This is a genomic window from Rubrilithobacter danxiaensis, assembly GCF_047272945.1.
Taxonomy (GTDB): domain Bacteria; phylum Bacteroidota; class Bacteroidia; order Sphingobacteriales; family Sphingobacteriaceae; genus Rubrolithibacter; species Rubrolithibacter danxiaensis.
Genome location: NZ_JBKOPS010000003.1, coordinates 288,357 through 403,699, shown reverse-complemented (window position 1 = coordinate 403,699; position 115,343 = coordinate 288,357). Strand labels below are relative to the sequence as shown.

The 115,343-nt window shown below is 38.8% G+C and carries 105 protein-coding genes and 3 tRNA genes (2 of these 108 cut by a window edge); 75 read left to right on the top strand and 33 right to left on the bottom strand.

The genetic code is table 11. The features are described 5' to 3' along the window. The 11 genes from ACLCDL_RS05810 to ACLCDL_RS05760 all read left to right on the top strand — a co-directional run. Nucleotides 1–397 carry the 3' portion of a hypothetical protein gene (locus tag ACLCDL_RS05810; protein ID WP_423147329.1) on the top strand. Its footprint begins 275 nt before the window's first position, so only the last 397 of its 672 coding nucleotides appear in the window; the start codon falls outside the window, past its left edge; its stop codon occupies nt 395–397. Nucleotides 398–409: 12 nt separating this feature from the next. Continuing rightward, nucleotides 410–982, top strand: coding sequence for a DUF4199 domain-containing protein (locus tag ACLCDL_RS05805; protein ID WP_423147328.1), 573 nt, complete (start codon nt 410–412; stop codon nt 980–982). 227 nt (nt 983–1,209) lie between these two features. Beyond that, the gene (locus tag ACLCDL_RS05800) at nt 1,210–2,160 is read left to right on the top strand and encodes a glycosyltransferase family 2 protein (protein WP_423147327.1); all 951 of its coding nucleotides are present in this window, start codon (nt 1,210–1,212) and stop codon (nt 2,158–2,160) included. Nucleotides 2,161–2,259: 99 nt separating this feature from the next. Beyond that, nucleotides 2,260–3,228 (top strand): glycosyltransferase family 2 protein, encoded by a 969-nt coding sequence (locus tag ACLCDL_RS05795; RefSeq protein WP_423147326.1) that lies wholly within the window; start codon nt 2,260–2,262, stop codon nt 3,226–3,228. Further along, nucleotides 3,225–4,013 carry a hypothetical protein gene (locus ACLCDL_RS05790; RefSeq protein ID WP_423147325.1) on the top strand — a complete coding sequence of 263 codons (789 nt, stop codon included), beginning with the start codon at nt 3,225–3,227 and terminating at the stop codon, nt 4,011–4,013. Before ACLCDL_RS05795 ends, ACLCDL_RS05790 begins: the two co-directional genes overlap by 4 nt. Before the next feature lie 4 nt (nt 4,014–4,017). Then, nucleotides 4,018–5,523 (top strand): GH3 auxin-responsive promoter family protein, encoded by a 1,506-nt coding sequence (locus ACLCDL_RS05785; protein WP_423147324.1) that lies wholly within the window; start codon nt 4,018–4,020, stop codon nt 5,521–5,523. A 65-nt stretch (nt 5,524–5,588) separates the two neighbouring features. Beyond that, a complete protein-coding gene (locus tag ACLCDL_RS05780) occupies nt 5,589–5,855 on the top strand; it encodes a four helix bundle protein (RefSeq protein WP_423147323.1) in 267 nt (88 codons plus the stop codon). Nucleotides 5,856–6,059: 204 nt separating this feature from the next. Then, nucleotides 6,060–7,229, top strand: a complete 1,170-nt coding sequence (locus ACLCDL_RS05775; RefSeq protein ID WP_423147346.1) for a 1-deoxy-D-xylulose-5-phosphate reductoisomerase — start codon at nt 6,060–6,062, stop codon at nt 7,227–7,229. 29 nt (nt 7,230–7,258) lie between these two features. Next, the gene (rseP, locus tag ACLCDL_RS05770) at nt 7,259–8,584 is read left to right on the top strand and encodes an RIP metalloprotease RseP (RefSeq protein WP_423147322.1); all 1,326 of its coding nucleotides are present in this window, start codon (nt 7,259–7,261) and stop codon (nt 8,582–8,584) included. After that, nucleotides 8,584–9,117: an iron-sulfur cluster co-chaperone HscB C-terminal domain-containing protein gene (locus tag ACLCDL_RS05765; protein ID WP_423147321.1), complete on the top strand. Its 534-nt coding sequence runs from the start codon at nt 8,584–8,586 to the stop codon at nt 9,115–9,117. Before rseP ends, ACLCDL_RS05765 begins: the two co-directional genes overlap by 1 nt. Then, nucleotides 9,118–9,201: transfer RNA gene (locus ACLCDL_RS05760), tRNA-Leu, on the top strand. 198 nt (nt 9,202–9,399) lie between these two features. On the opposite strand, the gene ACLCDL_RS05755 is transcribed toward ACLCDL_RS05760, so the two are convergent. Beyond that, nucleotides 9,400–10,395: a GlxA family transcriptional regulator gene (locus ACLCDL_RS05755; protein WP_423147320.1), complete on the bottom strand. Its 996-nt coding sequence runs from the start codon at nt 10,393–10,395 to the stop codon at nt 9,400–9,402. A 175-nt stretch (nt 10,396–10,570) separates the two neighbouring features. Between ACLCDL_RS05755 and ACLCDL_RS05750 the strand changes: the two genes are divergently transcribed. After that, the gene (locus ACLCDL_RS05750) at nt 10,571–11,497 is read left to right on the top strand and encodes an SRPBCC family protein (RefSeq protein WP_423147319.1); all 927 of its coding nucleotides are present in this window, start codon (nt 10,571–10,573) and stop codon (nt 11,495–11,497) included. 144 nt (nt 11,498–11,641) lie between these two features. On the opposite strand, the gene ACLCDL_RS05745 is transcribed toward ACLCDL_RS05750, so the two are convergent. Continuing rightward, on the bottom strand, nt 11,642–12,097 hold the full coding sequence (locus tag ACLCDL_RS05745) for a ferritin-like domain-containing protein (RefSeq protein ID WP_423147318.1): 456 nt from the start codon (nt 12,095–12,097) through the stop codon (nt 11,642–11,644). Between the two features lie 18 nt (nt 12,098–12,115). Then, nucleotides 12,116–12,658: a YciE/YciF ferroxidase family protein gene (locus tag ACLCDL_RS05740; protein ID WP_423147317.1), complete on the bottom strand. Its 543-nt coding sequence runs from the start codon at nt 12,656–12,658 to the stop codon at nt 12,116–12,118. Between the two features lie 273 nt (nt 12,659–12,931). Here ACLCDL_RS05740 and ACLCDL_RS05735 point away from each other — a divergent pair, with 273 nt between their 5' ends. The 12 genes from ACLCDL_RS05735 (at nt 12,932) to ACLCDL_RS05680 (ending at nt 26,617) form a co-directional block, all read left to right on the top strand. After that, entirely contained in the window at nt 12,932–16,438 is a 3,507-nt protein-coding gene (locus tag ACLCDL_RS05735; RefSeq protein ID WP_423147316.1) for a response regulator, read from the top strand. A gap of 21 nt (nt 16,439–16,459) precedes the next feature. Beyond that, nucleotides 16,460–17,290: a CheR family methyltransferase gene (locus tag ACLCDL_RS05730; RefSeq protein ID WP_423147315.1), complete on the top strand. Its 831-nt coding sequence runs from the start codon at nt 16,460–16,462 to the stop codon at nt 17,288–17,290. Next, on the top strand, nt 17,283–17,900 hold the full coding sequence (locus ACLCDL_RS05725) for a chemotaxis protein CheB (protein WP_423147314.1): 618 nt from the start codon (nt 17,283–17,285) through the stop codon (nt 17,898–17,900). Before ACLCDL_RS05730 ends, ACLCDL_RS05725 begins: the two co-directional genes overlap by 8 nt. A gap of 3 nt (nt 17,901–17,903) precedes the next feature. Further along, nucleotides 17,904–19,493, top strand: coding sequence for a response regulator (locus ACLCDL_RS05720; RefSeq protein ID WP_423147313.1), 1,590 nt, complete (start codon nt 17,904–17,906; stop codon nt 19,491–19,493). A gap of 12 nt (nt 19,494–19,505) precedes the next feature. Then, on the top strand, nt 19,506–20,309 hold the full coding sequence (locus ACLCDL_RS05715; RefSeq protein WP_423147312.1) for a helical backbone metal receptor: 804 nt from the start codon (nt 19,506–19,508) through the stop codon (nt 20,307–20,309). A gap of 91 nt (nt 20,310–20,400) precedes the next feature. Further along, nucleotides 20,401–20,482, top strand: a tRNA-Leu gene (locus tag ACLCDL_RS05710). Nucleotides 20,483–20,546: 64 nt separating this feature from the next. Then, complete coding sequence (gene tig / locus ACLCDL_RS05705) at nt 20,547–21,893, top strand: trigger factor (RefSeq protein ID WP_423147311.1); 1,347 nt, start codon at nt 20,547–20,549, stop codon at nt 21,891–21,893. Nucleotides 21,894–21,933: 40 nt separating this feature from the next. Further along, nucleotides 21,934–22,290, top strand: coding sequence for a four helix bundle protein (locus ACLCDL_RS05700; RefSeq protein WP_423147310.1), 357 nt, complete (start codon nt 21,934–21,936; stop codon nt 22,288–22,290). 47 nt (nt 22,291–22,337) lie between these two features. Continuing rightward, complete coding sequence (gene clpP, locus ACLCDL_RS05695) at nt 22,338–23,045, top strand: ATP-dependent Clp endopeptidase proteolytic subunit ClpP (protein WP_423147309.1); 708 nt, start codon at nt 22,338–22,340, stop codon at nt 23,043–23,045. Next, a complete protein-coding gene (gene clpX / locus ACLCDL_RS05690) occupies nt 23,038–24,279 on the top strand; it encodes an ATP-dependent Clp protease ATP-binding subunit ClpX (protein WP_423147308.1) in 1,242 nt (413 codons plus the stop codon). Before clpP ends, clpX begins: the two co-directional genes overlap by 8 nt. Nucleotides 24,280–24,327: 48 nt before the next feature. Then, nucleotides 24,328–25,191 carry an AMP nucleosidase gene (locus ACLCDL_RS05685; protein ID WP_423147307.1) on the top strand — a complete coding sequence of 288 codons (864 nt, stop codon included), beginning with the start codon at nt 24,328–24,330 and terminating at the stop codon, nt 25,189–25,191. A 64-nt stretch (nt 25,192–25,255) separates the two neighbouring features. Further along, a complete protein-coding gene (locus tag ACLCDL_RS05680) occupies nt 25,256–26,617 on the top strand; it encodes a pyridoxal-phosphate dependent enzyme (protein ID WP_423147306.1) in 1,362 nt (453 codons plus the stop codon). Nucleotides 26,618–26,659: 42 nt separating this feature from the next. Here the strand turns inward: ACLCDL_RS05680 and murA are convergent, their stop codons facing one another. The 8 genes from murA to ACLCDL_RS05640 form a co-directional block, all read right to left on the bottom strand. Continuing rightward, nucleotides 26,660–27,985 carry a UDP-N-acetylglucosamine 1-carboxyvinyltransferase gene (gene murA / locus ACLCDL_RS05675; RefSeq protein ID WP_423147305.1) on the bottom strand — a complete coding sequence of 442 codons (1,326 nt, stop codon included), beginning with the start codon at nt 27,983–27,985 and terminating at the stop codon, nt 26,660–26,662. Nucleotides 27,986–28,013: 28 nt separating this feature from the next. Next, complete coding sequence (locus tag ACLCDL_RS05670) at nt 28,014–28,700, bottom strand: DUF4290 domain-containing protein (protein ID WP_423147304.1); 687 nt, start codon at nt 28,698–28,700, stop codon at nt 28,014–28,016. A gap of 203 nt (nt 28,701–28,903) precedes the next feature. Then, complete coding sequence (locus tag ACLCDL_RS05665) at nt 28,904–30,097, bottom strand: aspartate aminotransferase family protein (protein ID WP_423147303.1); 1,194 nt, start codon at nt 30,095–30,097, stop codon at nt 28,904–28,906. Nucleotides 30,098–30,148: 51 nt separating this feature from the next. Further along, nucleotides 30,149–30,565, bottom strand: a complete 417-nt coding sequence (locus ACLCDL_RS05660) for a hypothetical protein (RefSeq protein ID WP_423147302.1) — start codon at nt 30,563–30,565, stop codon at nt 30,149–30,151. Nucleotides 30,566–30,576: 11 nt separating this feature from the next. Beyond that, nucleotides 30,577–31,116: a hypothetical protein gene (locus tag ACLCDL_RS05655; protein WP_423147301.1), complete on the bottom strand. Its 540-nt coding sequence runs from the start codon at nt 31,114–31,116 to the stop codon at nt 30,577–30,579. Nucleotides 31,117–31,147: 31 nt separating this feature from the next. After that, a complete protein-coding gene (locus tag ACLCDL_RS05650; RefSeq protein ID WP_423147300.1) occupies nt 31,148–31,699 on the bottom strand; it encodes an RNA polymerase sigma factor in 552 nt (183 codons plus the stop codon). Nucleotides 31,700–31,739: 40 nt separating this feature from the next. Beyond that, nucleotides 31,740–32,699, bottom strand: a complete 960-nt coding sequence (locus ACLCDL_RS05645) for a transketolase family protein (protein ID WP_423147299.1) — start codon at nt 32,697–32,699, stop codon at nt 31,740–31,742. A 38-nt stretch (nt 32,700–32,737) separates the two neighbouring features. Further along, nucleotides 32,738–33,583 (bottom strand): transketolase, encoded by an 846-nt coding sequence (locus ACLCDL_RS05640; protein WP_423147298.1) that lies wholly within the window; start codon nt 33,581–33,583, stop codon nt 32,738–32,740. 194 nt (nt 33,584–33,777) lie between these two features. Between ACLCDL_RS05640 and ACLCDL_RS05635 the strand changes: the two genes are divergently transcribed. From ACLCDL_RS05635 to ACLCDL_RS05620, 4 genes are read left to right on the top strand one after another with little or no spacing between them, the layout of a single operon-like run. After that, nucleotides 33,778–35,601, top strand: coding sequence for a collagen-like domain-containing protein (locus ACLCDL_RS05635; protein ID WP_423147297.1), 1,824 nt, complete (start codon nt 33,778–33,780; stop codon nt 35,599–35,601). Between the two features lie 2 nt (nt 35,602–35,603). After that, the gene (locus tag ACLCDL_RS05630) at nt 35,604–36,818 is read left to right on the top strand and encodes a T9SS type B sorting domain-containing protein (RefSeq protein WP_423147296.1); all 1,215 of its coding nucleotides are present in this window, start codon (nt 35,604–35,606) and stop codon (nt 36,816–36,818) included. A gap of 1 nt (nt 36,819) precedes the next feature. Next, on the top strand, nt 36,820–37,803 hold the full coding sequence (locus tag ACLCDL_RS05625; protein ID WP_423147295.1) for a PorP/SprF family type IX secretion system membrane protein: 984 nt from the start codon (nt 36,820–36,822) through the stop codon (nt 37,801–37,803). A gap of 10 nt (nt 37,804–37,813) precedes the next feature. Further along, nucleotides 37,814–39,781, top strand: coding sequence for an OmpA family protein (locus tag ACLCDL_RS05620; protein ID WP_423147294.1), 1,968 nt, complete (start codon nt 37,814–37,816; stop codon nt 39,779–39,781). A 33-nt stretch (nt 39,782–39,814) separates the two neighbouring features. Here ACLCDL_RS05620 and bcp read toward each other — a convergent pair whose 3' ends face one another. Genes bcp through ACLCDL_RS05600 form a run of 4 tightly spaced genes read right to left on the bottom strand, consistent with a single transcriptional unit; the run spans nt 39,815 to nt 43,189 of the window. Continuing rightward, nucleotides 39,815–40,276 carry a thioredoxin-dependent thiol peroxidase gene (gene bcp, locus ACLCDL_RS05615; RefSeq protein ID WP_423147293.1) on the bottom strand — a complete coding sequence of 154 codons (462 nt, stop codon included), beginning with the start codon at nt 40,274–40,276 and terminating at the stop codon, nt 39,815–39,817. A 3-nt stretch (nt 40,277–40,279) separates the two neighbouring features. Next, the gene (locus ACLCDL_RS05610; RefSeq protein WP_423147292.1) at nt 40,280–41,998 is read right to left on the bottom strand and encodes a M23 family metallopeptidase; all 1,719 of its coding nucleotides are present in this window, start codon (nt 41,996–41,998) and stop codon (nt 40,280–40,282) included. An 8-nt stretch (nt 41,999–42,006) separates the two neighbouring features. After that, entirely contained in the window at nt 42,007–42,618 is a 612-nt protein-coding gene (locus ACLCDL_RS05605; RefSeq protein WP_423147291.1) for a fumarylacetoacetate hydrolase family protein, read from the bottom strand. A gap of 49 nt (nt 42,619–42,667) precedes the next feature. Further along, nucleotides 42,668–43,189 (bottom strand): T9SS type A sorting domain-containing protein, encoded by a 522-nt coding sequence (locus ACLCDL_RS05600; RefSeq protein ID WP_423147290.1) that lies wholly within the window; start codon nt 43,187–43,189, stop codon nt 42,668–42,670. Nucleotides 43,190–43,380: 191 nt separating this feature from the next. Here ACLCDL_RS05600 and ACLCDL_RS05595 point away from each other — a divergent pair, with 191 nt between their 5' ends. Then, on the top strand, nt 43,381–45,327 hold the full coding sequence (locus ACLCDL_RS05595) for a KUP/HAK/KT family potassium transporter (protein WP_423147289.1): 1,947 nt from the start codon (nt 43,381–43,383) through the stop codon (nt 45,325–45,327). 161 nt (nt 45,328–45,488) lie between these two features. Here ACLCDL_RS05595 and ACLCDL_RS05590 read toward each other — a convergent pair whose 3' ends face one another. The 7 genes from ACLCDL_RS05590 to yihA form a co-directional block, all read right to left on the bottom strand. Continuing rightward, a complete protein-coding gene (locus ACLCDL_RS05590) occupies nt 45,489–47,210 on the bottom strand; it encodes an APC family permease (RefSeq protein WP_423147288.1) in 1,722 nt (573 codons plus the stop codon). 86 nt (nt 47,211–47,296) lie between these two features. Continuing rightward, nucleotides 47,297–47,968, bottom strand: a complete 672-nt coding sequence (locus ACLCDL_RS05585) for an LPXTG cell wall anchor domain-containing protein (protein WP_423147287.1) — start codon at nt 47,966–47,968, stop codon at nt 47,297–47,299. 111 nt (nt 47,969–48,079) lie between these two features. Then, nucleotides 48,080–49,786: a M3 family oligoendopeptidase gene (locus ACLCDL_RS05580; protein ID WP_423147286.1), complete on the bottom strand. Its 1,707-nt coding sequence runs from the start codon at nt 49,784–49,786 to the stop codon at nt 48,080–48,082. A 52-nt stretch (nt 49,787–49,838) separates the two neighbouring features. Then, the gene (locus ACLCDL_RS05575; protein ID WP_423147285.1) at nt 49,839–50,777 is read right to left on the bottom strand and encodes an NAD-dependent epimerase/dehydratase family protein; all 939 of its coding nucleotides are present in this window, start codon (nt 50,775–50,777) and stop codon (nt 49,839–49,841) included. A 106-nt stretch (nt 50,778–50,883) separates the two neighbouring features. Then, nucleotides 50,884–51,522, bottom strand: coding sequence for a Crp/Fnr family transcriptional regulator (locus ACLCDL_RS05570; protein ID WP_423147284.1), 639 nt, complete (start codon nt 51,520–51,522; stop codon nt 50,884–50,886). An 11-nt stretch (nt 51,523–51,533) separates the two neighbouring features. Continuing rightward, on the bottom strand, nt 51,534–52,394 hold the full coding sequence (locus tag ACLCDL_RS05565; RefSeq protein ID WP_423147283.1) for a 4-hydroxybenzoate octaprenyltransferase: 861 nt from the start codon (nt 52,392–52,394) through the stop codon (nt 51,534–51,536). 49 nt (nt 52,395–52,443) lie between these two features. Then, on the bottom strand, nt 52,444–53,058 hold the full coding sequence (yihA, locus tag ACLCDL_RS05560; protein ID WP_423147282.1) for a ribosome biogenesis GTP-binding protein YihA/YsxC: 615 nt from the start codon (nt 53,056–53,058) through the stop codon (nt 52,444–52,446). A 129-nt stretch (nt 53,059–53,187) separates the two neighbouring features. Between yihA and ubiE the strand changes: the two genes are divergently transcribed. The 21 genes from ubiE to ACLCDL_RS05455 all read left to right on the top strand — a co-directional run bounded on the left by ubiE (nt 53,188) and on the right by ACLCDL_RS05455 (nt 75,256). Further along, nucleotides 53,188–53,919 (top strand): bifunctional demethylmenaquinone methyltransferase/2-methoxy-6-polyprenyl-1,4-benzoquinol methylase UbiE, encoded by a 732-nt coding sequence (ubiE, locus tag ACLCDL_RS05555; RefSeq protein WP_423147281.1) that lies wholly within the window; start codon nt 53,188–53,190, stop codon nt 53,917–53,919. Beyond that, entirely contained in the window at nt 53,916–54,644 is a 729-nt protein-coding gene (gene porT / locus ACLCDL_RS05550) for a type IX secretion/gliding motility protein PorT/SprT (RefSeq protein WP_423147280.1), read from the top strand. The genes ubiE and porT overlap by 4 nt, the downstream gene beginning before the upstream one ends. Nucleotides 54,645–54,712: 68 nt before the next feature. Beyond that, nucleotides 54,713–55,471, top strand: a complete 759-nt coding sequence (locus ACLCDL_RS05545; protein ID WP_423147279.1) for an SDR family NAD(P)-dependent oxidoreductase — start codon at nt 54,713–54,715, stop codon at nt 55,469–55,471. A gap of 53 nt (nt 55,472–55,524) precedes the next feature. Next, a complete protein-coding gene (locus tag ACLCDL_RS05540; RefSeq protein ID WP_423147278.1) occupies nt 55,525–55,974 on the top strand; it encodes a GatB/YqeY domain-containing protein in 450 nt (149 codons plus the stop codon). A 109-nt stretch (nt 55,975–56,083) separates the two neighbouring features. After that, nucleotides 56,084–56,848: an alpha/beta fold hydrolase gene (locus tag ACLCDL_RS05535; protein ID WP_423147277.1), complete on the top strand. Its 765-nt coding sequence runs from the start codon at nt 56,084–56,086 to the stop codon at nt 56,846–56,848. Continuing rightward, complete coding sequence (locus ACLCDL_RS05530; protein WP_423147276.1) at nt 56,849–57,511, top strand: CBS domain-containing protein; 663 nt, start codon at nt 56,849–56,851, stop codon at nt 57,509–57,511. A 37-nt stretch (nt 57,512–57,548) separates the two neighbouring features. Next, nucleotides 57,549–58,430 (top strand): NAD kinase, encoded by an 882-nt coding sequence (locus tag ACLCDL_RS05525; RefSeq protein ID WP_423147275.1) that lies wholly within the window; start codon nt 57,549–57,551, stop codon nt 58,428–58,430. Between the two features lie 3 nt (nt 58,431–58,433). Beyond that, nucleotides 58,434–59,219, top strand: a complete 786-nt coding sequence (gene porG / locus ACLCDL_RS05520; protein WP_423147274.1) for a type IX secretion system protein PorG — start codon at nt 58,434–58,436, stop codon at nt 59,217–59,219. Nucleotides 59,220–59,415: 196 nt separating this feature from the next. Beyond that, nucleotides 59,416–60,156, top strand: coding sequence for an isoprenyl transferase (locus tag ACLCDL_RS05515; RefSeq protein ID WP_423147273.1), 741 nt, complete (start codon nt 59,416–59,418; stop codon nt 60,154–60,156). A gap of 60 nt (nt 60,157–60,216) precedes the next feature. Further along, on the top strand, nt 60,217–62,766 hold the full coding sequence (gene bamA / locus ACLCDL_RS05510; RefSeq protein ID WP_423147272.1) for an outer membrane protein assembly factor BamA: 2,550 nt from the start codon (nt 60,217–60,219) through the stop codon (nt 62,764–62,766). A gap of 7 nt (nt 62,767–62,773) precedes the next feature. Continuing rightward, a complete protein-coding gene (locus ACLCDL_RS05505) occupies nt 62,774–63,307 on the top strand; it encodes an OmpH/Skp family outer membrane protein (RefSeq protein ID WP_423147271.1) in 534 nt (177 codons plus the stop codon). Between the two features lie 145 nt (nt 63,308–63,452). Further along, entirely contained in the window at nt 63,453–64,028 is a 576-nt protein-coding gene (locus ACLCDL_RS05500; RefSeq protein WP_423147270.1) for an OmpH/Skp family outer membrane protein, read from the top strand. Nucleotides 64,029–64,185: 157 nt separating this feature from the next. Then, nucleotides 64,186–65,256, top strand: a complete 1,071-nt coding sequence (locus ACLCDL_RS05495; protein WP_423147269.1) for a complex I subunit 1/NuoH family protein — start codon at nt 64,186–64,188, stop codon at nt 65,254–65,256. A gap of 6 nt (nt 65,257–65,262) precedes the next feature. Then, nucleotides 65,263–65,865, top strand: coding sequence for a NuoI/complex I 23 kDa subunit family protein (locus ACLCDL_RS05490; RefSeq protein WP_423147268.1), 603 nt, complete (start codon nt 65,263–65,265; stop codon nt 65,863–65,865). Further along, entirely contained in the window at nt 65,862–66,413 is a 552-nt protein-coding gene (locus ACLCDL_RS05485) for an NADH-quinone oxidoreductase subunit J family protein (protein WP_423147267.1), read from the top strand. Before ACLCDL_RS05490 ends, ACLCDL_RS05485 begins: the two co-directional genes overlap by 4 nt. Further along, entirely contained in the window at nt 66,410–66,715 is a 306-nt protein-coding gene (gene nuoK / locus ACLCDL_RS05480; protein WP_423147266.1) for an NADH-quinone oxidoreductase subunit NuoK, read from the top strand. Before ACLCDL_RS05485 ends, nuoK begins: the two co-directional genes overlap by 4 nt. 2 nt (nt 66,716–66,717) lie before the next feature. Then, entirely contained in the window at nt 66,718–68,775 is a 2,058-nt protein-coding gene (gene nuoL / locus ACLCDL_RS05475; protein ID WP_423147265.1) for an NADH-quinone oxidoreductase subunit L, read from the top strand. After that, nucleotides 68,772–70,370, top strand: coding sequence for a complex I subunit 4 family protein (locus ACLCDL_RS05470; protein ID WP_423147264.1), 1,599 nt, complete (start codon nt 68,772–68,774; stop codon nt 70,368–70,370). The genes nuoL and ACLCDL_RS05470 overlap by 4 nt, the downstream gene beginning before the upstream one ends. Nucleotides 70,371–70,373: 3 nt before the next feature. Next, nucleotides 70,374–71,876 carry an NADH-quinone oxidoreductase subunit N gene (locus ACLCDL_RS05465; protein WP_423147263.1) on the top strand — a complete coding sequence of 501 codons (1,503 nt, stop codon included), beginning with the start codon at nt 70,374–70,376 and terminating at the stop codon, nt 71,874–71,876. Nucleotides 71,877–71,983: 107 nt separating this feature from the next. Then, entirely contained in the window at nt 71,984–73,297 is a 1,314-nt protein-coding gene (locus tag ACLCDL_RS05460) for an ammonium transporter (RefSeq protein ID WP_423147262.1), read from the top strand. A gap of 54 nt (nt 73,298–73,351) precedes the next feature. Beyond that, nucleotides 73,352–75,256 carry an amidophosphoribosyltransferase gene (locus ACLCDL_RS05455; protein ID WP_423147261.1) on the top strand — a complete coding sequence of 635 codons (1,905 nt, stop codon included), beginning with the start codon at nt 73,352–73,354 and terminating at the stop codon, nt 75,254–75,256. 13 nt (nt 75,257–75,269) lie between these two features. On the opposite strand, the gene ACLCDL_RS05450 is transcribed toward ACLCDL_RS05455, so the two are convergent. Next, entirely contained in the window at nt 75,270–75,899 is a 630-nt protein-coding gene (locus tag ACLCDL_RS05450; RefSeq protein WP_423147260.1) for a LysE family translocator, read from the bottom strand. Nucleotides 75,900–76,042: 143 nt separating this feature from the next. On the opposite strand from ACLCDL_RS05450, the gene ACLCDL_RS05445 reads away from it, so the two are divergent. Together ACLCDL_RS05445 and ACLCDL_RS05440 are read left to right on the top strand one after the other, a co-directional pair. Continuing rightward, complete coding sequence (locus ACLCDL_RS05445; RefSeq protein WP_423147259.1) at nt 76,043–77,530, top strand: MFS transporter; 1,488 nt, start codon at nt 76,043–76,045, stop codon at nt 77,528–77,530. Between the two features lie 5 nt (nt 77,531–77,535). Further along, nucleotides 77,536–78,000 carry a deoxycytidylate deaminase gene (locus tag ACLCDL_RS05440; RefSeq protein ID WP_423147258.1) on the top strand — a complete coding sequence of 155 codons (465 nt, stop codon included), beginning with the start codon at nt 77,536–77,538 and terminating at the stop codon, nt 77,998–78,000. Here ACLCDL_RS05440 and ACLCDL_RS05435 read toward each other — a convergent pair. Together ACLCDL_RS05435 and ACLCDL_RS05430 are read right to left on the bottom strand one after the other, a co-directional pair. Then, on the bottom strand, nt 77,997–78,473 hold the full coding sequence (locus tag ACLCDL_RS05435) for a CinA family protein (RefSeq protein ID WP_423147257.1): 477 nt from the start codon (nt 78,471–78,473) through the stop codon (nt 77,997–77,999). The genes ACLCDL_RS05440 and ACLCDL_RS05435 overlap by 4 nt on opposite strands. A gap of 58 nt (nt 78,474–78,531) precedes the next feature. Further along, a complete protein-coding gene (locus ACLCDL_RS05430) occupies nt 78,532–78,783 on the bottom strand; it encodes a hypothetical protein (protein ID WP_423147256.1) in 252 nt (83 codons plus the stop codon). A gap of 82 nt (nt 78,784–78,865) precedes the next feature. Here ACLCDL_RS05430 and ACLCDL_RS05425 point away from each other — a divergent pair, with 82 nt between their 5' ends. From ACLCDL_RS05425 to ACLCDL_RS05415, 3 genes are all read left to right on the top strand, one after another. Then, nucleotides 78,866–80,245: a M16 family metallopeptidase gene (locus ACLCDL_RS05425; protein ID WP_423147255.1), complete on the top strand. Its 1,380-nt coding sequence runs from the start codon at nt 78,866–78,868 to the stop codon at nt 80,243–80,245. Between the two features lie 21 nt (nt 80,246–80,266). Further along, nucleotides 80,267–81,565 carry a M16 family metallopeptidase gene (locus ACLCDL_RS05420; RefSeq protein WP_423147254.1) on the top strand — a complete coding sequence of 433 codons (1,299 nt, stop codon included), beginning with the start codon at nt 80,267–80,269 and terminating at the stop codon, nt 81,563–81,565. Between the two features lie 72 nt (nt 81,566–81,637). Next, nucleotides 81,638–82,573, top strand: coding sequence for a 1-phosphofructokinase family hexose kinase (locus ACLCDL_RS05415; protein ID WP_423147253.1), 936 nt, complete (start codon nt 81,638–81,640; stop codon nt 82,571–82,573). On the opposite strand, the gene ACLCDL_RS05410 is transcribed toward ACLCDL_RS05415, so the two are convergent. Beyond that, nucleotides 82,570–83,547, bottom strand: a complete 978-nt coding sequence (locus ACLCDL_RS05410) for a Gfo/Idh/MocA family protein (RefSeq protein WP_423147252.1) — start codon at nt 83,545–83,547, stop codon at nt 82,570–82,572. The genes ACLCDL_RS05415 and ACLCDL_RS05410 overlap by 4 nt on opposite strands. A gap of 64 nt (nt 83,548–83,611) precedes the next feature. Continuing rightward, entirely contained in the window at nt 83,612–84,823 is a 1,212-nt protein-coding gene (locus ACLCDL_RS05405; RefSeq protein ID WP_423147251.1) for a family 1 glycosylhydrolase, read from the bottom strand. A 422-nt stretch (nt 84,824–85,245) separates the two neighbouring features. Between ACLCDL_RS05405 and ACLCDL_RS05400 the strand changes: the two genes are divergently transcribed. The 6 genes from ACLCDL_RS05400 (at nt 85,246) to ACLCDL_RS05375 (ending at nt 91,392) form a co-directional block, all read left to right on the top strand. Continuing rightward, the gene (locus ACLCDL_RS05400) at nt 85,246–85,530 is read left to right on the top strand and encodes a hypothetical protein (protein ID WP_423147250.1); all 285 of its coding nucleotides are present in this window, start codon (nt 85,246–85,248) and stop codon (nt 85,528–85,530) included. Nucleotides 85,531–85,687: 157 nt separating this feature from the next. After that, nucleotides 85,688–85,867, top strand: coding sequence for a histone H1 (locus ACLCDL_RS05395; protein WP_423147249.1), 180 nt, complete (start codon nt 85,688–85,690; stop codon nt 85,865–85,867). A 179-nt stretch (nt 85,868–86,046) separates the two neighbouring features. Then, nucleotides 86,047–87,825, top strand: coding sequence for a histidine kinase N-terminal 7TM domain-containing protein (locus ACLCDL_RS05390; protein ID WP_423147248.1), 1,779 nt, complete (start codon nt 86,047–86,049; stop codon nt 87,823–87,825). A gap of 297 nt (nt 87,826–88,122) precedes the next feature. After that, nucleotides 88,123–88,566: a lipocalin family protein gene (locus ACLCDL_RS05385; RefSeq protein WP_423147247.1), complete on the top strand. Its 444-nt coding sequence runs from the start codon at nt 88,123–88,125 to the stop codon at nt 88,564–88,566. A 53-nt stretch (nt 88,567–88,619) separates the two neighbouring features. Next, nucleotides 88,620–90,149: a glutamine-hydrolyzing GMP synthase gene (guaA, locus tag ACLCDL_RS05380; protein ID WP_423147246.1), complete on the top strand. Its 1,530-nt coding sequence runs from the start codon at nt 88,620–88,622 to the stop codon at nt 90,147–90,149. 82 nt (nt 90,150–90,231) lie between these two features. Beyond that, entirely contained in the window at nt 90,232–91,392 is a 1,161-nt protein-coding gene (locus ACLCDL_RS05375; protein WP_423147245.1) for an RsmB/NOP family class I SAM-dependent RNA methyltransferase, read from the top strand. 46 nt (nt 91,393–91,438) lie between these two features. Here ACLCDL_RS05375 and ACLCDL_RS05370 read toward each other — a convergent pair whose 3' ends face one another. From ACLCDL_RS05370 to ACLCDL_RS05360, 3 genes are all read right to left on the bottom strand, one after another. After that, the gene (locus tag ACLCDL_RS05370) at nt 91,439–92,014 is read right to left on the bottom strand and encodes a MarC family protein (RefSeq protein ID WP_423147244.1); all 576 of its coding nucleotides are present in this window, start codon (nt 92,012–92,014) and stop codon (nt 91,439–91,441) included. Between the two features lie 69 nt (nt 92,015–92,083). Next, a complete protein-coding gene (locus tag ACLCDL_RS05365) occupies nt 92,084–93,562 on the bottom strand; it encodes an amino acid permease (RefSeq protein WP_423147243.1) in 1,479 nt (492 codons plus the stop codon). Between the two features lie 215 nt (nt 93,563–93,777). Further along, on the bottom strand, nt 93,778–95,985 hold the full coding sequence (locus tag ACLCDL_RS05360) for a sodium-translocating pyrophosphatase (RefSeq protein ID WP_423147242.1): 2,208 nt from the start codon (nt 95,983–95,985) through the stop codon (nt 93,778–93,780). 197 nt (nt 95,986–96,182) lie between these two features. Between ACLCDL_RS05360 and ACLCDL_RS05355 the strand changes: the two genes are divergently transcribed. From ACLCDL_RS05355 to ACLCDL_RS05335, 5 genes are all read left to right on the top strand, one after another. Continuing rightward, entirely contained in the window at nt 96,183–97,616 is a 1,434-nt protein-coding gene (locus ACLCDL_RS05355) for an APC family permease (RefSeq protein WP_423147241.1), read from the top strand. A 204-nt stretch (nt 97,617–97,820) separates the two neighbouring features. Then, nucleotides 97,821–100,043, top strand: a complete 2,223-nt coding sequence (gene purL, locus ACLCDL_RS05350; RefSeq protein ID WP_423147240.1) for a phosphoribosylformylglycinamidine synthase subunit PurL — start codon at nt 97,821–97,823, stop codon at nt 100,041–100,043. Between the two features lie 2 nt (nt 100,044–100,045). Continuing rightward, entirely contained in the window at nt 100,046–100,435 is a 390-nt protein-coding gene (gloA2, locus tag ACLCDL_RS05345) for an SMU1112c/YaeR family gloxylase I-like metalloprotein (RefSeq protein WP_423147239.1), read from the top strand. A gap of 53 nt (nt 100,436–100,488) precedes the next feature. After that, nucleotides 100,489–101,193 (top strand): tRNA1(Val) (adenine(37)-N6)-methyltransferase, encoded by a 705-nt coding sequence (locus ACLCDL_RS05340; RefSeq protein WP_423147238.1) that lies wholly within the window; start codon nt 100,489–100,491, stop codon nt 101,191–101,193. Between the two features lie 3 nt (nt 101,194–101,196). After that, nucleotides 101,197–101,691 (top strand): metallophosphoesterase family protein, encoded by a 495-nt coding sequence (locus ACLCDL_RS05335; RefSeq protein WP_423147237.1) that lies wholly within the window; start codon nt 101,197–101,199, stop codon nt 101,689–101,691. 118 nt (nt 101,692–101,809) lie between these two features. Here the strand turns inward: ACLCDL_RS05335 and rnhA are convergent, their stop codons facing one another. Further along, complete coding sequence (gene rnhA, locus ACLCDL_RS05330; protein ID WP_423147236.1) at nt 101,810–102,280, bottom strand: ribonuclease HI; 471 nt, start codon at nt 102,278–102,280, stop codon at nt 101,810–101,812. Nucleotides 102,281–102,488: 208 nt separating this feature from the next. Between rnhA and ACLCDL_RS05325 the strand changes: the two genes are divergently transcribed. The 5 genes from ACLCDL_RS05325 to ACLCDL_RS05305 all read left to right on the top strand — a co-directional run bounded on the left by ACLCDL_RS05325 (nt 102,489) and on the right by ACLCDL_RS05305 (nt 106,892). Next, nucleotides 102,489–102,564: transfer RNA gene (locus ACLCDL_RS05325), tRNA-His, on the top strand. Between the two features lie 296 nt (nt 102,565–102,860). Continuing rightward, entirely contained in the window at nt 102,861–103,424 is a 564-nt protein-coding gene (locus ACLCDL_RS05320; RefSeq protein ID WP_423147235.1) for a UbiX family flavin prenyltransferase, read from the top strand. Nucleotides 103,425–103,569: 145 nt separating this feature from the next. Beyond that, nucleotides 103,570–104,889, top strand: a complete 1,320-nt coding sequence (gene mtaB / locus ACLCDL_RS05315) for a tRNA (N(6)-L-threonylcarbamoyladenosine(37)-C(2))-methylthiotransferase MtaB (RefSeq protein WP_423147234.1) — start codon at nt 103,570–103,572, stop codon at nt 104,887–104,889. Nucleotides 104,890–104,923: 34 nt separating this feature from the next. After that, nucleotides 104,924–106,087 carry a prolipoprotein diacylglyceryl transferase gene (locus ACLCDL_RS05310; protein WP_423147233.1) on the top strand — a complete coding sequence of 388 codons (1,164 nt, stop codon included), beginning with the start codon at nt 104,924–104,926 and terminating at the stop codon, nt 106,085–106,087. Nucleotide 106,088: 1 nt separating this feature from the next. Continuing rightward, complete coding sequence (locus ACLCDL_RS05305; protein WP_423147232.1) at nt 106,089–106,892, top strand: inositol monophosphatase family protein; 804 nt, start codon at nt 106,089–106,091, stop codon at nt 106,890–106,892. 17 nt (nt 106,893–106,909) lie between these two features. Here ACLCDL_RS05305 and ACLCDL_RS05300 read toward each other — a convergent pair whose 3' ends face one another. Beyond that, complete coding sequence (locus ACLCDL_RS05300) at nt 106,910–107,467, bottom strand: NifU family protein (RefSeq protein WP_423147231.1); 558 nt, start codon at nt 107,465–107,467, stop codon at nt 106,910–106,912. A gap of 78 nt (nt 107,468–107,545) precedes the next feature. Continuing rightward, the gene (gene purB / locus ACLCDL_RS05295) at nt 107,546–108,889 is read right to left on the bottom strand and encodes an adenylosuccinate lyase (RefSeq protein ID WP_423147230.1); all 1,344 of its coding nucleotides are present in this window, start codon (nt 108,887–108,889) and stop codon (nt 107,546–107,548) included. A gap of 145 nt (nt 108,890–109,034) precedes the next feature. Between purB and ACLCDL_RS05290 the strand changes: the two genes are divergently transcribed. The 4 genes in view from ACLCDL_RS05290 to ACLCDL_RS05275 are tightly spaced (at most 37 nt apart) and all read left to right on the top strand, a layout consistent with a single transcriptional unit that may run on beyond the window. Continuing rightward, the gene (locus ACLCDL_RS05290; protein ID WP_423147229.1) at nt 109,035–109,649 is read left to right on the top strand and encodes a TetR/AcrR family transcriptional regulator; all 615 of its coding nucleotides are present in this window, start codon (nt 109,035–109,037) and stop codon (nt 109,647–109,649) included. Between the two features lie 13 nt (nt 109,650–109,662). After that, nucleotides 109,663–111,003, top strand: coding sequence for a TolC family protein (locus tag ACLCDL_RS05285; protein WP_423147228.1), 1,341 nt, complete (start codon nt 109,663–109,665; stop codon nt 111,001–111,003). A gap of 20 nt (nt 111,004–111,023) precedes the next feature. Then, nucleotides 111,024–112,112: an efflux RND transporter periplasmic adaptor subunit gene (locus tag ACLCDL_RS05280; protein ID WP_423147227.1), complete on the top strand. Its 1,089-nt coding sequence runs from the start codon at nt 111,024–111,026 to the stop codon at nt 112,110–112,112. 37 nt (nt 112,113–112,149) lie between these two features. Further along, nucleotides 112,150–115,343: the 5' portion of an efflux RND transporter permease subunit gene (locus ACLCDL_RS05275; RefSeq protein WP_423147226.1), read on the top strand. Its footprint extends 196 nt past the window's final position; only the first 3,194 of its 3,390 coding nucleotides appear in the window; its start codon is at nt 112,150–112,152; the stop codon falls past the right edge of the window.

Sequence of the window (115,343 nt, the reverse complement as noted above, 5' to 3'; positions counted from 1 at the left end):
AGCAATTGAAGAAGAAACGATTGACCGCGGAACCGAACTTCTGAATGTACTGCTTTATCTACGTGAATGTGCAGATGAAGGGCTTGAACCTGATCTGGAAGATTATCTGAAAGAGTTTTTGCTGGTGGATGAAGATGAATTTCAGGACGAACACCGTATTTATGAAGATGTGATAGCTAACCAGATCCTGGTAGAAAGTTCGTTTGAGGAAATAGGCAGGATAGCCGGTCAGCTGGATGAAAGTTCAGAAATAAAAGATCTATTTTATCCGCTGATGAGCTTTTTCCACGAGCAGAATCCTGGTCAGTTGATGGAAAAATACATCAGCTACAGCACAGAGCCTGAATTTGAAGTACCTGTTTATGCTTTATTAGTTGCTTATAACCAATCACAATAAAAACCTGTAATTATGGAAACAGTTTTACAACTTAAGCCAAATCTTAAAGCAGAAGCGGCAAAAAATGGTGCTATCTGGGCGGTAATTAATATCATTATTTTTCTCCTGGTCTACTATGTGAAAGCCGACCTGATGGGTTCTTTCGTATGGGGAATTATTCAAATTCTGTTGGGAATAGCGCTGGCTGTATATTTTTGTATGGATCTGAGGAAAAAAGCCGGTGGTTTCTGGTCGTTTAAAGAGGCGCTGACGCATATCTTCATCATGTTTCTCGTTCAGGCACTTATTGTTTTTTTCTTTACTATCTTATTCGGTAAGATCGAGCCTACTTATGTAGAGAAAATGAAGGCTATCACAACAAACACCACGCAGCAAATGATGGAAAAAATGGGGATGGATCAGGATAAAATAGATGAAGTGCTTGCTCAAAATGAGACTGCAATGGAAAAACAGTTTAATCCCGGACCTCTGCAGATTTTAACCAGTGTAGGAATGATCATTCTCGGCTATTTTGTGGGCGCACTTATTTTTGCCGCTATCTTTAAAAAAGAACGCCCGTTTTTTGTGCAGGAAACAGAAGAATAAGCTTTCCTTGTTATTCACTCCCCAAGTCGGGTGAGTTTAGCCAGAAGAGTTACCTTATGTCTAAAAAATAAAGTGCAGGTTTTGTCAATTAATTTGATGAAATTTGCACGTTTTTTTGTTGGGAGACTTAGCCGAAACAATTAAAGTTAGTATAGTGAATATAATTTAAGTTGTTGCCGGTTCGAAATCAATATTCTCCAAACAAAGTGATAAATCATAATTTTTTAATGGATATATCTGTAGTAGTACCACTCTATAACGAAGCTGAATCCTTACCCGAACTTACTTCCTGGATACGGCAGGTAATGCAGGCTCATAATTTTTCTTACGAAATAATATTAGTGGATGATGGCAGCGACGATGGTTCGTGGGAAATTATTGAGGAGCTGAAAAAATCAGATGCTTCCATAAAAGGAATAAAATTCAGACGTAATTATGGGAAATCTGCCGCTCTCAATGTTGGCTTTGATGCTGTGCAGGGAGATGTGGTTATTACAATGGACGCGGATTTACAGGATAGCCCGGACGAGATTCCCGAATTATACCGTAAAATCACGAAGGATAAGTACGATCTTGTTTCAGGTTGGAAGAAGAAGCGACACGATCCTTTAAGTAAAACGATTCCTACAAAACTATTTAATTCAGTAACCCGCAGCATGTCGGGAATAAACAACCTGCATGATTTTAATTGTGGTTTAAAAGCCTATCGCAAAGATGTGGTTAAAAGCATTGAAGTGTACGGAGAGATGCATCGTTACATTCCCGTTATTGCAAAATGGGCCGGATTTAAGAAGATTGGGGAACAGGTTGTAGAGCACCGGCCTCGAAAATACGGTAAAACAAAATTTGGTTTCAGCAGGTTCGTAAACGGCTTTCTTGATCTTCTTTCCATCTTTTTTGTCGGGAAGTTTGGCAAGCGACCGATGCATTTTTTTGGTGCAATGGGAGTTTTAAGTTTTATGGCAGGCTTTATTATTACAATCTGGCTTATCGCCGATAAGTTAATTCACATCGCGAAAAATCTTAAATACCGGAACGTAACAGACCAGCCCTTGTTTTATATAGCACTGGTAGCTATTATTGTGGGTTTTCAGTTGTTTCTTACCGGTTTCGTTGCGGAACTTGTTTCCAGAAACGCCCCCGAAAGGAACGATTATCAGGTGGATAAGGTGATATAATGCAGATAATAGATGAGCGTATCAGCAAATAGGAAAAGGCCACTTTTTATTTACTCATCTGCACATGAACTCATTCACAAATAGATAATTGTAATAGAAATGTTCTTTTCCATAATCATCCCCTTATACAATCGCCCCCAGGAAATTGACGAGCTGTTGAATACACTTACTCAGCAGACCTATACGCAGTTTGAAGTTTTGGTTATTGAAGACGGTTCTAAACTGCATGCCCGTGATGTTGTAGACCGGTATAAAAACAAGCTGGATATTCACTATTATTTCAAGGAAAACGAAGGGCAGGGTTTTACACGCAATTTTGGTTTTGCACGGGCCAGAGGAGATTATTTCGTGGTTTTCGATTCGGATTGCCTTATTCCATCCCATTACCTGGAAATAGTTAAAAATTATATTTTTGAGCACCGACTTGATGCTTATGGTGGCCCCGATGCTGCTCATAAATCTTTTACACCGGTTCAAAAAGCTATCAGCTACTCCATGACATCTCCCTTTACCACCGGCGGCATTCGTGGAAATAAAAAACATATAGGCCCGTTTCATCCCCGTAGTTTCAATATGGGTTTATCACGCGAGGTATGGGAAAAAACAGGCGGCTTTATTTTAACCCGTTTGGGCGAAGATATTGAATACAGTATCCGTATTCATTCTATGGGCTTTAAAACCGGCTTGATTCCCGGAGCTGTTGTTTACCATAAACGCCGGACTAATTTCAAACAATTTTATAAGCAGCTCCATTTTTTTGGTCGGGCACGTATAAATATTTACAAACATTTTCCCAAACAGCTAAAACTGGTGCATTTTTTTCCTGCCTTATTTACCTTGTTCCTTGTTTTTACACTGCTCGTCAATGTAATAGGTATTCCGCTTGCCTTGTTATGCAATACCTTGCTGTTAATTTATATATTGTTGATATTTTTTCACTCCCTGATTGTTAACAAATCAGCAAAAGTTGCATTTTTGAGCATAATTGCTTCCCTGGTACAATTAACAGCTTATGGACTAGGGTTTATGCAGGATTTTTGGAAAAGAATTATTCTTAAAAATAAATGATCGAATTTTTAAAAGAAAGCACCTTTGCCGTTAACGATGTTTTAAGAACTGCATGGCAGATATTAAAAAAACAGTATTTGCCCATTTCCGGCTTGTGCTTTTTAATGTTTGTTACATCAATAGTTTCGGCCTTTCTTGCCTCTTTATTCGCAGGAGTAAATCCGGTTCTGAGCCTTATAATGGCCCTGTTATTCATTGTTCTTTACTTTGGTTTATATCTAACCATGTTTAAATATATTCTTACCGCGGTAGATTTTTCTGATGAGAATATTGATATTCAGCGGGTATTGCCAACCCTTAAGCAACTCGGTAATTTTTTTATTGCTACTTTTTATTTTCTGCTGAGTTTTGCCTTTATCTTTCTGATAATACTCGCCTTGGTGTACATTGTTGATGTTGTAGGTGTTAAAAGCGATCTGGTAGTAACGGTAGCACTTTCGCTAACGCTGATTATAAGTTTCATTATCGGGTTGCGCATTTCGTTTTTCCCGTTTTTTATCATTGATAAAGATTCATGGCCATTTCAGGCAATAAAGTTTAGCCTGGCAATTACCCGGGGAAATTTTACCCGTCTTATAATCCTTTTAGGCTTTCTGGCTTTGTTCCAGGTGCTATCGCTGTATTTTATTAAAATAGATTACCTCATTTTAGGTATTATTACTGTCATCGTTAACTATTTTCTTATAGTTCCTCTTTCTGGTGTAGCATTGGCAGTTGCGTACCGCAACATGATGAACGAATACCAGGGAGACCAGGATCCGGACATATTGCATAATATAATTTAATACGATGGGAATAAAAGCAGCATTAAGCAAACCTTTTGCATCTTTTGTATGCTGGCAAATGGAGCGCTGGAAGAAAACAGCGGCTTTAAGTCAGCAGAAATGGATGGAGAAATTGCTTACAGCAGCAAAGGATACTGCGTTTGGCAAAGATCATCAATTCGGTTCGATTAAAACATACGAGGAATTTAAGAAGAACGTTCCAATAAGAGATTATGAAGAGCTGAAGCCTTACATTGAGCGGGTAGTAAAAGGAGAAGAAAATGTGTTGTGGCCCGGAAAACCTGCGTACCTGGCAAAAACTTCAGGCACAACTTCCGGGGTAAAGTATATTCCCATTTCAAAAGAATCAATGCCCGAGCATATAAAAGCGGCTCGTAATGCATTGCTTTCGTATATCCATGAAACAGGAAAAGCTGATTTTGTGGATGGAAAAATGATATTTTTACAGGGTAGCCCTGTATTGGATAAAAAAAACGGGATAGCTACAGGACGCTTATCCGGGATTGTAGCCCATCATGTTCCGGAGTATCTGCAAAACAATCGACTGCCATCCTACGCTACGAATTGTATAGAAGATTGGGAAGAAAAGGTGGATAAAATTGTAGATGAAACTGTTAACGAGGACATGCGTCTCATTTCAGGAATTCCTCCATGGGTTCAAATGTATTTTGACCGTTTATCCCAAAAAGAAAATGGAAGGAAAATAAAAGACGTCTTCCCGAATTTCAGCCTTTTTGTTTATGGAGGAGTAAATTTTGAACCGTACAGGGCACGGCTGGAAGAAAGTATCGGTAGGAAAGTGGATGCTATTGAAACCTATCCTGCTTCAGAAGGCTTTATTGCTTTTCAGGATTCTCAAAAAGAAAAAGGCTTATTACTGCTTGCCGATGCTGGAATATTTTACGAGTTTATTCCTGCTGATGACTATTTTAATGAAAACCCCGCCCGTGTTTCTCTGGCGGAAGTGGAGTTGGATAAAAACTACGCCCTTATATTGAATACATCCGCTGGTTTGTGGGGCTATAGTATTGGCGATACTATAAAATTTGTTTCAAAAGACCCTTACAGAATTATTGTTACCGGCAGAATTAAACATTTTATTTCTGCTTTCGGCGAACACGTAATTGGCGAAGAAGTGGAGCAGGCACTGCTTTCTGTAGCTAAAGAAGAGGCAGTAGAAATAACAGAATTTACAGTTGCTCCGCAAGTGAACCCTCCCTCCGGCCAGCTTCCGTTTCATGAATGGTTTATAGAATTTGAAAAGGAGCCTGCTGATATCGACAATTTTCGGCTTAAGGTCGACAAAGCATTGCAGAAAAAGAATGTTTACTATTTTGATCTGATAGAGGGAAGCATTTTGCAGCCTCTCATTATCCGTAAACTAAAAAAAGATTCCTTTATCAATTTCATGAAAGAAAAAGGGAAATTAGGTGGACAGAATAAGGTGCCCAGGCTTTCAAATGATCGTACAATAGCAGACGCGTTGGAGAAGTTTTTAGTTGAACACTAATTGTTAATTGTTAGAGTGTTAAAAGGTTCAATTGCTCGATGGTCATTGTCAAATATAAATTGTAAATGGAGAAAAAGTATTTGCAGCTCGTTGATATCTCTGCTTATGGAAAATCTTATGATTTAAGTAATCTTGTATGGAGTATTGTTTATAACTGGGAATACTTTTCAAGAGATACACTTGGAAAGCAATTTGTAAATGCGGTAGATTCTATATCTGCTAACATAGCAGAAGGATTTGGGAGATATCATAAGAAAGATAAAATAAAGTTTTATTATTATAGTTTTGGCTCTGTAAAGGAATGTACAGATTGGATAATAAAGCTTTCGTAAGAGGGTTAATAGCAGAAAAAGATTATCTCCAGATAGGAAGAATTTTAAGTGATCTTCCAAAAGAAATTCATCAGTTAATAAAATTTACTAACGAGCGGTTGAAAGTTTAAGGGCAAAATAATGGGTAGTTTACTTTCAGGAAAGCGGGATTTTACGAAGCAATCAATTTCAAATTTGTATGATCAGCAATTAAACAATAAAACAATTAAGTCATTAGAAGTTAAAAGAATCGCAATTCTTGGCTCTACAGGCAGTATAGGAACGCAGGCTTTAGATGTAATTCGTGCTAATCCCGACAGGTTTGAGGTAAGCGTTCTTACAGCTCAATGCAATTCTGAATTGCTGATAGCACAAGCGTTAGAATTTAACCCAAAGCAAGTTGTAATTGTTGATGAAAGCCGGTCGAAGGTAGTAAAAGCTGCACTGGCAATCAAAAATATTCAGGTTTTATCCGGTGCTGAAGCGTTATCTGAGGTAGTTCAGCAGGCTGATATTGATATTGTTTTAACAGCTTTGGTGGGATTCTGCGGATTGAAACCAACCATAGCTGCGATAAAAGCAGGGAAAAATATAGCGATTGCAAATAAGGAAACATTGGTGGTTGCTGGTGAACTTGTTACCCAACTTGCCCGCGAATATCAGGTCAAAATCCTTCCGGTAGATTCTGAACATTCGGCAATATTCCAATGTTTGGCGGGAGAAGATCCGGCATCCGTGGACAGAATTTATCTTACTGCTTCCGGCGGTCCTTTTCGGGGGAAGAAAACAGATTTCCTATCTACCGTAACAAAAGTAGAGGCGCTGAAGCATCCAAACTGGGTAATGGGAGCAAAAGTCACTATTGATTCTGCTTCCCTGATGAACAAAGGGCTGGAAGTGATCGAGGCAAAGTGGCTCTTTGATCTCGATGTTTCCAGGATTGATGTCATTGTTCATCCTCAGTCTGTAATTCATTCAATGGTTGAATTTTCCGACGGTTCTATCAAAGCTCAGATGGGACTGCCCGATATGAAACTTCCTATCCAGTATGCATTTACATACCCCGATCGAATAAAAAGTAATTTTCCACGTTTTAACTTTATCAATTACCCTGAACTTACTTTCGAAAAACCTGACACCGAAACATTTCGGAACCTTGCCCTGGCCTTTATGGCATTGCAATCTGGCGGAAATATGCCATGTGTAATCAATGCGGCTAACGAAATTGCGGTGGCAGAGTTTTTGAATAACCGGCTGGGGTTCTTGCAAATGAGCGATGTTATTGAACATTGCATGCGTAACATTTCTTTTATTGATAAGCCTTCTTTAGAAGATTACTTGCAAACCGATAAAGAAACCCGCATTTTGGCGCAGGAATTAGTAACAAAAATTTAATTTAAGAATCTAATAGAAAAAAAATACGCATGGATGGATTGATTATGGCAGGTCAGCTGCTGTTAGGCTTATCAATATTAATTATTTTACATGAGTTGGGCCACTTTTTAGCTGCCCGTGCTTTTGGAATCAGGGTAGAGAAGTTCTACCTGTTCTTTGATGCCTGGGGTTTTAAGCTTATTCATTTTAATTATAAAGGCTGCGAATATGGTATAGGCTGGCTTCCTCTAGGAGGGTATGTTAAAATATCAGGAATGATTGATGAGTCGATGGATACTGAACAACTGGCGGGCCCTCCGCAGCCGTGGGAGTTTCGTTCTAAGCCAGCCTGGCAACGTTTAATAGTAATGTTGGGTGGTGTAACAGTGAACATCATCCTTGGTATCTTCATCTTCTGGATGCTTACATTTAAAAATGGAGAAACTTTCATTCCGAACAACAAGTTGGCATATGGAATAGAACCTGGCATTGTTGGTAAAGAAATCGGGCTTCAGGCGGGTGATAAGCTGATTGCGGTTAACGGCAAAAAGGTTGAACGTTTTGATGAAATTGCAAGCTCAAAGGTTTTGTTAGGGGGGAGTGTACTTACAATAGAACGTAAAGGAGAGATAAGAGATATCGCTGTACCGGGAGATATTATCGAACGGATTTCAGATTTAGGGATTGGAGAATTTGTTGTTCCAAGAACCCCTATGTCAGATATTGATAGTGTGGTAGCAGGAGGGAATGCTGCTAAGGCCGGTATTAAAAAAGGAGATAGCATTCTGGCAGTAAATAATGTGCCTGTTACTTTTATTGATCAGTTTCAGGCCCAAGTAAAGAAGAATAAGGGAAAATCTGTTCAGATTTCACTTCTTCGCAACGGGCAGACTCTTGAGCTTAATTCTGCCGTTGATCCGGCTGGCGCAGTAGGAATACTTACCCTTCCGGTTCCGCCTCCTACAGAAACAATTCATTACGATTTTCTTTCATCACTTCCTGTTGGAGCGTCAAAAGCCTGGGGCTCTTTTACCGATAATGCCAAGGGAATCGGAAAAGTGGTAACCGGTAAAGTGAAAGCAAATAAAGCATTTACGGGTCCTATCGGAATTGCAAAAATGTTTGGCTCAACGGTGGATTGGGGATGGTTCTGGAGACTCGTTGGATTGCTTTCTATGGCGCTTGCTCTGATGAATCTGTTACCGATACCTGCACTCGACGGTGGTCATGCATTGTTTTTGATTATTGAAATGATCAAAGGAAAGCCGCTCAGTGATAAGTTTATGGAAAAAGCACAGATGGTTGGTTTCTTTATTTTGGTAGCTTTAATGGTGTTTATTTTAGGAAATGATATTTTAAAGGTAGTAGCTAAATAATGAACTATTTTGAGCTGTACGAATTACCCGTTGCCTTTAACATTAATGAGCAGCAGGTGAAACGTAAGTTTTATGAGCTGAGCAAGAAATTCCATCCTGACTATTTTATCAACGAGAGCGAAGAAAAACAGCAGGAAATTCTTGATCTATCCACGTTAAATAACAAAGCGTACCAGGTTTTGTCCAGTTTCCGAAAGCGCATCGAGTATGTGCTGGAGTTAAATAATTTAGTAGCAGAGGGAGAGAAATATCAGCTGCCCCAGGATTTTTTAATGGAAATGATGGAGGTGAATGAAGCGTTGATGGAACTGGAATTGGATGCCGGAGAGACAGAATTGAAAAAAGTTTCAGCACAGGTCAACACCATTGAAAAAGAGTTGCAGGGTGAGTTTGAAGCACTTGCAGCGAAATTCGATGCTGAGCCCGAAACACAACGTCCAGCTACTTTAGAAAAGATTAAAGATATTTGGTACAGGCAGAAATATTTGTTGCGAATACGCAATAGTTTAAATAGATTTGCATCCCCTCAGTAAGCCCAGCTGGCGGAATTGGTAGACGCGTTGGTCTCAAACACCAATGAGGTAACACTCGTGCCGGTTCGACTCCGGCGCTGGGTACGATAACCGGAGTGATTCGAATCACTCCGGTTTTTTTATTTCTAAATTTCTGAATAAGCTCCATCTCTTCGGCTTCCCCCAATAACTAATATCAGGAAGCGCTGGAGCAAATGGGAAATAAATAAGCTTGGGAACTTAAAGGTACTGGCTTTAATACTACAATTTTCTTTCGTAAATTCTAAGGGTCGTTGTAGTAAATCAATATCCTCTTACCGTTTCTTTATTATACTTGCTTTTATATTCCAATGGAGACATGCCTGTTATCTTTCTGAAAACTTCCCGGAATGCTTTCACATCTGAATAACCAACTTCATACATAACCTCGTTAATGGTTTTGCGGGTGGTTTCAAATGCTTTTTTTGCTGATTCAATTTTTACCCTTTGCAAATATTCAACAGGCGTATTGCCGGTGGCTTTTATAAATCGCCGGTCAAAGTTCCTTCTGCCAACAGCAAACCGTTGTGAAATATCTTCAACAGATATTTTTCCCTGGAAGTTATCCTCAATGTATGCCTGTGCTTTTTTTACAACTTCATCGGTATGAGACTTCTGGCCGGTGAATATGGTAAATACAGACTGCCTTTGTCTGTCTATCTCTATCTGGTAAATTTTCGCACAATAGATGGCCGTTTCGCGGTCGTAATATTTTTCAATAAGATAAAGCACAAGATTTAAAAAGGAATATCCTCCGCCATTGGTATAAATACCATGTTCATCAGTGATTAACAGATCCGTCTTTACATTCACTTTTGGAAATAAGGCTTTCAGCTTGTTTGCTGTGTTCCAATGTATGGAACAGCTTTTTCCGTCAAGCAGGCCGGTTGAAGCCAGTATTAAAGCGCCAGAACACATGCTGGCAACTTCTGCGCCATTTTTATATTGCTGTTCAATCCATTCTGTTAATAATATATTTCCTTTTTCAGGCTTTTCAAAATCATGACTTATAGCGGGTATAATGATGAGGTTAGTTTCCCTGATTGCTGAAATATTAATTTCCGGCTTAATACTTAGTAAGCCATTATTAACTTCTGTCTTTTCTGAAACTCCGGCCAGTTCTACTTTAAACAATTGCCTGTTGCCATTCTCTGTCCAGAATTGATTAGCTCGTTTAAATATATCGTAGGCTCCAACAATGCATGCAAATGTATTGAACGAGGTTTGAACATCGGGCACTAAGATGGTAAGATGCTTCATCGATTAAGTGTTTAACAGTTCATCAAAGCTAAAAATTTTTATTGTCCAAATCAACCCGTTACAATGTCTGGTTTACACCCCTTTTACATGTATATCTGTAAGTAATTTTGAACTGAAGCTTTTGATAGAGTATTCAACCGTAAGAAAAAACATTTACATTAAAAAAGACAAAATCATGGAGAATCAGGATTTTACAACAACAATTACCGTGAACGCAGCACCCGCCGAAGTTTTTAAAGCAGTGAATAACGTACGGGGATGGTGGTCTGAAAATATTGATGGAGATACAGACAAAATCAACGCCGAATTTTTATATCATTATCAGGATGTTCATCGCGCTAAAATGAAGGTTACAGAACTTGTTCCTGACAAGAAAGTCGTTTGGCATGTGATTGACAATCACTTCAAATTCACCGAAGACGAAACTGAATGGAAAGACACGTATATCATTTTTGACATTGCTGAAAAAGGGGATAAAACCGAATTACAGTTTACACATCAGGGCTTAGTACCCGAATATGAATGTTTCCAGATTTGTCACGATGCATGGACCCATTATATACAAGGCAGTTTAAAAGATCTTATCATGACAGGCAAAGGCAATGCTACTCCAAAGGATACAGAGGGAGCATCGGTACAGGAGAATACTAAACCAACAGGGAAAACAGATTTGAAAAGTATTTGTCACAGGCTGCTTATTGAAACGCCGGTAGAAACCGTTTATGGAGCCTTAAGTACCCGGGAAGGACTGGCAGGCTGGTGGACACCGGAAACAACAGCAAAATCTGAAGTGGGCAGTGTTTCAAGGTTTGCTTTCGGCCCTGACTATTTTAAAGAAATGAAGGTGGAGGAACTGAAGGCGTATAGCCGGGTGAAATGGCTTTGCCTGAAAGCCCAGGAAGAATGGATTGGCACTACCATCACTTTTGAACTGGAGCCGCACAAAAAAGGATGCATAATGTTGTTTCATCATGATGGATGGAAGGAATATACACCTGAGTTTTCGGGATGCAGCTATGCCTGGGCGCTTTTCCTGAGAAGTTTGAAGTTGCTGTGTGAAACAGGTAAAGGGCGGCCTTATCCCGAATTTGATAACCATTAGAGCAAGACTTTGGTGCTGCAAACTTTTAACTTATTAATTTTTCATAACTAGTTAAACGAGGTGTACAGTTTTGCTAATTGATTGTACTGTAAAAAAATAAGCCCGACATTTGCCGGGCTTATTTTACTGTTAGTTGAAAGAATTTTAAGAATGCTGATGTTCCAGTCGTTGAATATGCTCCATAGCTTCACGTATCTCATCACGCTGAGTAGATAAGATCTGCATAAGTTCCGGCTGGATGTTTACATCCTGTAAAACTTTATCATAAGCTTCAACAGCTGCTTTTTCTCCGGTAATTACCGCGTCTAAAACAGCTTTATTATCGTTTCCCGTCAGGGCTGTTTTTATATCTATCCAGGTACGGTGAAGAACTCCTAAGGGTCCACCCCCAGTATTGTCAGGATCCCCTCCGTTTTGCTGAATACAGGTTTTTAAAACGTCGGCAAACTCCGACCGCTGAATGGAATAGGTAGTAAATAAGGCTTTTAATTCTCCCGCATCGGCATTTTCTGCAGCATTTTTATAACCTTCTTTGCCATCGTTGGCAATAGAAAGTAAATGCTTTAATCCTTCAACTAAATTTTCATTTTGATTTGACATATTTACCTCCGTTTAGGGTTATGCTTTCTCGGTCTTCGCCGATTCATTCACGAAGCTTTCTGCAATTTCAGTTAATTTAACATCAGTGCTTTTTTCTTCGTTGAGTGTTTCTTCCAGAAGCTTGGCAGCATCGCTCATTCCCAATGTGTTTGCAAGGGTTCTCAAAGTTCCGTAAGAAGCAATTTCATAATGCTCAATTTTTTGTGCTGAAGAAATAATGGCAGCATCACGGGTTAAGCTTCCATCTTCTGTTTCTTCCATCATTTGCTTTCCTTCTTCAACCAGGCCTTCCATTGCTTCGCATTTTTTACCGGCTGCTTTACGGCCAACTGAAGCAAAAACCTGGTTTAAGCGCTCAATCTGGTTTTCTGTTTCTGTTAAATGCTGTTCTATTGCCGAACGCAATTCATCAGAAGTCGCTCCTTTCGCCATTTTCGGAAGAGCTTTTGCCAGATGTTTCTCTGCCCAATAAATATCCTTTAATTCATCTATAAATAAATCCTTTAATCCGGATTCGTCGAAACCAGCCTGTTCCTGGGTTTTTTCTTGTTGCTTTTTCATAAGTATGTTTTCTTTTTGATTACCAATTACAAATTTTAACATCAGGAAGAAAGAAGAGTTTTCAGAAAGTGTTATTTATGATGGCACTTGCGCAGATCGTATTGGCCTTGTAAGTTTTATCCTGCTTTTAAGGTCACTTTATTTTGTCTTTATATTTTATTGTTTTTTGAAATTTTTTTTGCGGTGCGGGAAATTTTTGTAATATTTAAGGTTTAATAGTGTAACATCTTTGATGTGTGCACGTATGACGCTAATCCATTATCAATTACTTCTATGCAATTATCAACTTTTCAGCAACAGGTCCGGCTTGGATTTGTAATTACACTTTTCTTTGTTTTCATCGGAGGGATAATATCATATAACAGCATTAAGGGTTTATATGCTGATAGTAAATGGGTAGAACATACCGAACAGGTGCTGAAGCAAAATGATAAGGTGTTATTGACAGTTATAAATGCCGAAAGTGCCGAAAGAGGATATATTGCAACCGGTGCGAAGGTTCATCTGGACAGGTACAGAACTACTGTTAAAAATTTTAACGCCGAGCTGAAGGAGTTAAAAAAACTGGTAGGAGACAATCCTGCCCAGGTAAAAAGAGTAAATGAGCTTGCAAAATTGGTAGCCTTAAAAGACGAAGAGATGTCAAAAAACATTTCTCTGTTTCAAAAAGGCGGATATACTGCCGCACGTCAGGCACTTGTTGCACAGCAGGGAAAAACATTTATGGATCGTATCAATGATCAATGGAGCAGCATTAAGAAAGTAGAATCGGATCAGCTGGCAGAGCAGAGAAAAGAAGGTGAAAAAAGTGTAGAAGAGGCTTTCTTTTTGTTTGTAACCGGAGCCGGAATTATTCTGTTCCTGTTTCTGTTGATGTTCTCTTTTATTAAAAAATCGTTCGATCATCAAAAAGTTACCGAAGCCGGCGTCAGGGAAACAAACTCATTGCTGCAATCCGTTTCTGACGAAAATAAAAAACGCAACTGGATGCTTACCGGTTCTGCTAATTTAAACCAGACCGTACGCACTGAACACGATGCAGCAATAGTTACTGTTGATAAAATTTCTATCAGCATGCTAACAGAAATTGCCCGTTATTTAAATGCAAAAGTAGGCGCTATATACATCGCAGACGAAGCGGGTGAAAAACTGAGATTTACTGGCGGATATGCGTATCAGTTACCAAAAGGTACTTTAAAAATATTCAATGTTGGCGAAGGGCTTATCGGGCAGGCTGCTGCAAACCGCAAGGCAATAGTGTGCGAGAATATTCCTGAAGGACATATCAAAATTAATTCAGGACTGGGTGTTTCGGTTCCTAAAAATTTATTGATTCAGCCATTGTATGCACAGGGTAAGCTGAAGGGTGTAATTGAATTAGGGTTTACTGAAGATGTTTCTGCTGATGTTCTGGAATTTATGCAATGGATTATGGAAAGCGTTGGTGTTGAAATAATAACAGCCCAGGCCAGAGTACATACTCAGGAGCTTTTCGAAAAAACTCAACAGCAGGCCGAAGAGCTGGAAAGTCAGCATGAAGAGCTCAGAACCACCAATGAGGAGCTGATGCGTAAAACAAAGCTTCTTCAGGCATCAGAGGAAGAACTCCGGGTGCAGCAGGAAGAGTTGCGCCAAATTAATTCAGAACTCGAAGAAAAAGCGGAATTGCTGGCAGAAAGAAACAAAGCCGTTGACCAGGCTCACGAGGCAATAAGTCTGAAAGCTAAAGAACTGGAACAAACCAGTAAGTATAAATCTGAATTCCTGGCAAATATGAGCCACGAGCTAAGAACACCACTCAACAGTATTCTGATTCTTGCCCGTATTTTAAGTGAAAACAAACAGGCTAACCTGAACGAAGAGCAAATAAAATATGCAAGCGTTATTCACAATGCCGGAAGCGACCTGCTTACCTTGATAAATGATATACTTGATTTGTCGAAGATTGAATCAGGAAAGATTGACCTTACCATTGAGGATATCCGTATGCAGGATATTCAGGCCGATATTGAGCTGCTTTTTAAAGAAGTGGCAAATAACAAGAAGATTAACTTTAACTACAATATAGGTGAAAATGTGCCGGCTGTTTTAGTTTCAGACAGGGTACGTGTAGAACAAATATTGAAGAACCTGTTATCCAATGCCTTTAAGTTCACGCCTGAAGCGGGAACTGTAGGCGTAGATTTATTTATAGCCCCAGATACAGTAGAATTCAGCAGTGGAAATCTTAAAGACCGAAGGCTAAATAACGGAGCCGTTCTTGCCTTTGCTGTAAACGATACAGGAATTGGAATTCCGGAAGACAAACAGGCTGCCATTTTTGAAGCATTTAAACAGGCGGACGGGTCGACAAGCAGAAAATACGGGGGAACAGGCTTAGGTTTATCAATAAGCAGGGAGCTGGCAAATATCCTGGGAGGAGAGATCAAGGTAGAAAGCACACCCGGAAAAGGAAGTACATTTACACTGTATCTTCCATCCGAGCATATTACCGTATCTGCAGGAGAGGCTGAACCAGAAAGAACCATTATTCCTAAAATTAATATACCCGCACCTGTTGTCGTTCCAATGATTGCTGAGAAAAAAGATCAGACGCTATTGATTATTGAGGACGATCCGGTTTTTTCAGAAATATTGGGTAAGCACGCTGTTGAACGCGGATTTAAAGCATTACTTGCAAATCAGGGGGATATAGGCCTCGAGATGGCCTTTGAGCACCTGCCCGATGCTATTGTACTGGATATCATGCTGCCTGTTATGGATGGATGGAGTGTTTTGAAACAACTGAAAGAAAATCCGGCAACACAGCATATACCTGTCCATATGATGTCTGCTGGCGAAGAGAAGCCTGTAAAAGCATTGGAAGAAGGAGCAATCGGTTTTATGAAAAAACCGGTTCAGAAAGAAAAATTAAATGAAGCTTTTGATTTGTTGAGAGGAATTGCTCCTACAAATCTTAACAAAGTGCTGATCATAGAAGATCACGAGATCCAAAGCGATGACTTAAGGAGCCAGCTGGTAGCAAGGCAGGTTGAAGTAAAACAAGCATTTAACGGAGAAGATGCGCTGTCAATCTTAAAAGAAGTAAAAGATTTTGATTGCATCATTCTTGACCTTCACCTTCCGGATATTTCGGGCCTAGACCTGCTTGATAAGATAAAGGCAGAAGATGGCCTCGATACCATTCCGGTTGTAATTAATACGGCCATGGAATTGGATCAGGACAGGATGGCCCGGGTGATGAAGCATACGCATGCAATGGTGCTGAAGAACAACAAGTCTAACGACAGGTTGCTCGACGAGGTAAACTTGTTTATGAATAAAGTTAAGTCCGATAATAAGAAGAGTGATTTTATTCCCCGATCATTGCCCGGAGGTGCTAAAAATACAGCCACACTCGAAAGTGTTCTTAAAAATAAGTCGGTACTGGTTGTCGACGATGACATGCGTAATATATTTGCTTTAACGAGTGCACTTCAGGCCTACGACCTTCAGATAGAAATTGCCAATAACGGGAAAGAGGCATTGCAAAAGCTGGATGAAAAACCCGAAACGGATATTGTTCTGATGGATATAATGATGCCGGAAATGGATGGATACGAAGCGATGGGTGAGATCAGAAAACAAAGCCGTTTTCAGAAAACACCGATAATTGCTTTAACGGCCAAGGCAATGAAAAACGACCGTGATAAATGTATTGAAGCTGGCGCCAATGATTATATATCAAAACCGGTAGATATAGATAAATTATTGTCATTGATGCGGGTTTGGTTAAGTTAAGAGTATAGAAAGAGAGTTGGGATGAATAATATGGTTGCGGTTAATATTTCTTTTGAGCAGTTAGAAGATATTATTGAGTTAATTAACAATGTTTACGGCTTTAGTTTTAAAGGTTATTCAAGAGCTTCTTTAAAAAGACGTGTTACCCGGATTATGTCTATTTATAATCTGGAATTGTATGATCTGAAGTCGTTGCTGGTAAATAACAAAGACTTTTTTGAAGAGTTTTTAATTGAAGTTACAGTAAATGTAACCGAGATGTTCAGAGATCCGGGTTTTTTTAAATCACTTAGGGAACAGGTTCTGCCTTATCTTTCATCTTATCAGCGTATTAAAATATGGAATGCAGGCTGTTCAACAGGCGAAGAAGTTTATTCTTTTGCAATCATGCTGGAGGAGGAGAATCTGTATAAGCGCTCTTTTTTATACGGAACAGATATAAATACCAACGTATTAAATACGGCTAAAAAAGGAATTTACGATTTAAAAAAAATTAAGCATTATTCAGAAAATTATCAGGCAACGGGTGCGCAGCATTCTCTATCTGATTACTATGTGGCAAAGTACGATGCTGCTTCTATTCAGGGCCGCTTAAAGAAGAATACACTTTTTTCTGTACATAATCTGGTATCCGATGGGGTGTTTAATGAATTTCAATTAATAAGCTGCCGCAATGTTCTTATTTATTTTAATATAGAGCTACAGGAAAAAGTGCTGCAGTTGTTTTATGATAGTTTATGTCCTTTAGGTTTTCTTTGCCTGGGTTCCAGAGAAATATTAAGAGGCGACCAGCTTGTAGAGCGGTTTAAGATAGTGGATAAGTCGGAAAATATATATCAGAAAATTGCTTAGCTTAAAGGAAGAGCTGATCCGCAGGATTGGCAGGGCAGAAGTTTTGCTTGTAGGTTGCTCGGCAGGAGGTTTTAATCTTGTTTTTGACATGGTACTTCAGTTGCCTGCAGATTTCCCGATTCCGGTGGTTTTAGTAATACACCGTAGCCGTAAGTTTAAGTCTTCTCTTGAAGAGCTTTTGCACCGGCGGGCAAAACTATCAGTGAAACTGGCAGACGATAAAGAGGCGATGGAAAAAGGATGCGTGTACTTCGCACCCTCAGATTATCACCTGTTATTAGAACCTGAAGGTGTTTTTTCTTTAGATTCTTCGGAGCCGGTTTTATTTTGCCGGCCTTCGATTGATATCACGTTTAAAAGCGTGGCAGATGTATATGAGGATAAAGTGATGGCAATATTACTTTCCGGTGCCAATGAAGACGGGGCTGAAGGAATTTGTCATGTATATGAAAAAGGAGGGGTTACAGTGGTGCAGGATCCGGAGCATGCAGAAGTAAAAACAATGCCCGAGGCGGCAATAAAGTTATGCAGGCCGGATTTGATATTAACTAATACGGAACTATTTGAATTGGTTTCGGGGATACCATCAATAAAAAATAAATCCCGATAAGGTATGGAAAGAATAAATATTCTTATTGTTGATGACAGGTTTGAAAATATCGTTGCTTTGCAGGCACTGCTTGAAAGTAAAGATGTAAATCTAATCACAACGACATCTCCTAATGAGGCGCTGCGAATTTGCTGGGAAAAAGATATTGCCATAGCTCTGGTAGATGTTCAGATGCCTGAAATGGATGGCTTTGAGCTGGTAGATATTTTAAAAAGCAATCCTCGTACCCGCGATATGCTGGTAATTTTTGTTACCGCTATCTCAAAAGAAACCAAATATGCTGTTAAAGGATTATCTGCAGGAGCAGTAGATTATCTGTACAAACCGCTTGATCCATACCTTACATCGGCAAAGGTCGATTCATTTATTCAGTTAGTTACTGTACAAAGAGAAGTAAAGCAAAAAAATATTGAACTTGAGAATTACCAGGAAGAATTAATCAAAGCCCGTGACCAGGCTGAACAAGCTAAAAAAGTTAAAGAAAATTTTCTTGCCAATATGAGTCATGAAATACGGACTCCGATTAACGGAATACTTGGCCTGGTACACCTGCTTAAAAATACTACCCTTGATAATGAGCAGGAAAGCCTGATTAACTTACTGGAAGTTTCTTCGCAATCTTTGCTAGGCGTGATTAACGATATTCTGGATATTTCTAAAATTGATGCAGGGAAATTCAAAATAGTAAGAAACGAAACACAGATAAGGAAAGTAGCGGTTTCGATAATAGACTTGCTTAAATTTAAGGCGAACGAGAAAAAGATTAAGCTGGAAGCTGTCTTAGATCCGCGTTTGCCTACCACTGTTATGGCCGATTCGCTTCGTTTAAATCAGATTTTGATGAACTTGCTGAGCAACGCCATTAAATTTACTGAAGAAGGAGAAGTGATTTTAAGCGTAGACGTACTGGCAGATGAAGGTGAAAAAATAAAAGTGAAGTTTTCTGTAAAAGATACGGGAATAGGAATAGCGGAAAATCGCATTGATAAAATATTTGAATCATTTGAGCAAGCTGAAGACGAAACAGCGCAGAAGTTTGGCGGAACAGGTTTAGGACTTTCCATAGTTAAAAAATTGGCAACTCTTAAAGGTGGAACCCTCGAAGTGGAAAGTGTTGAGGGCAGGGGTAGTACGTTTTCATTTATAAATACCTATCAGGTAGTTTCACGCCAGGAAGTTGAGAAGAAAAAGGGGACAGATAACGATTTCGAGAAGTTTGATAGCATTACTGTACTTCTGGCAGAAGATAACATGATCAATCAGTTTATGATCAAAAAAATTCTGAGCAATTGGAATATTGCAGTTGATGCAGTTGATGATGGAGAAAAGGCGCTTCAGAAACTCGGTATTAACGATTATGATCTTGTTTTAATGGATACACACATGCCGGTAATGGATGGACATGAAGCTATGAGGCGCATTCGTTCAGGTATTGTTAACGGTAAAGAAGAAATTCCGATAATCTCACTTTCTGCCAATGTGATGGAAGAAGAAGCCCGTGCGGCAACAGCTGCCGGAGCTACTGCAATCATAAGTAAGCCTATCGACCTGGCTGCTTTACATTCAAAAATTGGAGAATTAACAAAAAAATAGCTTGCTTTACAGGTGAATTCTTTTAACCTGGTAACTGATCAGATGTGCAGGCAAGTTGATGTGCCTGCAATACCTTCCAGAATTATTTCCCTTGTTCCTTCGCAAACTGAATTGCTTTTTGATCTTGGAGCATGGGATTCTGTTGTAGGGATAACCCGTTTTTGTACACATCCAAAAGAAGAATGCAAGCAGAAAGTTAGGGTTGGTGGAACAAAGCAACTTAATCTGGAAGTAATAGAACAGCTTCAGCCGGACCTGATTATCGGTAATAAAGAGGAAAATGAAAAAGAGCAGCTGGAACTTTTGATGGAGCGTTTCCCTGTTTGGATGAGTGATATTCTTTCTATAGACGATGCAGTAGAAATGATTGTCAAAATTGGAGGACTTGTAAATAAAACAGAATCCGCAACTTCAATTGCTGAAAATATCCAACAATCTTTTAGTGCCTTACGGGATTATACCAGGAATCTTTACCCATCTTTAAAAGTAGCCTATTTTATCTGGAAAGACCCTTATATGGTTGCAGCCAGAAATACTTTTATTAATTCTGTTCTTGAGTTAAGTAATCTTGAAAATTGCTTCAAATCCTTGCGTTATCCTGTTATTACTGCAAGCGAACTGCGGGAAGCCGATCCTGATCTTATTCTTTTGTCATCCGAGCCGTATCCGTTTAAAGAAAAACACCTTCAGGAATTTAAATCCATTTGTCCACGTGCTAAAGTTTTGTTAGCAGATGGTGAAATGTTCTCATGGTATGGAAGTCGTTTACAGTATTCTGTCAAATATATCTGCTCTTTATTAAAAGAAATATTCTGATAAACAGTAAGATATCAATTTGTTTTAAAACAGTTTTGCAGATAATAGAAAAAAAAGTATTTTTGCCGACCAAAATATATGTATCCTAACTGCGGAAGTGGCGTAATTGGTAGCCGCACCAGACTTAGGATCTGGCGCCGAGAGGCGTGGGGGTTCGAGTCCCTTCTTCCGCACATCATTCCCTCCGACTAATCCGGGGGGAATTTTTGTATAGACGCAAACGTAAAACATATCAAAATGAATATTACACAGGAGAAAATCGATAGTCTTAATTCAGTAGTTACTGTAACTATTAAACCCGAGGACTATAGTGAACGAGTTGAAAAAGCAATAAAAGACCAGGCTAAAAAAGTTAAGCTTCCAGGGTTTCGCCCGGGCATGGTTCCTCCTTCTCATATAAAAAGAATGTACGGCAAAAGCATTTTGGTTGACCAGATCAATAACATGCTTAGCGAAAGCCTTAATAATTATCTTACCGAAAATAACATTGAAGTTTTAGGTCAGCCACTACCCAAAGTTGACGACGAAAAAGAATTTAACTGGGATTATACAGACGAGTTTGAATTTAACTATGAACTAGGTTTAGCTCCTCAGTTTGATCTTGATTTCTCATCTGCTGACAAACTGACTACGTACCAGATTAAAGTAGATGATGAAACATTAGCTTCGCGGATAACAAATCTTCGCAAGAGTTATGGCAAAATGACAAACCCCGACGTATCGGCAGAAAATGATGTTCTTTATGCAGAATTGAAGCAGCTTTCTGCAGATGGTTCTGTTTTTGAAGGAGGCATTACAAATACAGCTTCTATCCGCTTAGACCTGGTGAAAGATGAAGAAATTAAAAAGTCGTTAATTGGTTTAAAAAAGGATGATGTAGTTGAATTTGATATTCAGAAAGCCTTTGAGAACGATACAACGCAGGTTGCCCGTTTGTTAAACATCAGCGAAGAAGATGCGGCAGATCTGAAGTCAAAATTTCAGCTTACTGTTAAAAATGTAAATCGCCTGGAGGAATCAGATTTAAACCAGGAGTTCTTTGATAAATTATTTGGCGAAGGTGAGGTAACAACCGAAGATGAGTTCAGAGAAAGAATTATAAAAGAACTGGAAGCTATGATGGAGCAAAATGCAGAACAGAAGCTTCAGAACGATATGTACAAATTCGCTGTTGAAAAAACCAGCTTTTCTTTGCCTGATGAATTTTTAAAACGCTGGTTAAAGGCTACCAACGAAAATTTGTCAGAAGAAGAATTAGAAAAAGGATATGCTGATTTTGCTCAAAACCTTAAATGGACGCTTATTGAAAATAAGATAATTAAGGATAATAACATTGAAATAAAATACGAAGAAATTTTCAAGACAGCCAAAGAGCGCCTGGATGCACAGTTCAGAATGTATAGCCCTCAACCGGTTCCTGAAGAACAATTAGGCCAGTACACTGTTCAGTTCTTGCAGAATAAAGAAAATGCAAATAAAATTTTTGAAGAAGTAAAAGCATTAAAAGTATTTGATTACCTCAAAACTGTTGTTACTTTAGATAAAAAGGAAATTGAATACAACAAATTCTTAGAGTTGAATTAGCGTTAGAGCATAGAGCAATAGAGTTTTAAGCATAGTGTAAATGACTAAATTTCGATTTGAGGACTTACACATCTGGCAGAAGGCAATAGAGACAACCGATGAATTGTATAATATTGCAGATCATCTTGAAGATATTAAACAATATCGCTTTGCTGAGCAATTTAGATCTGCAGCTCTTAGTATCTCAAATAACATTGCCGAAGGTTCAGGGTCTAATTCAAATCCAGACTTTTGTAAATTTTTAAATTATTCTCATCGTTCTATCTTTGAAATTGTTAATATGCTGATCGTTTTTAATCAAAGAAAATACATTGAAAATGATTTACTTTATAAAAAAAAGCAAGAGTTAGATCATCTTGCAAGAATGATTGTTAATTTTTCGAAGTCATTAAAATAATAATTTAAAACCGCTTTGCGCTTTGCGCCTTGCACTATGCTAAAACAATGAACATAGACAAAAACGAATTTCGTAAATACGCAGTTAAGCATCACAGAATAGGTAGCCAGCATGTTGATGGGTTCATTTCCCGTGTAGAAAAAAGTGCTATACCAATGGGGATGACTCCTTATATTATTGAGGAACGTCAGCTAAACGTTGCCCAAATGGATGTTTTTTCGCGTTTAATGATGGATCGTATCATTTTTTTAGGTGATGCGATTTATGATAATAATGCGAACATCATTCAGGCACAATTGTTATTCCTTCAGTCAACTGATGCAAAACGTGATATTCAGATATATATTAATTCACCGGGGGGATCGGTTTACGCCGGTTTAGGTATTTATGATACCATGCAGTATATTGCTCCTGATGTAGCTACTATTTGTACCGGGATGGCTGCTTCAATGGCTGCAGTGTTATTGTGTGCCGGAGCTGCCGGTAAAAGGGCCGCTTTATCGCATTCACGTGTAATGATACACCAACCGCTTGGAGGAGTACAAGGCCAGGCATCTGATATTGAGATTACTGCACGTGAAATATTAAAGTTGAAAAAGGAATTATACGATATTATTTCATCACATAGCGGTCAGGATTATCAAAAAGTTCACGATGCTTCAGACCGGGATTACTGGATGATAGCACAGGAAGCCAAAGATTTCGGAATGATAGACGAAGTACTTGGTGGAAAAGAGGGAAAAAATAATGAGTAAAAATTCAAAAGATATTAAGTGTTCTTTCTGCGGCTCCGGCAAGCAGGATACATTAATGCTGATAGCAGGCCTTGATGCGCATATTTGTGATAAGTGTGTGGCTCAGGCTAATCAGATATTATCTGAAGAACTGGCAACCCGAAAAAATAAAGGCTCTCAAACCGCTTTGACTTTATTGAAGCCAACCGAGATCAAAACGCATCTGGATCAGTATGTTATCGGGCAGGATGAAGCGAAAAAAGTGCTTTCTGTAGCAGTTTACAACCACTACAAACGTCTTAATCAAAAGATCGAAAAAGATGAAGTTGAGATTGAAAAATCAAACATCATCATGGTGGGCGAGACAGGAACAGGAAAAACGCTTTTGGCAAAAACTATTGCTAAAATTCTGCATGTACCTTTTTGTATTTGCGATGCTACTGTTTTAACGGAGGCCGGATATGTCGGAGAGGACGTGGAAAGTATTCTTACCCGGCTTTTACAGGCTGCGGATTATGACGTAGCTTCTGCCGAAAGGGGTATTGTGTATATTGATGAGGTTGATAAAATTGCAAGAAAAAGCGATAACCCTTCCATTACCCGAGATGTATCAGGCGAAGGCGTTCAACAAGCATTACTTAAAATACTGGAAGGAACAATTGTAAATGTCCCTCCACAGGGCGGCCGGAAACATCCTGATCAGAAAATGATTGCTGTTAACACCAATAATATATTATTTATTTGTGGTGGTGCCTTTGATGGTATTGAGAAAAAGATTGCCAATCGTTTAAGAACGCAAACAGTTGGGTATAAAGTAAACAAGGAAGATGTAAACATCGACCTGAAGAACCTGTACAAATATATTACGCCTCAGGATCTTCGTTCTTTTGGCTTAATACCCGAACTGATCGGTCGTTTGCCTGTAATAACTCACTTAAATCCGCTGGATCGTTCGGCTTTACTTAATATTCTTACCGAACCTAAAAATTCGTTGGTTAAGCAGTATAAAAAACTGTTTGAGTATGAGAATATAAAACTTGAATTTGATAAAGAAGTGCTGGAGTTTATTGTAGATAAAGCGATGGAATTTAAACTGGGAGCACGGGGTTTACGTTCTATTTGCGAGGCTATTATGATAGACGCGATGTTTGAACTTCCAACAGATAAGCATCACGGCAAAGAGTTGTATATAACGCTCGATTATGCGATTGAAAAATTTGCAAAATCGGATCTCAAGAAATTGAAAGTAGCTTAATAAAAACCCCGAATCAAAATCGGGGTTTTTTATTTGTAATAGGTTTCTATGAATGAAGAAAAAGAAGTAAAACAGGATGCAGAAGTTGCCGGCCGGTCAAAAACTTTAAAAGAAGTTGAAACGCCTGTAAAAAAAGGATTAAAGACTAAAAAGGACATTGTTAACAATTGGCTGCCCCGCTATACAGGCCGGCCTTTAGATCAGTTTACTGATTTTATATTGCTTACCAATTTTTCAAAATACCTGCAGTTGTTTTCCGAATGGCACAACAATACACCTATAATGGGAATTGATAAGCCGATGCAAAGCGTTTCTGCGGCAGGAATAACTATTATTAATTTTGGCATGGGAAGCCCTCTGGCTGCAACAATGATGGATCTTTTAGGTGCTATCAATCCCAAGGCAGTTTTGTTTCTCGGTAAATGCGGAGGTTTAAAAAAGAAGAATAAGCTTGGAGATCTTATTTTACCGATTGCTGCCATTCGCGGCGAAGGGACTTCGAACGATTATTTTCCTCTGTTAGTACCAGCTCTTCCCGCTTTTGCTTTGCAAAAAGCCATTTCAACCACTATTCGCGATCATTCCCGGGATTATTGGACCGGGACGGTTTATACCACCAACCGGCGGGTGTGGGAGCATGATAAAAATTTTAAAAAATATCTGAAGTCTTTGCGAACTATGGCTATTGATATGGAAACAGCCACAATTTTTACTGCTGGTTTTGCAAATAAAATTCCTACAGGTGCATTGCTTCTGGTTTCCGATCAACCCATGATTCCCGAAGGGGTAAAAACAACAGAAAGTGATTCAGGCGTTACAGAGCAATATGTTGAAACGCATTTGAAAATTGGTATCGAATCGTTAAAGCAGTTGATAAACAATGGCTTGACAGTTAAGCATTTGAAATTTTAATATTAAGTTCTGCGAATTTCCTTCGCTGCTCTTTTAGCTAACTCAAATTATTACATTTGATATTATGTGGTACAATAATATTCTTGAAACTATCGGCAATACACCTTTGGTTAAATTAAACAGGTTAACTAAAGATGTTAAAGCTACCGTTTTAGCCAAGATTGAAACTACTAATCCAGGTAATTCAATAAAAGACAGGATGGCCCTGAAAATGATAGAGGATGCAGAGAGGGACGGTCGGTTAAAGCCTGGAGGGACTATTATTGAGGGAACTTCAGGAAATACCGGAATGGGACTGGCAATTGCAGCAGTCATAAAAGGGTACAAATGTATTTTTACCACTACGGATAAACAATCGAAAGAGAAAACAGATGCTTTACGGGCGTTCGGTGCGGAAGTCATTGTTTGTCCAACTAATGTAGATCCCGAAGATCCTCGATCTTACTACTCTGTTTCTTCACGGCTGGAGAGGGAAGTGCCTAATTCATGGAAACCAAATCAATACGATAATTTATCAAATACGCAGGCAAATTATGAGCAAACCGGCCCTGAAATCTGGGAGCAGACAGAAGGGAAGATTACTCATTTGGTAGTGGGAGTTGGAACAGGAGGTACCATTTCCGGTGCAGGTAAATATTTGAAAGAGAAAAATCCCGCAATTAAAGTTTGGGGAATTGATAGTTATGGTTCTGTTTTTAAAAAGTATAAGGAAACAGGGATCTTTGATAAAAATGAAATTTATCCGTATATAACAGAAGGAATCGGGGAAGACTTTCTTCCCCAAAACGTTAACTTCAATGTCATCGATCATTTCGAGAAAGTTACTGATAAGGATGCTGCTCTGATGACCCGTGAGATTGCACGGAAAGAAGGAATATTTGTTGGCAATTCTGCAGGAGCCGCGGTGGCAGGCTTGCTGCAGTTGAAAGACCGGTTAAAGAAAGATGATGTTGTTGTAGTTGTATTTCATGATCATGGCTCTCGCTACATGGGGAAAATGTTTAACGAAGACTGGCTGAGGGAAAGAGGCTTTTTGCAGGATGAAAAGTTAACTGCAAAATCAATTCTTGCTAAACGTGAACGACAGGAAATAATAACTATTGACTGTGAAAAGACAATACTGGAAGCTATTAATACAATTAAGACGCTGAATATTTCACAGCTTCCTGTTACTCAACACGGAAAAGTTATAGGAAAGATTACAGAAAGTGATATTCTGAATTCTTTACTTGAGAACCCATCCGCGAAATCAGCCAAGGTTGAAGAAATAATGACTCCGCCTTTTCCTTTTGTGGATCTTAATACGTCTATTGATAAGCTATCTTCTATGATTAATAAGGAAAATAGTGCTGTATTGCTGGAAGATGAGATGGGTAAACTGGAAATTATTACCCAATTTGATATTATCAATGCTATTTCGGTATAACTGCACTCGCTAAAATTTTTATTTCAACGAGTGCAGTCTTTCTTAGTGGGACTTTGGCAGTGCATCAATACGCGTAATATCTGCCCCTAGTGCTTTTAATCGAACATCAATGTCCTGGTAGCCCCGCTCAATCTGTTCAATATTGTGTATTACAGAAGTACCGCTTGCAGATAGTGCTGCAATTAACAGGGAAACACCTGCCCTTATATCAGGAGAGGTCATCTCTATACCACGCAGCTGTACTTGTTTATTAAGCCCGATAACAGTAGCACGGTGCGGATCACATAAAATGATCTGGGCGCCCATATCAATCAGTTTATCCACGAAGAACAAACGGCTTTCAAACATTTTCTGATGTATAAGTACGTTCCCTTTTGCCTGCGTTGCAATAACAAGGATTATACTTAAAAGATCAGGTGTAAAGCCGGGCCACGGGGCATCGGCAATGGTCATGATCGAACCGTCTATAAATGTTTCTATTTCGTAAGTGGATTGAGAAGGGATATAAATATCATCTCCTCTTAATTCAAATTGTATTCCCAGGCGTTTGAATACATCCGGAATGATTCCTAATTCTTTAAACTGTACATCTTTAATAGTAATCTCAGAACCGGTCATTGCTGCAAGGCCAATAAATGATCCGATCTCGATCATGTCAGGAAGTAAGCGGTGTTCTGTTCCTCCCAGAGAATCTACTCCTTCAATGTTTAACAGGTTAGATCCGATGCCTGAAATACGTGCGCCCATCCGGTTCAGCATTTTGCATAATTGCTGTAAGTAGGGTTCGCAGGCAGCATTGTAAATAGTAGTTGTTCCTTTTGCAAGTACTGCAGCCATTACAATATTTGCTGTACCGGTAACAGATGCCTCGTCGAGTAAGATATAGGTTCCGTTAAGATTTGTTGCATCAACGTTAAAGAAACCGGTTTCTGGATTATAATTAAATTGTGCACCTAATTTTTCAAAACCTAAAAAGTGGGTGTCGAGGCGTCGGCGGCCAATTTTGTCCCCGCCTGGTTTCGGTATCGAAGCTTTTCCGAAACGGGCCAAAAGTGGTCCCACAATCATAATTGAACCTCTCAATCCACCGCCTTTCGATTTGAACTCCTGCGATTGGAAATGTTCAAGGTTTATATTTTTTGCTTCAAATGTATAGGTGTCTTTGTTAAGTCGGTTTATTGTTACCCCAAGATCGCCTAAAAGTTCAATTAGCTTATTGACATCTTTAATATCGGGAATATTGCTGATTGTTACTTTTTCTTCTGTTAGCAGAACTGCAGAAATTACTTGAAGAGCTTCGTTTTTTGCACCTTGAGGAATAATTTCGCCGCGTAAAACTTTTCCTCCCTGAATTTTAAAAGCGTTCATGGTATTAGTATAAATATCAGAAAATTAATTAATACCGTTTGCCGGCGTTTCTTTGACGGTTATTTCCCTGGTTTCTGTTGTTGCTACTTCCTGTCCGGTTATTTCTGTTATTGTTATTATTGTTCTGATTGGTATTTTTCGAACGCGTTCCCGGGGCAGTAGTCCTGATTTCTACCTTATTTAAATTTAGGTTTTCCTGAATTTCAAGCTCTCCTTTTGAAAGTTCTCTGAGGTCGTTTAAGATAGTTTCGTCTGCAACCGTATCTTTATTCCAGGTAACATAAGCCATTTTCATGAAGTTAGCTATGGCTTGTATCATGTGTTGCCTTCTCTCAGGATCGGCAATTTTTTTTGCCTTCTCTATCATCAGCTCATTAGTTTTTCCATAATGCTTGTATTTTATACGCTGATTAGGATAACTTAAAGGCTCTGGTTTTAAATGTATAGCTTCCGGGCTCGGCTTCGGATAGGGTGAGTCTACATCAATCTTAAAATCCGAAATTATATGTAGATGGTCCCACAGTTTATGCTTGAAATCAGCCACATCCCGCAGGTGAGGATTTAAAAATCCCATCAGATCGATAACTACCTGGGCATGTTTGTTTCTTTCTTCTTTCGTTGGCAATGTGCAGATATAAGCTACCATATTTTGCACATTACGTCCATATTCAGCAAGGATCAGTTTTTTCCTTGTACTATTGTAGTCAAAATTCATTTTCGTTTTTTCTGTAATTTTAAACGGATTCTCGTCTGTTTATTAACGTGGTGACGAGAAATTCAGATTTGAAGAAACTGCCGTTCCAAAATCAATGCCTGATTTTGCTTTTACCATTAAAGGTACTATTTCTTATTTAATTTCTATGGGATTGTATGATAGGTAAGTGCTAAAATTCAATCCCCTGTAAAGGTAAAAATAAATTAAGTTTTCTCAGCTTTATTTAATGCATTTAGTATAATTGAACATGCTTTTTTAATTTCATCTTCTGTAATGGTTAGCGGGGGCGCAATGCGCAGAGCTGTATCACAGTGTAAGAACCAGTCAATAATCAGGCCATCTTCAGCACATTGCTTTGAAACTTCTTCTACCAGCTTAAATGTACTAAGCTGTACGGCAAGCATCAGGCCTTTTCCACGAAGTTCTTTTATTTCCGGATGAACTAATAAAGTTCTGAAAAGTTGTTCTTTTTGATTAACTGTATGTGTAAGATTTTCTTCTAAAATAACTGATAATGTTGCCAGTCCGGCAGCACAGCTGACCGGGTGCCCCCCGAAAGTGGTAATGTGCCCGAGAATAGGATTTTCTTTCAGTGCATCCATTATATTTTTATCCGCTATAAAAGCGCCGATGGGCATACCGCCGCCCATACCTTTGGCAAGAAGTAAAATATCAGGAACAATATCATACAATTCAAATCCGAATAATTTTCCGGTTCGTCCAAAACCAGTTTGGATTTCATCCAATATCAAAAGAGCGCCGGTTTCATCACATCTTTTTCGTAATGCTTTCATGTACCTGTAGTCAGGTACTCGTATTCCTGCTTCTCCCTGGATAGTTTCAATTATAACGCAGGATGTTTCGTTATCAATAAATTCCAGGTCCTGTAAATTATTGTGATGAATAAAATGGATATCAGGTAAAAGCGGGCGATATGCCTGTTTGTAGTACTCGTTTCCCATCACGCTTAAGGCGCCTTGTGTACTGCCGTGGTAAGAGTTATAAAAAGAAATAATACGAGATTTGCCTGTATATCTTTTTGCCAGTTTTAAAGCGCCTTCGGTTGCTTCGGCACCTGAATTAACAAAATAAACAGAGTTTAACTTTTCTGGTAGGATGGAAATCAGTTTTTCAGCGAAAAGTACCTGCGGAGCCTGTACGAATTCTCCATAAACTGTCAGGTGCAGGTATTTATCAACCTGGTCTTTTATTGCTTTAACCACCCGGGGATGACGATGGCCAATATTGCTAACGGCAAAGCCCGAAACCAGGTCTAAATAAGGTTTGTTTTCCGGTGAGTAAAGGTAGTTTCCTTCCGCACGTTCAATTTCTATTAAACGTGGCGACGAAGAAGTTTGGGCATTATTTAAAAGAAACAGCTGTTTATTGCTAAGCATGTGCAAAAGTACAAAAGCCTCCAGGTTTATCTGAAGGCTTTCGTGTTGAAATTATTCTTTTCGCCGGTCTCTTAACTCTTTTATAAGTTCTTCCCTGAATTCGCGTTCTGCATTGTACAGATCAAGCACTTTTTGAGCGGGTAAAATTCGGGAGAACTCTTTTTGGTACTTTTTCTTTACATCGAGAATCTTGTTGTCATAATCCATGTCGTTGCTTAAAGCTTCTTTTGGATTCTCTCTGTGGTTAAACTGATTTTGCCTTTTTTGCCGGTACAGGTTACTGATTTCATGCTGATAATTATTGTAAACAGGCCAAAACCCCTTTGCTTCATCAGGTGTAAGGTCTAACTTTTTAGTTATATAGGCAGCTTTAAGAGCTTCTATCCGTTTAATACGATCTTGTTTATCCTGGCTGTGTGCACTGCCAATAAAGATTACACTAAACAATATACAAAAAAACAATCTCATTATTTGCCGTTCTATAAGTTAGTAGTATTGATATATTCTTCCAGGTCTTCTTCAGAAATTTCTTTCCTAATATCTGTAAAAGTATTATCTAAATTAATGTTTTCTATTATAAACCTGGTATCTCCGGGATCACTGTTAACTTTCAAATAATTTACAATGTCTTGATCCTGTACCTGATTTAGCCCCGCTTCTATCGGATCTTTAGTGTGATTACTAAGATAAAATGTGATAGCTGCAACAAAAGTTACACATGCAGCCGCTGCATATTTTATCCAATTGGTTCTAAATAATTTAACTGTAATCGCCGGTTCTGCATTTACCTTAACTTTGTTAAGTATTTTTTCATTCAAAAGGTCAAAGTAATTCTCAGGAACAGTAAAGCCGTCATTCCCCGCAATTTCTTTTAGTCTTTCTGCTGCAAGCGATGCTTCAATACTTTCGGTTAATGTTTTAAAGTAATTTTCAGGAACAGTAAATGGATTTTCTTTTCCTACTCCCAGATGTTTTGGAATGTCTTTTTCCCAGTCCTCGTGTGTATTTTCCAAATCCATACTTATTCTGATTTATTTTTACTCTAAAGGTTTAATCAGTATTTAAAAAGTATTGTTCTATTTTTTTAACAGCAATATGGAAAGATGCTTTTAATGCGCCGACACTTGTTCCTACTATTTCCGAGATCTCTTCATATTTCAAATCGTCAAAATATTTCATATTAAAAACCAGCCGTTGCTTCTCAGGTAACGTTAAAAGTGCTTGTTGAAGCTTCAGTTGGGCTTTATCTCCATTAAAATAGCTTCCGCTGGATAAGGAATTGGATAGGGCAGGTGCTACTTCATCCAATGAAATATTGTTTTTTTGTTTCTTTTTATTCAGAAATGTAATGCATTCATTGGTAGCAATGCGATACAGCCAGGTATAAAGTTGAGAATCATTTCTAAAGTTTCCAAGGTTTTTCCAAACCTTTATAAAAACTTCCTGAACCAGATCATCTGCATCGTCATGATCAATTACCAGCCGGCGAACATGCCAGTAAATCTTTTGCTGGTATTTTTGAAGAAGCAGGTTGAAGGCTTCAGTGCGAGTGCTTTCATTAGCAAACTTTTTTAATATTTCTGAATCTTCAGCCTGCTTCATGTATTGTATTGGAATAAATACTTTGGGGATTGTGTAATCCTTATTTTCTTTTTCTGCTGATTGCTTTTTGAGCAGCTTCGATTATATGTTCGGCATCCAAACCGTATTTTTTCATTAGCTCGGCTGGTACTCCGCTTTCTCCGAAACTGTCATCTACCGCAATATATTCCTGTGGAACAGGATTGTTTTTAATAAGAACCTGCGCTACACTGTCTCCCAGTCCTCCCAAACGGTTATGTTCTTCGGCAGTTACCACGCAGCCTGTTTTAGCAACCGATTTTAGAACAGCTTCTTCGTCTAAAGGTTTTATTGTATGTATATTGATTATCTCGGCATTGATGCCCATTTCTGCCAGTTGTTCTCCTGCAAGAATAGCTTCCCATACCAGGTGGCCGGTCGCAATAATAGTTACATCAGTTCCTTCATTTACCATCCAGGCTTTGCCAATTTCAAATTTCTGATCGGGATCTGTAAAAACAGGTATTACGGGGCGGCCAAAACGTAAGTAAACCGGACCCTCGTGTTCTGCTATTGCGATAGTTGCTGCTTTGGTCTGGTTATAATCGCATGTATTGATTACCGTCATTCCCGGAAGCATCTTCATCAGGCCGATGTCTTCAAGAATCTGGTGTGTTGCTCCGTCTTCTCCTAAAGTTAAGCCCGCATGTGAAGCGCATATTTTCACATTTTTTCCTGAGTAAGCTACCGATTGACGTATCTGATCATAAACCCTGCCCGTAGAAAAGTTGGCAAAGGTGCCGGTAAAAGGAATTTTTCCTCCAATAGTTAATCCTGCTGCTATACCAATCATATTGGCTTCTGCAATACCAATCTGAAAAAAACGTTCAGGAAACTCTTTGATAAAAGCATCCATCTTTAAAGATCCAACAAGGTCGGCGCACAAGGCCACTACTTCCGGGTTCTTCTTTCCTGCTTCCAGTAATCCGGCACCAAAACCTGAACGGGTATCTTTTTTTTCTGTATATGTATATTTTTTCATGTTGTTCTTTTCTATTACACTGCTCTTGCTTAATGATCCTAATAATCCTGCAAACTTGAATGCAATTGATTTAAAGCTGCTTCCAGTTGTTCATCGTTTGGAGCTACACCATGCCATTTATGTGAGCCTGCCATAAAATCTACTCCATGACCCATATCTGTTTGCATCAGGATCATAATTGGTTTGCCTTTAAATGCTTTTGATTTTGCCAGTTCTAATACCCTAACCACATCTTCTATATCGTTCCCTTTCATTTGTAATACCTCCCAGCCAAAGGCTTCCCATTTAGCCTGCAAGTTTCCCAGTGACAGTACTTTCTCTGTAGGCCCGTCTATCTGCTGTCCGTTCACATCAATTGTGGCAATTAAATTATCCACCTTGTTGTGGGGCGCATACATAGCAGCTTCCCAAATTTGTCCTTCCTGAATTTCGCCATCACCATGTAACGAAAATACAAACCTGTCTTCACCATTAAGCTTTTTTGCGAGTGCGGCACCAATTGCAACGGATAAGCCTTGTCCTAAAGATCCTGAAGCTACCCTTATACCCGGTAAATGTTCATGGGTAGTGGGATGTCCCTGCAAACGTGAGTTTATTTTTCTGAAAGTGCTAAGCTCACTTACATCAAAATAGCCTGAACGGGCAAGCACACTATACCACACGGGAGAGATATGCCCGTTTGAAAGGAAGAAAAGGTCCTCGCCCTTACCATCCATGTTGAATGAAGGATTGTGCTTCATTACCTTGAAATATAAAGCAACAAAGTATTCGGTACAACCTAGTGATCCCCCCGGATGCCCGGATTGGCATTGGTGAACCATTCGCACAATGTCTCTTCTTACCTGACCAGCTATATCTTTTAATGTTTCTGTATCAACTGCCATAAAATTCTTTTAAAGTGCGAATATAGTTAACTCCCAACCAATGGCATAATCTTAGAATGTTAATAATCCACAATTAAATGTGGATAACTTGAAACTTATTTGCACAGCACCTCGTAAAAAGCGCTTCAGGAACAACTTTTATTACTTCGGTTAAAGAAAGTAAGATAAACTTATAGTTAATCTAATTTAAAAATATGGGGAAATTTTTACTCAATAAAATACACTCTGTTGATAACAGTAGAATTTATTCTACATTAATTTGTTTGGCTTTTGTTCTTCTTTTTGGTAATAGTAGTTTAGCTCAGGAAGGTTCTGTTGGAATTGGCACGCAAAATCCAAATGAAAAAGCAGTTTTAGATGTTGTGTCATCCAGTAAAGGATTGCTTATACCTCGTTTATCTGAGAGTCAGCGGGAAGCTTTACAGGCTAAGGGAACTGCTAATCCGGATATTAATGGACTTTTAATTTATAATACGACTACAAACAGATTCAATTTTTGGTTTAACGATACCTGGCTTGATCTTTCAGATGGCGCAATGGGGCCACAGGGGCCCGCAGGTCCAGCAGGGCCCGTTGGAATTGTAGGACCAAAAGGAGATAAGGGAGACCCATTTAAATTTGATGATTTCACTCCTGAACAACTATCGGGATTAAAAGGCCCGAAAGGGGATAAGGGAACTCAGGGCGATCAGGGAACTCAAGGCTTGAAAGGGGATAAAGGCGACAAAGGTGACCAGGGAATTCAGGGATTAAAAGGAGATAAGGGCGATAAAGGCGACCCCGGAGCTCAGGGATTAAAAGGAGATAAGGGAGACAAAGGCGATCAGGGAATTCAGGGATTAAAAGGAGATAAGGGTGACAAAGGCGACCAGGGCATTAGCGTAGTATGGAAAGGTTCATTAGCAGCAGCTCCTGCGTCTCCTGGTACAAACTGGGGATATTACAATACGGTAAGTAAAACATCTTATATTTTTAATGGATCCTGGCAAATTATTAGCAAAGATGGAATAAACGGGACGAATGGTACTAATGGAACAAACGGAACTAACGGCGTAAGCGTAGTATGGAAAGGTTCATTGACGACAGCTCCTGCGTCTCCTGCTGCAAATTGGGGATATTACAATACGGTAAGTAAAACATCCTATATTTATACGGGTTCGTCCTGGCAAGTTATCAGCAAGGATGGTATAAACGGGACAAATGGTACTAATGGAACCAATGGTGTAAGCGTAGTATGGAAAGGTTCTTTGGCTGTAGCTCCTGCATCTCCTTCTACTAATTGGGGATATTATAACACTACAAGTAAAACAGCTTATGTTTACGACGGCTCATCCTGGCAGATTATCAGTAAGGATGGTGTGAATGGCACAAACGGTGCAAAATGGTATGTAGAAAGTAACGCACCTCTTTCTACATTAGGATTAACAGGAGATTTTTACCTGGATAATTTGACAGGAGATGTTTATACAAAAACTGCAACGGGATGGGAATTAAGTGCAAACTTAAAAGATAACGACAGATGGTCTCTTAATGGAAATAATGGAACCACGCCAGCCTTTTCTGGCACAGGAGGATCTTTTATAGGAACAAGAGATGCAAAGGATTTTGTAATAGGCACTTCTGGCAACGAAAGGATGCGGGTGAAGGCTAACGGGAACATTGGTGTTGGAACAAATACGCCAAATGCAAAGTTAGAGGTGAACGGCAATTTTAAATTAGGTACAAACGGATCTCAGCTGAATAATATTATTAAAGCAACCGTAGCACAGGATGTTCCATCAATCCCAGCTAACAGTTCTGCTATAGTCAATTTTTCAATTAATGACATTGTAACTACAGGTTCCGTAAGCATATCGCCTGCAAGTCCCTTGTCTAACGGTTGTATCATAGCATACGCAAGAGTATCTTCTTCTTCTACTGCTTCTTTGCCAGGAATTGTTGAGGTAAAATTTACCAACGTTACAGGTGCTGCAATTGATCTGGCTTCAATGGATTATTATATTACCGTTATTCAGTAATCATGCAAAGAATAATCCTGATAGCATTATTTTTTTGTATTTATAAACCTGGATTTGCACAATTGGTCAATTCCGGGCAAGCTATCTCTGTTAACTCCAATGGATTGCTTTATATAGGTGGTGATTTTGTAAATAATGAGGGGACCATTTTAAATAAAGGAACAATAATACAGAAAGGAAATTGGACCAATGATGATGCAACTTCCTTTGTTTTTGACGAAAAATCTACCGGTACAGTGAAGTTTTTTGGCAATGATCAACTCATCTCCGGGATTTCAAAAACTGTTTTCTATGATGTTGCTTTTTCCGGAACAGGTCAGAAAATTTTAGATTCGGATATTGATGTAACCCGGAAGCTGGATTTAACAGACAGAGAATTACAAGTCGGTGATTTCATAGTATCTGTTTCAAATCCTGATGCAGGTGCTATAATCCGTACAAAAGGTTTTATAAGTACGGGAGAACGGGGACGACTTATAAGGAATACCAATAGCCAGGCATCCTACCTGTTTCCGCTGGGTTCTTCTGCCAATGGCGATCTTTTCTATCGGCCGGTAATGATAGAGCCTGGCAATGCTTTACAAAATTCTTTTTCAGTTGGCTTAATTTATTCAGATCCGGCTTTAATTGGTTACGACCGTGAAAGTAAGAGGCAGGATATTCAAAATATTTCTGATAAGTACTTTTACTTGTTAAGCCAGACAGACGGCACTGCCAATTCAAATATTAAATTTTACAGGAATAGTAATTCCGATGGTAATTTTAGCCAGTTAGTAAGCTGGAACAAATTCAAACTATGGGAAAAAGCTGCACCTTCAACTAATGCTGACGGCGATTTTGGAGATGGCCTGAACCGTGCCTTGATATTTTCTTCTATTGAGACTTTCCGGAATCTTCCCATTGGCTTTGCAAATCTTGCAGCAACTAATTCAGATTTCGCTCCTGGTCCGCTCACTTTTTTTAACGCCTTTTCTCCTGATGGCGATGGTAAAAATGATACCTGGATAATTAAGAACATAGATCTTTACCCGGATAACAATCTTACTATTATGAATCGCTGGGGCGATCCTGTGTTCAAATGTAAAGGATATTCGGGCAGTAAAGCCTGGGACGGCGGCTCTGTGTTACCAGGAACTTATTTTTATTTGCTTGATGTGGTAATAAACGGAAAGAAACAGGTGTACAAGGGTTTTATTACAATGGTTAAGAAAGATTAATATGCGAAATCTCTGCCTTACATTATTTTTTTTATTCATTACCGCTTGTAGTTGTTTTGCACAGCAGGAGGCGCAGTACTCGCAATATATGTTCAATTCGCTGGTAATTAATCCGGCATACGCAGGTTATAAGGAGGCCCTTAATATAACTCTACTTCACCGTGACCAATGGACAGGAGTAGAGGGTGCCCCTAAAACTCAGTCACTGATACTGGACGGAGCTTTTTTTAACGACAATAAGGTAGGGCTGGGATTGTCAGTTATAAATGATAAAGTGGGGCTTCAGCATCAAACCTCTGCCTTTGTCAATTATTCTTACCGCATTCCAATGGGAGAAGATGGTTCGCGACTTTCTTTTGGACTGGCATTCGGCGTATCACAATATACATTAAATAATAATGATGCTGTAATTGATGATCCGAGTGATCCTAACCTCCTTGGCGGACGGCCTAATTATTTTGCTCCTGATGCAAGGTTTGGCGTGTTCTATAGCAATGAGCATTTTTATGCGGGTTTATCTGCCACAAACGTTTTAGCAAAAGAAATAGACTACAAACAGGTAGGAGCCAATACAATTTCTAAACAGGGCCGGCATTATTTTCTGACTGCAGGATATCTTTACGAGATTAGCGATTTTGTTAAATTAAAACCTTCATTTTTACTAAAGCAGGATACTAAAAGTCCGATGAACCTGGACATTAATTCCTTTGTTCTTTTAAATGAAACAATCTGGGTTGGAGCGTCTTACCGCACAAGTGTTAATATGTGGAAAAAAAGCGATTTGAATGTTGCTTATTTTAACCAAAATTCGGTGGTAGGAGCAGTGGAAGTATTTATAAGGAACAATTTCCGTGTTGGATACGCTTACGATTATTCACTATCAACCTTAAGCAGTTATTCAAACGGATCACACGAAATATCAGTAGGATTGATATTAAATAACAACAAAAAAAGTACTGCGCTGCTCACGCCAAGATACTTTTAATGTTTGTTAGATGAAATTTCAGAAGGTTTTAGTCGCTTTTATTCTTTGCTCTGCCGTTTATTTTTTTCCCAGAAATATCTTTTCTGATGATATCCAGAAAGCAAATAAGTATTATGAAAAATACGATTACAAGCTTGCACTGGCTATCTACGAAACGATTATGCTTAAGAAACCCTCACTTGAGGTGGCGCAAAAACTGGCAAATTGTTATCGCTTTATAAACGATTCTGAAGGAGCAGAACAGGCATATTCGCGTGTCCTTACCTTTTCTGGCTTCGATCCTATAAACTATAAGTATTACGCGGATGCCTTGAAACAAAATGGAAGATTTGATGAGGCACGGCAATATTATCTGCTACTTGGTGAAAAAGTTCCGGCGATGGCAGAGGACGCAAAAAAAATGGCCAATTCATGCGACGTAGCACGGATGTGGTTTGAAAATCCCGATAAAAATGTTCAGCTTAAAAATGATGATCGCATCAATTCTGAATACTCTGATTTTTGTCCGGTTATGTCAAATAATTCAATAGCTTTTGTATCCGACAGATGGTTTGTAGAAGGATCTGCAACTAAAAAGAATGTAATTTACGGCTGGACGGGCAATCCATATTTGAAAATATACCAGCTAAAGGATGACAAAGTTACTATACTGCCTAAAGTTATAAACGCTGAATTCCATAACGGACCCGCTGTTTTCTCTTCCAAAGGCGATACTATATTTTTCACCAGAACCACATTGGCAAAGAAAAAGAAGAAATCAAAGGACCTGAATGTAGGGAAGAAAACTATCTGGTATTCAGTAAAAAAAGGAGAAAACTGGGCTGAGCCTGTTCAGCTTAACCTATGTAACAGCGATTTGTATTCATGCCAGCATCCGGCATTATCACCAAAAGGCGATATTCTTTATTTCGCTTCAGACATGCAGGGCGGGCTTGGAGGAATGGATTTATATGCCGTTAAAAAACAGCCGGACGGCTCCTGGGGGACGCCTGTAAATTGCGGCAACAATATCAACTCAAAAGAAGACGATGTTTTCCCTTCGGTACGTTTTGATGGTAAGTTGTATTTCTCATCCAAAGGGAATGTTGGTATGGGCGGTTTAGATCTTTTCACTGCAGACGGCAGCTATGACTCTTTTACCGCAGCCGAAAATCTGAAAGCTCCCATGAATTCGTTAAGGGATGATTTTGGAGTATGGTTTGAAGATGAGTTTACAGGATACCTTTCTTCAAACAGGCGGGGAGGTAAAGGCCTGGATGATATTTATCGCTTCCATATTGTTCCAACTACGGCGGTATTTGCCATTGAAGGAGAGGTAGTAGATAAAGAAAAAGGCAAACCCCTGTCAAACGTTAACATTATTCTTACCAATAAAAATACCGGTGCCGAAATCAGCACTATTTCAGATCTTGAAGGGAAGTTTAATTTTAACCTGGAGCCAAATACCAGTTATATTGTAAGTGGTGATAAGAGTAAATATTATTCTCGTCAGGAAGGTGAAATATCTACAATGAATTTGAAAGAATCAACTATTTTCAATGTAAAATTCGAACTGGAACGAGCTGAGGATGCTTATATCGTGCATCTCAATAATATTTATTACGATTTTAATAAATGGAATATTCGTCCGGACGCAAAGCCTGAACTAAACAAGGTGGTTTCATTTTTGTCGACCATGCCAGATGTTAATATAGAACTAAGGTCGCATACCGATTCACGCGGAACGGCTGTTTATAATAAAAAGTTGTCTCAAAAAAGAGCGCAGTCAGCAGTTGATTATTTGGTAAATCAGGGAGTAGGTTCGAAGCGACTATCTGCAGTTGGCTTAGGTGAAACAGAGATTTTAAATCGCTGCGCAGACGGAGTAAAATGTACCGAGAAAGAACATCAGGCCAACAGGCGTACCGAATTTAAAGTAGTAAAAATAAATCCTGTAGCCCGTTTGCCTTTAAATAACGTAACCGCGAAAGCGAATTAGCAATATTAAACTTAGCAAAAATACTGGAGCGACTTATTTAAGCAGGTCAAGTACTTGCTGCGATGAATTTTGAGTATCCACCTTATTGATGATCTTTTTAATTGTCCCGTTTTTATCAATAATAAAGGTTTTGCGTGCCGTGCCCATATATTTTTTTCCGTACATGTTTTTTTCAACCCATACGCTATAAGCTTCTACTATCTTTTTATCTGCATCAGAAATAAGTGTAAAAGGAAGCTCATATTTGGATATAAACTTTTGATGCGATTTTTCATCATCCGTACTTACTCCAATTACAGTAAAACCCTCATTCTGTAAAGACTGGTAATTATCTCTGAAACTACAAGCCTCTGCAGTGCAGCCGGGTGTGTCGTCCTTAGGGTAAAAGTAAAGAATAATGTCTTTTCCTTTAAAATCACTTAATGAAACCGGTTTTCCATCCTGGTCTGTTGCATTGAAATCTGGAGCCTGATCGCCTTCTTTTAGTTCTGCCATAATTTATCTGTAAATAGTTGCGTGGTAAGTTGTAGTATTTAATTTCATGTCAGTAACAGTCAGCTGGAACTGGTGTTTCCCTTTGGATGTTCTTTCATCAAAAGTATGCCATAAAGTTGCTGTTTTCGGATCGAATTCCATCAAGATCCATTGCCCGTCTATTGTTCCGTTAAATGAACGTATTCCTGATAGGTTGTCTGATATTTTAAATACCATTCTCTCTGTATCTGAAAACGATTTTCCTTCACTAACATTTACAGATCGGATTCTTGGAGCAATCGTATCTATACTGATATAGAAGTTGCCAAAGGTTTTTAATGATGTTGTAACAAAACCGTTTTCGTAATTTCCTCCAAAATTAAATCCTCTTGTATCAACAATTACAGCTTTTTCCTGTAAGTCAGCTGAGAGACTTGAATCAGCTTTGATTGATAACGTGTAATTATCATGAACGGGAATCAAGCGTGTATGTATATGATGGACCGGTGAAAATCCCCGGACTGGCTTTGCGGATTTAGAATATTTCAGTTGGAGGTCACTGTATAATATGCCTTTTGGAATTAAGATTCTCAGATCCTCGTCTGTATACGTGTTATCACGATCGTAATAAAAAGTTGTTACGCCGGTACTTTCTTCTGCCGATTTTAGTTCGGCCTTTGGATTGTTCCTGATCTGGAAACTCAGTTTACTGGTATTACCGGCCGCATCTTTCACCATGTAGGTTAAATCATGAATTTCGCTATCGTCCAATTTTATAAGTCCGCGGTTTACCAGATTTTTATAAATAGTAAGCGGATTGCCAGGTTCTACAAAGCTCTTCTGTATCCGTCTTCCATAAAGCAACAGGGAAGAATAGTCCAGGTGTGAATTTACCGCTCTGCTGTTATTAAAATAAAAGCCTTCTAAAGCCGATGCATAAATTGTAGTCCCGTCAAGCAGTAATTCAATGGAATAAACTCCATTTTGATTTCCGCCGGGAACGTTCTGGTCTTGCGTCATTATTCCGAAGCCAACTTCACCTGAAAAATTAATAACAGGTAATTTATTGAGTTTATAATTTCCTCCAGATCCAATAACCTGAAAGTACTGTTTCGGTGTATGCTCGTTAAAAGGAAGTCCGTTTAAGCGGTACATATACATTCCTGTTATAGTTGGTTTCACTTTATCCGGCACCTGTAAGCCGAATAATTGAGGATTAATAGTTTGCTCTGTCTTAGAATCCCGTATTTCAAAATGCAAATGTGGCCCTCCCGAACTTCCGGTATTGCCCGACCAGGCGATAACTTCTCCTTTTTTAATCAGGATATCTATCGGAAATAAAATAAAATCAACATCAAATGATTGATTGGCGTACTGGAAGTTCTTAACAAACTGCTCTATTTTAGGGTTGAATCGTTTAAGATGGGCATAAACCGTAGTATAGCCATTGGGATGAGTTATATAAATGGCATTGCCAAATCCTCCAACCTGTACACGCAATCTGGAAACGTAGCCATCGGCAGCTGCATGAACAGGGTAGCCTTCCCGCTGATTGGTGCGGTAATCAAGCCCTGAATGAAAATGATTAGAGCGGATCTCACCAAATGACCCTGCAAGGGAAGGTGGTAAATCCAGCGGAGCACGAAAGTAATCTTCAGGATACGGTTTGCTTATCAAAAGATTCTGTGAAAAAAGAGAAAATGAGATGAAAAATAAAAATATGACGTTGCTAAATATCTTCATTAATAATTTTACTTTATATAAAAGTCCAGGAGTTTTTCTTCTTCCAAATATCCTTCCAGTCTGTCGCCGATTTTTATTTTTCCAACCCCTTCGGGAGTTCCAGTAAAAATGAGGTCACCTTTTTTAATTGTAATGTATTGAGATACAAAGGAAATTATTTTTTCGAACGAGAAAAGCAGGTTTTGTGTATTCCCTTTCTGTACCGTATTGTTATTTATATCCAGCCTGAAATTAATATTGTATATGCTTTCAAACTGATCTTTACTTATAAACCTGCTTACAGGGGCAGAATTATCAAACGCTTTGGCCAGTTCCCAGGGAAGCCCTTTTTCTTTATGTTTTTGCTGAAGGTCCCTTGCCGTAAAATCAACTCCTAAAGCAATTTCTTCGAAATAGTTAGCAGCAAATTTCTCGGAAATATGTTTACCTTCTTTACTTACTTTAAGAACAAGTTCAATTTCATGATGAATATCTTCTGAAAAGTCAGGATGGTAAAATGGCCTGTTATCTTTTAAAACGGCAGTGTCGGGTTTCATAAATATTACAGGAACATCAGGAACGGGATTGTTCAGTTCAAGTGCATGAGCTTTGTAATTTCGACCAATCGCAATAATTTTCATAACGCGAAGATAGGTAAACTACAATCAACAGGTTAAAGAGAGCGAAGGATTATAGTACCGAAATTCTTTTAACCACGCTTTCGCTACCTACAATTAAACGGATAAAATAAAAACCGCTGTTTAGTTTTGAGGCGATATTAAAGGTATTCAACTGCTCACCTGCCGGTATTTTCTGAGAAAGAAGCGTTGTTATTTCGTTCCCGAGAATATCCATTATTTTAATAGTGACGTTTGATTCCTTATTTAAGTTATATGAGAGATTTACAGAATCTTCAATAGGATTGGGATAAACTTTTACATTGCTTATTACCTTATCATCTTCCTGCCCGTTGTTTTTTATTGGCGCAATTGTTGCTGATTTGGTATTAGGTTTAAAAGGTACCAGATTAATACCTACGCCACTGTTTAAAAAAGGAGGTTTGTCTGGTCGTGTATCGGTTATTTTGGCGGGAGTTTTGGTTTTAGAAGTATCTGACAACTCTCTTTCTGCAGCATAAAGTATGCTTTTAAATGCGGCTGATGCATTTAAAAATATAAAAAAGCTGAAAAAAAGTGAGTAGAGTTTCTTCATCCGTTAATCTCCATAACAAAATTATAAATTATAAATCAAAAATGTTTGTTGCAGAAGCAAATAAATAGGGATTTAACATATTTTAACAGTATGAAGAAACAGGATACTAAGCGTTTATTGGAGGCACTGATTTTCACCTTTGTTAATTCTGCGGATAGCTGTACTTTTGTGCCCGGTAAATAAAAATAGAAGTGGGAAATCATAAAAATCTGCATAAACTATCTGCTGCTGGTTTATTAATTAGTTTAGGGATAATTTACGGCGATATTGGAACCTCACCTTTATATGTTTTTAAAGCTATTATTGGTGAAAAAAATATTATCACTCCGGATATTGTTTTAGGAGGTTTATCCTGCATATTTTGGACACTGACCTTACAAACCACCATAAAGTATGTTATAATTACCCTTAGAGCAGATAACAAGGGTGAAGGAGGAATTTTTTCATTACTATCACTGGTTCGAAAAAAAGCACGCTGGCTTGTTATTCCGGCCATGATTGGCGGATCATCACTTTTAGCCGATGGCATGATAACTCCCCCAATCACAGTTTCGGCAGCTATTGAAGAATTGGGAAATATCTATCCCGGCATGCCTACAATGCCTATTGTAATGCTGATTATTACCTCGTTATTCATTATTCAGCAATTTGGAACATCACTTGTTGGAAGAGCGTTCGGCCCTTTAATGCTCATATGGTTTACTACCATGGCTGTTTTTGGTTCCATGTATGTTTTCCAGATGCCAAGTATTGTAAAGGCTATTAATCCGTACTACGCATATCATATTTTAGCAGCCAACCCTAAAGCCCTGTTTATCCTCGGAGCTGTTTTTTTATGTACAACGGGTGCCGAGGCTTTGTATTCTGATCTGGGACATTGCGGAAGATCAAACATCCGGATAAGCTGGATTTATGTTAAAACTGCCTTATTGCTTAATTATTTCGGACAGGGCGTTTGGCTATTGCAGCATCAGGGTGCTGTTCTACATAACGAAAATCCATTTTACTCCATAGTGCCCGAGGACTTTAAGTTCTTTGCAATCGGTATAGCAACCATAGCAGCGGTAATTGCCAGCCAGGCGATGATTTCCGGTTCGTTTACCCTCATTTCGGAAGCTGTTCGTCTAAACTTATGGCCAAAAGTTAAAATAAATTACCCGTCTAATCAAAAAGGCCAGCTTTATGTACCATCCATGAACTGGATATTGTGGGTCGGATGTATGATTGTGGTGTTTATATTTCAAAAGTCATCCAATATGGAGGGAGCTTATGGTTTAGCCATAACGCTGACTTTTATGATGACAACCATTTTGATGTCGGTCTATCTCAAAATGAAGAAATTTCCAACCTATCTCATTGTTACTTTCGCAAGTGTCTACGGAATTATTGAGTTGGCGTTCCTATCAGGAAATATGGCAAAATTCCTTCATGGAGGATGGTTTACACTGATGTTGTCAGTAATTATTTTCTCTGTTATGTGGTCATGGGCATCAGCAAGAAAAATCAAAAACCGCTATGTTAAGTTTGTAGAGATCGAAGATTATTTTCCAATTATTAAAGAATTAAGTGAGGATACAACAGTTCCGAAGTACTCATCTCAGCTGGTATATTTAACCAGCGCTAATTTCCGCTCAGAAATTGAATCAAAAATTATTTACTCAATTTTACAGAAACAACCTAAAAGGGCAGATGTGTACTGGCTTGTGCATGTGGATGTAATGGACGAGCCTTATACTAGGGAGTATAAAGTTGATTTTCTTATACCCGGAAAATTGATCCGGGTTGATTTTAAACTTGGTTTCAGAGTTGAGCAAAAAATAAATCTCTTATTCAGGCTGGTGGTTGAAGAATTGGTTAAAAACGGCGAAATTGATATCACAAGTAAATACGAGTCGTTAAATAAACATAAAATAGTTGGTGATTTCAGGTTCGTTGTTCTCGAAAAGGTACTTTCAAGGTCAAATAAACTGAATTTTATAGAACGTTTTATGATGGACTACTACTTCATTCTGAAACATTTCAGCTTATCTGAGGAGAGAGGTTTTGGATTGGATCTGAGTTTTGTAACCGTTGAACAGGTACCACTTATTGTAACCACCACAGAAGATATTGAATTAAAACGGCTACGTAGTTCTTAGCTTACAGGCTTATAGTTCATAGGTATAGTTCATGGTTCATGGCATAGTTTATAGTCGATAGCATGCTGGACGTGCACCTCAAATCCTATAAATCAAACGCCATGAATAATATCTATGATCTATCTGCTATGAACTATGCCCCATCCGCTATCTATCATAAACTAGTAGCTACTCTTGTTTAACCGGCTGTTTTTGTAACTGTACGAAAAGTAAACAATCAGCCCCATACCGAGCCAGATTAAAAAACGCAGCCAGTTGGTGTATCCTAATTCTGTCATTAAATAAAAGCAGCTGAGTAAACCTAAAACAGGTATTAAGGATAAATTTTTGGTAAAGGAAAGAACTGCAAGCGTAGCCGACAGAAGAATAAACAGAAAATAAGGAAGATCATCTTTTAAAGAATGCCAGTCCTTAGTTAAACTAATGAGCATAATTAAAGGCTGCCAAAAAGTAATAATACCAACAATAAATAATACCGGAATAATGTATTTCGAGTTTATATAAGGAATTTTGAATTTTCCTTTGCTTTGTTCTATTTCTTCTTTCGGTAATAATAAAACGCCGCCGCAAACCAGTACAAAAGCAAATAAAGTACCGATGCTGGTAAGATCAGTTACCTCTGTAAGGTTCATGAACAGCGCCGGAACTGCCACAACAATACCGGTAACAATAGTAGAAAAAGTAGGTGTTTTGTATTTTGGATGAATAAAGGAGAATGCCTTCGGCAGTAAACCGTCCCTGCTCATACTCATCCAGATACGAGGCTGTCCCATCTGAAAGATTAGCAGCACACTTGCTGTAGCAATAACGGCACTAACTGAAATGATATAACTTATTTTAGTTAGTCCTACCTGTTCAAAAACATACGCCAATGGGTCACCCACCTGTAAATCCTTGTAATTGACCATCCCCGTAAGGACTAAGGCAATAAGAATATAAAGAATGGTGCAAATAATTAATGAATATATCATTCCTTTCGGAAGGTCTCTTTGCGGATTTTCACATTCTTCTGCAGTTGTAGAAATGGCATCAAAACCGATATAAGCAAAGAAAACGCCCGAAACGCCTTTCATTACACCACCAAAGCCGTTGGGTAAAAAGGGTGACCAGTTGGCCGGAGTAATATAAAAAGCTCCAAGTATAATCACTGCTATTACAACTCCTATTTTTAGCATCACCATTGCATTGGTTGCTTTTTTTGTTTCCCTGATTCCGATATAAACCAGGTAGGTTATTAATGCAACGATCAGAAGTGCAGGGATGTCGGCAATTAATTTCAAACTTCCAAGTGCAGGTGCATTTTCCCATGCGGAAGCCTGGAAACGTAAATTATCAGTTATTTCTGACAGTTGATTGGCGGCTGTTAACTGCTGGATTTTATCATGAGCCCTGTAGGCCGAAAGATAATCCATAGTTAAGTAGGAGGGGACATGGATATTAAATCCTTCTAGCAGATTGGTAAAATATTCACTCCATGAAATAGCGACGGCAATGTTTCCGATGGCGTATTCCATAAGCAGATCCCAGCCGATAATCCATGCTATTAATTCACCAAATGAAGCGTAGGCATAGGTATAAGCACTGCCCGAAACCGGAATACGTGAAGCAAATTCTGCATAGCAAAGTGCAGAAAAACCGCAGGTTACAGCTGTAAGAATGAAAAGGATAGTAACACCGGGGCCTCCATGAAAAGAAGCTTCTCCGATAGTTGAAAAAATTCCGGCTCCTATTACGGCCGCAATTCCCATAAAAGTAAGGTCCCTTACTTTCAGTACTTTATGCAGCCTTGCATTTGTGTCTAAACTTTCGCCATCGCTATAACCGCTTTCAATATCATTTAAAATTTTAGAGAGGGGCTTTTTACGAAAGAAATTAAATGCCATCAGACGGAATTGTTAATAATATATCCCTCAAACTTAAAAATTATTTAAGACTGAATGATAGAAATAATTAAACAATCGCAGTGCTGTTAATGATGCTGATGTTTCTTTTTTCTTCGTATTATAAAAATAACAGCCAGTATGATTATAACAGCCAGTATAATTCCGGCAATTGTAAGATTGGTTTGCCCTTGTGTAGCACTTCGCCCGGTTGTGTTTCCTGGTTTGGTAAACTGGCTTTGAATAGTAGCGGGTGGAACGATTTTTATCGAGCTAAAAAATTTCTCCTTCTCCGCTTCTGCGTATTCTTTGTGCAGATCCTGGTAAAGAAATTGGAAGGTATAAGTAGCACTGTTTTCGTGCAGGATACGAATATTGCGTATTTGTTTGCCGCTGCCACTATCTAAGGCGAGCGTAAAATCTTTTACTCTTAAGTTTCCTATCGTAGTGTCATTTTCGTCAGATACGGTTCCTTTTGATCCTGTAGTTATTTTTTCGATATAATCTGAATAATACTGATCCAGGTGCTTTTTCTTTTCAATATCCGGAGTTGCTTTAGGATTATCAGGGCTTATGGTAATTAAAATATTTCCGAAAGCAGTTTTAGCGGAAATGATAGTTTGATTTAGGGTGTCTTTTTTCTGAATATCCCCGGGTAAAAGAACCTGGATAGAATCATCAATTTTATGAATTTCCCATTTCTGGGCAAAACTATGAGTGAAGAATGAGAGAAGAAGAAAGGTAAGAAACAACTTTTTCATTATCTCATAACCTTTCTGCTTATAAAAAGTTTAAATTTTTGCCTGAAGCTTAAATTTTTAAAGATAATAACGGAGAGTTCAGGAAAATTTTTCTGAACCCTCCGTTCAGTGTTATTCTTCCAGTTTTGCTAATTCTGATTTGATAAATTGAGCCAGTTCTTTTACGTAGTCTGCGCTGAAATCAAACTTAATTCCTGCCGTTTCATAAATTTCCCGAATGGATTTTGTATAACCTAGTTTTAATGCATTCAGGTATTTTTCTAAACCCTGCTGTGGATTTTGTTTATAATTCTTCCATACAGCGATAGCGCCTAACTGAGCAATAGCATATTCAATGTAATAAAAAGGAACTTCAAAAATGTGCAATTGCTTTTGCCACAGATTTTCCATTGCTTCCTCATAGCCAGACCAATCAACAAAATTCTTTCCGAATCTTTCAAATATTAGCTTCCAGCTCTCTTTTCGCTCTTCGGTAGTATGTTCGGGATGGGTATAAATCCAATGCTGAAACTGGTCGACTACCGCAACCCAGGGCAAGGTTTTCAGCACATCTTTCAGCTGATCTCGTTTAGCACGTTTCAGTTCCTGCTCATCCTTAAAAAATACGTCCCATTTATCCATTGAAATTAGCTCCATGCTCATGGAAGCAAGTTCGGCAACCTCCGAAGGAAGATGCTTAAAGTCATTTAATTCCAAATCAGCCGAAATGAAGGTATGCACGGCATGCCCCCCTTCGTGCACCATGGTTGTTAAATCGCGAAAAGTATTGGCGGAATTCATGAAAATAAACGGAGCGCCGGTTTCTGCCAAAGGATAATTATAACCGCCCGGAGCTTTTCCTTTCCTGCTTTCTACATCAAAAAGGCCGTTTGCTTTCATTATTTCTAAACGTTCTCCGATATAGGAATTTAAACCTTTGAAGCATTCAATGGATTTATCAATTAGCTCCTGTCCGTTTTGAAACGGTTTTAAAGCCTCCTTTCCTGATGTATCTACTTCCGTATCCCAGGGTTTAAGGCTTTCTAATCCCAAAGCTTCTTTTCTTTTTTCAGCCTGTTCCCTTAATATTGGTACAATTTCCTGTTCAATGGCATGATGAAAATTAAAACAATCTTCAGGTGTGTAATCAAATCTGCCTAAAGCCTGGAACATATAATCCCGGAAATTCTCAAATCCCGCATTTTTTGCTACCTGATGACGCAACTTCAGTAACCCGTTAAACAGATCATCCAGTTTGTTTTTGTCTTGAAGCCTCCTGTTTGTGATTTCTTCCCAGGCTTTTTGCCGGATATTCCTGTCTGTATTTTTTAAAAAAACCGAAGCTTGTTCCAGCGTATATTCTTTTCCTTCAAGCGTTACGCTCATGGAACCTGTTATAGACTGGTATTGCTGCTGTTCTACCTGTATCTGGGTTAATAAAGGAATATTTTCTTCCCTGAAAAGTTCGAGCGCTTTTTTTACACCTCGTATGTAAATGAAATATTTGTCTTTGTCGAGCTGCTCAGCAAAGGGGCTTTCTATGAATTTTTTATTCAGTTCGTTAGAAAGCGGCGCAATTTTAGGTTCAATTTCGGTAGCAAAATATTGAAAATCCTGAAGCAGCTTTTCGTCAGTGGTGTCGCAGGTCATTTTAATATACCGCCAGGCGAAATCTTCTTCCAGGGCGGCTTCGAGTTCGCTTCTGTTTTTCAGCCAGGTTTCAAGTTCTTCAGCAGAGTTGATTTGCCGTTCTTTCAGTTCGATAAAAGCCGGTTCTAATGCTTCCCATTTTATTTCTAAATCAGCCGGAATGTATTTTCTTTCTTTTTTCGCTATCATGATCAATATTTAACGCTACTAAGTTAAATACAGTTCATGTTGTTTTAAATTCTTATTTAGCATTGCGTTTATTGTAGAAGGATTGACTTAAAAAGTGTATTCCCTCGTGATAAGAAGTCGGATTTATTCCAAAAGCTTTTTCAAATTTATCGGAGTTAAAGTTGTAATCGTACTGATATTGGTAATACATTTCTACAGTTCCTTTTACAACCGGGTTAAATAATCCTACCAGTTGCAGCATCAGTTTATTTATTTTCGTAAATTTTGGATGCTTGTTGAAAATATCGGCAGCAAGCCGAATAAATTCCTTTCCTTTTATTGCGGGTGCTGTAGGCAAATGCCAAATCTGGTTATCGCTTTTCGGATTTTGCCCCAATAAATACATGCCTTTAGCTGCATCGGGAACGTATGTAAAGGAATGTAAGGTATTGACATTACCGATCCATTGCGGAGTTTGGTTATTAGAAAGTTTATCTAAAACCATCATGTCAAAGAAACTATTCATGGAATCTGTAGCACCGTAAAAATCAGCCCCACGTGCTATACTGGCACGTAGGTTACCGGCTTTAACTTCCTGCATTAGGGTATCGGCAATTTTTGCCCTGATTTCGCCTTTAACGCTTGACGGGTTGTAAGGAGTAGTCTCAGTCATCGGGCCTTTTACCCGGCCATACATGTATACATTGTCAAAAAAAATCAGTCGGGCATTATTTTCTTTAGCCGCATTAATTACATTTTTAATAATAATGGGCCATTGCTGTCTCCATATTTCTTTATCGTACTTTAAACCCGCACACAAATAAATTACAGATGAGCCCTTAACGGCTGAAGAGATTTCAGAGAAGTTTAATAAATCGCCTTTCTTCCAGGTGGTATTGCCTCTTGTTGCAATTTCTCTGCGGCTAATTAAACGAACAGTTTCCGTTGTTTTTGATAGTTCGCGTGTCAACGCATTGCTGATTGGTCCGCCTGCTCCTAATATGGTATGCATAATTTTTTGTTTTGATTTGATTCAAAAGTAGTTGGAGCAATTTGGCTAAAACGTTAACAAAAGATAAGAATTTGAAAGGGAACTAAAATTGAATGTAGAAGGAGCCTTACTCTAAAGCGCCGTTTACAAGCAATCCCGAAGCTGGTTCCAGAATCCGTTTTCGTATCCGCGAAAGCGAAACAGGGGTAATGCCTAAGTAATTTGCTATATAATGCTGTGGAATACGTTTAAGAATATTTCTGCCATACTGAAGAAGCTGGAGATAACGTTCTTCAGGAGTTTGAGTGACGAAAGAAAATACACGGTCATCGTAACAACAGAGAAGTTCTTCAGCTACAAGGCGGCCGAATCGTTCCATTTTATAGTTAATAAGCGGGTTATTTAAAAGTTGTCCAAGGGCATTTTTAGAAAAAATAATTATTTCAGTATTTTCCAGCGCTTCGATATAACAATTGGAAGGATTTTGGTTCAGAAAGCTTTTATACGAGCTTATGAGTTCGTTTTCCAGGCAAAAATAACCGGTTATTTCCTGGCCGTCCTTAATATGGTAGATGCGTACTGATCCTTCTAAAATGAATCCAACTTCTGTACAGACTTTACCTGTTTCGACAAAATTTTCCTTTTTCTTTATGCTTTTCAGCTGAAGAAAGCTTTGAAATATAGCCCACTCCTCCTCTGTAAAAGTTACATATCGGGTTAAAAAGGCCCTGTAAATCTCCAGCTGGCGTTCTGTTACTATTTTCATAGATAGGAGTTTTAGAAATTACTTCTAAAATAAGCATCCAAAAGAAAACAAACAGCAAAAATAACGGAGGCAATGCCATTGGTTGTCCCAAATGCAAGGTTTACCTTACTTAAATCGGTAGGTTTTACAAGGCTGTGCTGGTAAATCAACAACCCGATAAAGAAAATAACTCCTGCTATATAAAACCAGCTTAATGGAGCATAGAATAAAGGCAGAATAACAAAAATGACGGAAAATATGTGCAGAACAGAAGAAACTGTAAGCGCTTTTTTTCGACCTAGCCAGGCCGGAATAGAATGCAGATTTTCCTGTTTATCGAATTCATCGTCCTGCAAGGCGTAAATAATATCAAAACCACTTACCCAGCATAATACTGCAAGGGAGAAAAAGACTGGCAGTAAATTGAATTCTCCTGCAACAACTAGATAAGCACCGATCGGAGCCAGCCCTAAACCCGTACCCAGCACAATATGGCAAAGCGGTGTAAACCTTTTAGTATAACTGTAACCTAAAACTGTTGCCAGTGCTACGGGCGATAAATAAAAACAAAGAGTATTGATAAAGTAAGTAGTAGAAATAAACAGAAGGCAATTGATCAGCGTGAAAATAAGTGCGTTTTTTGCCGGAATCCTTCCCGCAGGGATATCACGAATGACCGTACGTGGATTTTTGGCATCAAAATCCCTGTCGAGATACCTGTTAAAAGCCATGGCCGAATTACGGGCAAATACCATGCAAAGGACCATCAGTATCAATTTACTCAGGCTGAATGTATGATCGGTAGTGGTAACAGCAAGAAAAAAGCCGATAAAGGCAAACGGCATTGCAAAAATAGTATGAGCAAACAGAACGAGCGAAAGGTATTTTTTCATTGTTTTTTAATGTTCCCTTTTATTGATTCTTTTTTTGTTGTACACCTTATTAACTTTCCAATGGAGAAATGAATTTGTTATTGATATCTTCTATAAAAGCAAGTACTTCTTCACGGCCCTGTTGAGTTTCGGAAGAAGTAATAAATGCGGCTGGAAATTCTTCAAAGAACTGCAGTAACGCCTTTTTAAACTTCTCTGCGTTTTGCTGAGTTTTTAAAGCGGACTGCTTATCCGATTTAGTAAAAATCAGAACAAAGGGAATTCCCTGTTCGCCAAGCCAGAAACAAAAATCAAGATCAACTTTTTGCGGCTCTAGCCTGCTGTCAATTAAAACAAATACACATTGTAAGCTTTCCCGGTTTTTAAGATAGAAACGGATAAATCTTTCCCAGTCATTTCTGTTACTTCTGGAGGTTTTTGCATAACCATATCCGGGCAGGTCTACCAGGTACCAGTTTTCATTTATCAAAAAATGATTGATAAGCTGTGTTTTTCCCGGTGTTTGCGACGTTTTTGCCAGGCCTTTTTTCTGAGTAAGCATGTTTATCAGAGACGACTTGCCAACATTCGATCTTCCGATAAAAGCATATTCAGGTAATGCCGGTGGCGGAAGCTTATCTGTTCGTGTATTGCTGCACTTAAATTCAGCCGATTTTATAATCATTGATACAAAGGTAGAAATTAGTTCTGAGAGCAGAGAGCAGAGCACATTATGTCAAATAGCGAACTTTAAGCTTCTGGCTCTCCACTTTTACCTTTCACCTCCAACCTTTTACCTTATCTTTGCTTCATTATGCCAGAAACAGTTACTCCGTATAAAGATCCGAATGCTACTAAAAAAGAACAGGTAGCGAGTATGTTTAACAATATTTCGAAAACGTACGATTTTTTAAATCATTTTTTGTCTTTAGGCATTGATGTAATCTGGCGTAAAAAGGCTATCAGGGAATTAGTAAGTACAAAGCCGCAAAAAATTCTGGATGTGGCTACAGGAACTGGCGATTTTGGGTTTGAAGCCATCCGGATATTGAAACCTGAGAAGATAATCGGGGTAGATATCTCCCGGGGAATGCTGGATGTAGCTGCAGAAAAGATCCGAAAGCGCAACCTGCAGCAAATTTTTGAAGTGCAGCTGGGAGATTCGGAAAAACTTTTATTTGAAGACAATACCTTCGACGCCATTACTGTAGCTTTTGGTGTGCGAAATTTTGAAAACCTTGAAAAAGGTTTAGAAGACATGCACCGGGTATTAAAATCAGGAGGGAAAGTAGTAATCCTCGAGTTTTCAAAGCCGCGGGTATTCCCGGTAAAGCAGCTGTATAATTTCTATTTTCACTATATTACACCTGGCATCGGCAAGTTGTTTTCAAAAGACAGCAGCGCCTATTCTTATTTGCCAGAATCTGTTGAAGCATTTCCGGATGGAAAAAAATTTACTGCTTTAATGGAAAAAGTAGGCTATAAAAATACCAGAAACCGCCCTCTGGCGTTTGGTATCTGTTCTATTTATACAGGAGTTAAATGATAAAACGCTTTACGCTGATAGCGATTCTTGTATTGATGCGTTTGTCCTTGTTTGCACAGAACTGGGGAGGAGGAGTTGATAACGAACTGCTCCATTTCGGATTTACTTTTCAATACATTAGCTCTGAGTATAAAATATTGAAAAAGAAGGACTGGCGTGCTCCTTTTACAGACCCCGAAACCAATGCACTGGTTTCAGATTCACTTTACTCGATCAGTTCGCCTCCAACTCCCGGCTTCGGTTTAGGTTTTGTAAGCGACCTCGCTTTGGGCGATCATGCCAATCTTCGTTTTACACCGGCAATGGTATTTACGGACAGGTTGCTGGACTATAATTACCTTGATACCACTCAATTCAGGCAGAAGAAAGTTTCCGCTACCATGATCGATCTGCCCATTGGAATAAAGCTAAAATCTGACCGCAGGAATAACTTCAGGGCATACCTGATCGGGGGATTAAAATATTCGGTAGATATTATTTCTAAAAAGAAAACCAACGATGAGGGGCTGGATTTTTCAGAGAAGTTTGTAAAAAATAAACGTGGAATTTTATCGTACGAAGCTGGTATAGGCTTCGATTTTTATTTTGAATTTTTTAAGCTTTCTCCTGAAATTAAGCTTTCTAACTCAGTAAACAGCGTGTTGAAATCCGAAGTAAATCCTTATTCATCTCCCCTGGATAAACTTTTTCTTAGAAATTTGCAGTTTAGTCTGTATTTCGAGTAAAATATTCTCTTTTTTCAATTCCTGTTTTGATAGCTAAAAAAATGTAATTTCGAAAAGTAAAACTTGTTATGTCCAGAATTGCACTGATTACAGGGGCCACAGCCGGGATTGGCGAAGCATGTGCTCATACCTTTGCTTCAAATAATTTCAATCTTATTTTAACCGGCAGAAGAGCTGACCGGCTAAAAAAGCTTTCTGATGATCTGGAAAAAACGTATCCTGTTAAAACAATAAGCTTAAATTTTGACGTTCGTGATAAAGCCGCAGTTCAGGCTAATCTGGATCAGCTGCCCAAAGAATGGAAAAAAGTAGATGTACTGATTAATAACGCCGGTTTAAGTCAGGGGCTTGATCCGATAGATGAAGGCAGTACCGATGATTGGGATGTGATGATTGATACAAACATTAAAGGATTATTGTATGTAACTAAAATAGTATCGCAATGGATGGTTGAACGAAAGTTGGGCCATATTATTAATTTGGGATCAATTGCCGGGAAAGAAGTTTATCCGAAAGGAAACGTATATTGTGCAACCAAACATGCTGTGGATGCTTTGAATAAAGCAATGCGTATTGATTTATTACCTTATGGAATTAAAGTAACAGGAATCCATCCCGGGGCGGTAGAAACGGAATTTTCGGAAGTGCGTTTTAAAGGCGATAAACAGCGGGCTGGAAAAGTGTATGAAGGGTTTGAACCATTAATTGCTGCTGATATAGCTGAAACAATATGGTTTGCCGTAAACAGGCCTGCCCACGTAAATATAAATGAACTGGTAATAATGCCTGCAGCCCAGGCAACAGCTACAAATATCAGGCGTGATTAAGTTAAAAAGGATAATTTTGCACAACAATTAAGCAATACAACAATAAAATCTAAATGTCATTACAACAAAAAATAGATCAGGATATAAAAGGAGCAATGCTGGCAAAAGATGAGGCTCGTTTACGCGGGTTGCGTGCTGTTAAAGCGGCTCTTTTACTGGCCAGAACCGAGAAAGGGGCTTCAGAGGATTTAAGTGAAGAAACCGAAATCCGGGTGCTTCAAAAATTAGTAAAACAACGTAAAGAATCGGCAGAAATATATAAAACGCAAAACCGGGAAGATCTTTATAAAGTGGAGATAGAAGAACAGGAAGTAATTGAAGCATACTTACCTAGGCAAATGGATAAAGAAGAGATTAAAAATTATATCTCAGAAATTGTTTCGCGTACAGGAGCCTCCAGTATAAAAGATATGGGGAAAGTGATGGGGCTGGCTAATAAAGAATTAGCAGGAAAAGCAGATGGCAAGGCTATTTCTGAAGTTGTAAAAGAATTGCTATCGTAAAATTATTTGTTGTTTCTTTGTTATAATCGCAGTACTGTTTTACATACAATTAATTATTTTTAATTTTTTTACCAATCGTTAATAACATTTGCATAGTCTCAAATAATCTATGGAGTTTACAGTAAAAGAAGAAAATGGGTTTAAATACATCGAAGAAGGCGAGGGCCAGGTACTGTTGTTGCTTCATGGTTTAATGGGTGCTTTAAGCAATTGGGAAAGCGTTGTTGTTAATTTCAGAACACGTTACCGTATCATCATTCCCATGCTGCCCATTTATGAAATGCCATTATTAACAACAGGCGTAAAAAGTTTAGCCAAACATGTTCATAAATTTATACGTTTTAAAAAATTAGATCAGGTAACCCTTTTAGGAAACTCACTGGGCGGCCATGTAGGTTTGGTATTAACGCTGGCACATCCCGAAGAAGTGAAAGCACTTGTTCTTGCAGGAAGTTCCGGTTTGTATGAAAATTCTTTTGGCGGCTCTTTTCCACGCAGAGAAAGCTATGACTTTATTAAGGAAAAAACAGAATTTACCTTTTACGACCCTAAAACAGCTACAAAGGAATTGGTTGACGAGGTTTTTGAAACAGTAAACGACCGTAACAGGGTAATACGGATACTCGCAATGGCAAAATCAGCAATCCGGCATAATATGGCAAAAGAATTGCATAAGATAACTATACCGGTCTCTTTAATTTGGGGGAAAAATGATCGTGTTACTCCTCCGGAAGTTGCGCAAGAGTTTCACCAGTTGTTGCCAAATTCAGAGTTAAACTGGATTGATAAATGCGGCCATGCACCTATGATGGAGCAGCCCGAAGAGTTTAATATGTATCTGGACAAGTTTTTAAACCGCATATTGCTTAAATAAATGGTTGCACGCGAATTATTATCAGATAGCATTCCACCGTTAAAAACTTCTGACTCCGTTCAGAAAGTTTTTGACAGGATGGCTGAATTTCGCGTAAGCCATTTGCCGATAGTGGATGACAAGCAGTTTCTGGGTCTGATTTCAGATGAGGATATTATTGAAGTTCCGGATTATCAAACTGCTGTCGGCGAACTGACATTGTCTTTAAATAACGTTTGTGTTAACGCTGAGCAGCATATATATGATGCTATTCGAACCTCCTATGAGAAGAAGTTAAGTGTAATTCCTGTTTTAGACGAGCAGAAGAATTACCTGGGTCTGATTTCTCTTAATTCTTTGGTTGAATACATGGCAACTCTTACTTCAGTTAAAGAGCCTGGTGGAATAATTGTGCTGGAGATCAGCAGCCGCGAAAATTCCTTGTCGCATATTTCACAGATTGTAGAATCAAATAATGCCCAGATTTTAAGTTCCTATATTCAATCATTTGCTGATTCTACCCGTCTGGAAGTAACATTGAAAGTTAACCTTCTGGACTTAACAGCCATTGTTGCGTCTTTTCAACGGTATAATTACATAGTTAAAGAAACTTTTCAGGATATTAAAGCGGATACGGGCCATACAGATCGTTATGATCAGTTAATGAATTATCTCGGTATTTAGGTACTAGTGCCCGGACAACTTCGATAAATAAATTTGGATGAAAATCGCAATCTACGGCCGTCAATTCAGCGATACAGCTCTTCCCTACGTTCAGCAGATATTTGATTACATGGGATTATACTCCATAGATCTGTATGTATTTGATAAATTCAGCCAGTTCATTGCAGGAAAGGTTTATTTCCCTAAAAAGCTTCATATATTCAGAACTTATGAGGAGTTAAAAGGACAGGTAGATGTTTTATTGTCATTAGGCGGAGACGGAACTTTACTGGATACTGTGTCGCTTGTACGCGATTCGCAAATTCCTATCATCGGTATAAATTTTGGCAGGCTTGGGTTTTTAGCTACTATAAATAAAGATGATATAAAATCAGCAATACAAAGCCTGGTAAACAGGGAATTTACCTTAGATAACAGGGACTTGATACGTGTAGATTCGGAACGCAATTTATTTCAAAATGAAAATTTCGCTCTGAACGATATCACCATTCATCGCCGGGATAATTCTGCAATGATGACCATTCATGCCTTTCTTAATGGTGAATATCTGAATTCTTACTGGGCAGATGGATTAATTGTTGCAACACCCACTGGCTCTACTGCTTATTCGTTAAGCTGCGGCGGCCCAATTATTTTTCCTCAATCAGAAAACTTTGTAATTACACCCATTTCTCCTCATAATCTGAATGTAAGGCCGGTTGTGATTTCAGATTCCAACGTCCTTTCGTTTGAAATTGAAGACCGCAGCTCAAAATATCTTTTATCCTGCGACTCAAGAACTGAAGTTATCGACAGTTCTCTTAAGTTCAGCATTCGTAAAGCCGATTTCAACATAAACCTGGTACGCTTAAATAATGAAACTTATTTATCAACTTTGAGGAATAAGTTGCTTTGGGGAATAGATGCCCGAAACTATTAAAACATGCTGCGGTTTTTTTGCCTGAGTTCAATCTGTGTCTTCCTGCTGAATCCTGTTTTTGCACAAAGCTGGGAGATGGGTGGCTTTTTGGGTAGTTCGGCTTATATGGGAGATTTAAATCCGGTAACTCCATATAAAGTAAAAGATATTTCTTTAGGCGGCCAGCTTAAATGGAATATCGACCCTTACTGGTCCATAAAATTGGGTTTTATGCATGGCAAGATCCAGGCAGCAGATTCGCTTTCAAAAAACGAACATTTTAAAGAAAGAAACCTTAGTTTTTATTCGCCGGTGGATGAGGTGTCTTTACAGTTAGAGTTTAATTTTTTTAACTATATACCTTCTGTTAGTAAAAAAAGGTATTCTCCATACCTGTTTACCGGCATAGGAACCGTAATTTTTAATCCTAAAACCAAATTGAACGGAGATGAGTATGAACTGAATTTATATGGTACAGAAGGACAGGATATTCAAAATCCGTATAAAACATATGCGTTGTCAGTTCCTTTTGGTGCAGGTGTAAAATATAATATCACCGGTAAATGGAACCTAATAGGCGAAATAGGTTATCGTACCGCTTTTACCGATTATCTGGATGATGTCAGCAACATTTATCCCAATTATTCAACCTTAATAAATCCCACTGCGGTAGCTTTATCAGATAGGTCTGCAAGTCATATCGGCATAACCGGTACCCAGAGGGGCGATTTCAGGAAACGGGATACTTATATGTTTGTGGGTTTTAGCCTTACCTACACGTTCCTGTCGGATAAATGCTATAATTTTTAAATCTTAAAAGTATTTATATTTAAAGAAAATTAAGTAGAACTTAACTGACACCGTTCAGGTAATTGCTCTATAACTTGATTTTCAATTATCTAATAGAAAAGCTGCAATTTATTTTACCTTTGCAGGTTTTAAACCTGGAGATATGCCAGTAGTCTTACATTTTTGATCTCTCCTTGAATAAGGAATATACTATCAGATGAGTTTAAAGGAGCAAATTGATACAAAAAGGTTGCCACAGCACGTAGCTGTAATTATGGATGGCAATGGCCGGTGGGCAAAAGAGAAGGGTAAACTTCGTGTTTTTGGGCATCAGAACGGGGTTGCTGCAGTCCGCGATACGGTAGAAGGTGCTGTAGAAATAGGGATCCCTTACCTCACATTATATGCCTTTTCTACCGAAAACTGGAATCGGCCTAAACTGGAAGTTACTGCTTTAATGGAATTGCTTGTATCTACAATAAATAAGGAAACAAAGACCTTGATGGAGAACGAAGTCCGTTTAAATGCGATCGGCGACTTAAAACAGCTACCTTCAAAATGCGCCAGGCAATTGCAGGAGGCTATTAACAAAACTGCCAATAATAAACGCTGTACCCTTACGTTAGCCTTAAGTTATAGTTCAAGATGGGAAATTACAGAAGCTGCAAAAAAACTTGCTGCCGAAGTGAAGGAAGGGAAAGTGAATGCTGAGGATATAACAGAGAAATTATTTTCATCTTATCTTACTACCGCAAATATTCCTGATCCGGAGTTAATGATTCGTACCAGCGGAGAGTTCAGGATCAGTAACTACCTTTTATGGCAGCTTGCTTATGCTGAACTGTACTTTACACAAAAATTGTGGCCTGATTTCCGCCGGGAAGATTTATTTAAGGCCGTAATTGATTTTCAGGGCAGAGAGCGCCGTTTTGGCTTAATCAGCGAACAATTGAACTAATTTTACTTTTAACAAATTTTAACAACTGATACAGTTAATTTAGCAGCGTAAATTTTATAAATGAATAAGTTTTTAATTACTTTATATTTCCTGGTTATAGGTACAGTTGGAATGGCGCAGATCAGGCTTCCGCAGTCGGGCAACTCGCTGCGTACAACATCTGCCGCCGATACCTTAAGTTACCTGAATCCGAAAGAATTTACCATCGGCGGTACAAGTATCAGTGGGGTGCAATACCTGGATACTGCTATCCTTGTTCAAATTTCCAAATTAAATAAAGGCGATAAAATTATTGTTCCCGGAGATGCTACATCTAACGCAATTAAAAATTTATGGTCGCAGGGTTTATTTGATGACGTTCAGCTAAACATTAAAGAGATCAGAGGCGACTCTATTTTCTTCAATATTAATGTAGTGGAAAGGCCGCGGTTAACACGTATTGAACTGAAAGGCCTCAAGAAAAGCGAAAAGGAAGAAGTCCAAAAGAAATTAAGCGATAAAACAGGCAAAATCGTTAATGAAAACCTGATCAACACTACTACGAATACTATTAAAAAGTTTTTTACAGAGAAAGGCTTCCTCTTTACGGATGTTGAAATCAAACAGCGTAAAGACGAATCTGAACCTAATAGCGTGGTACTTGAAGTTACCGTTGATAAACATTCAAAAGTACGGGTAAACAGCATTGCTTTTGAAGGAAATAAAAACTTCAGCGATAGAAAGCTTCGTAAGTTCTTTAAGAAAACCAAGCAGAAAGAATTTTATAAGATTTTCGGAACTCCTAAGTTTTTACGTGAGAAATACGAAGAAGATAAAGAGCGGTTGATAACTAAAATGCAGGCCAAAGGGTATCGCGACGCCGAAATTCTAAGTGATACAATAATTCCTCACAATAAAAAAACGGTAGATATAAAAATTAAGCTGCACGAAGGTCCGAAGTATTATTTCGGTAATATTGAATGGGCCGGTAATGCAAAATATCCTACCAAAGTTCTGGAAACTATCCTTGGAATTCAGAAGGGGGATGTTTTCAGTGAAGAGAAGCTTGAAAAAAAACTACGGGGGTCGCCGAGTGGCGATGATGTTTCATCACTTTATTTAAACGATGGGTATCTTACATTTAACGTAAACCCCGTACAGACAAAAGTTTACGGCGATACGATTGACTTAGAACTTCGTATGTATGAGGGTCCTCAGTACACGGTAAATAAAATAATTTTAAAGGGTAACGATATTACAAATGATAAAGTTGTAAGAAGAGAGATCCGTACCAAGCCCGGACAGAAATTTTCGAAAGAAGCTGTAGTTCGTACCACCCGTGAGATTGCTACATTAGGCAACTTTGACGAGGCAAAAACGGATGTTAAACCAATTCCTAACCCTTCTGACGGAACTGTTGATATTGAATATACGGTAGCAGAAAAACCTTCAGATCAGATAGAATTATCAGGTGGTTTTGGCGGAGGAAGAATTATTGGTACGCTGGGTTTAACGTTTAACAACTTTTCTGCCCGTAACCTGTTCAATTTTAAAGAATGGAAACCGCTTCCAAAAGGCGATGGCCAAAAGCTGAGTATTCGTGGGCAAACAAACGGTAGAGCGTATCAATCATACAGTTTCTCTTTTTCAGAACCATGGCTTGGCGGTAAAAAACCGGTTTATTTCGGAGTAAGTGTATTTACTTCGCTGCAATCCAACGATTTTTATAATAACATGCCGGAGGAGAATTTGTACCGGATCAGGCTGAACGGTGTTACAGTTAGTTTAGGGCAGCGCTTAAAATGGCCAGATGATTATTTCCAGATAAGCCACTCTATAAACATACAGGAATACCGATTAAAGAATTACCCCTATTTAGTAAATTTCAGGAACGGAAGTTCATATAACTTCAACTTAACCCAGGAGATTTCAAGAAATTCACTGGATCAGCCGATATTTCCAACCAGCGGTTCAAATCTGCGGTTAACTATACAGGCTACTCCTCCGTATTCGTTGTTTAACAATATCAATTACCGTACAGCATCAGATAAGGACCGGTATAAATTTACCGAGTATTATAAAATGAAATTTGATGCTCAATGGTATCAGCGTATTTACGGGAAATTAGTATTAAAAGCCCAGTCGCAGTTCGGATTTTTGGGAAGGTACAATACGGCTGCTGCCGAACCTGTGTTTGAACGGTTTAAACTTGGAGGTGACGGAATGCAGGGATTCGATTATCTTAAAAGCTCGGAAATCATAGCGTTAAGAGGATATGAAAACGGTTCGGTAATACCAATAGGTTCCGATCCTGATATTGCCAGAGAATCGGGAAGTCCGATTTACAGTAAATATATTTTAGAATTGCGCCATCCGGTAGCAGATACCCAACAAGCTAAGATTTACCTTTTAGCATTTGCCGAAGGAGGTAACACATGGAACACCTTCAAAGATTTTAATCCTTTTAATGTAAGGCGGTCAGTTGGTGTGGGAGCGAGAGTTTTCTTACCTATATTTGGATTGCTGGGTATTGATTATGGTTATGGATTCGACAGAATTCCCGGATTGCCCGATGCAAACAAAGGCCAGTTTCATTTCAGTATAGCACAACAGATGGGCGGATTTAATTAAGAAGAACATGAAAAAAGCAGTATTAACTTTCGCATTTATACTTTTTGCAACGGTTGCCTCTTTTGCGCAGCGGTTTGCTTATGTGGATACAGAATATATCCTAAAACATATTCCCGAATACTCTTCGGCCCAGAAACAGCTTGATGCGCTTTCACAGCAATGGCAGAAAGAAGTTGATACGCGGTTTGCGGAGATAGAAAAATTATACAAAGCTTACCAGGCAGATCAGGTTTTACTTACACCTGAATTACGAAAGAAAAGAGAGAATGAAATAGTAGAAAAGGAAAAGGCTGCTAAAGAATTTCAACGCATTAAATTTGGTTTTGAAGGCGATTTGTATAAAGAGAGAGTTCGGTTGATTCAACCTATACAGGAGCGGGTAGCTAAAGCAGTGCAGGCAGTTGCAGAAGGACAGCAATTGGATGTGATCATGGACAAAAGCAATCAGTCGGCCTTACTGTTGTATGCAAGTTCACGTCTGGATAAAAGCAATGACGTAATTGTTCGTTTAGGTTATAAACCCGGAACTTTTGCCGAATAAGAAAAAAGTAGTAAATTTAAATTTGCAAAATATACAATTGAATTAAGGAAAAGAGGAATCATCATGAGCCCTGATTTTTTAAAAAATAAGACAAATCAGCATTCATGGTAACTTTATTACAGTTAAAAAAACACGATTATTAAAAATGAAAAATTTAGTTAAAGTAGCAGTAGTAGCGGCAGGATTGTTTTTAGCAGGGAATACTGTAAATGCTCAGCAAAAGTTGGCGCACATTAATTCAGCAGAATTATTGCAGGCTATGCCTGAAATGAAATCAGCTGATGCAAATTTTCAGACTTTTCAGAAACAAAAGCAAACTCAGTTGGAGCAGATGGATGCTGAACGCCAGAAAAAAATAGCCGCATTTAATGATAAATACAAAACATTAAGTGAGGCCAATAAAGAAGTGCTTGGAAAAGAGTTGCAGACATTGCAAACCGAGATCCAGGATATGGAAAAAAGAATAGACGAAACTCAGCAAAAAGCTCAGGAAGAATTACAGGCTAAGCGTACCACTTTATACCAGCCGGTGTTTACCAAAGCAGAAACCGCGGTTAAAGCAGTAGCAAAAGAAAAAGGATATGCCTATGTTTTTGACGTTTCGCAGCCAGGCGTAGTTTATTTTGAAGGCGGAGATGATCTTTTAGCTGCTGTGAAAGCTAAATTAGGGATTCCTGCAACTAATACAACTTCAGCAGCTCCGGCAGCGTCTAAAAAGTAAACAGGTTTAAGGATATATGAAAGCGGCTTTGGGCCGCTTTTTTTATTTATAAAGTTTTGTATTTAATTTGAATAAAATGATACAATAGCGACGCTTTTGCGTATAATATTGCAATAAAACGCAGACTATTATGTAAGTTTGCAAAAAGGATTATGAATTGAATTTCTATCTGCTATATATACTTGTTGCAGCAGTTTTATTTTCTTTCACTGCTATTTTCGCCTTGTTTGCGGTATATGCAGAGAGAAAGATATCTGCTTTTATACAAGATCGGCTTGGGCCTATGGAAACCGGAAAGTTTGGAACCTTACAGGCTTTTGCAGATATTTTAAAATTACTTCAAAAGGAATTCATTGTTCCTTCAGTTTCTGATAAGATTTTATTTGGTTTTGCGCCTGTTATTATTTACGCCTCAGTTTACCTCGGTTTTGCAGCTTTGCCATGGGCGCCGGGTGTAGCGGCGTCCTCATTAAATCTTGGGATCTTTTACATTTTTGCTATTATATCTGTAGAAACTGTAGGTATTTTAATGGCTGGGTGGGGTTCAAATAATAAATATGCGCTTTTAGGGTCAATGCGATCCATTGCCCAGATCGTTTCGTATGAGATTCCTGCCGGAATTGCAATTATTTCTGCCATCATGATCTCACAGTCATTGAATCTGCAGGAGATAACAATAAGTCAGGGAATTTTATCTGCGGAAAGAATAAAATTTATCGGAATCTGGGATGTATCAAAGGTTGGCGGATTTCTTGCCTGGAATGTTTTTCAGGCCCCGCATTTAATAATAGCATATATAATTTATTTTATTGCATCGCTTGCTGAATGTAACCGGGCTCCGTTTGATATTCCTGAAGCAGAATCTGAATTGGTAGCGGGTTTTCATGTCGAATATTCAGGCCTTCGCTTCGCTTTTGTTTTTCTTGCCGAATATTCAATGATGTTTTTAGTTGGCATGATCGGCGTAGTGCTGTTTCTTGGGGGCTGGAATACACCCTTGCCGAACATTGGCTCGCTTAAGCTGGCCGATTGGACAACCGGAATAGGTTGGGGCATTTTCTGGGGAATGTTAAAAGCTTTGATGGTGGTAGGTGTTCAGATCTGGATCAGGTGGACATTGCCGCGATTCAGGGTAGATCAGTTGATGAATTTTAGCTGGAAAGTATTAACTCCGCTTGCTTTCGGATGCATGCTTATATCAGGCATCTGGAGATTAATGGTGATGTAATTAGCTATGGGAATTCTTGGGAAAAGTTTTTCTGGATTTGTAACTGCATGGAAAGGGTTAATGCTTACCATGAAGCACCTTTTTTCTGCAAGAAAAAGCCGCGAAATTAAAGGAATACAAAGCGATAATTATTTTGCTCAGCAGGAGGGGATTGTTACAGTTCAATATCCCGCTCAAAAAATACCCGTCCCGGAAGTTGGAAGGTACCAGTTGGATGTGGAAATCGACGATTGTATTGTGTGCGATCTCTGTGCGAAGATTTGTCCTGTAGATTGTATAGAAATTGAAAGCATAAAAGCAACAGAAGCAATAGGACAGACTTCGGATGGTACTACTAAACGTCTGTATGCCGCAAAGTTTGATATTGATATGGCCAAATGCCTTTACTGCGGGCTCTGTACCGTAGTATGTCCTACAGAGTGCATTACCATGACCAATACTTACGACCGAAGCGTTGCAAACGTACGTGATTTGATTTACCAGTTTTCTGATATGAGCCCTGAAGAAGCAGAAGAGAAAAGAAGGGCACTTGAGAAACAAATGGAAGAGCGTAAGGCAGCTAAAGAAGCGGCATTGAAATCTTCGCAACAAACAAAAAAAGACGAATGAACATTCCTTTAGAGTCGCTATCTTTTTATGTTTTAGGCATTCTTGCTATTAGTTCTGCACTGATGGTGGTAAGCAGTAATAACCTGGTGCGTTCTATCTTTCTTTTTTTTGTTACTTTGTTTTCACTGGCAGGCTTATATGTATTCGCCCTGGCCGATTTTGTAGCAATTACACAAGTTGTAATATACGTTGGCGGAGTACTTGTACTCATGCTTTTTGCTTTTTTGTTATCGAATAAAGAATTGTTAAATGATCTGCAACTGCTTAAAGTAAAAGCTGTGCGGTTGCGCCATATGCCCGGGATACTAGTAGCATTGCTTTTTCTGCTGATATTAGTCCGGGTTATTATTGATGCTGATATTTCTGGCTTAAGCTGGATAAATGCCGCTTCTGAAAACAATATCCTTAAGCCTACCGATAATACCGTGCATCAATTAGGTATCAACCTGATGACAAAATATCTTTTACCTTTTGAGATTGTATCGGTTCTCTTGTTAATGGCCTTAATAGGAGCTGCACATATTGCCAGAAAGGAACACAGATTATGATATCATTGTCGCATTTCATGTTTATAAGCGCTGCTCTGTTTTGTATCGGGATTTATGCTGTACTTACAAAAAGAAATGCTTTGTATATTCTTATCGGGATAGAATTTATTATAAACGCGGCTGTATTAAATCTGGTTGCATTTAGCAGGTATGATAAAACAAATACAGGCGGACAAATATTTGCATTATTTGCTATTGTGCTTGCTGCTGCGGGTGTCGCTGTAGCTTTGGCAATTATTTTAAATGTATATAAACAGTATAAAACGATTGATCCTACTAAAATTGATAATTTAAGAGATTAGACTTGGAAGAACTATTTACTCAAAATGAATTGAGCATACTTGCACTGATTGCAGCAGTTTTGCCACTCCTTTCCTTTCTGCTGATATTATTCTTTTCCAGGCCGGGAAAAGGAGCTTTTTTAGCTATCCTGTCCATCTCTATTAGTTTTATCCTTGCGTCTTTAATATTTTTTAATATCTGGAACAAGGAAAGTGTACATCAAAATATAGATTGGGTTACAATCGGTCAGGTTAAGATAACAGCAGGTATCTATTTGAATAACCTTTCTGCCCTGATGCTGATACTTATTCCCGGTATTGCTTTATTAGTTCATATTTACTCTCTTCAGTACATGAAGAACGATCCCTATCTTCATCGTTACTGGGCTTACCTGGGTTTGTTCTGTTTTTCAATGATGGCCCTGGTAATAACAAGCAATCTGTTGCTTGTTTATATGTTCTGGGAGCTCGTCGGATTTTCGTCTTATCTTCTTATCGGATTTTGGTTTACTAAAGAAACTGCCGTTCAGGCTAATAAGAAAGCGTTTATTGTTAACAGAATTGGTGATTTAGGCTTCCTTATTGGAATTATGATCCTGCTTTCACAATTCCATACACTTGATATCAGGGAATTATTTTCAGATACAGGGCTTGTTAAGCAGGCGGTTGTAGCAAATGGAATCTGGTCAAGTACTGTCAATTCAATGCCGGAAATCTGGGTAACTGCTGCCGGTGGTGCTTTGTTTTTTGGTGCAGTTGCTAAGTCTGCTCAGTTTCCTCTTCACACCTGGCTGCCGGATGCAATGGAAGGTCCCACAGCTGTTTCTTCTCTCATTCATGCCGCTACGATGGTTGCTGCGGGCGTTTTTTTAGTAGCACGTATTTATCCGGTATTCGATCCTGTAATATTAAAGGTAATAACTGTTATAGGCTGCTTTACAGCTTTTATGGCGGCTACTATTGCCCTGGTTCAAAATGATATAAAAAAGATCCTTGCATTTTCAACCATTTCGCAGTTAGGCTTCATGATGCTGGCCATGGGTATAGGTGCTTATGGTGCCGGTATTTTTCATTTAACTACTCATGCTTTTTTTAAATGTCTTTTATTTCTTGCAGCAGGATCTGTAATTCACGAGATGCAGCATGTAAAAGAAAGCACTCGCCTTGATTTTGATCACCAGGATATCAGGAATATGGGTGGCTTAAGAAAGCAAATGCCGGTAACTTTTGTTACCATGCTTATTGCTTCGCTGGCTCTTGCAGGTTTGCCTCTTACATCCGGATACTTGTCTAAAGATGCTATTCTTATTCAGTCTTTTGAATGGTCTGTTCCTCAATCGGGTGTTTTTAAGATCATCCCGTATCTGGCACTGTTTACGTCATGGCTTACTGCTTTTTATATTTCCCGTTTAATTTTTAAGGTCTTTTTCGGGAATTTTCGTTTCAATGAGCGCTTTAATCTAAACTCAACAGTGCACGAGTCGCCAAAACAAATGATTATCCCTCTTATTATTTTAGCTGTTTGCTGTCTTTATCCGCTTTTTGCTTTTAATCCTTTATTATTTGAAGATTCATGGCTGTTAAAGGGCTTACCGGTATTGGAAAGTATGGAAAGGGTAAATATATTCCACACTATTATTCCGGCTTTTGTAAACCTGTTAAGTATTATTGTAATTTATTCTACCTACATTTTATATGTAAAACGTGGAAAACTGGCATTGACTGCTGATTCATCTCTGAAAGGCTTTCTGAAAAATCAATGGTACATTAATGAATTATATAATACGGTTTTCGTGTCGGGTGTATTATTGCTTTCGCGATTGTGTTATAAATTCGATCGGATTATTGTGGATGGGATTGTAGATTTGATTGGAAAAATCGGGAGGACTTTTTCTGCTATTGCTGCCTGGATAGATTGTTATATAGTGGATGGAGCAGTAAATGGTTCGGGGTCTCTGGCAAAGCGTGTAGGAACTTTTACCCGCCATTTCCAGACAGGCAGCCTGCAGCATTATTTGATTACAATGCTTTTAGTAGTTTTAACTTTTTTTATTATTAAATATTTTAGTCCGGCGCTATGAGTGTGCTCTCTGTTCTGATATTTCTTCCCCTGCTGGCAGCATTTCTGATACTGGCGTTGCCTAAAGCATTAGATAAAACCTATAAATACGTTGCGCTGGGTGTAAGTGTTGTGCAGCTGCTTATCAGTTGTTTTATCTATAGCCGGTTCGATGCAAAAGCCGCAGGAGTTAATAAAGAGGCCGGTTTTCAGCTGGTTGAAAAACTGCATTGGATAGGGCTTGATCTTGGAAATTTAGGAAAGCTTCAGATAGATTACTTTGTAGGCATAGACGGTTTGTCAATGCCCTTTTTGTTCCTCACTTCGCTGATTATGCTGGTAGCCGTTCTCTCTTCATGGGAAATAAAGGATAATTTGAAAGGCTACTTCTCTTTACTGTTGTTACTTAACATGGCTGTAATGGGTGTATTCACTGCACTCGATTTTTTCCTGTTCTATATTTTTTACGAGTTAATGCTGCTTCCTTTGTATTTTTTAATTGGTATGTGGGGCGGTGTACGCAGAGAATATGCAGCCATCAAATTCTTTTTATATACACTATTCGGCTCTGTTTTTATGCTGCTGGTAATGGTCGGATTGTATTTTTCTGTTACCGATCCGGTTACAGGTAACCATACGTTCAGCATGATCCACATGATGGATCCGGCTAATTATGTTAACGGATCAATATTTTCTGAAATTGCCAATCAGCAGCTTTTCGGAATATCAGCCCGTGTACTTGCTTTTATTGTGCTTTTTATAGCATTTGCCATCAAAGTTCCAATTGTGCCTCTTCATACCTGGTTGCCGGACGCACACGTTGAGGCACCTACACCCGTTTCTATTATCCTTGCGGGGATACTTTTAAAAATAGGAGGGTATGGGATACTTCGCGTTTGTTATAGCATTTTTCCCGATGTAGCTGTCCAGTCTTCCTTTTGGGTAGGACTGATTGGAGTTGTTTCTATTATTTATGGGGCCTTAAATGCATTGGCGCAAACGGATCTCAAGCGACTGATCGCTTATTCTTCCGTTTCGCACATGGGTTTTGTATTGCTTGGCATTGCATCCATGACAGCGGAAGGAGTAAGTGGCGCTATGATGCAAATGATAAGTCACGGTTTCTTATCTTCTATGCTATTTTTCCTGGTAGGGGTAATTTATACACGTGTTCACGACCGTGATATTTATAATTTCCGGGGATTAGCTTTAATTATGCCCCGATATGCTGCTTTTGTAATGATCGCGTTTTTCGCTTCGTTAGGTTTGCCCGGCTTTTCTGCATTTATAGCCGAAGCATTTAGCTTAATAGGAGCATTTAACTCTTCATCTGTAAATGGATTAATACCGAGATGGATGGCCGTTTGCGGATCTGTTGGCATTTTACTTGGGGCTGCATATTTATTATGGACGTTGCAGCGAATGTTTTTTGGCCAGGCCCGTTTAATGGGAGGAGAAGAATGGCGATTGAAATTGACAGACATAAATTTTAGAGAAACTATTGCGTTGCTTCCTTTAACTATTATGGCCCTTATTTTAGGAGTTTTTCCTTCCCTGGCCTTTGATAAAATGAATACCTCAGTCGTTGAACTCGTTAAACTGGTGCTTCAGAAATAATCCATGAACAGTCTTTTAACAGATATTTCTCAGTCACTAAATAATATTCTTGCAGGTATAAGTTACTTTTTGCCCGAACTGGTATTAATTGTTTCATTTCTGGTTGTTATTGTACTTGACCTCTTTGTGAAGAAGAAATCGAATCTGCTTTTTTCTGTAGTGTTATTAGCTGTTTGCATTACGGGGTATTTTAGCTATAATCAGCTTGAACTTGTTTCTAAACCTGTTTTTCTTTTCAATTCGTCACTTTCACTTGATAAACTGGGTGTATTTTTTAAGCTGATCTTTTGCTTTGTATCGGTATTATTTGTGTTTTTTATTGATACAAGTAAAAGGTTGCAGACACATGAGAAGGGAATTGGCGATTTGTATTCTATTTTACTTGCGGTGCAGTTAGGGCTTCATTTGATGGCTATGTCTTCCAGCTTGCTGATGATCTACATTTCAATAGAAATGGTTTCCATTGGATCTTATCTTATGGTAGGATATGTGTCAGGAGAGAAGCTACAGTCGGAAGCTGCCATGAAATACGTCCTCTTTGGTTCTGTTTGTTCAGCAGTCATGCTCTATGGTATTTCGCTTATTTATGCTTTTACCGGTGGAATAACCATTTTTGAGCCTCAGTTTATAGAAAATTTAAGTAAAGTACCTGCAACAAGTTCCGGAGTTGCAATTACATTAATTTTAATTGGTATTGGATTTAAGCTTTCCTTTGTACCTCTTCATTTCTGGAGCCCTGATGTGTACCAGGGAGCTCCAACTCCGGTAACGGCATTCCTTTCTACATCACCTAAAATTGCAGGATTCGCTATTCTTATTCGCTTTTTAATGGCTTTTCAGTCCTCGGAGGCAGCGATAGATAATCTTGCATTTAATTTTAATATCGTACTTGCTCTAGTATCCTTTATCACAATGATCGTAGGCAATTTCTCTGCCTTATTGCAAAATAATGTCAAAAGAATGCTGGCTTATTCTTCAATAGGGCATACTGGTTTTATTTTAATGGGCCTTCAAAATCTTTCAAAACCTAACCTCGAGGCAGTTTTGATATACTTATTCGTCTATGCTGTAATGAATATGGCGGCTTTCATGCTGGCAAATGACATAGAAGAACAAACAGGTGCTACAGAGATCAGCCAATATCAGGGTTTGGGTAAATACATGCCGCTTCAGTTTTTTAGTTTTATACTGATTTTAATTTCATTAACAGGCTTGCCGCCTACGGGGGGATTTATAGCTAAGTTTCTTGTTTTTTCTGCGGCATTGCAGCAGTACAATGCTACTGCTTCTGTAATTATACTTATATTAATGATTACAGGGGCTGTAACAACCCTTGTTTCCCTGTTCTATTATTTTAAGATTCCTTTAAATGCTTATCTTCGGAGTGTTTCTTCTGAAATTTCAGTTTCTAATTCGAATCTGAGTTATTTTGCTTTTGTTCTCGCAGTTTTTTTAATATTTATAGGTATTTTCCCTTCATTTATCACTAATTTTATTTCTAAATAATTTTTTTGTCTTTATTATAAAGATAAACGTGCTTGTTTTTCTTGTTTTTTTATAGTTTCGCATTCAATTTCAAAGATATTTGCGGTTGGTTTTAATTTATTTTTAAGATGGCGAAGAAATTATCACGATATCCTTTTGTTCTATTAATGATTATTGTGGTTTTAGGACTTTTATTCCCATCTATACCTCATAAATCAGTTTCTCAAAATATTAATGCTGCTGATACAGCCTGGATGTTGATGTCTACAGCACTTGTTCTGATTATGACGCCGGGGCTCGCTTTTTTCTATGGGGGTATGGTGAACAAGAAAAACGTAATTTCTACTATGCTGCAAAGCTTTGTGTGTATGGTTGTTGTAACGGTAATATGGGTAGTGTTTGGTTTTAGTTTGACTTTTGGTGATAGCGTTAACGGGATATATGGTAATCCGGCTCAGTTTTTTATGATGAAAGGCGTTATTGATGGTACTCCCTGGAAATTAGCTCCCACAATTCCGCTCATAGTTTTTGCCATGTATCAGTTAAAATTTGCAATAATAACACCGGCCTTAATAACAGGAGCATTTGCAGAACGTATACGATTCATATCATATGTGCTGTTTATTTGCCTCTTCTTTGTTTTTATTTATGCACCACTGGCACATTCTACCTGGCATCCTGAAGGGTTACTTGCAAAATTTGGAGTGCTTGATTTTGCAGGCGGAACAGTGGTTCATATGTCTGCAGGATGGGCAGCTTTAGCTTCCGCGATATATCTGAAAGGGAGGAATGAGATGAGTCATTCTCCCGCAAGAATTACCTATGTAATGCTGGGTACCGGATTGTTATGGTTTGGCTGGTTTGGCTTTAATGCCGGTTCTGCATTTGCTGCTAACCAGCTTGCTGCTACTGCTTTGGCTACAACCTCTACTGCATCAGCGGCAGCCGCTCTGGCATGGATATTTTTTGATGCTATAAAAGGACGAAAACCTTCAGCTATGGGAACTTGTATTGGAGCAGTAGTCGGGCTTGTTGCTATTACACCGGCAGCAGGATTTGTAACTATTCCCCACTCACTGGTAATAGGTGTAGCTGCATCTATAATTTCTAACCTGGTTGTTGACTGGCGTACCCGTACTTCAATTGATGACACGCTGGATGTATTCCCATGTCATGGTGTTGGAGGCCTTGTTGGCATGTTCTTAACAGGTGTCTTTGCAAATAAAGCAATCAATCCCGCAAATGCTGCGGGCAACGGTCTTATTTTTGGTGAATATAATTTGTTTATAACGCAAACGCTGGCAATGATAGGCGTTTCGGCCTTTGCTTTTTTAGGCTCTCTTTTGTTGCTTAAGGTTACAGATATGATTTCTCCCTTACGTGTTTCCGAAGAGGAAGAACACATTGGTCTCGACTTAAGTCAGCACAATGAAAAACTTTAAGATATCTTATCAATTCAGGATAAAAACTTTAATTTTGCATGCTCATAATCAGGCATGAGTGAAGCAATAAAACATGAATGCGGAATCGCATTTATCCGTCTCTTAAAACCCTTATCATATTATCAGAAAAAATACGGAACCGCCCTTTTTGGATTGAATAAGTTGTATCTTTTAATGGAGAAACAGCATAACAGGGGACAGGACGGGGCAGGTATAGCAACCATTAAGTTAAATGTAAAACCTGGAAACCGTTATATAAGCCGTTACCGGGTAATGGGATCTAACGCAGTTGCTGAAATTTTCGAATATGTACAAAGAAAGTTTGCAGAAGTTCAGGCTAATTCTCCCGATCTTTTAAATGATGCCGAGTGGCTTAAGGAAAATATCAGTTTTACGGGAGAAGTGCTGATGGGCCATCTTCGGTATGGTACCCATGGAAAAAATAGTATTGAAAACTGCCATCCTTTCCTGCGTCAAAATAATTGGATGTCGCGTAACCTTGTAATTGCAGGTAACTTCAACATGACGAATGTAGATGAGTTGCTTGAACAGTTATATGAATTAGGCCAGCATCCGAAAGAAAAAGCAGACACTGTTACAGTTCTCGAAAAAATAGGGCATTTTCTTGATTCTGAAAACCAGGAACTTTTTGATAAATTTAAACTGGAAGGCCATCAGAACGCCGAAATTAGCCATTTAATTGCTGATGAACTGGATGTAGCTAAGATACTTCGCAGGTCAGCGAAAACCTGGGATGGTGGCTATACCATTTGCGGTATTCTGGGGCACGGCGACGCTTTCGTTATGCGTGATCCGGCTGGAATACGTCCCGCATTTTATTACTGCGATGATGAGATCGTTGTAGTAACATCCGAACGTCCGGCTATTCAGACAGCTTTTAATATTCCATTCGATAAGATAGCTGAAATAAAACCGGGCCATGCACTCATTGTAAAGAAAAACGGTGAGGTGAAAGAGGAAATGTTCCGGGAGCCTGAAGAAAAAAGATCATGCTCGTTTGAAAGAATATATTTCTCTAAGGGGAGTGACGCCGCCATTTACCGGGAGCGTAAGCAGCTGGGGCGTTTGCTGTGCGAACAAATATTTGAAGCAGTAAATAATGATCTGAAGAATACCGTTTTTTCTTTTATTCCGAATACTGCCGAAATAGCTTTTTATGGTTTAGTGGAAGGAGTTCACAAGCATATTAAAGATCTGCAGAAAGAAACGCTGCTGAAAAGAAGCGATAAAATTTCGGATATTGAACTGGAAGAAATGCTGAATCTGGCGCCAAGAGTTGAAAAACTGGCAATTAAAGATGTTAAGCTTCGGACTTTTATAACACAGGATGCCGATCGGCAGGACATGGTATCGCATGTATACGATACCACCTACGGTTTAATAAAGAAAGATCAGGATACGATTGTAGTTATTGATGACTCCATTGTAAGGGGAACCACGTTAAAACAAAGTATTCTTAAAATACTGGACCGCTTAGGGCCCAAAAAGATTATCATTGTTTCATCTGCACCTCAAATTCGCTATCCTGATTGTTATGGTATTGATATGTCTCGAATGGGTGAGTTTGTTGCATTTGAAGCGGCAATTTCATTGCTTAAAGAACGAGGACTGGCACATATTATTGAAGAAACGTATCAGAAGTGTAAAGAATCTGTAATTACAAAAAATGATAAAAGCGCAAATTTTGTAAAAGCGATTTACGAACCTTTTACCGACGAAGAAATATCGAAAAGAATAGCTGAGATTATAACTCCAAAAGAAATTACGGCAGAAGTACAGGTTATTTATCAAACGCTGGAGAACTTGCATAAAGCCTGCCCTAATCATTCCGGCGACTGGTACTTCTCAGGAAATTATCCTACTCCGGGCGGAAACCGGGTGGTGAATAAAGCTTTCATGAACTGGAAGGAAGGTAAAAATCAACGGGCGTACTTGTAAGAGCAAAAGAGCATTATAAAATCGAATTAGAAAAAATTAGACTATAAATCAGCCGGATTGCGAAAATAATAATAAGCGATCCGGCTATTTTATTGAGTTTTATAATGGTAGTTTCTTTAATTCGATACCGTAATTTATTTGCATAGTATGCTTTCAAAGCATCGGTACTAAATTGAGTTAATAAAATGGACCCGAAAAAAGGTATAATATAATCAGGATCTAACTGGCCTCTTACCGAAATAATACCACTCGTAACACTTATCCAGTAAAGCAGCAGGCTTGGATTCAAAATGCACATCAAAAATCCCTTAAAAAAGTAACCGGTATTGTGCTTTCGTGAGGTTGTTTCCTTATAATTGATTTTAACTTTCTTGAAAAGATAATAAATGCCAATCGATAGTAAAACAACACTTCCGGCAATTCCGATGGGAAGCCGAAATTTGTTTTCGAATGCCATAAAGGAAGAGCCGTATATGCTTAAGGCTACGTAAAACAAATCGCTTAGAAAAACGCCTCCTGCCAGCGATAATCCCGCATAAAAGCCTTTTTCAATGCTTGTTTTTATTAGAGCGAAAAAAACCGGTCCTGTAACAAATGAAAGAACGATTCCCAACCCAATTCCAGAAATTATAGACTCAATCATTGTAATACCATCCAATTACTGCGAATATGCGTTTTTTGGAGTAAAAAAAAGACGATTTACGCTCTTTGATAAAATGTTAACCGACCTTTAAAGATTATAAAAAAATCCCTAAGTTAGCCGACCATTTAAACTTAAACAAACAAATGCCACAGAACGATCAAAAAAATTATGCTTCCGGGATGTATACCTTGGTAATGGTATTCTTCTTTTGGGGTTTCGTTGCAGCCAGTAACGATATCCTGATCCCGGTTTTTAAAGAAAAACTTCATCTGGAGCAATGGCAGTCGCAAATGATTTCCTTTGCATTTTATGTAGCTTATACAGTAGGGTCTATTATTTATTTCTTCGTTTCAAAGATAAGCGGTGGAGATATTTTGAATAAAATGGGTTACAAGAATGGAATTGCCCTCGGTTTGGGTATTTCTGCTATTGGAACTTTATTGTTTTATCCGGCTGCGCAAACGGCATCTTTTTCGTTAATGATAACCGGTTTATTCATTGTTGGTCTTGGATTTTCACTTCAGCAAACGGCTGCAAATACACTGGCTTTATTGTTAGGAGATCCGCGTAAAGGTTCACAGCGCTTAAGCCTTGCGGGCGGGGTTAATAATTTTGGGACTACTATCGGGCCTGTAATTGTAAGTTTGGCGATTTTTGGAACCGTAAGTTCAGACGGAGTTGCCAATGTTGCCAGTATAGAGGCTGTAAAAACCCCTTACCTGGTTTTGGGTGCTTTATTCATTCTGGTTGCTTTTATTTTCAAGATATCTAATCTTCCGGATAAAATAATGAACGAGGAAGATACAGCTATCAGTTCTCCTACCGATGTTTCAACGGAGGTTCATCCTACTGAAGGGAAATCTAAAAAATCAGCTTTAGGATATACGCAGTTATTAATGGGTATGATCGCCATATTTTTATATGTAGGCGTAGAAGTATCAACTGCCAGTAACCTTCCTGAATATATGCGCCACGAGTTGCACGTTCCTACAGAAAATATTGCTCCCTTCGTTTCTTTGTTCTGGGCAAGTTTGATGATAGGCCGCTGGACAAGTTCTATCGGTGCATTTGATTTGAGTTCCGGAATCAAGGGAATTCTTCGTTTTATCATTCCTTACGTTGCTTTTTATGTATTTCTGATTGTAAATAAGCTGGCAAACCATGATATAACGCCTTTCTTTGTTTATGCTGCTATCATTTTAGTACTAATCTTCGCGGATCTGGCAAGTAAAGGAAACCCGGCCAAACAGCTGCTCATATTCTCTTTGTTAGCAATAACCGCGTTGTGTATCGGAATCTTTTCAACCGGAATGGTAAGTGTTTTTGCCTTTATCAGCGTAGGCCTTTTCTGTTCTACCCTGTGGCCTTGTATTTATACCCTGGCAATTGCAGGATTAGGAAAACATACCAATGAAGGAGCAAGTTTCCTGATCATGATGATTATGGGTGGCGGTATTATTAGTTTGTTACAGGGCTATGTGGCTTCAGAGGATATATTGGGAATAAAATATTCTTATTTTGTAGGTGTAGCCTGCTTTGTTTACCTGGCATTTTACGCTTGGAGAGTGAGTGGCATTTTACGCCGTCAGGGAGTTGACTTTGAAAATGCAGAGGCTGCAGGAGGACATTAAAAAGAATGCTTTCGGAAAAACCCGGATTTGATACAATTTTTATGAATTTAGCTTCCGACCTGGCTAAACGCTCACACTGCGTTAAAGCTCAGGTCGGAGCTGTTTTAGCTAAAGATACCCGTATAATTTCTATTGGTTATAACGGCCCTCCGGCAGGTACTCATAATTGTGATGAGGAGTGGCCTTTAACAGGATGTCCACGCGATGTTCGGGGAAGCTGTTCATTGGCACTTCATGCCGAAGAAAATGCAATTCTATATGCTGTAAAAAATGGTGCCAGCCTGGAAGGTTCTACTTTATACGTAACCTTATCTCCCTGTTTGCCTTGTGCCCGTTTAATTTATTCTTCTGGCATAAAAAAAGTTTTTTTTAAGAATTCGTATGCCGAGTATAAGGGTCTTCCTTCGGATGAAGGAGTAGATTTTTTAAATAAGTTCGGCGTAGAAACACAAAAGTATACGAGTGCTTAATTTAATTTCTCAAGTAAAATAGAAGCAACGGCATCAATTGTTTTAGCAATGATTTCATCCGGAGAACCATCGAACTGAAGTCTTGCTTTCCATTCCTGATCTTTTACTATCCCGTGAATAAACATGGTGCCCACAGGTTTTTCGGCGGTTTCACTTCCGCCTTCTGATGCTAAGCCAGTTACAGCTACAATAACATCTGCCGGTATTAGCTTTTTTACTCCCAGTGTCAGCAAATGTGTTACTTCAGCCGACTCAGCGGTATATTTTTCTATTATATCAGTCGGAACTCCCAATAGCTGTTTTTTAACAGAAACATCGTAACAAACAATGCTGCCCAAAACAATTTCACCACAATCCGGAACGGAAGTGAAATCATAAATTAAACGTCCGGTACTGGCGCTTTCAGCAAAGGCAATAGTGAGTTTTTTTTCAAGAAGCGTATGGCAGCAGGCGATAACAGATTTAGCGGGCATATAATTTATTTAATTAAAATACAGACAAAGTAAAGGCAGAAGAGTTTAGATAGAATGATCAGGTTGCTTTTCCCTTAAGTTCCCAGTGATCTTTTATAACTTCTCCTTCCTGATTAAATTTTAGCGTTCGTGCATACCTTTCACCGCTAATTCCGTTTTTTTCATTTAGTTTTCCAATGAAAAGCAGAACAGGATTGCCGGATGCATCAGTTTTAAAAGCCAAATCATTACCCTTATATGTTAAATTAATCATAGAAGCAGGTGTATATTTTTTGTTAAGCAATTTTTGTAAGCCTTCACTTAAACTCATTTTCAATTTTTAATAATAAAAAAATAAAGTAGGGGCTTGTTTTTCTTTTTATAATATATTTACCTGTATCAATCTAAATAGTATGATCAGAAAGTCAAACTGCTTGTTTATTTGCTGCCTTTTATTACAAACTTTTGCTGCCTTTACAGCTTTTTGCCAGGGCCAGCCCACAAACATGTTTCGTAATAAACTGGATAACGGGTTAGAAGTGGTAGTCATTGAAGATAACAGCGTTCCTCTTGCCACTATCGAAATTGCCTGTAAAAACGGTTCTTATACAGAGTCTCCTGAATACAATGGTTTGAGCCATTTATACGAGCACATGTTTTTTAAGGCGAATAAGGATTATCCAAGCCAGGAACAGTTTTTAGATAAAGTAAGTGAGCTAGGTATTCACTTTAACGGAACAACATCGGAAGAACGGGTTAACTATTATTTTACCCTGCCAAAATTTAATTTAACAGAAGGATTAAAATTTATGAATTCTGCCATCCGCTATCCTTTGTTTAATGCGGAAGAGATGAAAAAGGAAAATATAGTAGTTGACGGCGAATTTCAAAGAAATGAATCAAATCCTTATTTCGCTTTAATAGATGCAATGAACCTTCATATGTGGGGAGATTTGTATTCACGAAAAAATGTGATAGGAAATCATGATATCATTCGTTCGGCCACGCCGGCGAAAATGGATACCATTAAAAATAAATATTACTGGCCCAACAATTCACTGTTAACCGTTGCAGGAGATGTGAAGCATGAGGATGTTTTTAAACAGGTAGAGCAAATTTACGGCGACTGGAAACCTTCAGGTTTCGACCCTTTTAAAAGATGGCCGATTCCCGAATTTAAACCCCTGCAAAAGACGGATTATTTTATTGTAGAATCTAATTTATCAAGAGTTCCTTTTATGATGTTTAACTGGATGGGGCCGGATACCAGGAATGATATTAAAGCAACCTATGCTGCCGATGTTTTTTCTTTTATTCTGGATCAGAATTCTTCCCGTCTGAATAAAGCATTGGTAGACGCAGGCCTTGCCCTGCAGGTAAACATCGGGTATCTTACACAAAAGCATGTTGGTCCGATAAATTTATTTGTAGTGCCAAATCCTGCTAAGGTAAAAGAGTGCCTGGCCGAAGTAAAAAGGCAAATCAGCTTAATGGATTCAGATGATTATATCACAGATGAACAAATAGAAACTGCAAAAAGGAAACTGGAGATCAGCCAGGTAAGAGAACAGGAAATTACATCCGAATATGTGCATACCGTTTCTTTCTGGTGGGCTTCAGCATCTATCAATTATTTAAACTCCTACCTGGATAATTTAAGAAAGGTTGACAGGAATGAACTGAAACGCTATGTGCAAACATATATAAAAGAGAAACCTTACTGCGCCGGTATGTTAATTAGTCCGGCAGCAAAAAGCCAGATTAAACCTGAAGAATTTTTTAAAGCAAAATAGAATCCTGTAAAAAATACCGTTATGAAACGTATTGTACTTTATACCCTGCTTTCTTTTTTATATATCACCTCTTTTGCTCAAACTGCGACGACATCTTTTGAGGTAGATGGCATAAAAGTGATCTGGAAGCCAACAACAAAAGATATCATCCATGTTAGCATGTATTATAGGGGCGGTGTTGCCAATTATCCTGCAGGCAAAGCGGGAATTGAAAATGCAGCATTAGCTGCGGCAACAGAATGCGGAACACAGAAGTTTAATAAAGATGCCTTTAAAGATAAAGCAGATGCCTTTGGAATTCTGATAGGTGGTTCTTCCTCATATGATTTTGGAAATATCAGCATGAATTGCATTTCTAAATATTTTAATGAGGGATGGAGCTTGTTTTCTGACGCAATAACCCATCCAACTTTCGATGAAAAGGAATATGGATTGTTAAAAGAAAGATTAGTATCGGGTTTGAAGGAAAGGGAAGCTAATCCGGATGACAGGGTTGAGCAAATGGCTTTAACAAGTGCATTTTCAGGAACGCCTTATGCAATTAATCCAGAGGGAGAAGATTCTACATTGAGTAAGATTTCAGCTTCAGACCTGAAAAATTATTACAACAGTATTCTCAATAAAAAAAGAATGTTTCTGGTAGTGGTAGGTAAGATATCTAAAGAAGACTTAATTTCTAAAATAAAAGCGTCTTTTGCTTCACTTCCGTCTAAAGCTTATTCCCCGGTTTTATATAAGGTTCCTCAATTTACTACCGGTATTGTTTCTGAGGAAAGGCAGTTAGCTACCAATTATATTATGGGCCTTTTTAATGCAGAAAAAATGAACAGTGAAGAGTATGTTCCGTATCGCTTAGGAATATCTCTTTTCAGTACACGTTTATTTAAAGAAATCAGAACTAAAAGAAATCTTTCTTATGCTCCTTATGCGTATTCAGCTACTCATTTAATGCCTTATGGTTTAATGTATGTGAGTACTACAGATCCGAAAGCCTCTGTGGAAGTAATGGTAAATGAGCTTAAAAAAATAAAAAGCCAAGGTTTCTCTGCAGATGAGCTGCAAAAAGCCAAAAGCAGTTTTATAACAAGCAATTATATGAAAGAGGAAAGCAGCAGTGCAATTGCCTCTTCATTAGGAAATGCCGAGGTAATGGGAAACTGGAAACTTGCAGAAGAATTACCTGCCAAGGTGACTCAGACATCACTGGCACAACTTCAGGCAGCATTTAAAAATGTAACAGGAATAAAATGGAGTTATTTGGGCGATACTAAACTATTAGCAGAGGCTTCGGCCGTTTTTAACATATCGTTAAGCAAATAAGATTATTTTCGCTTTTTTTCAATACAATCCGCATTTGTTGCGGGTTATACCACTATATCTTTTTGAAGCTTTATGGCTAAAATAGTTACTCTAACACTAAACCCTACTGTAGACAAAAGTACTTCGGTAGACAAGCTGCTTCCCGAACAGAAGCTGAATTGCGCTGCTCCTAAATATGAGCCCGGGGGAGGAGGTATAAATGTTTCAAGAGCGTTAAAAAGGTTGGACACAGATTCTGTTGCTATTTTCCCTTCCGGAGGCAGAACGGGCCAACTATTGCAGTCGCTTTTAGAGAAAGAGCAGATTGAAGTAGAAGTAGTGGAAACAGAAAATGAAAATCGTGAGAATTTTATTGTTGTAGATAACTCCAGCAACCAGCAGTTTCGTTTTGGGATGCCCGGCCCGGAATTGTATGCGCAGGAAATTGAAAAGTTCATCCCCTTAATAGAAAAACAGTCGCCCTCCTGTATTATTGTAAGCGGAAGTATGCCTGCCGGTGTTTCACCCGAATTTATCGGAAAAGTAGGGTTCTTATCTAAAAAAATAGGTGCAAAGTTTATAGTTGATACTTCCGGCGATGCGCTGCAAGCTGCGTTAAATGAAGGGGTGTATTTGTTAAAGCCTAATTTAGGTGAACTTGGCAAATTGGTAGGGGTACAGTCATTGGATAACGAATCCGTAGAAAGTGCAGCAAAAGAATTAATCGGGCAGGGAAAATGTGAAATCATCGTGGTTTCTATGGGAGGAGCAGGAGCGCATTTAATTACAAAAGATAGTACTGAACATATACCGGCTCCAACAGTAAAAAAGATGAGCACGGTAGGGGCTGGCGACAGTATGGTAGCAGGGATGATTTATGCCATTACACGTGGCGAAAGTCTTTCGGCCATGGTGCGGTGGGGAGTAGCATGCGGAACAGCAGCAACTATGAATCCGGGAACAGAACTTTTTAAACGAGAAGATGCGGAACGGCTTTATCAATGGCTCATGAAAAGAGGGCAGTTTTAACTTTTTCGTGTAAAATCATCCATTATTCGCATCACTTTTGCCGCTTCTTCGGCTGGGCAGGGATTAGGGCCTTTTCCTAAAAAGTAATCCACCACTTCTTGTATCATGGGTTGCTGTATATGCATTGGCTTCTCAAAGTCAAAACGCTCTTCTTTTCCATTAGTTTTCAGTTTATAATAATGCCCGAATACAGAAAATGTTATTTTTCCTTTTGTTCCGTTAATTTCACAAATGTCTGCCGTTTCTTCCTCCGGAACAGTGAAACACCATAATCCCTGAAAAAGGATATTATTTTTAAAAACCATTTCTCCCGAAACAAGATCATCTGCTTTATATAGGGACGCCTGGTTTAAAGCAATTCCATGAGCAGTTTTTACATCGCCAAAAAAATACAACATCAGATCCAGCTGATGAGGAGCAAGATCGTGGAAGAGTCCTCCTCCGGATATTTCAGGATTTACACGCCAGTTCTCCTGTGTTTTTGCTATCATTTCTGCCTGGTCCGGCTGAAATAATTTCATACGAACAAACCGTACTTCACCAATCTCTCCTGAATCAATGAGCTCCTTTATTTTTTTAAAAATCGGCAGCCCTCTTCGGTAATGAGCAACACATAGCTTTACACCGGTTGTTTTTGAACATTCAAGCATTTTTAATGCTGAACTTTCATTCATAGTCATCGGTTTTTCTACGTAAACAGGCTTACCTGCCTGTAGTGCAGCTATAGTATATTCTTCATGATACAGTGGAGGAGTCGCAATATAAATAGCATCTACAGCAGGATTATTTATCAATTCATCTGCCTGGCAATAATATTCAGGGACATGATGCCGTTCGGCATAATCACGTGCTTTAGCTAAATCCCTACGCATTACAGCATGTAAAGAGGAGTTTTTTACTTTATTGAAAGCCGGCCCGCTTTTTACTTCGGTAACATCTCCGCAGCCGATAATTCCCCATTTAATATCACTCATTCAGATAAATTTAAATACGGGGGAAGTTAGAGTTATTTTAATAAAACAGGAAGTAGCCATTATTCTATTTATACATTTTAAAATGCAGGCCGTAGCTTTCATTTTCCAATGTTTCACGCCATTGATGAATGAGTTCTTTATAAGCTTCGCCTACCGGACGTATTTTTCTGTCAAGGTCATACAGACCAAGCGAGTTTACGTTTCCAACATCGTTTCTTAATGCTGAATCCCAATCTACCTGGTCGGTAAGGCTATACCATGTAAATCCGAAAATAGGAACGCCGTCTCTTTTTAATCTCCGTACGTTTGCCCATTGGGTTTGCAGCCATCTTACAGAACCGGGTTCACGCATATTGGTTTCAGTATGCATAACAGGTAAGCGGTAGCGGTTATAATATTGATGGGTTATTACATAATAACCAAAAATTTCACCTGCTGCCGAGGTGCTGCCATCGGGGTGAACCATGTGTTCGTTTGTTATATAATAATCATTTCCCATGATGCAGCTTCCCTTTACCTGATTTTGCTCGAACCAATGGTATTGCTCACGTGTTATTCCGTTATCCTGTAAGTACTCGTACATGGTAACGCTGATAGGATATCCATAACTCAGATCAAGCGATAGAAATCGTTTTTGATTCAGGAAGGTTGCAAGGGCATCACAATCAGGATCTTCAGGATGAAAATATTCGGATGATTCACTTTGGATAAAAGTAGCTTCGGGCTGCAGTGCCACTATCTCATGCATGGCCATTACATTGGCTTTACACAAATTATGTAAAGCGGTTACAAAAGATCTGTCATCTGAGCGGCACTCATTCCACCAACCGTATTGGCCGGAAAAGGCTGCGGCTATAAATATTTCATTAATGGGTGTGTAAAATTGAATATAAGGATAGCGTTCTGCAAAGGCTTTGGCATATTCAGCAAAGTAGCGAGGGAAGTCAGTGTTTTGAAAATCTCCAATCCAGTCTGGTACTCCAAAATGGCATAGGTCTACTAGCGGTTCAATTTTTAATTCTCTCATATAATTGAACGTTTCATCTGTAAATGACCAGTCATACTGACCGGGCCCTGTATGTGTTTTGTAATAAGGAGCGCCGTATCTTAAAAATTCTATGCCCATTTCCTTTACCAGATTAAAATCCTCTTTCCAGTACTTGTAATGTCCGCATTTTTCCATTTCATCGATGCGTTTTTTAGAGCCATCGGGAAGCGTTATGGTAGGGTAACTATTTTCAATTCCGGTAGCAAACATGAATTTGTTCTTTCTCATAAAGATGGATGTAAGTGATAATATCTTACTTACAGCTTCTTTTGCTAATTGTTTTATGCAATTCAATTGCAAGAGAATTGCCTCAGAAGTTGTAAGGTTAAATAAAAAAGGGCCAGGTTTTAAACCTGACCCTACATCTACCTATGAAAAACATGTCCTTTGGGAGGACGCATGATTATACGGTGAGTATTTTGATAAGTTTCGCCCATTATGTAAAATCTTTTAAAAAGAATTTTTTCAAAAAAATAAAGGAGCCTTTTGAGCTCCTTTATTTACCTAAACCTATCAATGAAAACAAGTTCTTTTACTCTGATTTACAGGTAGAAGTTACAAGAATTTCATAATTATTTTTCTTAAACAATGTAATATTAAAACAATTTTTCAGTTCATATTATTTATAGTTAGATTTTACATTTTACTCTATGATTCTTTTAGTTGCTTTTGTCTGGATACTATCTATTACAGCAATCGTTCAGGCTTTAAAAAATAATAGCGGCTCATTTATGCAGGCCTTCCCGGGAATCTTACTGCGAAAGAAAGAAATAGAAGAATCTGATCAGGATAATAAAGATGCATTGAAGCTATGGGAGCAAACACATAGTTTTATTGGTTTTGGAGCTATTACCAAGATTGATTCAAAAGCATCAGCCACAAATTTACCTCAAACTCCAATAAAAATACTTAAGCTGTTCCGGAATAAAGAGTAATTACTGCATGTAATTAAAAAGTCAGATATGCTTTAAACAGAAATACTTAAGCTCTTATTAACTAAAAATATTACACTTGTTTTTTTTATTCTTGTTTGTCAATATTTAGGAAATACACTAATAATTCTATATTTGGGAGTAAATCAATTTAAATCAAATGGAAAAATTCAATCAACTTAAGGAACTTATAGCTTCTGTTGAAGCTGATGCAGACAAATTCTACAACAAGAATAGCGGAGCTGCCGGAACACGTGTACGTAAAGCTTTACAACAAATTAAAACGCTTGCACAAGACATTCGTAATGAAGTAACAGAAATAAAAAATAAAGACAAATAATTCATAAATACTTTGTAAACAAATAAAGCCGGCCTTGCCGGCTTTATTTGTTTAAGGGGCATTTGCAGGATAGCAGAATTTGCTTTTTATTTAAAAAAATGATAATTTATTTTAAAATTGGAACGTACACATTTGTTCTTCGTAGTAATGGATAAACAGACAGAAACACACCTTTATTAATGAGCTTAGAACTGAATATTTATTCAATCATACTTCTAATCGCCGCATTTGTTACGCTGTTTATGGCTTTGCTTATTAACCAGCGTCTGGATAAATCTGTTCAGCCTTTTAGTTTTACCATGCTGGCAATAGCTATATGGATGGCAGGGTATGGTTTGGTCCTTTCCAGTACTTCGATAGAAGAAATTCTATTCTGGAACCGCCTGCAAAGTATCGGGCTGGCACTTTTGCCTGCTTTGTGGATTCTTTCAATTATTAAACTGATAAATAAAGAGCGATGGCTGAACACGTCCACACTTATACTCATTTTTTTGATCCCAGCATCTACATTAACACTTATCTGGACAGATGAGTGGCATCATTTATATTATTCAAGTTGGCATCTCGATAAAAGTGGCCCGCTTTCTTTACTTGCAGTAACGTTTGGTCCATGGTATAAAATTAATACGGTATATTTTTATATGATGTTAGGCTGGGGATTGTTTTTATTAAGCTCGAAATTCAGAACAGCTGACGCGTTATTTAGAAAACAAAGTAATGTTATTATGCTGGGCGCTCTTGTACCATGGGTATTTAATCTTTTTTATCAGGCGGGATTCAGGCCCTATAAACATCTTGATATTACACCTTTTACGTTCATTCTTACATCGTTCATTATAGGATTCGGATTGTTGAGGCTGCGTCTTTTTGATATAATGCCCATTGCCCGCGAAAGGGTAATAGAAGCGATGCAGGAAGGTGTTTTAGTTTTAGATAAGCAAAACAGGGTAATTGATATTAATCCCGAAATGAGGAAAATAATTCCTTTTGAAAAGCGGGATATCATTGGTTCCGACTTTAGGGTTTTATTTCCGGAAGTATATGAATTAAATATAGTAGTAGATAAATACGTAAATGACGTAGTTGAAGTTTCCTTATACGATGGCGAGATCAGGAAAATATACGACGTAACCATCACTTCGCTTTTTGAGGAGAACAGTACCTATAGCGGTAAGATTTTGCTTTTTAAAGATGTAACTGCCTTTCACGCCAAAGAAGCTATTAATCAGCTAATGAATAAAAAGGATGAGTTTTTGACCATTGCAAGCCACGAGTTAAAAACACCTATTACCAGCATGAAAGGGTATCTGCAGATAATAGAAAAAATCTCAGAAAAAGAGCAGAACCCTGCCTACCGGAATTTCATCGTAAAAGCAAACAGACAAGTAGATAAACTAATTGGATTAATCAGCGATCTTTTGGATGTCTCCAAGATTCAGGCAGGCAAAATGCAGTATAATTTTACAGAATTTAATCTGGAAGAGCTAATTACCGACTGTATAACTTTTTCTGAGAATAATAGTCCTTCACATCAAATTGTAGTAAAAGGTAATACAAAACTGCAGGTAATAGCCGACAGGAACAGGATTGAACAGGTGCTATGTAATTTTCTGTCAAACGCGGTAAAATATGCTGCTACTGCAAAAGTGGTTATTATTGAAATAGCTGTAAAAGATGCTATACTTAAAATTTCTGTTACGGATTTTGGTATGGGAATAAGTAAGGAAAAATTATCCAGCCTGTTCCAGAAGTTTTATCGGATAGAGAATAAAGAACAGCAGATATCCGGCTTGGGTATCGGATTATTTATATGCCATGATATAGTGAGCAGACATGGGGGAGAAATAGGGGTAGAAAGCGAAGTGGGTAAAGGTTCTACTTTTTACTTTACCCTGCCGCTTACCAATAAAACGTCTTTTGCTTCTCAGTCAGAATATGTAACTGCATCAACGCAATAAGCGACTAAATTTTTGTAATGAAATTGGCTTCAAAGCAGCCTTTGCATACATTTTTCACAGAATGTGATGTTTCTTCCTTAATCTCATTACAAACCAGGCAATCTACTATGTACATTTCAAATTGTACTTCTCCTTTTTCCGGTTCCATCTTATTTTAACAGTTAAAAAGTTTTTATCGTTAATTTCTAAAATACGAAAAGGATGTTTGATTATTGCGTTTAATGGCAGATAAATAATTTTTATGACACTTCTGTAGCGTTTTGACATTCAGAGGCGTAATACTGAAAAAAGAACATTATGAATTTTTTTTACAAGAGATATTTCCTGCTTATTGCTGCATTTTCTTTAATGTTGATTTATGTTACCTGCGGTAAAGAGGTTGAGGTTAAAGATGAAGTAAGTTTGAAAAGAGCAATTAACCCGGGTATTACCGGTGAATGGGAATTAACTGCAATAAATAGCAACGAGAGGTGGGGTGGTGAACTAAAGTGGAGCCCTTCCGTAAAAATTGCGTACGTCAAGTTTGCCGACAACGGGAAGTATTTTAGAAAAGAAGATGGCGAACAGAGCTATAACTTGCGGGGCTCTTATATACTCATAGACGATAAACGTTTAGAGATAACAGATTGCGATAATAAAAATAAATCAATCAAAGAGTACCACTTGGAAGGAAACCAGTTGACCTTGCTTTTTGGATTTGAGGGTGTGACAGGCGAAAAATTTGTACGTATAGCACCCTGAAAATTATATTTTATTTAGCTTTTCATCTTGTTTAAGCTTTTTTATCTTTGCCCATGCAAGAAAAAATCATCATTCTTGACTTCGGGTCGCAATACACACAACTGATTGCCCGGAGAGTAAGAGAGCTTAACGTTTACTGCGAGATTCATCCGTACAATAATCTTCCCCAATTTGATTCTTCTGTTAAGGGGATTATTTTTTCCGGCAGTCCTTATTCTGTAAGACAGGAAGAAGCACCTGAAATAGACTTTTTACGTTTTCATAATAAATTGCCTTTATTAGGGGTATGTTATGGAGCGCAATACCTCGCTCACAAATCAGGAGGAGAAGTTGTTCCATCAACTATTCGGGAATACGGACGAGCTAATCTTCATTTTATTAATGATCAAAATCCCCTTCTTAAAAATATTCCGAAAGATTCACAGGTCTGGATGTCACATGGCGATACCATTGCCGACATTCCATCGGGTTTTGAAATCATCGCCAGTACCGATACGGTTAAAGTGGCGGCTTACCAGATCAATGGAAGTAAAACTTTCGGAATTCAATTTCATCCGGAAGTAACGCACAGTACAGATGGAAAGCAACTCCTTGAAAACTTTCTGGTAGATATTTGTGGTTGTACACAGAACTGGACTCCCGATTCTTTTATAGAAACCACTATCGCTTCGCTTCGTGAAAAAATCGGCGATGACAAGGTAGTGCTGGGCTTATCAGGCGGAGTAGATTCATCGGTTGCTGCAGTGTTGCTTCATCATGCAATAGGTAAAAACCTTCATTGCATTTTTGTTGATAACGGTTTGTTGCGCAAAAATGAATTTGAACAAGTGCTTGATTCTTATAAGCACATGGGTTTAAATGTAAAAGGAATAAATGCGAAAGATCGGTTTTTAGTCCAACTTGCCGGAATTAAAGATCCTGAGCAGAAAAGAAAAACTATCGGGAGGGTATTTATAGAGGTGTTTGATGATGCTGCTCACGAAGTTCAGGATGTAAAATGGCTTGGACAGGGAACTATTTATCCCGATGTAATTGAATCAGTTTCCGTTAAAGGACCTTCAGCTACTATAAAATCGCATCATAATGTTGGAGGATTACCTGATTTTATGAAGCTTAAAGTGGTAGAACCTCTGAATACTTTATTTAAAGATGAAGTTCGCAAAGTAGGTAAAGCCTTAGGAATTGATGATGTAATTTTAGGGCGTCATCCTTTCCCTGGTCCGGGCCTGGCTATTCGTATTCTGGGAGATATAACTCCTGAAAAAGTAGCTATTTTGCAGGAAGCGGATGCAATTTATATAAATAATCTGAAAGCTTCTGGCTGGTACGATAAGGTTTGGCAGGCAGGAGCGATTTACCTTCCTGTGCAATCTGTAGGAGTAATGGGTGATGAGCGGACTTATGAAAATGTGATCTGTTTAAGAGCAGTAGGCTCTGTAGACGGAATGACAGCTGACTGGAGCCATTTGCCTTATGAGCTGCTTGCAAAAATATCTAACGAGATCATAAACAATGTAAAAGGTATAAACAGAGTTGTTTACGATATCAGCTCAAAACCACCTGCTACAATTGAGTGGGAGTAAGCTTATCAAAAAGATTACGGCCTTGTTTTTGTTCTGTGGCAATAGCTAAAGTAGTTGTCTCCTTCTGGAGATTAGGGAAGATATGAGGTTTGAAAATCAACTAAAAACGTTTCTTCGAATTTTGAACGAATACCCGGGAGACGTGCCCCTGGCAAAATTTCTTCCGGTTTTTTTTCGTGCAAACAAACAGATGGGTTCAACCGACCGGCGCACGGCAAGCCGCCTTCTTTATAATTATTTCAGGATAGGTAAAGCTGTTCCGGAAGTATCTGTTGAAGAACGTTTGATGATAGCGGAATTTTTATGCGAAAGACAAGCTAATCCTTTTCTGGAAAATTTCAGGCCAGATTTTAATCAACGAATAGAGTTGCTTGTTGAAGAGAAAATTGAATGGCTGAACCAACAGGGAGTTTCATTTAACCTGTATGACGTCTTTCCTTTTCATAAACATCTTTCTGCCGGATTGGATAAAACTTCATTTTTAAACTCTTTTTTTATTCAGCCTGATCTTTTCATCCGCCTTCATCCTGGGAAGGAAAAACAGGTAAAGAATATATTGGAAGTTGCAGGTATACCTTTTATTGAAGAAGGTGCAGATACATTACGATTACAGAATGGTACAAAGTTAGATCAGCTGTTCCCTGATTTGCGACCTTTTGAAATACAGGATCTGTCTTCGCAAAAAACCGTTCAGTATTTCAAGCCTCAGAAATACGATTACTGGTGGGATGCCTGTGCTGCTTCTGGTGGCAAATCCTTATTGTTGTTTAGTCAGCAGCCTGAAATTAAATTGCTGGTTTCTGATGTAAGGGAAAGTGTTTTATCAAACTTGGATGAACGTTTTCAGCAAAGCGGATTAAGAAACTACCAGAAGAAAGTTTTAGATCTGACCGAAGATCCCCAGCCCTTTCTGCATAGTTATTTGTTCGATGGAATTATATTGGATGCTCCTTGCAGTGGTTCCGGAACCTGGGGCCGCACTCCGGAAATGATCGGCCAGTTTCGCGAACAACGAATTCTGAGTTTTCAAAGGTTACAGCAATCTATTGCTAAACAGGTTGTAAAATACCTTAAAGAGGGGAACCCGCTGATTTTTATAACCTGTTCGGTTTTTAAGGAAGAAAATGAGGAAAATGTAGATTTTTTGGTTAAAGAGTTAGGTTTGAAATTAGAAAAACAGGAATTAATTAAAGGTTATAATTTAAAAGCGGATAGCATGTTTGTAGCACGGCTAATCAAGTAGATGTGCAGGTAGGTATAATATGCCAAAAATCTGCAAACTCATATTGTTACAGTCCTGTATTACTTCTGAATAGTTTTACCGCTATTGCAAGCAATATCAACCCAAAAGCTTTTCTTAAAACATCTAAGCCAGCTTTACCGAAAAGACGTTCCAGACGGGCGGTATTTTTAAGTACAATATAAACGAAGCCCATATTCAGTATAATCCCTATCAGGATATTAAGGGTAGAATATTCAGATTTTAAAGAAAGTAAGGTTGTCATAGTGCCTGCCCCGGCAATCAATGGAAAGGCCACGGGAACGATTGAAACACTTTCAGGGGCTTCTTCTTTAAAAACATGTATCCCTAATATCATTTCCATTGCTATAATGAAAATTACGATAGAACCGGCTATTGCGAATGAAGGAATATCAAGGCCGATTATTTTAAGTAATTCATCCCCTAAAAATAGAAAAACGATCATCAATATCAGGGCAGCAATAGTAGCTTTGCCCGATTGAATATGGCCGGCTCTGTTTCTTAACGTAATAATAACAGGAATAGAGCCAATAATATCAATGATCGCAAACAGGATCATTGTTACAGAGGCTATTTGTTTCAAATCTATTTGCAGAGAATCCATTATCCTTTTGATGAAGTTAAACTGGCTTGAATAAAAAAAGGTTTCGGAAAACCGAAACCTTGAATACACTTATAATTCTGGTTTCGGAGGATCTACCGGAAGAACTACCTTATGCTGATTTCGTATTACAGAATGTTTTTTGCTGTACAGCCAATAAATAAGAAGGCCTAACAGCATCCAGATAGCCAATCGCAGCCAGGTGTCTAAAGGTAAGGATGCCATCATTATAAAGCAGGTAATGACACCGGCAATAGGAACAAACGGAACCCATGGCGTTCTGAAAGGACGCGGGGTTTTAGGATCGCTTTTACGCATAACCATTACGCCGATACAAACCAATATGAATGCAAACAAGGTGCCTATTGAAACCATTTCGCCGACAATGCTTACAGGAACGAAAGCAGCAAACAAACTGATAAAGACTGCGAAAAGCATATTAGTTTTAAAAGGAGTCTGAAACTTGGGATGTAAATTGGAGAACACTTTAGGAAGCAGGCCATCTTTAGACATTGTATAAAATACCCTTGATTGTCCCATAAGCATTACCAGCATTACCGAAGTATAACCGGCCAGAATTGCAACTATAATTGCTTCCTGTAACCAGGCATAAGGAGTTTTAGCTATTGCTACTGCTACAGGTGCAGCGCTTCCTTCAAATTCTTTGTAGTTGGCAAGGCCTGTCATTACATGCGAAAAGAGTACGTATAAAATGGTACATACCACCAAAGATCCGATAATTCCGATGGGCATTCCCTTTTCTGGGTTTTTGGCTTCCTGTGCTGCGGTTGAAACCGCATCAAATCCAATAAATGCAAAGAATACTACTCCGGCACCTCGTAATATACCTGACCAGCCAAACTCACCAAAGGTTCCGGTATTTTCAGGTATATAGGGAGTATGATTTGAAGGGTTTATATGACTCCAGCCAACAGCGATAAAAACTAATACAACAGCAACTTTTAATATCACCAGCATATTGTTTATAAAAGCCGACTCCCGCGTTCCTCTGATAAGAAGTAAGGAAAGACAAATAATAATAAAAACCGCAGGGACATTCATGATACCGCTAACAATTGTTCCATCTGCGAGAGTTGCAGTTTCCCATGGAGACATGGTGAATTGTGGCGGTATGACAATGTCGAAGTAATGCAGGAATTTAATGAGGTATTGCGACCAGCTTATTGAAACCGTTGCCGCTCCAAGTGCATATTCAAGTACCAGGTCCCATCCAATAATCCAAGCCATAAATTCACCCATGGTAGCGTACGAATAAGTATATGCACTTCCGGCAATAGGGATCATAGAGGCGAATTCGGCGTAGCATAAACCTGCAAAAGCGCAGGCGACAGCCCCAATAACGAACGAAATGGTTACTGCAGGGCCGGCGTTATGAGCAGCAAGACCGGTTAATGAGAATAGCCCAGCTCCAATAATAGCCCCGATTCCCAAGGTTACCAGGTTAAAACTTGATAAGGTTCTTTTTAAAGTTCCCTGTCCGCTTTCAGCAGCTTCTTTCAGTAAAACATCTAAGGGTTTAACAAATCGCATAAATTTTTTGTGTTAATAGCTATAATTTCAGGCCTTAAAGATCAAACCTACTTAAATTAATCGAAAAGAAAAAGAGCTCTTATTATAGCCGGAAAGTTGGATTATTTTTGAATTGTGAATCAGATCGTTCCTTTTGAACTTTTTCTGGTGATTATTAATGGAGAGTAAAATAACAAAAGAGGCCGTATCAACATACAGCCTCTTTTGCAGGTAAGTTATTTATTTTTATTAATTACAGTAAAAGCAGTTTGAGGGGATGTGATTTTAACTTCTTTCCTGATTTCTGGTTTAAATGCAGCCTCGTTAGTACTGTCCTTGTGGATGTGAGGTGCAATAATTAAGGAAACAATCGACATCAGTTTAATAAGAATATTCATTGATGGCCCGGAAGTATCTTTAAACGGATCTCCAACGGTATCACCAGTAACTGACGCTTTGTGAGGCTCTGATTTTTTGTAATAAGTTTCTCCGTCAATTACTACTCCTTTTTCAAAGGATTTTTTTGCATTATCCCAGGCGCCGCCGGCGTTTGATTGGAACATTCCCATCAAAACTCCCGATACAGTTACACCTGCAAGTAATCCTCCTAAAACTTCTGGTCCGAATGAAAATCCCACGATAAGGGGTACAATTAAGGCAATTGCTCCGGGTAGCATCATTTCACGGATGGAAGCTTTGGTAGAAATGGCCACACATTTTTCATATTCCGGTTTGGCTTTGTATTCCATAATTCCCGGAATTTCTCTGAACTGGCGACGTACTTCCTGAACCATATCCATTGCCGCACGTCCTACTGCAGAAATACATAATGAAGAGAAAATAAAAGGGATCATACCGCCCACAAACAACCCGGCTAATACATCGGCTTTATAAATATCAATGCGGTCAATGCCGGCAATTCCAACAAATGCTGCGAACAAAGCAAGGGAAGTTAATGCTGCCGAAGCAATTGCAAAGCCTTTTCCGGTTGCTGCAGTTGTATTTCCAACCGCATCCAGGTTATCTGTCCGGTGGCGCACTTCTTCCGGAAGCATACTCATTTCTGCAATACCTCCTGCATTATCAGCTATCGGTCCGAATGCGTCAATAGCTAACTGCATGGCCGTAGTTGCCATCATACCAGCTGCCGCGATAGCAACTCCATATAATCCGGCAAAATGGTACGAGCCATAAATTCCTGCAGCAAGTACCAGTATTGGAAGTACAGTTGATTCCATTCCAACCGCCAATCCACCAATAATATTGGTTGCATGGCCGGTTGAAGACTGCTGAACGATTGATTTTACCGGACGTTTGCCCATTGCAGTATAGTATTCTGTGATGATGCTCATCAGTGTTCCTACAATTAAACCAACGATAATAGATAAGAAAACATCTGTATTGGTAAACTCATAACCTCTTATCGACATGGTATCGGGCAGCAGCCATCTTACAGCAAAAAAAGAAGCGATAGCCGTTAAAATGATAGACGACCAGTTACCCATGTTCAGGGCATTCTGCACGCTGTCGGTTTCATTTTTTATTTTAACAAAAGTGGTAGAGATAATGGAAAAGATCAATCCCAAACCGGCAATGAGCATGGGTAAAAGGATTGGAGCAATTCCTCCAAAATTATCCTGAGAGGTAATTTCACGTCCTAAAACCATGGTTGCAAGAATGGTAGCCACATACGAACCAAAAAGGTCAGCGCCCATACCCGCAACATCGCCTACGTTGTCGCCTACGTTATCTGCTATGGTTGCAGGGTTACGAACATCGTCTTCCGGAATTCCCGCTTCTACTTTACCAACAAGGTCTGCACCTACGTCGGCAGCTTTTGTATAAATACCTCCTCCAACACGTGCAAATAAAGCGATGGATTCAGCACCTAATGAAAATCCTGCTAACACTTCAAGGGCCTTTTCCATATCGTGTCCATTTACATCGCCTGTCTGTGCTACGTAAATCTGGTAAAAAACAATGAATAAGGAACCTAATCCTAAAATCGCCAATCCGGCTACCCCGATTCCCATAACGGAACCTCCTGTAAAAGATACTTTTAGCGCTTGTGCTAAACTGGTACGGGCTGCCTGAGTGGTGCGCACATTGGCTTTAGTAGCAATGTTCATTCCGATGTATCCTGCAAGGGCAGAAGTAAAAGCACCTATTAAAAAAGAAACAGCTATTACCCAACTGGAAGTTTCAACCAATGTTCCTGAATAAGCTAACAATACGGCGGCAATAATTGCGAAATACGTCAGTATCTTCCACTCTGCTCTTAAAAAAGCCATTGCGCCGCTGGCAATATATCCCGCTAATGTTTTCATATTCTCATCGCCGGCTTCCTGCTTCGATACCCAGGCCGATTTTGATAACATTACCAGGATTCCAATAAGGCCAAAAACCGGGATCAGGTAAATTAAATTTTCTTGTAAAAATTGCATATATTCTATTACAGATTAAAAATGATTATTTGGTTAATTATGTTAGTTTTCAAAAATAGCAGGGTAATTTGATTAAACAAATAAAATTCACTGATAATTGAATGTTCCTTTCGTAAAGGAAAAGTACTTCTGATTGTTTGCCTCTGATTTAAAATAGATGCATTTTTAGGATAAATTACTAACTTCCCTGCCAAATTATGGAACAACCAATTGAAACAACCGGAATGAAACGTGAACTCGGTCTGCTCGACGCTACTTTACTGGTCGCCGGGAGTATGATTGGCTCGGGGATTTTTATAGTAAGCGCTGATATTACACGAAACGTAGGTTCGTCTGGCTGGTTGATAGCTGTTTGGCTTATAACCGGCTTTATGACTCTTATAGCCGCAGTTAGTTACGGCGAGTTAAGTGCCATGTTTCCGAAAGCAGGTGGCCAGTATGTTTACCTGAAAGAAGCGTATAATCCATTAATCAGTTTTCTTTACGGATGGAGCCTTTTTGCTGTAATACAAACAGGAACGATTGCCGCTGTAGGAGTTGCCTTTTCAAAATTCACCGCATACCTTATCCCGGAGGTTAGTGAAAGCCTTGTTTTATTCACAATAGGAAGTTTTAAAATATCACCGGCGCAGATTCTGTCTATCGTAATCATTGTCCTGCTTACGTTTATAAATACGCGGGGAGTAAAAAGCGGCAAGCTTATTCAAACTACATTTACGTTGACAAAAATCTTAAGCTTATCAGGCTTAATTATATTCGGGTTATTAGCCTTGAGGTCGGATATATGGAATATGAACTGGTCTGAGGCATGGACCTTACAGAAGCTGAACAAAGCCGGCACTTTTGAACAATATACAACCGTGGCTGCTTTAGGTGCAATTGCCGCTGCAATGGTCGGTTCTATTTTTAGTAGTGACGCATGGAATAATGTAACTTTTATTGCCGGCGAGATCATTAACCCGAAACGGAATATAGGATTGAGCTTGTTTTTCGGGACGCTGATTGTAACTATAATTTATGTGATGGCAAATGTAATGTATACAGCAGTTTTGCCTCTGCATGAAATTGCTACTGCTGATAAAGACCGCGTTGCCGTCGTAGCCTCTCATGCAATATTTGGTAATGTCGGCACCGTTATCATTGCTTTAATGATTATGATTTCTACATTCGGCTGTAATAATGGCTTAATACTTTCTGGTGCAAGGGTCTATTATACAATGGCAAAAGATGGTTTATTTTTCGAAAAGACTGCCAGGTTGAATAAAAATGCAGTACCCGAATTTGCGCTTTGGATTCAGTGTGTAGTCGCTTCCTTACTTTGCCTGAGCGGCAAATACGGAGATTTGCTCGATATGGTTTCTTTTGTTGTGGTGATATTTTATGTGCTGACAATAGCCGGAATATTTATTCTAAGAAACAAACGGCCTGATGCAGAACGCCCTTACAAAGCTTTCGGATATCCAATTCTTCCTGCTTTGTACATTATAATGGGTTTAACTTTCTGCTCTCTCTTAATCTGGTTTAAACCCGGTTTTACCTGGCCAGGACTAATTATCGTGTTAATTGGCTTGCCGATTTATTATGTGTGGGGCGGGGTTTCCAGGGAAGATAACACACGAGCAAATAAATAATTCAATTATTTCAGTCAAAGAAAGCTTGATATTAAAATTGAGTTTTTATGATAAACAATATTTATTACAGTACTGCTTAATAAGAATAGTTACAAGCTTTTAACTTTTGCCGTTAATCTTTATCCTTTCACCTTAATTTCATTCAGCATTTTATTAATCACAGTCTTTTTTTAATTTTGACCTTCCTTTCAAATAAGAGTCAAATTGGAGAATAATCAGCTTACTACCGTAAATACCGCAAAAGATTTAGGTCTTTTACCAGAAGAGTTTGAGAAAATAAAAGAAATACTCGGCCGCACGCCCAATTTTACCGAGCTTTCTATTTTTTCAGTGATGTGGAGCGAGCACTGCTCATATAAAAATTCCATTGTATGGTTAAAAACATTGCCGAAAGATGGTCCTCGGATGCTGGCTAAAGCAGGAGAAGAAAATGCAGGACTGGTAGATCTTGGCGATGGAATTGGATGTGCGTTTAAAATCGAATCTCACAATCACCCTTCAGCTCTTGAACCATATCAGGGTGCTGCTACCGGGGTAGGCGGTATCAATCGTGATATTTTTACCATGGGTGCCCGGCCAATCGCCCAGCTCAATTCCCTGCGTTTTGGCGATCCTACGCTTGAACGTACCAAATGGCTTATCAAAGGCGTAGTAAAAGGAATCGGTGATTATGGCAATGCTTTTGGAATTCCAACAGTAGGCGGGGAAGTGTTCTTTGACGAATGTTACAATATCAATCCTTTAGTAAATGCGATGTCGGCAGGCATCGTAAAAGCAGGTGAAACTGTATCTGCAACTTCTTATGGAGTAGGTAACCCGGTATTTATTGTAGGTTCAGCAACCGGTAAAGATGGTATTCACGGAGCGGCTTTTGCGTCGAAAGATATAACAGAAGATTCCGTAAACGATTTACCTGCCGTACAGGTCGGAGATCCTTTCCAGGAGAAATTACTTTTAGAGGCTACATTAGAGGTAATCCAAACCGGTGCGGTAATAGGCATGCAGGATATGGGAGCAGCGGGAATTATCTGCTCTAATTCAGAAATGTCCGCTAAAGGTGAACACGGAATGCGGATTGATTTGGATAAAGTTCCGATGCGCCAGGAGAATATGAAGCCTTTTGAAATCCTGCTTTCCGAATCTCAGGAACGTATGCTTATTGTAGTAGAAAAGGGCAGGGAAGCAGACGTGCAAAAAGTGTTTGATAAATGGGATTTGAACTGCGTGCAGATTGGCGAAGTAACAGACACTAAACGTCTGGTGTATTATATGAACGGGGATCTGGTGGCAGACGTTCCGGCTGATGATCTGGTTTTAGGTGGTGGGGCTCCGGTTTACCATCGGGAATATCGTGAACCGGCATACTATCAGGAATTTAAAAAATTCAAAATAGAAAATGTTGCTGAGCCGGAAGATCTGAAAGCGGTTGCTCAGCATCTGATAGCTCATCCTAACATTGCTTCTAAACGTTGGGTAACCAACCAGTATGATTCCATGGTAGGTACCGCAAATATGACTATCAATCGCCCAAGTGATGCGGCTGTTGTAGCAGTTAAGGGAACTGATAAAGCAATTGCACTAACAGTTGATTGCAACTCTCGCTACGTATATGCAGACCCAAAAATTGGTTGTGAAATTGCTGTTGCCGAAGCCGCCCGAAATATTACCTGCGCCGGAGGTGAGCCTGTTGCTATTACTAACTGCCTCAATTTTGGGAACCCTTATGTCCCGGAAGTTTACTGGCACTTTGTAGAGGCAATTAAAGGAATGGGAGAAGCCTGCACCAAATTTCAAACCCCTGTGACCGGTGGAAACGTAAGTTTTTATAATCAATCCAGCGATGAGGGCCCTGTTTTTCCGACTCCAACTATCGGTATGTTAGGGGTTTTGGATGATGTAAATACATTAATGACCTTAGATTTTAAGTCAGAAGGAGATCTGATTTATCTGATTGGTGAAAGTGTTAATGATATCGCTTCTTCACAATATCTTGCATCCTATCATAAAATTGCGACCTCTCCGGCTCCTTATTTTGATCTGGAAAAAGAATACGAAACACACCAGGTAATAAAGCACCTGATTCGGGAAAAACTGATCGAATCGGCGCATGATGTAGCTGACGGGGGATTATTTATTGCTTTGTTTGAGGCAGCAAAACCAAATCAGCTGGGTTTTGAAATTGAATCTGACGAGCAAATAAGAAAAGACGCGTTTCTTTTCGGTGAAGCTCAGGGGCGTATTGTTGTTTCAGTAAAGCCGCAAAACCAGGAAACCTTTGTGGAACTGATGGCTACTACCGAAATTGATTTCAGTCTTTTAGGAACAGTAAATAAAGGTGCGATGCTGGTTGATGGTGAATCATTCGGAACGGTATCTGAAGCTGCATCAGTGAATGAAAATGTACTCTACGATCTGTTAGGTGAGTAGAAATGCTTCAGCTGAAAAGGATACATCACGTAGCAATAATAGCCTCAAATTATCCAAAATCGAAAAAGTTTTATACAGAAGTTTTAGGATTTGAAGTTATACGTGAAGTTTACAGAGAAGAGCGGAATTCTTATAAGCTTGACCTGAAAGTAGGCGATCTGTATCAGATTGAACTGTTTTCCTTTCCGTCTGCACCTCCGCGACTTTCTGCTCCTGAAGCCTGTGGCTTACGGCATCTGGCTTTTGAAGTAACAGATATCAGGGAAGCCATTATAGCTTTAAATCAAAAAGGAATTGCAACCGAAGTGATACGCACAGATCCTTTTACAGGAAAGCAATTTACTTTTTTTGCCGATCCTGACGGACTGCCTTTAGAGCTTTATGAGAGCTGATCTGGAATCTTTATCTTTCAACTTTTACCTTTTTACTTTCAACTTGTCGGTTTATGTTCCATTTTAAGCAATTCTCTATTGATCAAACAGGCTGCGCCATGAAGATCAATACAGATGGAGTATTGCTTGGAGCACTTGCCGAAAGTGAAAATCCCATGTCAATTCTTGATATAGGAACCGGAACGGGCGTAATTGCTTTAATGCTGGCTCAGCGTTTTTTGCAGGCAACTGTAGAAGCGGTTGAAATTGATAAATCTGCTGCTGAAAGAGCTGCTCTTAATTTTAGTGATTCCCCTTTTGCGGATCGGCTGAAAGTTTGCAATATGTCTTTTCAGGATTTTTTTCTTAACTATCCTGATAAACAATTTGACATGATTGTTTCAAATCCACCCTTTTTTATTAATTCTCTGAAGAATCCTGATAGCAGGAAAAACTTAGCGAGGCATACCATGCCTGAATTTTTTGCCAGTCTTGTTTCATTATGTTATAAGCATCTTAGCAGAAATGGAATATGCTGGTTTATCCTTCCGGTTCATGTTGCTGATCTGGTTAACAAATATGCTAAAGAAACAGGTTTGGAAATGACTACCACTATAAGGATAAAATCTTTTGAAAATTCCGAACCTCACCGGTATTTAATTGCCTATAAAAAGAACTCCGATGCACTAAGCAGTTCTGATTTTATAATATATCAAAGTGAAAAGGTATATTCAGAAGAGTACAAAGCAGCCTTGTCTCCTTTTTTTACTATCTTTTAAACTATGACAAAAATTGGGTTAATATCCGATACGCACAATTATCTTGATGAAGCAGTGTTTGCATATTTTAAGGATTGTGACGAGATATGGCACGCAGGCGATTTTGGAAGTTTAGAATTAGCCAACCGGCTGGCTTCATTTAAACCGTTAAAGGGAGTTTTTGGAAATATTGATGATCAGGATATTCGAAAAATATATCCCGAAAAATTACGATTTACCTGCGAAGGGATTGAGGTATTAATGACTCATATCGGCGGTTACCCGGGGAAATACAATCCGAAAATCAAACCCGAGTTAATTAGCAATCCTCCAAAAATATTTATCGCAGGGCATTCTCACATACTAAAGGTTATCTACGATCCAAAAATTAATTGTCTTCATTTAAACCCCGGCGCTGCCGGTAAGCAGGGATGGCATCAGGTGCGTACACTTTTACGTTTTTCGATTGATGGGGAAAAGATTCAAAGTATGGAAGTAATTGAACTGGGGAAGAAGTAGTTCATAGCTTTTAGCCGATAGGATATAGCTTATAGTTCATGGATTATAGCGAATAGTTAATAGATTATGGCGAATAGTTATAGACCTTATACCTAATACCTAACACCTACCTTACACCTCACAAACTCTCATTTTTACTTTCCGCTTCAAAAACAGAATCTATCAGCCACTGGTCTTTTTTCAGCGAAGCCTGTACAGCCAATTGGTCGCATCGTTCGTTTTCCTGATGTCCGGCGTGGCCTTTCACCCACACAAATCTGATGTTGTGAATTTTGTAAAGCTGTAAAAACCGAAGCCACAAATCTTTATTCTTTTTGCCTGCAAAGCCTTTGTTCAGCCAGCCAAAAACCCACTTTTTTTCTACCGCGTCAATAACATATTTAGAATCTGAATAAATTACGACATCCTGTCCGGGTTTTTTAATGGCTTCCAAAGCAACAATTACAGCCAGAAGTTCCATCCTGTTGTTCGTAGTTTTTCTATAGCCTGCAGATAATTCTTTGTAATGAGTTCCCGAACGTAGTATTACGCCATATCCTCCCGGTCCCGGGTTTCCGCTCGAAGCACCATCAGTAAAAATTTGAATCATTGCTGCAATTATAATCAAATTGTCAGGAAAAGAATGATTCTAATATCCCAAATCAGGCAGGATTACAGGAGATTGTACGCTTAATTCTTTTTGGTGTTCACACTATTAGAACGTTGCTTCTAAATAAATCATGACAGATTTATTTGTGTTTTTTTGCTACTAAAATTTGGAAAATGTTTGAAATGCTGTAGTTTTGCAGTCCAAACACGGTGGATGTAGCTCAGTCGGTTAGAGCACCAGATTGTGGTTCTGGGGGTCGCCGGTTCGAGCCCGGTCTTCCACCCTAAAAAGCCTTCTGAAAAGAAGGCTTTTTTTGTTTTCAATTATTTAACTGTCGTTGAAATTTTTTTCTCGGGCTTATATTAGTGTTTAAACATATTTTCTTAAAAAATTTTAGAAACTGTTTTAATTACGTATATTTGTAGTGCCCTCCCAAAGGGCATGTTTTTCATAGGTAGATGTAGGGTCGAATATTATTATTCGGCCCTTTTTTATGTTATCTGTGAAAATAAGAACCAATTTTGCCCCATAGCAATTTAAATTCCTGCTTTGGAAATCTGTTATTTATCTTTGCTGAGAGATGAATAAGCGTAAAATTATTGTTGCTGTAAGCGGCGCAAGCGGATCGATTTATGCGAAGCTGCTTTTTGATACCTTAACAACGCTTAAGGATCAATGGGAAGAAATAGGGGTAGTAATGTCTGACAATTCCAGGGATGTTTGGAGATACGAGATAGGTGAAGAAAATTACACTAACTACCCGTTTAACTTTTACGAAAAAAATGATTTTAAAGCTCCCTTTGCCTCTGGCTCGGCAAAGTTTGATACAATGATTATATGTCCCTGTTCGATGGGAACTTTAGGCAGAATTGCTTCCGGAGTTTCCAATGATCTTACTACCCGTGCAGTAGATGTTATACTAAAAGAAAGGCGTAAAGTGATTCTTGTTGTTCGGGAAACACCGTTCAGCCTCATACATATAAATAATATGAAAACAGTGACTGAAGCCGGTGGAATTATTTGCCCGGCAACTCCTTCTTTTTACAGCTTGCCAAAAACAATAGAAGAGCTTGCCGGAACCGTAATAAGCCGCGTAATAGATCTGGCTGGGTTGGAAGCTGACTCTTATAGATGGGGTAGATAAAAATATATTGACTGAGGAGTAAATGAAAAATCGAGCCAGCTATTTAATTTTAAAACTTAAAACCTAAGGCCTCAAACCTTTTACCTTTAACCTTTTAATACTCCTTTCACCTTAAGCCAATCTTAATTATCTTTGCAGCTTGATTATGAGCAAGAAAGTAGCATTTTATACGCTGGGGTGTAAGTTAAATTATTCTGAAACATCAACCATTGGCAGGCTTTTCAGCCAGGCCGGGTTTCAAATAGTTGATTTTACAAATAAGGCCGATGTATATGTAATTAATACCTGTTCGGTAACGGACCATGCTGACAAAAAATGCCGGAAAGTGGTAAAGGAAGCGTTAAAATACTCTCCAAATGCCTATGTAACCATTGTAGGCTGTTATGCGCAGTTGAAACCAAAAGAAATTGCAGAAATTCCGGGTGTTGATATGGTGCTGGGAGCTGCTGAAAAGTTCCAGATAGTTGATCACATTACCGACCTTACAAAGAAACCTAAAGCACAGATATTTAATCAGCCTATTGCTGAGGTAAATGAATTTGTTTCATCTTACTCGCTTGCAGACCGCACCCGTACTTTTCTCAAAGTTCAGGACGGCTGCGATTATTCCTGTACTTTTTGTACAATTCCTCTTGCACGGGGTAAAAGCCGAAGTGATACCATTGAAAATATTGTCTTTCAGGCAGAGCGTATCGCCGATTCGGGAGTAAAAGAAATTGTTTTAACAGGTGTAAATATCGGCGATTTCGGAATCAGGAACGGACAGCGTGAAGATAAATTTTTAGATCTAGTGAAAGCACTGGATCAGGTTGAAGGCATCGAACGTATCCGGATTTCTTCTATTGAACCAAATCTTTTAAGCGATGAAGTAATTGCTTTTGTAGCTGCTTCTCAGCGTTTTGTTCCTCATTTTCATATTCCTTTGCAATCCGGATCCAACAAGATTCTGGGATTGATGCGCCGCCGTTATAAGAGGGAACTGTACGCCGAACGAGTTTCTAAAATTAAATCTTTAATGCCTGATTGCTGTATCGGAGTGGATGTTATTGTTGGTTTTCCAGGTGAAACCCGGGAAGATTTTATAGAAACATATAATTTTATTAACCAGCTTGATATTTCCTATTTGCACGTATTTACCTATTCGGAGCGAGAAAATACAGTAGCGATAGAAATGCCTGATCCGGTTCCTGGTGCACAACGTGCCGATAGAAGTAAAATGCTTCACATTCTGTCAGAAAAAAAGCGTCGTGCTTTTTACGAAACACAATTAGGCAGTGATCAGGTTGTTTTGTTTGAGGCGGATGAGAAAGAGGGGATGATGACAGGATTTACACCGAATTATGTAAAAGTCAGGGCGAAATACGATCCGGTTCTTGTAAATGAATTAAAAGCGGTAAAGCTTGTTTCCATAGCTCCGGAAGGAGAAGTAGAAGTGAGAGAAGCGGCAGAAGTTTTGATTCATTAATTTCAATTTCAAAATCAACCTGTATATTTAGGGCATGTTTCCAACCATTTCCTATTTAATTGAATACCTAACAGGTATCAAGGTTCCGTTGCCTATACAAACTTTTGGTTTTTTTGTTGCACTCGCATTTGTTGCTGGTTACTGGGCTTTTTCGCAAGAACTTAAACGTAAAGAGGCTGAAGGGATATTAAAACCTTCTAAACATACGGTTACAATTGGCAAACCAGCTTCGGTAGCCGAACTTTTTTTTAACGGTTTCTTTGGTTTTTTAATAGGATATAAACTTTTATATGCTGTTTTAAATTATGCTGAGTTTGTAAACGATCCTCAGAATTTTATTCTTTCTGCCAAGGGAAATATTGTTGGCGGCTTGCTTTTAGCAGCAGTCTTTGTTTACTGGGCTTATAGCGAGAAAAATAAAAGCAAGCTTCCTCAACCTAAAATTGTAGAAGAAACGGTTCATCCTCATCAGCTAATGGGTAACCTGATTGTATGGGCGGCGATCTGGGGTTTTCTTGGGGCGAAGATCTTTGATAACCTGGAGCATTGGGATCAGTTTGTAAAAGATCCCATCGGCGGCCTGCTTTCATTTAGCGGTTTAACTTTTTACGGTGGTTTAATTTGTGGTGGAGCGGCAGTTCTTTATCTGGCAAATAAAAACGGAATAAAACCGGTTCATATGCTGGATATTGGTGCTCCGGGAATGATGCTTGCCTACGCGGTGGGACGTGTAGGCTGTCATTTGTCGGGAGACGGCGACTGGGGAATTCCCGTAACATCAGCAAAACCATCTTTTTTAAGCTGGGCACCCGACTGGATGTGGTCTTTCAAGTTTCCGCATAATGTTGTACATGAAGGAGTTTTTATTCCCGGATGTACCGGCAAGTATTGCAATGAATTGCCTGCCGGCGTGTATCCGACATCATTTTATGAAGCTGTAATTTGCCTCATTCTCTTTTTATTTCTGTGGTCTATCCGGAAAAAAATTAAAATGCCAGGTTTGATATGGTCTGTGTATTTAATACTAAACGGCATAGAGCGTTTCTGGATTGAGCATATTCGGGTAAATGCAACCTATCATGCGTTCGGTCTGGTATTTACACAAGCAGAATTAATTTCATTGATACTGGTACTTGCAGGAATTGCTGGCGTAATCTGGTCGGTTACTGCGTATAAAAAAAGAGAAATAATAAGCTGAGATGAATTTAAAGGATTTAACTGATGGCGTTATCAGTCTGGTTTATGAAGTTGGTGAATTTATACGCCACGAAAATCTCCATTTTAATCAGCAGCATATTGAATATAAAGGAGTAAACGACCTTGTTTCTTATGTTGATAAAACAGCAGAACAGAAAATTGTAAAGAAACTTCAGGAATTACTACCTGAAGCAGGTTTTATAACAGAAGAAAAAACCATTAACAAAAAAGGAGAAGCGTTTAACTGGATTGTCGATCCTTTGGATGGAACTACTAATTTTATTCATGGTATTCCTGCTTTTTCAATCAGCATAGCGCTTCAGCAGGACAATGAGCTAGTTTTAGGAGTTGTTTATGAGATTAACCGTGACGAATGTTTTAGCGCCTGGAAAAATGGTGGCGCATACCTGAACGGCAATAAAATTTCTGTTTCCGGGAATGAAACGGTTGAAAAATCGCTGCTCGCAACCGGCTTTCCATTTTACAATTTTGATAAACTGGAGCTGTACATAAATTTATTCAGAGAATTAACTCAAAGATGCCAGGGCTTACGTCGCATCGGCTCTGCTGCTGTTGATCTTGCCTACACAGCCTGCGGGCGTTTTGACGGATATTTTGAATACAACATTAACCTGTGGGATATTGCTGCAGGCATTGTTTTAGTTCGGGAAGCAGGAGGTGAAGTTGTTAATTTTACAGGAGAAGAAGAGTTTCCTGTTTCAAGAGAAGTTGTGGCAACAAACGGAAAGATTGCTGGCTCACTTTTGTCAATCGTGCAAAAGCATTTTAATAAGAAAAGCGACTGAGGAGTCGCTTTTTTATTTTACATTGCGTCCGCAACAACCTCGGTTACTTCCGGTACCATTCTTTTTAACAGGTTTTCTATACCCGCCTTTAATGTAATAGTTGAAGAAGGGCAGCCGCTGCAAGACCCGCGAAGCTCTACGGTTACTACACCCTCGTTGAACGATTTATAGCTGATTGCTCCGCCATCCTGTTCTACCGCCGGACGAACATAATCATGTAGTATCTGTTGGATTTTAATTTCAGCCTCCGTTCCTTCAAAGTCAGGAGTTTCGGTATGGGCTGTTTCCTTAATCGCAAGTTCTGATTCAACAGCACCTTTTACAAACTCCTTCAGGATGTCTTCTATATCTGCCCAGTCTGCAGTTTCTGTTTTAGTAACTGTAACAAAATTACTGGCGAAAAATACTCCGTTCACGAAATTGAACTTGAATAGTTCTTTAGCAAAAGGAGATGTTTCTGCGCTTTCTTTTGTTGGATAGTCAACACTACCATTTAAAAGCAATTTATTCACCAGGAACTTCATTGTTGCCGGGTTGGGGGTACTCTCGGTATATACGTTAATATTAGTAGCCATACAATTATTTTTATACAAAAATACCAAATTTTAAAGCATCCCGCCTGCAGGAAAAACTTTTGACCTGTTGATGACGGGTTAAATTCCTGTGTACGTAGCAGGGCTTATTTTGCGTATTTCATCTTTTACCTCATCACGAATGTTTAATATTTCTACAAAGGAGGAAATTGTAGCCGCGTTTACAGAATTATTGGTTCGTGTTAGTTCTTTTAATGCTTCGTAGGGGTTAGGATAGCCTTCTCGTCTCAGGATTGTCTGTATCGCTTCAGCTACAACTGCCCAGTTTGCTTCCAGATCTGCCTTTATTTTATTTTCATCAAGTAAGAGCTTATTTAATCCTTTTTCGGTTGATTTAATAGCTATTAATGTATGCGCTACCGGAACGCCAATATTTCTTAATACTGTCGAATCTGTCAGATCCCGTTGCAGCCTTGAAACAGGAAGTTTGGCAGCAAGATGTTCAAAAAGGGCGTTGGCAATACCCAGGTTTCCTTCTGAATTTTCAAAATCAATAGGATTTACCTTATGCGGCATAGCTGATGATCCTACTTCACCTGCTTTAATTTTCTGGCGGAAATAATTCATGGAAATATAGGTCCACATATCGCGGTTCAGATCAATAAGGATATTATTGATTCTCTTTAAAGCATCGCAATGCGCCGCGAAATTATCGTAATGCTCAATCTGGGTAGTATGCTGCGAACGGGAAAGCTTTAAGCGGTTGTTTACAAATTGGTTGGCAAAAACAACCCAGTCAATTGCCGGATACGCAATGGAATGTGCGTTAAAGTTTCCTGTTGCGCCCCCAAACTTGGCTGAAAATGGAATATGTTTTAGTAATTGCAACTGGTTCTCCAATCGCTCAACATATACCCGCAATTCTTTCCCTAAACGGGTAGGAGAGGCAGGTTGTCCGTGTGTATGAGCAAGCATAGGTATATGCTCCCAGTCGTTCGATAATTTACGCAAACGGTCAACCAGGTCATGTACTGCAGGAAGGTAGCTTTTCTCTAACGCTATCTTAAACGAATGAGGGATCGCGGTATTATTTATATCCTGAGAAGTTAATCCAAAGTGTATAAATTCTTTAAATTCACTTAATCCCAAAGCATCAAACTTTTCCTTAATGAAGTATTCGACAGCCTTTACATCGTGATTCGTAATCTGTTCTATTTCCTTTATCCGCTCTGCATCATCTTCATGAAAACGCTCATAAATATCCCTTAAATCAGTAAAACGGTTAGCATCAAAAGCTGACAGCTGCGGTAAGGGCAGTTCGCATAATGCAATAAAATATTCTATTTCAACATACACCCTGAACTCAATTAAAGCTGCTTCAGAAAAATAGGAAGCCAGTTCGTGCGTAGTTTTTCTATATCGGCCATCTACCGGAGAAATGGCGTATAAAGATGAAAAGCTCATACAACTATAATTTCGGCCAAAGTTACAGTTTTAAATCTTTTCCCCTTGCCCGATTAATAAAGTAAAGAAGAAGAATAATTTTTTTCGGAAACTTTGGAATTGAAAAAAGTTTCCATAGTTTTGCGACGAAATAAAGAAATGTGACTTGGATTTAAAACAACATATAATTAAAGAAGCAGACCGGCTGTTTTGCACTTTTGGAATAAAGAGTGTAACCATGGATGATATTTCAAGGCATCTTGGAATATCAAAGAAGACAATTTATCAGCATTTTAAAGATAAGAACGAGTTAGTTGTGCTGCTAATGAGTGATAAGATGGAAAACCAGGTGTGTGTGATGGATGCAACTTCACAAAAAGCAAAAAATGCTATCGATGAAGTTTTTGAAGCTGTAACACATACGGAGGTAATGCTATCTAATATGAATCCGACGCTTTTTTACGATCTGCAAAAGTATCATCGGGAGGCTTGGCAGGTTTTTAAAGCTTTCAGAGAGAATATTTTTTATAAAAAAATAAGGCAAAACCTGCTAAGAGGAATACAGGAAGGCTATTACAGAAAAGAACTTGACGTAGATATTATAACAAGAATGCGAATTGAACAAATTGATTTAATATTTAATCAAACAACATTCCCCGTGAAAGAATACAGTATTTCCAGGGTTTTGACTGAATTGACAGCCCATTTTTTATATGGCATCTGTACACTGAAAGGCCATAAATTAATAAACAACTATAAGCATATAACTGACGAAGACTAAAACTTAAATTTTTATGAGATATCTTTTTCTAATAGGTCTTTTAAGCTTTTCAACGCTGTTTGTAAAAGCTCAGGACAATCCGGGAGGGCAAACGCACGAATTCAACCTGCAGCAATGTTTGGATTATGCATATGCAAACCAGGACTCGATGAAGAATGCCCGCTTGGATATTGAAAGTGCAAACTATAAAGTGAAGGAAACTATAGGCATCGGACTACCGCAGGTAAGTGGAAGTGCTGCCTTGCAGGATTATTTAAAAATTCCAACTACCTTGTTGCCCGGAGAGTTTTTTAATCAGCCAGGCACCTTTATTCCTGTAAAATTTGGGGTAAAATATCAGGCAAATGCAGGGTTGAGCGTTTCGCAACTGCTTTTTAATGGGACCTATTTAGTTGGTTTGAAAGCATCTAAAACGTATAAAGAGCTTTCGCAAAGAGCGTTTAACAGGACAAAAATTGAAACAGAAATTGCAGTTACAAAAGCATATTATCAGGTTTTAGTTAATGGAGAGCAGCTGAAACTTATAGATGCAAATCTGAATCAGCTTAAAAAGCAATTGAACGAAACAACAGCATTAAATGAGCAGGGATTTGTTGAAAAAATTGATCTGTCACGAATCCAGGTTTTGTATAATAACCTATCAACAACAAGAGAAAATACGGTTCGCTTGCTTGCTCTTGGTTATCAGCTTCTTAAATTTCAGATGGGAATGCCAGTTGCAGATAACCTGAAGTTGACCGATAAAATTGAAGATATTAAACTGGAAACGGATTTATCGGTTGAACCAGATACTACTGCATACCGGAAACGCATCGAATATGGTCTGTTGGAAACGCAGAAGAAGTTAAATCAGTTGGATTTACAACGGATTAAATCAGAGGCACTTCCTTCTTTAGCCGCTTTTGGCAGTGGTTCTTATAATTTTCAGAGTGACCAGTTTTCTAATCTTCTCGATGAAAAATTTCCTACAGTAGTAGTAGGCCTTCAGCTCAATGTTCCAATTTTTAGCGGCTTCCAGCGACTCAACCAGGTGAGACAGGCAAAAATTGCTGTTCAAAAGTCTGAGAACATGCTAAATACCGTAAAGAATGGCTTACAGCTTCAGCAGGAACAGGCCCGTGTTATGTATACCAACGGAATCCAGTCTTTGAATAATCAAAAAAGTAATATGTCTCTTGCCGAGGAGGTGTTGCGGGTTTCGAGGATTAAATACGAGCAGGGTGTAGGCTCAAGCCTGGAAGTTACGCAGGCACAAACCGCTCTTGAAGAGGCACAAAATAATTATATCCAGGCTTTATACGATGCTCTTATAAGCAAGGTGGATTTAGACAGAGCATACGGACGTATTCAATAATATTATCACAATTAATAATCATGAAAAGATTAATTTATTTAGCGACAATTCTAATAATAGCTTCCTGCGGAAAAAAAGCGGTAGATAAAAAAACTGAACTTGCCGAACTGAAAAAACAACGCTCGGAAATTGAAAGTAAAATAGCAAAGCTTGAAAGTGAGGTAGGCGAAAAACCTGCTGAGAAAGTAAGTGAAGTGAATGTTACTGAAGTGGTACCGGTTGTTTTTAAAAATTATGTAGAGGTGCAGGGTAAGGTAGATGCGGAAGAAAACGTGCAGGTAAATCCCGAAATGCAGGGTGTGGTAACAGCTATTTATGTTAAAGCAGGTCAGCATGTAAGTAAAGGCCAGGTGTTGGCGCAGATAGATGATAAAGTTCTTCGCCAGAATATGGCTCAGCTGCAAACACAATTAGACCTTGCTACAAATCTGTTTAATCGCCAGAAAGCGCTTTGGGAACAAAAAATAGGCACGGAAGTTCAGTATCTGAATGTGAAGACCCAGAAGGAAGGACTTGAAAAGCAAATGGGCGTATTGCGTTCTCAGCTTTCCATGTATAAGATCAAATCACCTATTTCTGGTACCGTTGATCAAATGGATCTTAAAATAGGCCAGGCGGTAATGCCCGGAGCGTCAGGAATACGTGTGGTAAACGCAAGCGATTTAAAGGCAAAGGCTTTGGTTGCAGAAACATACGCTTCAAAAGTAAACCAGGGGGATGAGGTACAGGTGCTGTTGCCAGATGCCCAGGATTCTTTAAATACACGTTTAACATTTGTTTCTAAAGTTATTGATCCTGTTTCAAGAAGCTTTAATGTGGAAGTTAAGCTACCTTCCAAATCTATTTACCGGCCAAACATGCTGGCGGTATTAAAAATTGTGGATTATAGAAATAACAAGGCACTGACCGTACCTGTAAATGCGATCCAAAAATCAGAAAGTGGCGAATATGTTTATATAGCAGAAAACGGCAAGGCTAAACGTGCCGTGATAGAAACCGGCAAAATCTACGATGGCCGGGCAGAAGTTTTATCAGGACTTAAAGCGGGGGATAAGGTAGTAACTGTAGGCTTTTCCAGCCTGAATGAAGGCGATACGCTGAAGTTTTAATTGCCGTATATATTCACTCATCAATTCTAAATGACAGATGAAAGACGTAAATAAAGAATTTAAACCATCAAGCTGGGCAATAGATAATAAAACCGCAATCTATGTATTGGCTTTTATTATTACTGTTCTTGGCTTCTTTACCTATAATGGCTTGCCTAAAGAGAACTTTCCGGAAATAGTTATCCCCAAAATAATGGTGTATACTATTTATCCGGGTACTTCTCCGGCAAATATGGAAACCCTTGTAACCAAGCAACTGGAAAAGCAGATGCGTGGAACAGAAGGTTTAAAAAAGATTACATCCAACTCCATTCAAGGGTATTCTATGATAACTGCCGAGTTTAATACAAACGTAGATATTGTAGATGCAAAGCAACGTATTAACGATGCAGTTGATAAGGCAAAGCAGGACTTGCCTACTGATCTTCCTACAGATCCGCAGGTGTTTGATATCAACTTATCGGATATGCCGATAATGTATGTAAACATCTCTGGAGATTATGACCTGAAAAGCCTGAAAGAATATGCAGATGACCTGCAGGATCGTATAGAAGGTTTAAAAGAGATATCAGGGGTTGATATAGTTGGAGCTTTAGAACCGGAAATTCAGATTAATGTGGATCTGAATAAGATGGCTGCCGCCCAGATTTCCTTTAACGATGTAGAAAGTGCTGTAGGATACGAAAACATGACAATTCCGGCTGGTTCGGTAAAAATGGATGGCGTAAGAAGAAGCATAAACGTAAAGCAGGATTTTAAAAGTGCAGAAGAGATAGCAAACATTATTGTTAAAACGCCAACCGGCGGTTCCGTTTATCTGAAGGATATAGCAGATGTAAGGGATTCATTTAAAGAGCAGGAAAGTTATGCACGTTTATACGGAAAAAATGTAATTACCCTTCAGGTTAAAAAAAGAAGCGGGGAAAACCTGATAGAAGCTTCGGATAAGATCAATGCGCTGATTAAGGATATGAAAGGAACTGTGCTTCCTGAAAATCTGAATATCACAATTACAGGCGACCAGTCTGATCAAACCCGTGTTACTCTGCATGATTTGATCAATACAATCATTATCGGATTTATCCTGGTAACCGTTATTTTAATGTTCTTTATGGGAGTTACCAACGCCTTGTTTGTGGCTCTTTCGGTTCCATTATCCATGTTTGTTGCCTTTCTGGCCATGCCTGCTCTTGGAGGAATATTTGACTTCAGTTTCACCATGAACATGATGGTGCTGTTCTCCTTTTTACTGGGTCTGGGAATCGTAGTGGATGATGCCATTGTAGTAATTGAAAATACGCACCGTATTTTCGATAATGGCCGTGTGCCAATTAAACAGGCAGCAAAGATGGCTGCCGGCGAAGTTTTCCTTCCGGTATTATCTGGAACATTAACTACACTTGCTCCTTTTGTACCTTTGTTGTTCTGGCCTGGAATCATCGGGGAATTTATGTTTTTCCTGCCTGCAACTTTAATTATTACCCTGCTGGCTTCTCTGTTGGTAGCATATATAATTAACCCGGTGTTTGCGGTTGACTTCATGAAACCGCATAATGAGGATGAAGATCATAAACCACGGTTTGATAAAACAGTAAAGCGTACTTTGCTGATATTAGGAGGTTTGGCAGTACTTGCCTACCTGATAAACTTTGGCTTTGGTAATTTTATTGTCTTTCTTGCCTTATTGTACCTCCTGAACCATTTCTTCCTTACCGGTGCAGTTAAACGTTTTCAGAATAACATCTGGCCGAGATTTCAGGATAGATATACGAATCTGTTAAGATGGGCATTAGATCGCCCGCGGACTATGCTATGGGGAACAGTTGGATTGTTCTTCTTTTCTATCGTTTTAATTGCGGTTGTACCTCCTAAGATTGTATTCTTCCCGTCTTCAGATCCGAACTTTATTTATGTATATGTTCAGTTACCTGTAGGAACAGACCAGGCTTACACCAATGAGGTGGTAAAGAAAATAGAAAATAAAGTTACCGGTGTAGTAGGAAGAAATAATCCTATCGTATCGTCTATTATTTCGAATGTGACAGTCGGCGTTACCGATCCGCAGGATGAGGATCAGGGAAATTATGCCAACCGGGGAAAGGTAACCGTTGCTTTTGTTGAATACGGCAAACGTAATGGGGTAAATACAACTGAGTATTTAAGTAAAGTTAGAAATGCTGTAAAAGGAGTTCCGGGGGCTGAAATAACAGTAACACAGGAACAATCAGGGCCTCCTACAGCAAAACCAATTTCTATTGAAATATCGGGAGATGACCTGGACTCGTTGGTTAAAACTTCCGAAAGATTGCAAAAATTCCTGGAAGAAAAGCAAATTGCGGGAGTTGAGGAGTTAAAATCCGACTTCCAGAATAATAAACCTGAAATTATATTTGATATTAACCGCGAAAGGGCAAACCGTGAAGGGCTTTCAAGCGGACAAATTGGTGCAAGCCTGCGTACAGCGATCTTTGGTAAAGAGGTTTCGAAATTCCGCGATGTGAATGAAGATTATGAAATTAATCTGAGGGCGCAGGAAGACCAGCGAAATAATCTTCAGGCCTTACGGAATATGAAGTTTACCTATCGCGATATGGGTATGGGTGGCGTTATCCGCCAGGTTCCCCTTTCTTCTTTTGCCGATATAGATTATGTAAATACGTATGGAGGTATCAAGCGTAAACAGCAAAAACGTGTGATTACTGTTTCATCAAACGTATTGGCAGAATACAATGCCAACGAAGTAGTTGCTAATATTCAGTCTGAAGTAAGCCAATTTAAAGCACCGGCAGGAGTAGAGATTAAAATGGCCGGCGAGCAGGAAGAACAGCTGGAAACCGCTGCGTTTTTAGGTAAGGCTTTAATGATTGCCTTTGGTTTGATCCTGATTATCCTGGTAACTCAGTTTAATTCAGTTAGCAAGCCGATTATAATTTTGAGTGAAATTTTATTCAGTGTAATCGGTGTATTACTTGGAGTAACTATTTTCAGAATGGAAATGTCTATCGTAATGTCAGGAGTGGGTATAATTGCGCTTGCGGGAATTGTAGTCCGCAACGGGATATTATTGGTAGAGTTTACTGACCTGATGATTGAACAGGGTATGTCTGTAAAAGAAGCGGTAATAGAGGCAGGAAGAACACGGATGACGCCGGTATTGCTTACAGCAACAGCAACCATGCTGGGTTTAATACCACTGGCAGTTGGTTTAAATATCGACTTTACCCTATTGCT

What these genes read in the sequence shown, in the direction of transcription:
- ACLCDL_RS05805 (WP_423147328.1), top strand. Translation starts at nt 410, where the DNA reads ATGGAAACAGTTTTACAACTTAAGCCAAATCTTAAAGCAGAAGCGGCA.
- ACLCDL_RS05800 (WP_423147327.1), top strand. Translation starts at nt 1,210, where the DNA reads ATGGATATATCTGTAGTAGTACCACTCTATAACGAAGCTGAATCCTTA.
- ACLCDL_RS05795 (WP_423147326.1), top strand. Translation starts at nt 2,260, where the DNA reads ATGTTCTTTTCCATAATCATCCCCTTATACAATCGCCCCCAGGAAATT.
- ACLCDL_RS05790 (WP_423147325.1), top strand. Translation starts at nt 3,225, where the DNA reads ATGATCGAATTTTTAAAAGAAAGCACCTTTGCCGTTAACGATGTTTTA.
- ACLCDL_RS05785 (WP_423147324.1), top strand. Translation starts at nt 4,018, where the DNA reads ATGGGAATAAAAGCAGCATTAAGCAAACCTTTTGCATCTTTTGTATGC.
- ACLCDL_RS05780 (WP_423147323.1), top strand. Translation starts at nt 5,589, where the DNA reads ATGGAGAAAAAGTATTTGCAGCTCGTTGATATCTCTGCTTATGGAAAA.
- rseP (WP_423147322.1), top strand. Translation starts at nt 7,259, where the DNA reads ATGGATGGATTGATTATGGCAGGTCAGCTGCTGTTAGGCTTATCAATA.
- ACLCDL_RS05765 (WP_423147321.1), top strand. Translation starts at nt 8,584, where the DNA reads ATGAACTATTTTGAGCTGTACGAATTACCCGTTGCCTTTAACATTAAT.
- ACLCDL_RS05755 (WP_423147320.1), bottom strand. Translation starts at nt 10,395, where the DNA reads ATGAAGCATCTTACCATCTTAGTGCCCGATGTTCAAACCTCGTTCAAT.
- ACLCDL_RS05750 (WP_423147319.1), top strand. Translation starts at nt 10,571, where the DNA reads ATGGAGAATCAGGATTTTACAACAACAATTACCGTGAACGCAGCACCC.
- ACLCDL_RS05745 (WP_423147318.1), bottom strand. Translation starts at nt 12,097, where the DNA reads ATGTCAAATCAAAATGAAAATTTAGTTGAAGGATTAAAGCATTTACTT.
- ACLCDL_RS05740 (WP_423147317.1), bottom strand. Translation starts at nt 12,658, where the DNA reads ATGAAAAAGCAACAAGAAAAAACCCAGGAACAGGCTGGTTTCGACGAA.
- ACLCDL_RS05735 (WP_423147316.1), top strand. Translation starts at nt 12,932, where the DNA reads ATGCAATTATCAACTTTTCAGCAACAGGTCCGGCTTGGATTTGTAATT.
- ACLCDL_RS05730 (WP_423147315.1), top strand. Translation starts at nt 16,460, where the DNA reads ATGAATAATATGGTTGCGGTTAATATTTCTTTTGAGCAGTTAGAAGAT.
- ACLCDL_RS05720 (WP_423147313.1), top strand. Translation starts at nt 17,904, where the DNA reads ATGGAAAGAATAAATATTCTTATTGTTGATGACAGGTTTGAAAATATC.
- tig (WP_423147311.1), top strand. Translation starts at nt 20,547, where the DNA reads ATGAATATTACACAGGAGAAAATCGATAGTCTTAATTCAGTAGTTACT.
- ACLCDL_RS05700 (WP_423147310.1), top strand. Translation starts at nt 21,934, where the DNA reads ATGACTAAATTTCGATTTGAGGACTTACACATCTGGCAGAAGGCAATA.
- clpP (WP_423147309.1), top strand. Translation starts at nt 22,338, where the DNA reads ATGAACATAGACAAAAACGAATTTCGTAAATACGCAGTTAAGCATCAC.
- clpX (WP_423147308.1), top strand. Translation starts at nt 23,038, where the DNA reads ATGAGTAAAAATTCAAAAGATATTAAGTGTTCTTTCTGCGGCTCCGGC.
- ACLCDL_RS05685 (WP_423147307.1), top strand. Translation starts at nt 24,328, where the DNA reads ATGAATGAAGAAAAAGAAGTAAAACAGGATGCAGAAGTTGCCGGCCGG.
- ACLCDL_RS05680 (WP_423147306.1), top strand. Translation starts at nt 25,256, where the DNA reads ATGTGGTACAATAATATTCTTGAAACTATCGGCAATACACCTTTGGTT.
- murA (WP_423147305.1), bottom strand. Translation starts at nt 27,985, where the DNA reads ATGAACGCTTTTAAAATTCAGGGAGGAAAAGTTTTACGCGGCGAAATT.
- ACLCDL_RS05670 (WP_423147304.1), bottom strand. Translation starts at nt 28,700, where the DNA reads ATGAATTTTGACTACAATAGTACAAGGAAAAAACTGATCCTTGCTGAA.
- ACLCDL_RS05665 (WP_423147303.1), bottom strand. Translation starts at nt 30,097, where the DNA reads ATGCTTAGCAATAAACAGCTGTTTCTTTTAAATAATGCCCAAACTTCT.
- ACLCDL_RS05660 (WP_423147302.1), bottom strand. Translation starts at nt 30,565, where the DNA reads ATGAGATTGTTTTTTTGTATATTGTTTAGTGTAATCTTTATTGGCAGT.
- ACLCDL_RS05655 (WP_423147301.1), bottom strand. Translation starts at nt 31,116, where the DNA reads ATGGATTTGGAAAATACACACGAGGACTGGGAAAAAGACATTCCAAAA.
- ACLCDL_RS05650 (WP_423147300.1), bottom strand. Translation starts at nt 31,699, where the DNA reads ATGAAGCAGGCTGAAGATTCAGAAATATTAAAAAAGTTTGCTAATGAA.
- ACLCDL_RS05645 (WP_423147299.1), bottom strand. Translation starts at nt 32,699, where the DNA reads ATGAAAAAATATACATATACAGAAAAAAAAGATACCCGTTCAGGTTTT.
- ACLCDL_RS05640 (WP_423147298.1), bottom strand. Translation starts at nt 33,583, where the DNA reads ATGGCAGTTGATACAGAAACATTAAAAGATATAGCTGGTCAGGTAAGA.
- ACLCDL_RS05635 (WP_423147297.1), top strand. Translation starts at nt 33,778, where the DNA reads ATGGGGAAATTTTTACTCAATAAAATACACTCTGTTGATAACAGTAGA.
- ACLCDL_RS05630 (WP_423147296.1), top strand. Translation starts at nt 35,604, where the DNA reads ATGCAAAGAATAATCCTGATAGCATTATTTTTTTGTATTTATAAACCT.
- ACLCDL_RS05625 (WP_423147295.1), top strand. Translation starts at nt 36,820, where the DNA reads ATGCGAAATCTCTGCCTTACATTATTTTTTTTATTCATTACCGCTTGT.
- ACLCDL_RS05620 (WP_423147294.1), top strand. Translation starts at nt 37,814, where the DNA reads ATGAAATTTCAGAAGGTTTTAGTCGCTTTTATTCTTTGCTCTGCCGTT.
- bcp (WP_423147293.1), bottom strand. Translation starts at nt 40,276, where the DNA reads ATGGCAGAACTAAAAGAAGGCGATCAGGCTCCAGATTTCAATGCAACA.
- ACLCDL_RS05610 (WP_423147292.1), bottom strand. Translation starts at nt 41,998, where the DNA reads ATGAAGATATTTAGCAACGTCATATTTTTATTTTTCATCTCATTTTCT.
- ACLCDL_RS05605 (WP_423147291.1), bottom strand. Translation starts at nt 42,618, where the DNA reads ATGAAAATTATTGCGATTGGTCGAAATTACAAAGCTCATGCACTTGAA.
- ACLCDL_RS05600 (WP_423147290.1), bottom strand. Translation starts at nt 43,189, where the DNA reads ATGAAGAAACTCTACTCACTTTTTTTCAGCTTTTTTATATTTTTAAAT.
- ACLCDL_RS05590 (WP_423147288.1), bottom strand. Translation starts at nt 47,210, where the DNA reads ATGGCATTTAATTTCTTTCGTAAAAAGCCCCTCTCTAAAATTTTAAAT.
- ACLCDL_RS05585 (WP_423147287.1), bottom strand. Translation starts at nt 47,968, where the DNA reads ATGAAAAAGTTGTTTCTTACCTTTCTTCTTCTCTCATTCTTCACTCAT.
- ACLCDL_RS05580 (WP_423147286.1), bottom strand. Translation starts at nt 49,786, where the DNA reads ATGATAGCGAAAAAAGAAAGAAAATACATTCCGGCTGATTTAGAAATA.
- ACLCDL_RS05575 (WP_423147285.1), bottom strand. Translation starts at nt 50,777, where the DNA reads ATGCATACCATATTAGGAGCAGGCGGACCAATCAGCAATGCGTTGACA.
- ACLCDL_RS05570 (WP_423147284.1), bottom strand. Translation starts at nt 51,522, where the DNA reads ATGAAAATAGTAACAGAACGCCAGCTGGAGATTTACAGGGCCTTTTTA.
- ACLCDL_RS05565 (WP_423147283.1), bottom strand. Translation starts at nt 52,394, where the DNA reads ATGAAAAAATACCTTTCGCTCGTTCTGTTTGCTCATACTATTTTTGCA.
- yihA (WP_423147282.1), bottom strand. Translation starts at nt 53,058, where the DNA reads ATGATTATAAAATCGGCTGAATTTAAGTGCAGCAATACACGAACAGAT.
- ubiE (WP_423147281.1), top strand. Translation starts at nt 53,188, where the DNA reads ATGCCAGAAACAGTTACTCCGTATAAAGATCCGAATGCTACTAAAAAA.
- porT (WP_423147280.1), top strand. Translation starts at nt 53,916, where the DNA reads ATGATAAAACGCTTTACGCTGATAGCGATTCTTGTATTGATGCGTTTG.
- ACLCDL_RS05545 (WP_423147279.1), top strand. Translation starts at nt 54,713, where the DNA reads ATGTCCAGAATTGCACTGATTACAGGGGCCACAGCCGGGATTGGCGAA.
- ACLCDL_RS05540 (WP_423147278.1), top strand. Translation starts at nt 55,525, where the DNA reads ATGTCATTACAACAAAAAATAGATCAGGATATAAAAGGAGCAATGCTG.
- ACLCDL_RS05535 (WP_423147277.1), top strand. Translation starts at nt 56,084, where the DNA reads ATGGAGTTTACAGTAAAAGAAGAAAATGGGTTTAAATACATCGAAGAA.
- ACLCDL_RS05530 (WP_423147276.1), top strand. Translation starts at nt 56,849, where the DNA reads ATGGTTGCACGCGAATTATTATCAGATAGCATTCCACCGTTAAAAACT.
- ACLCDL_RS05525 (WP_423147275.1), top strand. Translation starts at nt 57,549, where the DNA reads ATGAAAATCGCAATCTACGGCCGTCAATTCAGCGATACAGCTCTTCCC.
- porG (WP_423147274.1), top strand. Translation starts at nt 58,434, where the DNA reads ATGCTGCGGTTTTTTTGCCTGAGTTCAATCTGTGTCTTCCTGCTGAAT.
- ACLCDL_RS05515 (WP_423147273.1), top strand. Translation starts at nt 59,416, where the DNA reads ATGAGTTTAAAGGAGCAAATTGATACAAAAAGGTTGCCACAGCACGTA.
- bamA (WP_423147272.1), top strand. Translation starts at nt 60,217, where the DNA reads ATGAATAAGTTTTTAATTACTTTATATTTCCTGGTTATAGGTACAGTT.
- ACLCDL_RS05505 (WP_423147271.1), top strand. Translation starts at nt 62,774, where the DNA reads ATGAAAAAAGCAGTATTAACTTTCGCATTTATACTTTTTGCAACGGTT.
- ACLCDL_RS05500 (WP_423147270.1), top strand. Translation starts at nt 63,453, where the DNA reads ATGAAAAATTTAGTTAAAGTAGCAGTAGTAGCGGCAGGATTGTTTTTA.
- ACLCDL_RS05490 (WP_423147268.1), top strand. Translation starts at nt 65,263, where the DNA reads ATGGGAATTCTTGGGAAAAGTTTTTCTGGATTTGTAACTGCATGGAAA.
- ACLCDL_RS05485 (WP_423147267.1), top strand. Translation starts at nt 65,862, where the DNA reads ATGAACATTCCTTTAGAGTCGCTATCTTTTTATGTTTTAGGCATTCTT.
- nuoK (WP_423147266.1), top strand. Translation starts at nt 66,410, where the DNA reads ATGATATCATTGTCGCATTTCATGTTTATAAGCGCTGCTCTGTTTTGT.
- ACLCDL_RS05470 (WP_423147264.1), top strand. Translation starts at nt 68,772, where the DNA reads ATGAGTGTGCTCTCTGTTCTGATATTTCTTCCCCTGCTGGCAGCATTT.
- ACLCDL_RS05465 (WP_423147263.1), top strand. Translation starts at nt 70,374, where the DNA reads ATGAACAGTCTTTTAACAGATATTTCTCAGTCACTAAATAATATTCTT.
- ACLCDL_RS05460 (WP_423147262.1), top strand. Translation starts at nt 71,984, where the DNA reads ATGGCGAAGAAATTATCACGATATCCTTTTGTTCTATTAATGATTATT.
- ACLCDL_RS05455 (WP_423147261.1), top strand. Translation starts at nt 73,352, where the DNA reads ATGAGTGAAGCAATAAAACATGAATGCGGAATCGCATTTATCCGTCTC.
- ACLCDL_RS05450 (WP_423147260.1), bottom strand. Translation starts at nt 75,899, where the DNA reads ATGATTGAGTCTATAATTTCTGGAATTGGGTTGGGAATCGTTCTTTCA.
- ACLCDL_RS05445 (WP_423147259.1), top strand. Translation starts at nt 76,043, where the DNA reads ATGCCACAGAACGATCAAAAAAATTATGCTTCCGGGATGTATACCTTG.
- ACLCDL_RS05440 (WP_423147258.1), top strand. Translation starts at nt 77,536, where the DNA reads ATGCTTTCGGAAAAACCCGGATTTGATACAATTTTTATGAATTTAGCT.
- ACLCDL_RS05435 (WP_423147257.1), bottom strand. Translation starts at nt 78,473, where the DNA reads ATGCCCGCTAAATCTGTTATCGCCTGCTGCCATACGCTTCTTGAAAAA.
- ACLCDL_RS05430 (WP_423147256.1), bottom strand. Translation starts at nt 78,783, where the DNA reads ATGAGTTTAAGTGAAGGCTTACAAAAATTGCTTAACAAAAAATATACA.
- ACLCDL_RS05425 (WP_423147255.1), top strand. Translation starts at nt 78,866, where the DNA reads ATGATCAGAAAGTCAAACTGCTTGTTTATTTGCTGCCTTTTATTACAA.
- ACLCDL_RS05420 (WP_423147254.1), top strand. Translation starts at nt 80,267, where the DNA reads ATGAAACGTATTGTACTTTATACCCTGCTTTCTTTTTTATATATCACC.
- ACLCDL_RS05415 (WP_423147253.1), top strand. Translation starts at nt 81,638, where the DNA reads ATGGCTAAAATAGTTACTCTAACACTAAACCCTACTGTAGACAAAAGT.
- ACLCDL_RS05410 (WP_423147252.1), bottom strand. Translation starts at nt 83,547, where the DNA reads ATGAGTGATATTAAATGGGGAATTATCGGCTGCGGAGATGTTACCGAA.
- ACLCDL_RS05405 (WP_423147251.1), bottom strand. Translation starts at nt 84,823, where the DNA reads ATGAGAAAGAACAAATTCATGTTTGCTACCGGAATTGAAAATAGTTAC.
- ACLCDL_RS05400 (WP_423147250.1), top strand. Translation starts at nt 85,246, where the DNA reads ATGATTCTTTTAGTTGCTTTTGTCTGGATACTATCTATTACAGCAATC.
- ACLCDL_RS05395 (WP_423147249.1), top strand. Translation starts at nt 85,688, where the DNA reads ATGGAAAAATTCAATCAACTTAAGGAACTTATAGCTTCTGTTGAAGCT.
- ACLCDL_RS05390 (WP_423147248.1), top strand. Translation starts at nt 86,047, where the DNA reads ATGAGCTTAGAACTGAATATTTATTCAATCATACTTCTAATCGCCGCA.
- ACLCDL_RS05385 (WP_423147247.1), top strand. Translation starts at nt 88,123, where the DNA reads ATGAATTTTTTTTACAAGAGATATTTCCTGCTTATTGCTGCATTTTCT.
- guaA (WP_423147246.1), top strand. Translation starts at nt 88,620, where the DNA reads ATGCAAGAAAAAATCATCATTCTTGACTTCGGGTCGCAATACACACAA.
- ACLCDL_RS05375 (WP_423147245.1), top strand. Translation starts at nt 90,232, where the DNA reads ATGAGGTTTGAAAATCAACTAAAAACGTTTCTTCGAATTTTGAACGAA.
- ACLCDL_RS05370 (WP_423147244.1), bottom strand. Translation starts at nt 92,014, where the DNA reads ATGGATTCTCTGCAAATAGATTTGAAACAAATAGCCTCTGTAACAATG.
- ACLCDL_RS05365 (WP_423147243.1), bottom strand. Translation starts at nt 93,562, where the DNA reads ATGCGATTTGTTAAACCCTTAGATGTTTTACTGAAAGAAGCTGCTGAA.
- ACLCDL_RS05360 (WP_423147242.1), bottom strand. Translation starts at nt 95,985, where the DNA reads ATGCAATTTTTACAAGAAAATTTAATTTACCTGATCCCGGTTTTTGGC.
- ACLCDL_RS05355 (WP_423147241.1), top strand. Translation starts at nt 96,183, where the DNA reads ATGGAACAACCAATTGAAACAACCGGAATGAAACGTGAACTCGGTCTG.
- gloA2 (WP_423147239.1), top strand. Translation starts at nt 100,046, where the DNA reads ATGCTTCAGCTGAAAAGGATACATCACGTAGCAATAATAGCCTCAAAT.
- ACLCDL_RS05340 (WP_423147238.1), top strand. Translation starts at nt 100,489, where the DNA reads ATGTTCCATTTTAAGCAATTCTCTATTGATCAAACAGGCTGCGCCATG.
- ACLCDL_RS05335 (WP_423147237.1), top strand. Translation starts at nt 101,197, where the DNA reads ATGACAAAAATTGGGTTAATATCCGATACGCACAATTATCTTGATGAA.
- rnhA (WP_423147236.1), bottom strand. Translation starts at nt 102,280, where the DNA reads ATGATTCAAATTTTTACTGATGGTGCTTCGAGCGGAAACCCGGGACCG.
- ACLCDL_RS05320 (WP_423147235.1), top strand. Translation starts at nt 102,861, where the DNA reads ATGAATAAGCGTAAAATTATTGTTGCTGTAAGCGGCGCAAGCGGATCG.
- mtaB (WP_423147234.1), top strand. Translation starts at nt 103,570, where the DNA reads ATGAGCAAGAAAGTAGCATTTTATACGCTGGGGTGTAAGTTAAATTAT.
- ACLCDL_RS05310 (WP_423147233.1), top strand. Translation starts at nt 104,924, where the DNA reads ATGTTTCCAACCATTTCCTATTTAATTGAATACCTAACAGGTATCAAG.
- ACLCDL_RS05305 (WP_423147232.1), top strand. Translation starts at nt 106,089, where the DNA reads ATGAATTTAAAGGATTTAACTGATGGCGTTATCAGTCTGGTTTATGAA.
- ACLCDL_RS05300 (WP_423147231.1), bottom strand. Translation starts at nt 107,467, where the DNA reads ATGGCTACTAATATTAACGTATATACCGAGAGTACCCCCAACCCGGCA.
- purB (WP_423147230.1), bottom strand. Translation starts at nt 108,889, where the DNA reads ATGAGCTTTTCATCTTTATACGCCATTTCTCCGGTAGATGGCCGATAT.
- ACLCDL_RS05285 (WP_423147228.1), top strand. Translation starts at nt 109,663, where the DNA reads ATGAGATATCTTTTTCTAATAGGTCTTTTAAGCTTTTCAACGCTGTTT.
- ACLCDL_RS05280 (WP_423147227.1), top strand. Translation starts at nt 111,024, where the DNA reads ATGAAAAGATTAATTTATTTAGCGACAATTCTAATAATAGCTTCCTGC.